This window comes from Roseateles saccharophilus (genome assembly GCF_004342485.1).
Classification (GTDB): Bacteria; Pseudomonadota; Gammaproteobacteria; order Burkholderiales; family Burkholderiaceae_C; genus Pelomonas; species Pelomonas saccharophila.
Window position 1 is genome coordinate 281,916 of the sequence record NZ_SMBU01000001.1, and the last position, 113,254, is coordinate 395,169.

General features: G+C 70.4%; 98 protein-coding genes, 2 pseudogenes and 1 riboswitch (2 of these 101 only partly in view). Of the genes and pseudogenes, 52 read left to right on the top strand and 48 right to left on the bottom strand.

Going from position 1 to position 113,254, the window contains the following annotated elements:
- A protein-coding gene (locus EV671_RS01230) for a DeoR/GlpR family DNA-binding transcription regulator (protein ID WP_132569199.1) crosses the window boundary here: on the top strand, nt 1–312 show its 3' end. 504 nt of this gene lie to the left of the window's left edge; the window shows 312 of its 816 coding nt (coding positions 505–816); the start codon falls outside the window, past its left edge; the stop codon is at nt 310–312.
- Here EV671_RS01230 and EV671_RS01235 read toward each other — a convergent pair.
- The 3 genes from EV671_RS01235 to EV671_RS01245 are packed head-to-tail and all read right to left on the bottom strand — an operon-like array spanning nt 276 to nt 3,714.
- On the bottom strand, nt 276–1,556 hold the full coding sequence (locus EV671_RS01235; RefSeq protein WP_132569201.1) for a glycoside hydrolase family 10-like protein: 1,281 nt from the start codon (nt 1,554–1,556) through the stop codon (nt 276–278). The genes EV671_RS01230 and EV671_RS01235 overlap by 37 nt on opposite strands.
- Nucleotides 1,553–2,836 carry an MFS transporter gene (locus tag EV671_RS01240; protein WP_132569203.1) on the bottom strand — a complete coding sequence of 428 codons (1,284 nt, stop codon included), beginning with the start codon at nt 2,834–2,836 and terminating at the stop codon, nt 1,553–1,555. The genes EV671_RS01235 and EV671_RS01240 overlap by 4 nt, the downstream gene beginning before the upstream one ends.
- On the bottom strand, nt 2,833–3,714 hold the full coding sequence (locus EV671_RS01245) for an N-acetylmuramic acid 6-phosphate etherase (protein WP_132569205.1): 882 nt from the start codon (nt 3,712–3,714) through the stop codon (nt 2,833–2,835). Before EV671_RS01245 ends, EV671_RS01240 begins: the two co-directional genes overlap by 4 nt.
- A 219-nt stretch (nt 3,715–3,933) precedes the next feature.
- Here EV671_RS01245 and bufA2 point away from each other — a divergent pair, with 219 nt between their 5' ends.
- The 3 genes from bufA2 to EV671_RS01260 all read left to right on the top strand — a co-directional run bounded on the left by bufA2 (nt 3,934) and on the right by EV671_RS01260 (nt 5,957).
- A complete protein-coding gene (gene bufA2, locus EV671_RS01250) occupies nt 3,934–4,191 on the top strand; it encodes a BufA2 family periplasmic bufferin-type metallophore (protein ID WP_132569207.1) in 258 nt (85 codons plus the stop codon).
- A gap of 129 nt (nt 4,192–4,320) precedes the next feature.
- Nucleotides 4,321–5,148, top strand: coding sequence for an MNIO family bufferin maturase (bufB, locus tag EV671_RS01255; RefSeq protein WP_132569209.1), 828 nt, complete (start codon nt 4,321–4,323; stop codon nt 5,146–5,148).
- The gene (locus tag EV671_RS01260; protein WP_132569211.1) at nt 5,145–5,957 is read left to right on the top strand and encodes an HvfC/BufC N-terminal domain-containing protein; all 813 of its coding nucleotides are present in this window, start codon (nt 5,145–5,147) and stop codon (nt 5,955–5,957) included. Before bufB ends, EV671_RS01260 begins: the two co-directional genes overlap by 4 nt.
- A gap of 50 nt (nt 5,958–6,007) precedes the next feature.
- Here EV671_RS01260 and EV671_RS01265 read toward each other — a convergent pair whose 3' ends face one another.
- Entirely contained in the window at nt 6,008–6,628 is a 621-nt protein-coding gene (locus EV671_RS01265; protein ID WP_132569213.1) for a hypothetical protein, read from the bottom strand.
- A 286-nt stretch (nt 6,629–6,914) separates the two neighbouring features.
- Between EV671_RS01265 and EV671_RS01270 the strand changes: the two genes are divergently transcribed.
- The gene (locus tag EV671_RS01270; protein WP_132569215.1) at nt 6,915–7,451 is read left to right on the top strand and encodes a peroxiredoxin; all 537 of its coding nucleotides are present in this window, start codon (nt 6,915–6,917) and stop codon (nt 7,449–7,451) included.
- Nucleotides 7,451–8,821 carry an amidase gene (locus EV671_RS01275; RefSeq protein WP_207911073.1) on the top strand — a complete coding sequence of 457 codons (1,371 nt, stop codon included), beginning with the start codon at nt 7,451–7,453 and terminating at the stop codon, nt 8,819–8,821. Before EV671_RS01270 ends, EV671_RS01275 begins: the two co-directional genes overlap by 1 nt.
- 9 nt (nt 8,822–8,830) lie before the next feature.
- On the opposite strand, the gene EV671_RS01280 is transcribed toward EV671_RS01275, so the two are convergent.
- Entirely contained in the window at nt 8,831–9,304 is a 474-nt protein-coding gene (locus EV671_RS01280) for a hypothetical protein (RefSeq protein WP_132569219.1), read from the bottom strand.
- A gap of 131 nt (nt 9,305–9,435) precedes the next feature.
- On the opposite strand from EV671_RS01280, the gene EV671_RS01285 reads away from it, so the two are divergent.
- The gene (locus EV671_RS01285) at nt 9,436–9,837 is read left to right on the top strand and encodes a nuclear transport factor 2 family protein (protein WP_132569221.1); all 402 of its coding nucleotides are present in this window, start codon (nt 9,436–9,438) and stop codon (nt 9,835–9,837) included.
- On the opposite strand, the gene EV671_RS01290 is transcribed toward EV671_RS01285, so the two are convergent.
- The 4 genes and pseudogenes from EV671_RS01290 to EV671_RS01305 all read right to left on the bottom strand — a co-directional run bounded on the left by EV671_RS01290 (nt 9,838) and on the right by EV671_RS01305 (nt 13,295).
- The gene (locus EV671_RS01290) at nt 9,838–10,965 is read right to left on the bottom strand and encodes an ABC transporter permease (RefSeq protein WP_132569223.1); all 1,128 of its coding nucleotides are present in this window, start codon (nt 10,963–10,965) and stop codon (nt 9,838–9,840) included. It lies immediately after the preceding gene.
- Nucleotides 10,966–11,048: 83 nt separating this feature from the next.
- Nucleotides 11,049–11,711 (bottom strand): annotated as a pseudogene (ccmA, locus tag EV671_RS01295) (heme ABC exporter ATP-binding protein CcmA); the annotation flags it as partial.
- Entirely contained in the window at nt 11,708–12,652 is a 945-nt protein-coding gene (locus tag EV671_RS01300) for an HlyD family secretion protein (RefSeq protein ID WP_132569227.1), read from the bottom strand. The pseudogene ccmA and the gene EV671_RS01300, both read right to left, overlap by 4 nt.
- Before the next feature lie 13 nt (nt 12,653–12,665).
- Entirely contained in the window at nt 12,666–13,295 is a 630-nt protein-coding gene (locus tag EV671_RS01305; protein WP_165917439.1) for a TetR/AcrR family transcriptional regulator, read from the bottom strand.
- Between the two features lie 127 nt (nt 13,296–13,422).
- Between EV671_RS01305 and EV671_RS01310 the strand changes: the two genes are divergently transcribed.
- The 3 genes from EV671_RS01310 (at nt 13,423) to metW (ending at nt 16,572) form a co-directional block, all read left to right on the top strand.
- Nucleotides 13,423–14,739, top strand: a complete 1,317-nt coding sequence (locus EV671_RS01310; RefSeq protein WP_132569231.1) for a methyl-accepting chemotaxis protein — start codon at nt 13,423–13,425, stop codon at nt 14,737–14,739.
- Nucleotides 14,740–14,742: 3 nt separating this feature from the next.
- Nucleotides 14,743–14,818, top strand: a riboswitch (SAM riboswitch).
- A 42-nt stretch (nt 14,819–14,860) separates the two neighbouring features.
- Complete coding sequence (gene metX / locus EV671_RS01315) at nt 14,861–16,000, top strand: homoserine O-succinyltransferase MetX (RefSeq protein ID WP_132569233.1); 1,140 nt, start codon at nt 14,861–14,863, stop codon at nt 15,998–16,000.
- Nucleotides 15,997–16,572: a methionine biosynthesis protein MetW gene (gene metW, locus EV671_RS01320; RefSeq protein WP_132569235.1), complete on the top strand. Its 576-nt coding sequence runs from the start codon at nt 15,997–15,999 to the stop codon at nt 16,570–16,572. The genes metX and metW overlap by 4 nt, the downstream gene beginning before the upstream one ends.
- 15 nt (nt 16,573–16,587) lie before the next feature.
- On the opposite strand, the gene EV671_RS01325 is transcribed toward metW, so the two are convergent.
- From EV671_RS01325 to EV671_RS01340, 4 genes are all read right to left on the bottom strand, one after another.
- Nucleotides 16,588–16,779 carry a hypothetical protein gene (locus tag EV671_RS01325; protein WP_132569237.1) on the bottom strand — a complete coding sequence of 64 codons (192 nt, stop codon included), beginning with the start codon at nt 16,777–16,779 and terminating at the stop codon, nt 16,588–16,590.
- 160 nt (nt 16,780–16,939) lie between these two features.
- A complete protein-coding gene (locus EV671_RS27665) occupies nt 16,940–18,661 on the bottom strand; it encodes an MORN repeat-containing protein (protein ID WP_165917440.1) in 1,722 nt (573 codons plus the stop codon).
- Entirely contained in the window at nt 18,658–20,001 is a 1,344-nt protein-coding gene (locus EV671_RS01335; RefSeq protein WP_132569241.1) for a hypothetical protein, read from the bottom strand. The genes EV671_RS27665 and EV671_RS01335 overlap by 4 nt, the downstream gene beginning before the upstream one ends.
- A gap of 97 nt (nt 20,002–20,098) precedes the next feature.
- Nucleotides 20,099–21,868: a GGDEF domain-containing protein gene (locus EV671_RS01340; RefSeq protein ID WP_132569243.1), complete on the bottom strand. Its 1,770-nt coding sequence runs from the start codon at nt 21,866–21,868 to the stop codon at nt 20,099–20,101.
- Nucleotides 21,869–21,941: 73 nt separating this feature from the next.
- On the opposite strand from EV671_RS01340, the gene EV671_RS01345 reads away from it, so the two are divergent.
- Both EV671_RS01345 and EV671_RS01350 read left to right on the top strand, forming a co-directional pair.
- Nucleotides 21,942–23,417 carry a M20 family metallopeptidase gene (locus EV671_RS01345; protein ID WP_132569245.1) on the top strand — a complete coding sequence of 492 codons (1,476 nt, stop codon included), beginning with the start codon at nt 21,942–21,944 and terminating at the stop codon, nt 23,415–23,417.
- Nucleotides 23,418–23,427: 10 nt separating this feature from the next.
- Nucleotides 23,428–24,375 carry a LysR family transcriptional regulator gene (locus EV671_RS01350; protein WP_132569247.1) on the top strand — a complete coding sequence of 316 codons (948 nt, stop codon included), beginning with the start codon at nt 23,428–23,430 and terminating at the stop codon, nt 24,373–24,375.
- Here EV671_RS01350 and EV671_RS01355 read toward each other — a convergent pair whose 3' ends face one another.
- Entirely contained in the window at nt 24,376–24,942 is a 567-nt protein-coding gene (locus EV671_RS01355) for a hypothetical protein (RefSeq protein ID WP_132569249.1), read from the bottom strand.
- Between the two features lie 94 nt (nt 24,943–25,036).
- Between EV671_RS01355 and EV671_RS01360 the strand changes: the two genes are divergently transcribed.
- The 3 genes from EV671_RS01360 to rsmA are packed head-to-tail and all read left to right on the top strand — an operon-like array spanning nt 25,037 to nt 29,483.
- The gene (locus EV671_RS01360) at nt 25,037–27,406 is read left to right on the top strand and encodes an LPS-assembly protein LptD (RefSeq protein WP_243655529.1); all 2,370 of its coding nucleotides are present in this window, start codon (nt 25,037–25,039) and stop codon (nt 27,404–27,406) included.
- The gene (locus EV671_RS01365; RefSeq protein ID WP_132569253.1) at nt 27,403–28,713 is read left to right on the top strand and encodes a peptidylprolyl isomerase; all 1,311 of its coding nucleotides are present in this window, start codon (nt 27,403–27,405) and stop codon (nt 28,711–28,713) included. Before EV671_RS01360 ends, EV671_RS01365 begins: the two co-directional genes overlap by 4 nt.
- Complete coding sequence (rsmA, locus tag EV671_RS01370; RefSeq protein ID WP_132569255.1) at nt 28,701–29,483, top strand: 16S rRNA (adenine(1518)-N(6)/adenine(1519)-N(6))-dimethyltransferase RsmA; 783 nt, start codon at nt 28,701–28,703, stop codon at nt 29,481–29,483. Before EV671_RS01365 ends, rsmA begins: the two co-directional genes overlap by 13 nt.
- A 221-nt stretch (nt 29,484–29,704) precedes the next feature.
- On the opposite strand, the gene EV671_RS01375 is transcribed toward rsmA, so the two are convergent.
- The 3 genes from EV671_RS01375 to EV671_RS01385 form a co-directional block, all read right to left on the bottom strand.
- Complete coding sequence (locus EV671_RS01375) at nt 29,705–30,100, bottom strand: barstar family protein (protein ID WP_056873061.1); 396 nt, start codon at nt 30,098–30,100, stop codon at nt 29,705–29,707.
- Nucleotides 30,101–30,147: 47 nt separating this feature from the next.
- On the bottom strand, nt 30,148–30,567 hold the full coding sequence (locus tag EV671_RS01380) for a guanyl-specific ribonuclease (RefSeq protein ID WP_132569257.1): 420 nt from the start codon (nt 30,565–30,567) through the stop codon (nt 30,148–30,150).
- 291 nt (nt 30,568–30,858) lie between these two features.
- Entirely contained in the window at nt 30,859–33,156 is a 2,298-nt protein-coding gene (locus EV671_RS01385; RefSeq protein ID WP_132569444.1) for an NADP-dependent malic enzyme, read from the bottom strand.
- 91 nt (nt 33,157–33,247) lie between these two features.
- On the opposite strand from EV671_RS01385, the gene thiL reads away from it, so the two are divergent.
- From thiL to EV671_RS01400, 3 genes are all read left to right on the top strand, one after another.
- On the top strand, nt 33,248–34,186 hold the full coding sequence (gene thiL, locus EV671_RS01390) for a thiamine-phosphate kinase (protein ID WP_132569259.1): 939 nt from the start codon (nt 33,248–33,250) through the stop codon (nt 34,184–34,186).
- A 73-nt stretch (nt 34,187–34,259) separates the two neighbouring features.
- A complete protein-coding gene (locus EV671_RS01395) occupies nt 34,260–34,799 on the top strand; it encodes a phosphatidylglycerophosphatase A family protein (protein ID WP_132569261.1) in 540 nt (179 codons plus the stop codon).
- A gap of 4 nt (nt 34,800–34,803) precedes the next feature.
- On the top strand, nt 34,804–35,301 hold the full coding sequence (locus EV671_RS01400; protein ID WP_132569263.1) for a CinA family protein: 498 nt from the start codon (nt 34,804–34,806) through the stop codon (nt 35,299–35,301).
- Here EV671_RS01400 and EV671_RS01405 read toward each other — a convergent pair.
- From EV671_RS01405 to EV671_RS01445, 9 genes are all read right to left on the bottom strand, one after another.
- Nucleotides 35,298–37,712: a putative bifunctional diguanylate cyclase/phosphodiesterase gene (locus EV671_RS01405; RefSeq protein ID WP_243655530.1), complete on the bottom strand. Its 2,415-nt coding sequence runs from the start codon at nt 37,710–37,712 to the stop codon at nt 35,298–35,300. The two genes, EV671_RS01400 and EV671_RS01405, sit on opposite strands and share 4 nt — an antisense overlap.
- Nucleotides 37,702–38,289, bottom strand: coding sequence for a methylamine utilization protein (locus EV671_RS01410; RefSeq protein ID WP_132569265.1), 588 nt, complete (start codon nt 38,287–38,289; stop codon nt 37,702–37,704). The genes EV671_RS01405 and EV671_RS01410 overlap by 11 nt, the downstream gene beginning before the upstream one ends.
- A 40-nt stretch (nt 38,290–38,329) precedes the next feature.
- On the bottom strand, nt 38,330–39,400 hold the full coding sequence (gene holA / locus EV671_RS01415) for a DNA polymerase III subunit delta (protein WP_132569267.1): 1,071 nt from the start codon (nt 39,398–39,400) through the stop codon (nt 38,330–38,332).
- Nucleotide 39,401: 1 nt separating this feature from the next.
- On the bottom strand, nt 39,402–39,887 hold the full coding sequence (locus EV671_RS01420; protein WP_132569269.1) for an LPS-assembly lipoprotein LptE: 486 nt from the start codon (nt 39,885–39,887) through the stop codon (nt 39,402–39,404).
- Nucleotides 39,887–42,511 (bottom strand): leucine--tRNA ligase, encoded by a 2,625-nt coding sequence (gene leuS / locus EV671_RS01425; RefSeq protein WP_132569271.1) that lies wholly within the window; start codon nt 42,509–42,511, stop codon nt 39,887–39,889. The genes EV671_RS01420 and leuS overlap by 1 nt, the downstream gene beginning before the upstream one ends.
- Before the next feature lie 123 nt (nt 42,512–42,634).
- The gene (locus EV671_RS01430; protein WP_338139936.1) at nt 42,635–43,018 is read right to left on the bottom strand and encodes an ExbD/TolR family protein; all 384 of its coding nucleotides are present in this window, start codon (nt 43,016–43,018) and stop codon (nt 42,635–42,637) included.
- A gap of 44 nt (nt 43,019–43,062) precedes the next feature.
- Nucleotides 43,063–43,701 carry a MotA/TolQ/ExbB proton channel family protein gene (locus tag EV671_RS01435; RefSeq protein WP_132569275.1) on the bottom strand — a complete coding sequence of 213 codons (639 nt, stop codon included), beginning with the start codon at nt 43,699–43,701 and terminating at the stop codon, nt 43,063–43,065.
- Nucleotides 43,702–43,794: 93 nt separating this feature from the next.
- Entirely contained in the window at nt 43,795–44,532 is a 738-nt protein-coding gene (gene dapB, locus EV671_RS01440; RefSeq protein WP_132569277.1) for a 4-hydroxy-tetrahydrodipicolinate reductase, read from the bottom strand.
- Nucleotides 44,532–45,104: an outer membrane protein assembly factor BamE gene (locus EV671_RS01445; RefSeq protein WP_132569279.1), complete on the bottom strand. Its 573-nt coding sequence runs from the start codon at nt 45,102–45,104 to the stop codon at nt 44,532–44,534. Before EV671_RS01445 ends, dapB begins: the two co-directional genes overlap by 1 nt.
- 101 nt (nt 45,105–45,205) lie before the next feature.
- On the opposite strand from EV671_RS01445, the gene fur reads away from it, so the two are divergent.
- The gene (gene fur, locus EV671_RS01450) at nt 45,206–45,646 is read left to right on the top strand and encodes a ferric iron uptake transcriptional regulator (RefSeq protein WP_132569280.1); all 441 of its coding nucleotides are present in this window, start codon (nt 45,206–45,208) and stop codon (nt 45,644–45,646) included.
- 16 nt (nt 45,647–45,662) lie between these two features.
- Here the strand turns inward: fur and EV671_RS01455 are convergent, their stop codons facing one another.
- Nucleotides 45,663–49,718: a YhdP family protein gene (locus EV671_RS01455; RefSeq protein WP_165917441.1), complete on the bottom strand. Its 4,056-nt coding sequence runs from the start codon at nt 49,716–49,718 to the stop codon at nt 45,663–45,665.
- A 52-nt stretch (nt 49,719–49,770) separates the two neighbouring features.
- On the opposite strand from EV671_RS01455, the gene glnE reads away from it, so the two are divergent.
- From glnE to EV671_RS01470, 3 genes are read left to right on the top strand one after another with little or no spacing between them, the layout of a single operon-like run.
- Entirely contained in the window at nt 49,771–52,503 is a 2,733-nt protein-coding gene (glnE, locus tag EV671_RS01460; RefSeq protein ID WP_132569284.1) for a bifunctional [glutamate--ammonia ligase]-adenylyl-L-tyrosine phosphorylase/[glutamate--ammonia-ligase] adenylyltransferase, read from the top strand.
- Nucleotides 52,504–52,558: 55 nt separating this feature from the next.
- A complete protein-coding gene (gene rrtA, locus EV671_RS01465; RefSeq protein WP_132569286.1) occupies nt 52,559–53,125 on the top strand; it encodes a rhombosortase in 567 nt (188 codons plus the stop codon).
- A gap of 9 nt (nt 53,126–53,134) precedes the next feature.
- On the top strand, nt 53,135–53,767 hold the full coding sequence (locus EV671_RS01470; protein WP_132569288.1) for a hypothetical protein: 633 nt from the start codon (nt 53,135–53,137) through the stop codon (nt 53,765–53,767).
- An 8-nt stretch (nt 53,768–53,775) separates the two neighbouring features.
- Here EV671_RS01470 and EV671_RS01475 read toward each other — a convergent pair whose 3' ends face one another.
- Together EV671_RS01475 and EV671_RS01480 are read right to left on the bottom strand one after the other, a co-directional pair.
- A complete protein-coding gene (locus EV671_RS01475; RefSeq protein ID WP_132569290.1) occupies nt 53,776–55,476 on the bottom strand; it encodes a ClcB-like voltage-gated chloride channel protein in 1,701 nt (566 codons plus the stop codon).
- A gap of 61 nt (nt 55,477–55,537) precedes the next feature.
- Nucleotides 55,538–56,695, bottom strand: a complete 1,158-nt coding sequence (locus tag EV671_RS01480; protein WP_132569292.1) for an NAD(P)/FAD-dependent oxidoreductase — start codon at nt 56,693–56,695, stop codon at nt 55,538–55,540.
- A gap of 18 nt (nt 56,696–56,713) precedes the next feature.
- Between EV671_RS01480 and EV671_RS01485 the strand changes: the two genes are divergently transcribed.
- From EV671_RS01485 to EV671_RS01495, 3 genes are all read left to right on the top strand, one after another.
- On the top strand, nt 56,714–57,607 hold the full coding sequence (locus EV671_RS01485) for a DMT family transporter (protein ID WP_132569293.1): 894 nt from the start codon (nt 56,714–56,716) through the stop codon (nt 57,605–57,607).
- A gap of 67 nt (nt 57,608–57,674) precedes the next feature.
- The gene (locus EV671_RS01490) at nt 57,675–58,322 is read left to right on the top strand and encodes a glutathione S-transferase (RefSeq protein WP_132569295.1); all 648 of its coding nucleotides are present in this window, start codon (nt 57,675–57,677) and stop codon (nt 58,320–58,322) included.
- Nucleotides 58,323–58,416: 94 nt separating this feature from the next.
- Nucleotides 58,417–59,904, top strand: a complete 1,488-nt coding sequence (locus tag EV671_RS01495) for a CYTH and CHAD domain-containing protein (RefSeq protein ID WP_243655531.1) — start codon at nt 58,417–58,419, stop codon at nt 59,902–59,904.
- 73 nt (nt 59,905–59,977) lie between these two features.
- On the opposite strand, the gene EV671_RS01500 is transcribed toward EV671_RS01495, so the two are convergent.
- From EV671_RS01500 to senB, 5 genes are all read right to left on the bottom strand, one after another.
- Nucleotides 59,978–60,496, bottom strand: coding sequence for an SCO family protein (locus EV671_RS01500; protein WP_132569299.1), 519 nt, complete (start codon nt 60,494–60,496; stop codon nt 59,978–59,980).
- 154 nt (nt 60,497–60,650) lie between these two features.
- Nucleotides 60,651–61,646 carry an MBL fold metallo-hydrolase gene (locus EV671_RS01505; RefSeq protein WP_207911066.1) on the bottom strand — a complete coding sequence of 332 codons (996 nt, stop codon included), beginning with the start codon at nt 61,644–61,646 and terminating at the stop codon, nt 60,651–60,653.
- A gap of 319 nt (nt 61,647–61,965) precedes the next feature.
- The gene (sugE, locus tag EV671_RS01510; RefSeq protein ID WP_132569301.1) at nt 61,966–62,283 is read right to left on the bottom strand and encodes a quaternary ammonium compound efflux SMR transporter SugE; all 318 of its coding nucleotides are present in this window, start codon (nt 62,281–62,283) and stop codon (nt 61,966–61,968) included.
- Nucleotides 62,284–62,286: 3 nt separating this feature from the next.
- Nucleotides 62,287–63,357, bottom strand: coding sequence for a selenide, water dikinase SelD (selD, locus tag EV671_RS01515; RefSeq protein ID WP_132569302.1), 1,071 nt, complete (start codon nt 63,355–63,357; stop codon nt 62,287–62,289).
- Nucleotides 63,354–64,316: a selenoneine biosynthesis selenosugar synthase SenB gene (gene senB, locus EV671_RS01520; protein WP_132569304.1), complete on the bottom strand. Its 963-nt coding sequence runs from the start codon at nt 64,314–64,316 to the stop codon at nt 63,354–63,356. The genes selD and senB overlap by 4 nt, the downstream gene beginning before the upstream one ends.
- Here senB and senA point away from each other — a divergent pair.
- From senA to EV671_RS01550, 6 genes and pseudogenes are all read left to right on the top strand, one after another.
- On the top strand, nt 64,311–65,477 hold the full coding sequence (senA, locus tag EV671_RS01525; protein WP_132569306.1) for a selenoneine synthase SenA: 1,167 nt from the start codon (nt 64,311–64,313) through the stop codon (nt 65,475–65,477). The two genes, senB and senA, sit on opposite strands and share 6 nt — an antisense overlap.
- A gap of 39 nt (nt 65,478–65,516) precedes the next feature.
- Nucleotides 65,517–66,374, top strand: coding sequence for a putative selenate ABC transporter substrate-binding protein (locus EV671_RS01530; protein ID WP_132569308.1), 858 nt, complete (start codon nt 65,517–65,519; stop codon nt 66,372–66,374).
- 6 nt (nt 66,375–66,380) lie between these two features.
- Nucleotides 66,381–67,211, top strand: a complete 831-nt coding sequence (locus tag EV671_RS01535) for a phosphonate ABC transporter ATP-binding protein (RefSeq protein WP_132569310.1) — start codon at nt 66,381–66,383, stop codon at nt 67,209–67,211.
- The gene (locus EV671_RS01540; RefSeq protein ID WP_132569311.1) at nt 67,202–68,026 is read left to right on the top strand and encodes a PhnE/PtxC family ABC transporter permease; all 825 of its coding nucleotides are present in this window, start codon (nt 67,202–67,204) and stop codon (nt 68,024–68,026) included. The genes EV671_RS01535 and EV671_RS01540 overlap by 10 nt, the downstream gene beginning before the upstream one ends.
- 2 nt (nt 68,027–68,028) lie before the next feature.
- The gene (gene phnE, locus EV671_RS01545) at nt 68,029–68,838 is read left to right on the top strand and encodes a phosphonate ABC transporter, permease protein PhnE (RefSeq protein ID WP_207911067.1); all 810 of its coding nucleotides are present in this window, start codon (nt 68,029–68,031) and stop codon (nt 68,836–68,838) included.
- A 78-nt stretch (nt 68,839–68,916) separates the two neighbouring features.
- A pseudogene (locus tag EV671_RS01550) lies at nt 68,917–69,087 on the top strand (MarR family transcriptional regulator); the annotation flags it as partial.
- A gap of 15 nt (nt 69,088–69,102) precedes the next feature.
- On the opposite strand, the gene EV671_RS01555 reads toward EV671_RS01550, so the two are convergent.
- Nucleotides 69,103–69,327, bottom strand: coding sequence for a hypothetical protein (locus EV671_RS01555; protein WP_132569315.1), 225 nt, complete (start codon nt 69,325–69,327; stop codon nt 69,103–69,105).
- On the opposite strand from EV671_RS01555, the gene EV671_RS01560 reads away from it, so the two are divergent.
- Nucleotides 69,314–69,937 (top strand): helix-turn-helix domain-containing protein, encoded by a 624-nt coding sequence (locus tag EV671_RS01560; protein ID WP_132569317.1) that lies wholly within the window; start codon nt 69,314–69,316, stop codon nt 69,935–69,937. The genes EV671_RS01555 and EV671_RS01560 overlap by 14 nt on opposite strands.
- Nucleotides 69,938–70,030: 93 nt before the next feature.
- On the opposite strand, the gene EV671_RS01565 is transcribed toward EV671_RS01560, so the two are convergent.
- The 4 genes from EV671_RS01565 to EV671_RS01580 are packed head-to-tail and all read right to left on the bottom strand — an operon-like array spanning nt 70,031 to nt 74,479.
- On the bottom strand, nt 70,031–71,500 hold the full coding sequence (locus EV671_RS01565; RefSeq protein WP_243655532.1) for an aldehyde dehydrogenase family protein: 1,470 nt from the start codon (nt 71,498–71,500) through the stop codon (nt 70,031–70,033).
- 36 nt (nt 71,501–71,536) lie between these two features.
- The gene (locus tag EV671_RS01570; protein ID WP_132569321.1) at nt 71,537–71,890 is read right to left on the bottom strand and encodes a cupin domain-containing protein; all 354 of its coding nucleotides are present in this window, start codon (nt 71,888–71,890) and stop codon (nt 71,537–71,539) included.
- A 28-nt stretch (nt 71,891–71,918) separates the two neighbouring features.
- Nucleotides 71,919–73,325, bottom strand: a complete 1,407-nt coding sequence (locus EV671_RS01575; RefSeq protein ID WP_132569323.1) for an NAD(P)/FAD-dependent oxidoreductase — start codon at nt 73,323–73,325, stop codon at nt 71,919–71,921.
- Between the two features lie 50 nt (nt 73,326–73,375).
- Entirely contained in the window at nt 73,376–74,479 is a 1,104-nt protein-coding gene (locus tag EV671_RS01580) for an ABC transporter ATP-binding protein (RefSeq protein ID WP_132569325.1), read from the bottom strand.
- A 350-nt stretch (nt 74,480–74,829) separates the two neighbouring features.
- Between EV671_RS01580 and EV671_RS01585 the strand changes: the two genes are divergently transcribed.
- Genes EV671_RS01585 through EV671_RS01615 form a run of 7 tightly spaced genes read left to right on the top strand, consistent with a single transcriptional unit; the run spans nt 74,830 to nt 84,163 of the window.
- Entirely contained in the window at nt 74,830–75,930 is a 1,101-nt protein-coding gene (locus EV671_RS01585; RefSeq protein WP_165917443.1) for an extracellular solute-binding protein, read from the top strand.
- Nucleotides 75,931–75,968: 38 nt separating this feature from the next.
- Nucleotides 75,969–78,422: a TonB-dependent receptor gene (locus EV671_RS01590; RefSeq protein ID WP_132569329.1), complete on the top strand. Its 2,454-nt coding sequence runs from the start codon at nt 75,969–75,971 to the stop codon at nt 78,420–78,422.
- Nucleotides 78,423–78,427: 5 nt separating this feature from the next.
- Entirely contained in the window at nt 78,428–80,137 is a 1,710-nt protein-coding gene (locus EV671_RS01595) for an amidohydrolase (RefSeq protein ID WP_165917444.1), read from the top strand.
- A 17-nt stretch (nt 80,138–80,154) separates the two neighbouring features.
- Nucleotides 80,155–81,585 (top strand): amidase, encoded by a 1,431-nt coding sequence (locus EV671_RS01600; RefSeq protein ID WP_132569333.1) that lies wholly within the window; start codon nt 80,155–80,157, stop codon nt 81,583–81,585.
- A 33-nt stretch (nt 81,586–81,618) separates the two neighbouring features.
- Nucleotides 81,619–82,407 (top strand): helix-turn-helix transcriptional regulator, encoded by a 789-nt coding sequence (locus tag EV671_RS01605; protein WP_132569335.1) that lies wholly within the window; start codon nt 81,619–81,621, stop codon nt 82,405–82,407.
- Nucleotides 82,386–83,303 carry an ABC transporter permease subunit gene (locus EV671_RS01610; protein ID WP_415840407.1) on the top strand — a complete coding sequence of 306 codons (918 nt, stop codon included), beginning with the start codon at nt 82,386–82,388 and terminating at the stop codon, nt 83,301–83,303. The genes EV671_RS01605 and EV671_RS01610 overlap by 22 nt, the downstream gene beginning before the upstream one ends.
- On the top strand, nt 83,300–84,163 hold the full coding sequence (locus EV671_RS01615) for an ABC transporter permease (protein WP_415840405.1): 864 nt from the start codon (nt 83,300–83,302) through the stop codon (nt 84,161–84,163). Before EV671_RS01610 ends, EV671_RS01615 begins: the two co-directional genes overlap by 4 nt.
- 14 nt (nt 84,164–84,177) lie before the next feature.
- On the opposite strand, the gene EV671_RS01620 is transcribed toward EV671_RS01615, so the two are convergent.
- Nucleotides 84,178–85,584, bottom strand: coding sequence for an aminotransferase-like domain-containing protein (locus EV671_RS01620; protein ID WP_132569339.1), 1,407 nt, complete (start codon nt 85,582–85,584; stop codon nt 84,178–84,180).
- 128 nt (nt 85,585–85,712) lie between these two features.
- Here EV671_RS01620 and gabT point away from each other — a divergent pair, with 128 nt between their 5' ends.
- Nucleotides 85,713–87,008: a 4-aminobutyrate--2-oxoglutarate transaminase gene (gene gabT / locus EV671_RS01625; protein ID WP_132569341.1), complete on the top strand. Its 1,296-nt coding sequence runs from the start codon at nt 85,713–85,715 to the stop codon at nt 87,006–87,008.
- An 8-nt stretch (nt 87,009–87,016) separates the two neighbouring features.
- Entirely contained in the window at nt 87,017–88,483 is a 1,467-nt protein-coding gene (locus EV671_RS01630) for an NAD-dependent succinate-semialdehyde dehydrogenase (RefSeq protein ID WP_132569343.1), read from the top strand.
- Between the two features lie 81 nt (nt 88,484–88,564).
- On the opposite strand, the gene EV671_RS01635 is transcribed toward EV671_RS01630, so the two are convergent.
- Complete coding sequence (locus EV671_RS01635) at nt 88,565–89,035, bottom strand: Lrp/AsnC family transcriptional regulator (protein WP_132569345.1); 471 nt, start codon at nt 89,033–89,035, stop codon at nt 88,565–88,567.
- A gap of 181 nt (nt 89,036–89,216) precedes the next feature.
- Between EV671_RS01635 and EV671_RS01640 the strand changes: the two genes are divergently transcribed.
- The 11 genes from EV671_RS01640 to EV671_RS01690 all read left to right on the top strand — a co-directional run bounded on the left by EV671_RS01640 (nt 89,217) and on the right by EV671_RS01690 (nt 103,800).
- A complete protein-coding gene (locus tag EV671_RS01640) occupies nt 89,217–90,527 on the top strand; it encodes an NAD(P)/FAD-dependent oxidoreductase (protein ID WP_132569347.1) in 1,311 nt (436 codons plus the stop codon).
- Entirely contained in the window at nt 90,524–91,330 is an 807-nt protein-coding gene (locus tag EV671_RS01645; RefSeq protein WP_132569349.1) for a gamma-glutamyl-gamma-aminobutyrate hydrolase family protein, read from the top strand. The genes EV671_RS01640 and EV671_RS01645 overlap by 4 nt, the downstream gene beginning before the upstream one ends.
- Before the next feature lie 120 nt (nt 91,331–91,450).
- Nucleotides 91,451–92,818, top strand: coding sequence for a glutamine synthetase family protein (locus EV671_RS01650; protein ID WP_132569351.1), 1,368 nt, complete (start codon nt 91,451–91,453; stop codon nt 92,816–92,818).
- Nucleotides 92,819–92,828: 10 nt separating this feature from the next.
- Nucleotides 92,829–94,109: an NAD(P)/FAD-dependent oxidoreductase gene (locus tag EV671_RS01655; protein ID WP_132569353.1), complete on the top strand. Its 1,281-nt coding sequence runs from the start codon at nt 92,829–92,831 to the stop codon at nt 94,107–94,109.
- A gap of 15 nt (nt 94,110–94,124) precedes the next feature.
- A complete protein-coding gene (locus EV671_RS01660) occupies nt 94,125–95,543 on the top strand; it encodes an aspartate aminotransferase family protein (protein ID WP_132569355.1) in 1,419 nt (472 codons plus the stop codon).
- Nucleotides 95,544–95,627: 84 nt separating this feature from the next.
- Nucleotides 95,628–98,324, top strand: coding sequence for a TonB-dependent receptor plug domain-containing protein (locus tag EV671_RS01665; RefSeq protein ID WP_132569357.1), 2,697 nt, complete (start codon nt 95,628–95,630; stop codon nt 98,322–98,324).
- Nucleotides 98,325–98,362: 38 nt separating this feature from the next.
- Nucleotides 98,363–99,472 (top strand): extracellular solute-binding protein, encoded by a 1,110-nt coding sequence (locus EV671_RS01670; protein ID WP_132569359.1) that lies wholly within the window; start codon nt 98,363–98,365, stop codon nt 99,470–99,472.
- Nucleotides 99,473–99,480: 8 nt separating this feature from the next.
- Complete coding sequence (locus tag EV671_RS01675; RefSeq protein WP_132569361.1) at nt 99,481–100,566, top strand: ABC transporter ATP-binding protein; 1,086 nt, start codon at nt 99,481–99,483, stop codon at nt 100,564–100,566.
- On the top strand, nt 100,566–101,492 hold the full coding sequence (locus EV671_RS01680) for an ABC transporter permease (RefSeq protein ID WP_132569363.1): 927 nt from the start codon (nt 100,566–100,568) through the stop codon (nt 101,490–101,492). The genes EV671_RS01675 and EV671_RS01680 overlap by 1 nt, the downstream gene beginning before the upstream one ends.
- Complete coding sequence (locus EV671_RS01685; protein ID WP_132569365.1) at nt 101,489–102,310, top strand: ABC transporter permease; 822 nt, start codon at nt 101,489–101,491, stop codon at nt 102,308–102,310. The genes EV671_RS01680 and EV671_RS01685 overlap by 4 nt, the downstream gene beginning before the upstream one ends.
- Nucleotides 102,307–103,800: an aldehyde dehydrogenase gene (locus EV671_RS01690; protein ID WP_132569367.1), complete on the top strand. Its 1,494-nt coding sequence runs from the start codon at nt 102,307–102,309 to the stop codon at nt 103,798–103,800. The genes EV671_RS01685 and EV671_RS01690 overlap by 4 nt, the downstream gene beginning before the upstream one ends.
- Here EV671_RS01690 and EV671_RS01695 read toward each other — a convergent pair.
- From EV671_RS01695 to speB, 7 genes are all read right to left on the bottom strand, one after another.
- Nucleotides 103,793–105,628, bottom strand: coding sequence for an amidohydrolase (locus tag EV671_RS01695; RefSeq protein WP_132569369.1), 1,836 nt, complete (start codon nt 105,626–105,628; stop codon nt 103,793–103,795). The genes EV671_RS01690 and EV671_RS01695 overlap by 8 nt on opposite strands.
- Before the next feature lie 8 nt (nt 105,629–105,636).
- The gene (locus EV671_RS01700) at nt 105,637–108,072 is read right to left on the bottom strand and encodes a TonB-dependent receptor (RefSeq protein ID WP_132569371.1); all 2,436 of its coding nucleotides are present in this window, start codon (nt 108,070–108,072) and stop codon (nt 105,637–105,639) included.
- 264 nt (nt 108,073–108,336) lie between these two features.
- Nucleotides 108,337–109,251: a LysR family transcriptional regulator gene (locus EV671_RS01705; RefSeq protein WP_132569373.1), complete on the bottom strand. Its 915-nt coding sequence runs from the start codon at nt 109,249–109,251 to the stop codon at nt 108,337–108,339.
- Nucleotides 109,252–109,301: 50 nt separating this feature from the next.
- Nucleotides 109,302–110,723: an NAD(P)/FAD-dependent oxidoreductase gene (locus tag EV671_RS01710; protein ID WP_132569375.1), complete on the bottom strand. Its 1,422-nt coding sequence runs from the start codon at nt 110,721–110,723 to the stop codon at nt 109,302–109,304.
- Nucleotides 110,724–110,739: 16 nt separating this feature from the next.
- Nucleotides 110,740–111,084, bottom strand: a complete 345-nt coding sequence (locus EV671_RS01715) for a cupin domain-containing protein (protein WP_132569377.1) — start codon at nt 111,082–111,084, stop codon at nt 110,740–110,742.
- A gap of 34 nt (nt 111,085–111,118) precedes the next feature.
- A complete protein-coding gene (locus EV671_RS01720; RefSeq protein ID WP_132569379.1) occupies nt 111,119–112,588 on the bottom strand; it encodes an aldehyde dehydrogenase family protein in 1,470 nt (489 codons plus the stop codon).
- Between the two features lie 26 nt (nt 112,589–112,614).
- On the bottom strand, nt 112,615–113,254 hold the 3' portion of the coding sequence (gene speB, locus EV671_RS01725) for an agmatinase (RefSeq protein ID WP_243655533.1). The gene runs 338 nt beyond the window's last position; only the last 640 of its 978 coding nucleotides appear in the window; its start codon lies beyond the right edge, outside the window; its stop codon occupies nt 112,615–112,617.

Here is a 113,254-nt window from a genome sequence, read left to right on the forward strand (position 1 = left end):
GTGGACTGGGCCCTGGTGTCGCCGGTGGGCATCGATGCCGCCAATGGCGCGATGGACTACCTGTGGCACGAGGCCACGGTGGCGCGCGCGATGCTGGGCCGCGCGCGCCAGCGCGTGGTGCTGGCTGACGCCAGCAAGCTGGGCCAGGCCAGCCGCGTCCAGATCTGCCCGCCGGCCGAGGTGGACGTGCTGGTGACCGATGGCGGCGCCGACGCCGCGCAGCTGGAGCGCCTCACGGCCGCGGGCGTGAAGCGCGTGCTGCAGCCCGAGGCGGTTCAGCGCCCGACAGACTCCTGCGCCGCCGCCGCATAGGGCCCGGCGCGCAGGGCGTCGGCGATGCCGCGGCGGTTCTGGGCCAGTGCCGCCATGCTGAAGTGGATGTGGCCGCTGCCCGGCGATAGGCGCCGGATGCTGTCGATCTGGCCCAGGATCTCCTCGGGCAGCCAGCTTTGCGGCGTTGAATCGATGCGGCTCGTGAACAGGCCCGGGTGGATGGGCCGGCCCAGCGGGTTCAGCGCGCGCCAGGCCTGCAGCAGCGTCTCGAAGGCCTGGGCCGTTTGCGCGCGTGGCCAGTAGAGCTGGGGCGCGAGATAGTCCAGCCAGCCCTCGCGCAGCCACAGCTCGACGTCGGCATAGAGCTTGTCGAACTGGCTGAAGCCGCTGATGCCCGGCGGGCGCGCATCGGGCCGCGGCAGGCCGAAGGGGCTGATGCCAAGCCGCGCGCCGGGGCGTACCTCGTGCACGAGGGCGTAGAGCCGCTGCACCAGGCTGTTGACGTTGTAGCGCCGCCAGTCGGCCCGCGCGAGGCTGCCGCCGCCGGCCGCATAGGCCTGCCAGCTCGGCTCGTCGGGAAAGTCGACGTCGTTCTTCGCGGCGTCCTGCACCGGGTAGGGATAGAAGTAGTCGTCGATGTGCACGCCGTCCACCGCATAGCGCGTCAGCAGCTCGCGCACGACGGCCAGCGTGTGCTCGGCGGCGGCGGGCTCGCCGGGGTCGATCCAGAGCTGGTCGCCATAACGCTTCACCCAGCCGGTGTGAGTGCGGCTGAGATGGTTGTCGGCTGGCGCGGACTTGGCCGTGCTGTGCCGCGCGCGGTAGGGGTTGAACCAGGCATGCAGCTCCAGGCCGCGCGCATGGGCCTCGGCGAGCCAGACGGTCAGCGGGTCGTAGCCGGGGTGGCGGCCCTGGGTGCCGCTCAGCACCTCGCTCCAGGGTTCGAGCGTGGATTCGTAGAGCGCGTCGGCGCTGCTGCGCACCTGCAGGATCAGCGCGTTCAGCCCGGTGCGGGCGGCCACGTCGCAGAGGCCGCGGATCTCGGCCTGCTGGGCCTCGGCCGGGAGACCCTTCTTGCTGGGCCAGTCGATGTTGGCGACGGTGGCGACCCACGCGGCGCGCCATTCGCGCGGCGGCGGTGCCGGCAAGGCAGCGGAGGCCGCGGGCGCGGGGGCGGATGCAGCCTCCGCGGGTGGCGTGATCGCGCCGGGTGCGGCGGGCGGCGTCGTGCAGGCCGCGAGCAGCGGCAGGCTGGCGAGGCCGAGCAGGTCGCGGCGCTTCATGGCCTGTCTCCCTCGGGCTTCTTCATGCCGAAATCGTCGGGAACCCTGATCAGCGCCGCCATCACGAAGCTCGGCACCGTCGCCAGCAGCACCCAGCCGAAGAAGGGCACATAGCCGATGTGGTCCTGCAGCCAGCCGCTCCACATGCCGGGGATCATCATGCCCAGGGCCATGAAGCCCGTGCAGAGCGCGTAGTGGGCGGTCTTCTGCGGGCCTTCGGCGACATGGATCATGTACATCAGATAGGCCGTGAAGCCGAGGCCGTAGCCGAACTGCTCGACGGCCAGCGCGGCGCTGATGACGGCCAGGCTGGCCGGGTGGGTCAACGCCAGCGCGAGGAAGGCCAGGTTGGGCACGTGCATGGCCAGCACCAGCGGCCACAGCGCGCGCTTCAGGCCCACGCGGGAGATGACCCAGCCGCCCACCAGCCCGCCCAGCGTCAACGCGCCGATGCCGACGGTGCCGTAGGCGAAGCCCACGGCCTTGGTGCTCAGGCCCAGGCCGCCCTTGTCCACCGTGTCCAGCAGGAAGGGGCTGGCCAGCTTCAGCAACTGCGCCTCGGGGAAGCGGTAGAGCAGCAGGAAGCCGAGGATGACGGCGATGCCGGGCTTGGCGAAGAAGCCGGCGAACACGGCGAAGAACTCGGCCAGCAGCCCGCGCGCGGCGCGGCGGCCGGCGCCGGGCGTGTCGGCCGCGGGATGCGGCAGCACGAAGCTGTGCCACGCGGCCAGCCCGATGAACAGCGCGCCCAGCAGCCAGAACACCAGGCTCCAGGCGTCCACCACGCTGCCGGTGCGCTCGCTCAGCTCGCCCGCCAGATAGACCAGCCCGCCTTGGCCCGCGATATTGGCCAGGCGGTAGAAGGTCGAGCGCACGCCGACGAGGGCGGCCTGGCGGTGCTGCGGCAGCGCCAGCATGTAGTAGCCGTCGGCCGCGATGTCGTGCGAGGCCGACGTGAACGCCATCAGCCACAGTACGGCCAGCGACATCTGGAAGACCTTGTCCGTCGGGACCGTCAGCGCCACGCCCGCGAGCGCCGCGCCGATGATGAACTGCAGCGCGGTGATCCAGCGCCGCTTGGTGCCGAACAGCTCCGCCAGCGGCGACCACAGCGGCTTGAGCACCCAGGGCAGATAGAGCCAGCTCGTGTAGAGGGCGATGTCGGTGTTGGAGATGCCGAGGTTCTTGTAGAGCACCACCGACAGCGTCATGACGACGACATAGGGGATGCCCTGGGCGAAGTACAGGCTGGGCACCCAGGCCCATGGCGAGCGTGTCATGGGTGCAATGCGCGGCTCACGCTGCCGTCCGCCGCGTCCAGCAATGCGCGTGCCTCATCAGCGCCCACGCCGCGCCCGAGCATCACCAGCGCCGTCTTCACATGCTGGTCGCACTGCGCCAGCGCCGCCTGCGCGTCCGCCTCGCTGGCGCCGGAGGCGCGCACCGTCAGCGCCAGCGCGCGCCGCACGAGCTTGGCGTTGGTGGCCTTCAGGTCCACCATCAGATTGCCGTAGACCTTGTTGAGCCTCACCATCAGCGCCGACGAGAAGGTGTTCAGCGCGATCTTCTGCGAGGTGCCGGCCTTGAGCCGCGTGCTGCCTGAGATGACTTCGGGGCCGGTGTCCAGCGTGATGCCGATGTCGGCCTGGGCCGCGACCGGCGCGCCGGGGTTGTTGGCAAAGCCGATGGTCAGCGCGCCGGCCGCTCGCGCGGCCTCAATGGCGCCCAGCACATAGGGCGTGGCACCGGACGCGGCCAGCAGCAGGGCCACGTCGTTGGGGCCGGGCTGCAGCGCGGCGAGGTCGGCGGCGCCCTGGGCACGGTCGTCCTCGGCGCCCTCGACGGCGACGAACATCGCGCTGGCGCCGCCGGCGATCACCGCCACCGCCCGTTCGCGCGGCCAGGAGAAGGTGGGGTAGAGCTCCACGCTGTCCAGCACGCCCAGGCGGCCCGAGGTGCCGGCGCCGGCATACAGCAGCCGGCCGCCGGCGCGGATGCGCGGCAGGGCGGCGTCCACGGCCGCGGCCAGCTGCGGGGCGGCGGCCTGCACGGCGGCGACGGCGGCGTTCTGGTCGGCTATGAATGCATCCAGCAGGGCCGGGGTGGCGTAGCTGTCCAGGTCGGGATGCCGGGTGCTCGGGGTTTCGGTGTTCAGCATGGGGATGGCGGCTTCAGGCCGCCGGACTCTAGCGCGGCACCGGGCCATGACGAATGCCACGGGCCATTGCAGTCATAACGGCAGGTAATCAGAATCTGCCGGCTGGCTGTAAGGACTCGCCGAGTCACACGACACAAGCTGGCAAGTCGATGCGGGCTCTACTCGGATCGACCTGTGGTGATCCCGATCTCAACCACTTCTCTTTTCTGGAGACTCCAAATGAACGCATCCCTCAAGACCGGCCTGGGCATCGCCGCCGCCGCTGCCGCCCTGTTCGCCACCACCGCCTTCCCGACGGCCGCCGTCGCGGCCGACGGCATGGTCAAGTGCTCCGGCGTCAACAGCTGCAAGGGCACCTCCGAGTGCAAGACCGCCAAGAACGACTGCAAGGGCCACAACAGCTGCAAGGGCCAGGGCTGGGTCAGCAAGGCCTCGGCCGCCGAGTGCACGAAGGCGGGCGGGACCGTCGAGAAGTAAGACCACCCCCTGCCGGCTTCGCCGGCCCCCTCAAGGGGGCACTGCCTATGGCCCGGCAAAGCCGGTTCCATGGCAGTCGCTTGATGGCGCGCGTGCCTGCGGCCGCGCGTCGTTTTCGTTTGCACTGACATGACCAAGATCCAAGGCTTTGGCCTCGGCCTGCGTGTCGAGCACTACGCCGCCTTCGAGGCCGGCGTCGATGCCGCCGTGCGGCCCGACTGGCTGGAGATCATTTCCGAGAACTACATGGTGCCCGGCGGGCCGCCGCTGGCGCATCTGGAGCGCATCCGGGCGGACTACCCGCTGGTCATGCACGGCGTGTCGCTGTCCGTCGCCGGGCCGGCGCCGCTGGACCTGGGCTATCTGCGCGAGCTCAAGGCCCTCGCCGATCGGCTGCAGCCCGGCTGGGTGTCCGACCACCTCTGCTGGAGCGCCGACGCGCACAGCCAGCTGCACGACCTGCTGCCCGTGCCGCTGACCCGCGCTGCCCTCGACCATGTCGGCGCCCGCATCGCCCAGGTACAGGACATCCTCGGCCGTCCGCTGGTGCTGGAAAACGTGTCCAGCTATGTGCGATTCAAGGCCGACGAGATGCCGGAGTGGGAATTCATCGCGCAACTGCTGCAACAGACCGGCGCGAAGATGCTTCTGGACGTCAACAACATTTACGTTTCCGGCCGCAACCACGGCTTCGACCCGCGCGCCTATCTCGACGGCATCCCCGTCGAGCCGGTGCGCCAGATCCACCTCGCCGGCCACGAGGACCGCGGCGACATCGTCATCGATACCCACGACCATCCGGTGCGCGACGAGGTCTGGCAGCTCTACCAGTACGCGCTGATGCGCTTCGGCGCCGTGCCGACGATGATCGAACGCGACGACCACATCCCGTCGCTGCCCGAACTGCTGGACGAGCTGGGTGTCGCGCGTCGCCTGGCCGCGGAGGCCCTGCGATGAGCGTCGGCGCCCAACAGCGTCAGCTCGCCGCCGCCATCCGCGATGGCGACGATGCGCCCGGCCTGCTGGCCGGCGACTATGCGACCGGCCTCGAGGTCTACCGCCACGCCTACCGCGCCCGCCTGGCCGCGGCGCTGGCCGACAACTACACGGTGCTGGCCCGCGCGTTGGGCGACGAGGGCTTCGATGCGCTGGCCCGGGCCTATATCGCCGCGCATCCCAGCCAGCATCCGTCCATCCGCTGGTTCGGCCATGAACTGGCCGGCTTCATGGCCGCGGCCGGCGAGGGCCTGGTGCCTCATCCCGGCCTCGTCGATATCGCCCGCATGGACTGGGCGCTGCGCAACGCCTTCGACGCCGCCGCGGCGGCGCCGCTCGAACCGGCCGCGCTCGCGGCGCTGAGCCCCGACGACTGGGCCGGCCTGGTGCTGAGGCTGCAGCCCGGCGTGCAGCGCATTGCGCTGGCCCACGCCATCGAGCCCGCCTGGCGGGTGCTGCGCGAATGGGAGCCCCCGACGTCCGAACCCGGCGGCGTCGACCAGCCCGAGCTGCCCGAGCCCGTGGCGCATGCGCATGAGCTGCTGGCCTGGCGCCAGGGCCTGGAGACGCGCTGGCGCTCGCTGGAACCGCTGGAGGCCGCTCTGCTCGATGCCGTCGCCGCGGGCCAGCCCTTCGCGTTGCTGTGCGAGCGTGCCGCCGCCGAGCTGGGTGACGCCGAGGCTGCTGCGCCGGCTGTTATCGGAGCGCTGCAGCAGTGGCTTGCCGACGGACTGCTCGCGGCGTCAAATTCGACGGTTGCTCAGGCGTAGACGGGGCAGACTTGCATGGGAGCGACCTTCACATTGAAGGGCGGGAATGCTTAGCGCTTGCCGCCGATCTCGATGTCAGGAAGTTCAAGCCGCGTGTCGCCCTCATCAAGGCGAGAGGCAGGCACCAACTGCAGTCGATAGTTCCGCCAGGTGGAGTATTTGGAGAAAAGCTGCCACGCCGGTGGGTCCGGATCGCCCGGTAGCCCTTGGAACGTGAGCATTGGCTCCACCGTGTAGGCCCACCGTTCGAAGCGCCAATCCTGGTGACTTCCAGCATGCAGCAGCTGCTTTGGCGCATCGGGCTGAGATGCGATCTCGATCGGCAGCGGGCATTTGAGCGACGCCGCGCCGCGTGACTCGCAGAGAACCTGGTACTGCTGTTCCGGGAATCGCAAGACCTCTCTCGGAAGACCGCTGCGACTGAGGCGGAAGGTGGGCTGCGACAGCACGGCTTGCCGGCCGGGCGCGATGCGCAGCTGCAGGCAGATGAATCTCTCCGAAACAGGCTCGCACAAACCCAGGCGTGCGTCGAGGAGATCGGGAACCAGCAGGCGGGTCACGTAGGGCTGGCTGCTCTGCAGTTCGAAATCTTGGCTTGCCGCAGCCGGCCTCACGTTGACCAGGCTGGTCGTGCGGCAGGTCGAGCAGGCCTGCAGGACGCCAACGCCCATCAGCGCGGCCAGTTGAAGCGTTCGACACGTCGTGGAGGCGTGATGAAGTGAACCGGCCCTGTGTCTCGGTACCCGCTTTGCCGCCGTGGACGCCTGGCCCGGATCTGCGGGGGGCGCGGGATTTCTCATCAGATTCCCTTGAGATGGGTGCCATGCAGATTTTGCGCGCCTGCCCGGGCTGCTGCGGGTTGCCAGGCCTGTAGTGACCCTGTGCGTGGAACCCTTCAGGCGGCGCGGTCGTGCCGGCTTGGCTATCCTGCCGCCCACGTCATTTCCGAGGTGTGCCATGCCCCGTACCCTGAAGCTCACGCTTGCCGCGCTGTCCGTCGCCTTGTTCCTGCCCGTCGCCCATGCGGCGCTCAATGTGGGCGCCACGGCCCCGGATTTCAGCGCCGACTCCGCCGTCGGCGGCCAGCCCTTCAAATTCCACCTCGCCGACGCGCTGAAGAACGGCCCGGTGGTGCTGTACTTCTATCCCAAGGCCTTCACCAGCGGCTGCACCGTCGAGGCCCACCAGTTCGCCGAGGCGAGCGACAGGTTCAAGGCCCTGGGCGCCACCGTCATCGGCATGTCCAACGACGACATCGACACGCTGAAGAAGTTCAGCGTCGAGGCCTGCCGCAACAAGTTCGCCGTCGCGGCCGACGCGGGCGCCAAGGTCATGAAGGACTACGACGCCGCCCTCAGGCTGCTGCCGGGCATGGCCGACCGCGTGTCCTACCTGATCGGCACCGACGGCAGGATCGCCGCCGTGCATGCCAGCATGAGCCCCGAGGGCCACATCGACGCGATGCTGAAGGCCGTTCAGCAGTTGAAGAAGTGATCGCCGGCCTCGGTGCGGCCGAGCTGCTGTCGGCCTACTGCTGCGGCGAGCTGTCGCCGGTCGATGCCGTGCAGGCCGTGCTGGCGCAGGCCGGGCGCCGCGAGGGCGGGCTGCATGCGCTGTGCGCCGTCGAGGCCGAAGCGGCGCTGGCCGCGGCGCGTGCCAGCGAGGCGCGCTGGCGGGCCGGCAGCGCGCTGGCGCTGGACGGCGTCCCGGTCACGCTGAAGGAGAACATCGCCGTGCCCGGCGCGGCCTACAGGTTGGGCACCGCGGCCACGCCCGATGGCGCCGTGGCCGACTTCGAGGCCCCGCCCGCCGCACGGCTGCGCGAAGCCGGCGCGATCCGCTGGGCGCGCACGACGATGCCCGACTACGGCATGCTGAGCTCGGGCCTGTCCAGCCTCTACGCCGAGCCGGCGCGCAACCCCTGGGACGTGGCGCTGACGCCGGGCGGCTCCAGCGCCGGCGCGGCCGCCGCGGCCGCGGCCGGCTACGGCCCGCTGCACCTGGGCACCGACATCGGCGGCTCCATCCGCCTGCCGGCCGGCTGGTGCGGCCTCGTCGGCCTCAAGCCCAGCCATGGCCGCGTGCCCATCAAGCCCGGCTATGCCGGCCGCGTCGCCGGGCCGCTGACCCGCACGGTCGCCGACGCCGCGCTGATGCTGGCCGTGCTGGCCCAGCCGGATGCGCGCGACCCGACCCAGCTGGCGCCGGGCGCCGTCTCGCCCCGGCCGCTCGAACTGCGCGGGCTGAGGCTGGGCCTGCAGCTGGACGCCGGCTGGGGCGAGGCCGTGCAGCCCGAGGTGGCGGCCGCCATCGTGGCCGCCGCGCGCGCCTTCGAGCAGGCCGGCGCCATCGTCGAGCCGCTGGCCGCCTTCACGACTCGAGAAACAGCCGACGGCATCGACCGCTTCTGGCGCATGCGCTCCTGGCTGGACATCTCGGCCCTGCCGCCCGAGCGCCGCGCCAAGGTGCTGCCCTACATCCTCGACTGGGTGGCGCCCGCGGCGGGCTACGACGGTGCCACGGTCTTTCGCGGCTACAGCCAGATGCAGGCGCTGCGCGAAGCGGCCAACGCGGCCTGCGAGCCCTTCGACTTCGTGCTGTCGCCCGTCAGCCCGATGCCGGCCTACCCGGCCCATCTGGCCAGCCCGCTGCACGACCCGGCCCGGCCCTTCGAGCACATCGCGTTTACGCTGCCCAGCAATATGAGCGAGCAGCCGGCGCTGGCCATCAATGCGGGCTACACGGGCGAGGGGCTGCCCATCGGCCTGCAGATCGTCGGCCGGCGCTTCGACGATGCCGGTGTGCTGGCGCTGGGGGCCGCGTGGGAGCAGCTGCGGCCTGCGCAGCGCTCCTGGCCTTTCTGACGGCCGGCTTCAGGGGCGCGAAGGCGGCGCCTGCAGCGGCAGGCCGGCGGCGGCGAGATCGGCGTTGACCAGGGCCCAGGCCGAGTCGAAGTCGTCGGCGCGGCGCACCGGGCGGCTGGCGCGCCAGATGTCCATCAGCGCGGGCAGCCTCTCGATGCCGGGGGTGCCCGGGCGCACGAGGAAGACGGTGGAAACCGCGACGATGCCACGGTTGGAGAAGCTGTGGATGCTGGCGCGCAGCTCGGCCAGCGCGTCGGCGTCCATCTCCATGCTGCCGCGGATCTCGAGCAGGTCGCCGAAGCGGCGATCGGCCGGCAGGCGGCGGCCGGCCAATGCGATGGCGCGCTTCACGGCGGCCATCAGCCCGGCGTCGAAGGGGCCCTCGGCCATCGACACCATCACGCGGCCGTGCACGCCGACGCTGACCCGCCCGAAGCTGGGGCGGATGCGTCTGTGGAGCGGCGGGGCGGGGATGGGGCGCATGGGCTTGCGGAACTGCTGCGGCGATTTTGCACCGCTCGATGGGCGCGTCATGCCAACAGGAAGCTTGCAGGTAAAAAGTGGCGAAGGCCGCCTTCGTGTCCAATGATCCGCTCCAGAACCCGGAGCCGCCCATGACCCATCCCATCGATGCCTGGCATGAACTGGCCAAGGCCCGCAACCCGCGCGCGCTGGCCGCGCTGCTGGCCGAGGACGTCGTCTTCCACTCGCCCGTCGTGCACACGCCGCAGCGCGGCCGTGCGCTCGCGACGCAATACCTCGCCGCCGCGCTGGCCGTGCTTGGCAACGAGAGCTTTCGCTATGTGCGCGAGATCCGCGGCGAGCGCGATGCGCTGCTGGAGTTCGAGCTGGAGCTGGCCGGCGTGCAGGTCAACGGCGTGGACATCATCCGCTGGAACGACGCCGGCCGGATCACCGACTTCAAGGTCATGGTGAGGCCGCTGAAGGGCATGCAGGCCGTGCAACAGAAGATGGCCGAGCTGCTGGCGCAGATGCAGCAACAACAGCAGCAGTGATCAGTCCAGCGTGCGGCGGTAGCGCAGCAGCGCGACGCCGCCGGCCGCGGCCAGGAAGGCCAGCATCGGCCACAGCTCCGGCAACAGCTCGGCCGCGCCCGAGCCCTTCAGCATGACGCCGCGCACGATGCGCAGGAAGTGGGTCAGCGGCAGCGCCTCGCCCAGGTGCTGCGCCCACTGCGGCATGCCGCGGAAGGGGAACATGAAACCCGACAGCAGCATGGACGGCAGGAAGAAGAAAAAGGTCAGCTGCAGGGCCTGGAGCTGATTCTTCGCCAGGGTCGAGAACGTGAAGCCCACGCCCAGGTTGGCCAGCATGAAGACGCCGATCATCGCCAGCAGCAGCGCCGCGCTGCCCACCATGGGCACCTCGAAGAGCAGGAAGGCCGCGCCCAGGATGACGCCGAGCTGCACATAGCCGAGCACGACATAGGGCAGGATCTTGCCGACCATGACCTCGAAGGGCCGCACCGGCGTGGCCAGCAGGTTCTCCATCGTGCCGCGCTCGCGTTCGCGGGTCATTGCCAGCGAGGTCAGCATGACCATGGTCATCGTCAGGATGGTGCCGATCAGACCGGGCACGATGTTGTAGCGCGTCAGGCCCTCGGGGTTGTAGCGGCGCTGGATGCGCACGTCGAAGGGCGGCGCCGTGGGCGCCAGCGCCGCGAGCGGACCGCGCAGGTCGCGGGCCAGCGCGGTGCTGCCGAGCTGATTCAGCGCGGCGAGGGCGTTGCCCGAGGCCGAGGGGTCGGTCGCGTCCGCCGCGATCAGCAGCGACGGGCGCTCGCCGCGCACGATGCGGGCGCCGAAGTCGTCGGGCACGACGATGAGGAACTGGATGTCGCCGCGCTGCAGCAGCGCGTCGCCACGCGACTCGGCGATGCCGCTCTCGACGATGCGGAAATAGCCGCTGGTCTGCAGCGCCGCGACGACGCTTCGCGCCATCGGGCTGGCATCCTGGCTGACGACCGCGGCAGGCAGGCCCTTGGGGTCGGTGTTGATCGCATAGCCGAACAGCACCAGCTGCAGGATGGGCACGCCGACGGCCATCGCGAAGGTGAGGCGGTCGCGCAGCATCTGCTGCACCTCCTTCAGCGCGATCGCGAAGGTGCGGGCCAGGGATTGCATCAGCCGGCCTCGGAGAAGTTGTCGGTGGCCTGGCCGACGAGGCGCACGAAGGCGTCTTCGAGGTTGTCCGCGCCGGCGGCCTGCACGATGGACGCCGCCGTGCCGCGCGCCAGCACGCGGCCGTAGGCGATGTAGACCAGCTCGTGGCAGCGCTCGGCCTCGTCCATGTAGTGCGTGGACACGAGCACGGTGATGCCCTCGCCGGCGAGCTGGTGGATCTGGTCCCAGAACTCGCGCCGGGCCTTGGGGTCGACGCCGGCCGTGGGTTCGTCCAGCAGCAGCAGGCGCGGCCGGTGCAGCAGGCAGGCGGCGAGCGCGAGGCGCTGCTTCCAGCCGCCGGACAGCGCGCCGGCGAGCTGGGTCTGGCGCGTGGCCAGGCCCAGGCGTGCCAGCGCGCCGTCGACGGCAGCGCGGCGGTCGGGCATCGAGAACAGCCGCGCGATGAAGTCCAGGTTCTCGCGGATGGAGAGGTCGTCGTAGAGGCCGAACTTCTGCGTCATATAGCCGACCTGGCGCTTGACTTCGGCGGCCTCGCGGCGGAAGTCCAGCCCCAGCACGCGGCCCTCGCCGGCGTCTGGCGTCAGCAGGCCGCAGAGCATGCGCAGCGAGGTGGTCTTGCCGCTGCCATTGGGGCCGAGGAAGCCGACGATGCGGCCGCTGCCGACCTGCATGTCGACCGCGTCGACGACCTTGCGGCCGCCGTAGGACTTGGAGAGCCCCTTGACGTCGATGGCCAGCTCGCTCATCGAGTCACATCCAGAGGCTGGCCGGGGTGCAGTCGCTCCGCGTCCTCGGTCTTCACGGGCCTGGCCTCGACGAGGAAGACCAGCTTGTCGCGCTGCTGGTTGGAATAGATGACGGGCGGCGTGTACTCGGGGCCGTTGGCGATGAAGCTGATGCGCGCGGGGATGGGCGCGCCGCAGCCGTCGCAGTGCAGGCTCACGGCCGCGTCCAGCCTGAGGCCGCCGACGGCGGACTGCGGCACATAGAAGCGCGCCTTGCGGTTGGCCGGCGGCAGCAGGGCCAGCACCGGCTGGCCGGCCGCCACCCATTCGCCGGGGCGCATGAAGACGTCCTGCACGCGGGCCGCGACGGGCGCGTTCTGGCGCTTCTGCTCGACGCGCCAGGCCGTCTGCGCGCGGCCACTCTGCGCGGCCTCGGCCAGCGCGCGGGCGGCGCTGCGTTCGTCGTCGCGGGCCGGCAGCTGGGCCACCTGCAGGGCGGCCTCCAGCTCGCCGACGCGGGCGCGGGCCTGGGCCAGCGTCGTCGTCGCGTCGTCCACGCGTGCCCGCGCGACGAAGCCCTGCGTGAGCAGCTGCTGCTGGCGGGCGAGGTCGCTGGCGGCCAGGCGCTCGGCGGCGCGGGCCTGGTCGAGCTGGGCGCGCGTGACGGCCAGCTCGGGCGCGCGCCGGCCCTTGTCCGTGTCGAGGGCCTGGGCGCGGGCGCTCTGTGCGCGCGCCTGGGCCTCGGCATCGGCGGCGAGCTCGGGCGTAGCGTCCAGCGCGAACAGGGCCTGGCCGGCGGCGACGGCCTCGCCGGAGCGCACGGCCAGCTCGCTGAGCCGCCCCGCCACCGGCGGCGCGATATAGACCAGCTCGGCCTCGGCATAGCCGGTCCAGCCCGGCGCAGGCTTGTCGCCGCAGGCGGCGAGCAGCAGGGGCGTCAACAACAGCAGGGCCGGTCTCATCTTCGGGTCTCCTTCAGACGCCGCTGGCCAGGCCGAGCAGCGCCCATTCGATGCGTTTCTGCAGCGCGGCGTCGGACAGCATCTGCTCGTCCAGTGCGGCCAGCAGCGGGGCCGGCATGGCGCCGACGGACTGCATGCCGCCAGCCAGGATCAGCGGCGCGACGACGGCGCCCATCAGGAAGGCGAAGCGCGTCAGCGGCGGCTGCTCGGGCAGGCGGCCGCGCGCCTGCGCCTCCTGCAGCAGCGCCAGCAGCACGCCGAGGTGGCGCGGCGCGTTGGCGCGCAGGAAGTCCTGGGCCACGGACTCGCCGCCCTGGGCATCGGCCCAGACGCGGGCGATCAGCGGCCGGTGCTCGCGCACGAAGCGCGCGATGCCGAGCAGGGCCGCGGCCAGGCGCTCCATCACGTCGGCCTCGCCCTGGCTGGTCAGCGACAGCGCGGCGAACATCTCTTCGTAATGGCGCTGCAACAGCGCGCGCAGGAAGGCGTCCTTGCTGCCGAAGTGGTAATGCACCATGGCCGGGTTCACGCCGGCGGCCTCGGCCACGCGGCGCACCGACAGGCCGGCGCAGCCGAGCCCGGGGTAGAGGGCGGCGCCGGCGGCGAGCAGAAGCCGGTCCTGATCCTGGCTGGGGCGTGGCATGGCGGCGATTATTAAACACATGTCCAATAACGCCAAACCTTGATCTGCACCAATTGCCTTCCGCGGCCGCATCACTAGCATGCCGAACGACCGGCCGCGTCCAGCGGTCACCCCAAAGGACAAGACCATGGATCTCGCCAACTGGATGCGCAGCTTCACCATCCGCACCCGCATGCATGGCGCCATCGCGATGGTGCTGACGATGTTCGCGGCCCTGGCCCTGACCGGCCTGATGGGTGCGCGCGAGCTGAGCGCACTGAACGCCGGGGCAGCCGCACAGACCGCGCGCAGCCTGCAGCCGCTGGCCGAGGCGCGCCAGGCCCTGGCCGAGCTGAAGCTGCCGGAGAAGGACGCCGCCGCCGAGCGCCTTGCCGGCGCGCTGCAGACGCTGCAGCGGGGCCTGGAGGACAAGGGCCGGGTCCAGGCCTTCGATGCCGAGATGGAGAGCATCGGCTGGTGCGCGGCGGGCGTGCTGCTGGTCGTGCTGCTGCTGGTCGTGCCGCTGACGCTGGTCAACTCGGCCACCATCACCAGCCCGATGCGCGACGCCCGCAACCTGGCCCAGTCCATCGCCGGCGGCGCGCTGGACAACCGCATCGAGGTGGTCGGCCGCGACGAGACGGCCGACCTGCTGCGCGCGCTGGACGCGATGCAGGCCAGTCTGCGCGACCTGGTGCGCCAGGTGAAGACCTCGGCCCAGAGCATCGAGACGACCAGCAGCGAGGTCGCCTCGGGCAACCTCGACCTCAGCCAGCGCACCGAGCAGGCGGCGTCCAGCCTGCAGCAGACGACCAGCTCGATGGAAGACCTGACCAGCGGCGTGCGCCACGGCGCCGATGCGGCCGGCAAGGCGCGCGAGCTGGCCGCGGGCGCCGCCGAGGTGGCGCGCCGCGGCGGCGAGGAGGTGTCGGAGGTGGTGTCGACGATGGACGAGATCAATGCCAGCTCGCGCCGCATCGGCGACATCGTCGGCCTGATCGACAGCATCGCCTTCCAGACCAATCTGCTGGCGCTGAACGCGGCCGTCGAGGCGGCGCGCGCCGGCGAGCATGGCAAGGGCTTTGCCGTCGTCGCCAGCGAGGTGCGGGCCCTCGCCCAGCGCTCGGCCGGCGCGGCGCGCGAGATCAAGACCCTGATCACCGCCAGCGTCGAGCGCGCCGAGGCCGGCGCCCGCCTGGTGCAGCATGCGGGCACGACCATGCACGAGATCGTCGACAACGTGCAGAAGGTCAGCGACATGATCGGCGAGGTGGCCACCGGCGCGGCCGACCAGAGCGCACGCATCGGCCGCATCAACGGCGCCGTCAGCCAGCTCGACCACATGACCCAGCAGAACGCGGCCCTGGTGGAGCAGTCCGCCGCCGCGGCCGACAGCCTGCGCCAGCAGCTGCAGCTGCTGACGGGCGCGGTGGCGCAGTTCAGGCTCGACGCAGGCCGAGCTTAGAATCCGGCCTCAAGCGCCGATTTGTTCCGGATTGCGGGCGCTCTACAAATGCCGCTAAACAGGACTCCGAGCAACCGGCGTCCCGCAACAGTGGCGCCGGTTTCTTCATTGGAGTAGGGCCATGACGGGCCGTAGCGTCGGCGAGGTATCGCCGCAGAGTTTTCATTTCGACGAGCCGCTGCCGCTGCGCAGCGGCGCCACGCTCGGCCCCTATGACCTGATGGTCGAGACGTATGGCCAGCTCAATGCCGAACGCAGCAACGCGGTGCTGGTCTGCCATGCGCTGAACGCCAGCCACCATGTGGCCGGCACCTATGCGGGCCAGCCGAAGAGCGAGGGCTGGTGGGACAACCTGATCGGCCCCGGCAAGGCCCTGGACACCGACAGGTTCTTCGTCATCGGCGTCAACAACCTGGGCTCCTGCTTCGGCTCCACGGGGCCGATGCACGCCAACCCGGCGACGGGCCGGGCCTGGGGCGCGGACTTTCCCGTCGTCACCGTGCAGGACTGGGTGGACGCCCAGGCCCGCGTCGTCGAGCGCTTCGGCATCCTGAAGCTGGCGGCCGTGCTGGGCGGCAGCCTGGGCGGCATGCAGGCGCTGGACTGGGCGCTGCGCTACCCCGAGCGCGTGGCGCATTGCATCGCCATCGCGACGGCGCCGAACCTGTCGGCGCAGAACATCGCCTTCAACGAGGTGGCGCGGCGCGCCATCGTGACCGACCCCGACTTCCACGGCGGCCACTTCTATGCCCACGGCGTTGTGCCCAAGCGCGGCCTGCGCGTGGCGCGCATGATCGGCCACATCACCTATCTCAGCGACGACGTGATGGCCGAGAAGTTCGGCCGCGAGCTCAAGGGCGGCGAACTGGGCTACAGCACGCAGGACATCGAGTTCCAGATCGAGAGCTATCTGCGCTACCAGGGCGACAAGTTCAGCGACTACTTCGACGCCAACACCTATCTGCTGATCACGCGCGCGCTGGACTACTTCGACCCGGCCTCGGAGCAGGGCGGCGACCTGACGCGGGCCTTCGCGTCGGCGCGGGCCAAGTTCCTGATCGCCAGCTTCACGACCGACTGGCGCTTCTCGCCGGCGCGCTCGCGGGAGATCGTCAAGGCCCTGCTCGACAACCGGCTGGACGTGAGCTACGCCGAGATCGACGCGCCGCACGGCCACGACGCCTTCCTGCTCGACGACCCGCGCTACCACGGGCTGCTGCGGGCCTATTTCGAACGCATCTCGGTGGAGGTGGCCCGATGAGCTTCGACCCCGCCATCGCGGCCCTGGTGCCGCCCGGCTCGCGCGTGCTCGACCTCGGCTGCGGCACCGGCGAGCTGCTCGAGCACCTCATCAGGCACAAGGGCTGCAGCGGCTACGGCGTGGAACTGGACGACGCCAACCTGCTGGCCTGCGTGAAGCGCGGCGTCAACGTCATCCAGCGCAACCTGGAAGAGGGCCTGTCCATCTTCGAGGACCAGAGTTTCGACGTCGTGCTGCAACTGGAGACCCTGCAGCATCTGCGCAATGCCGAGCAGATGCTCAAGGAGACGGCGCGCGTGGGCAAGCTGGGCATCGTCAGCTTCCCCAACTTCGCCCACTGGCCCAACCGGCTGCAGGTGCTGCTGGGCCGCATGCCGGTCACGCGGGCCCTGCCCTACGAGTGGTACGACACGCCCAATATCCGCGTCGGCACCTTCGCCGACTTCGAGGTGCTGGCGCGCAAGAACCGCCTCAAGGTGCTGGATGCCTTCGGCCTGCAGGGTGGCGAGGTGGTGCGCGCGCTGCCCAATCTCAGGGCCAGCGTGGCGGTGTTCAAGTTCGAGCGCGAGTAGCGGCCGACGCCCCGGTCAGGCGGCCTTCTTGTGGCGGCCCTTCCTGACGTGTTTCTTGTGCTTGGCCTTGGTGGCCTTCTTCGCGCCGGCCTGGGCCTTGACGGGGCTGGTGGCGTGGCTGGTCGTGTGGTGGCGGGCGACGCGGGCCTCGGCGGCGGGGGCGGCGAAAGCGAGGGCCAGGGCGGCGGCGGTGAGCAAGGTTTTCATGGGGAGACTCCTGAGAATGCGTACAGGTTACACCGACGCGCCGCGCGCGCCGCCTGACCTGCCTCAAGGAAAGGCCAGCGCGCGACCTCACAGGGAACCGCCGGGCCGCCCCAAGGTTTCTTGACCCCCTCGGGGGGGGGGGGGGGGGGGCTGGGCGCCCTCAGTTGCCCTTGCGGACCATATAGCCGTCGTCCGTGCGCTCGTCTTCCTTGAAGACGCCCTCCCAGCGGTCGCCGGTGGGCCAGTAGAAGATGCCCTGGCCGTGCTTGAGGCCGCGCGCCCAGGCGCCCTCGTAGCGCTCGCCGCTCTTCCAGGCGTACCTGCCCTCGCCATGGGCCTTGCCGGCCTCGAACTGGCCCTCGTAGACGTCGCCGCTGGGGAAGACCATGCGGCCCTGGCCTTGCGGCAGGCCGGCGGCGAGCTGGCCCTCGTACTGGTTGCCGTTGGTGAAGCGCATGCGGCCCCGGCCCTGGGGCTTGTCGTTGACCCATTCGCCGTCGTAGCGCTGGCCGCTGGTCCAGACATAGAGGCCCTTGCCATGCGGCAGGCCCTGGTGGATCTGGCCGGTGTAGACGTCGCCGGACGCATAGGTCAGCCTGCCCTCGCCCTCGGGCTGGCCGTCCACCAGCGTGCCGTCGAACTGGTTGCCATTGGCGAACACCATCAGGCCGTGGCCGGTCGCGTGGTCGCCCGCCCAGTCGCCCTTGTAGCGCTGGCCGTTGGCCCAGCGGATCTCGCCGGCGCCCTCACGCCGGCTGTGCGTCAGCGGGCCTTCGTAGACGTCGCCGTTCTTCCATTCGACGCGGCCGGTGCCGGAGACGGTGTCGTCGTCCTCGCGCACGAACCGGCCGACATAGTGCGTGTCGCCGGCGCTGCGGTCGAAGAGCTTGGGTTCGGGCGCCGCGGGTGCGGCCAGCGGAACGATGGGCGTGGCAGCAGCCTGGCGCAGCGGCGCCGCCGTTGCGGCAGTTGCGGCGGCTGTAGCGGGCGGCGGGGTGGCAGGCTTGGGCGCCGCAGCCACGGCGGTGGGAGCCGTGGGAACGGCAGGCGCCACCGCGGGCGGGGCGCCCGGCAGCGGCGTCGCCACCCAGGGCGTGCCGCGCTCGCGCGCCAGGGCCTGGGCGTTGTTCAGGGCCAGCTCCTGGGCGCTGCCTTTGCAGAGCCTGGCGGTGTCGCGCCACAGGGTCTCGCCGATCTGGCTCTGGGCCTGGCGCTCGGCCAGCGGCAAGGCCGCGCCAGCGTTGCGCAGCCTGGTGCTGAAGTCGCGGGCGCGCTCGAAGGGCGGGGCGCAGAACTCGGCGTTGTGGCCGTCGATCTCGCTCTGCTCGCGGCGGCGCTGGGCGGTCTGCTGCTGGCTGCCGCTGCACTGGTCGACGGCCAGGTCCCACATGCCCTCGGCCTTGCGGTAGAGGCTGGCGGCCTCGGCGAAGCGGCGTTCGCCGAAGGCGCCGCGGGCCAGCTCCTGCAGCGCGCTAGCGTCGTGATGGGCGCTCTCGCACTGGCTGCCGGCCTGCAGCTTCTCGGCCAGGGCCTCGCGGGTCTTCTGGCTGTCGGCGAGGTTGCGGGTCGCGCGATCGCGGGCCCGGCCCTCGCATGCGGCGATGGCCGAGCCCCACTGGGCCACGGCCTCGTCGTAGAGCGTGACCTGGGCCTGCAGCGGCTGCTGCTGGGCATGCGCGGTGGCGGCCTTCAGGTCGGCGGATAGCGCGTGGCTGGTCAGCTGGTTGCAGCTGGGCGGCGGCGGTGCCGGCGTCGGGCGGGGTTCGGGGGCGGAGGCCGCGGCGGCCTCGGGGGCGCTGGCGGCGTCGGCCGGCGGGGTCTGGGCGCGGGCGGCCGCGGTGGCGAGCAGCAGCGCAAGGGCGAGGGTGGGGGCCGGTTTCATTTCTGCTTCGGTGCCGATTCGATGGGCAGTTCGAGCATGGCATCGACGAGGCCGCGCGAGAAGCGGCCGGCGCCGGGGTCGTCGGCACTCTCGAAGGAGAAGCTGGCCCGGGCCGAGGCCAGCGGCATGGCGCCGATCTCGGCCAGCAGCGCGTCGGCGCGGAAGCCGCCGAGGATGGCCGTGACCTCGGCCTCGAAGCCGCGCGCCGCGGCCACCTTGTTCAGCGCCGCCAGGCGGTCCGCGTCGAACAGGAAGGCGTTGGCATAGAAGCTGCGCTCGATGAGCTTCTGGTGCAGCGTGAAGCCGGCCAGCGGCGGCGCGCCAAGGGCCGCCATGCGTGTGAAGGCCCAGGCGTCGGCGCGCTCGAAGGCGGTGGCCGCGATGCGCGAGATGCCGCCCAGCGAGCCGCGGTTGGCGGCGGCCGCCTGCATCACGTTGAGCACCTGCTGGCGGCTGACCTGCTGGGCGGCCTCCACCAGGCCGTCGCGGACCCGCTGTGCCGCCAGGGCCTTGCCCTGCTCGATGAGCTGCTGCCTGATGATGTCGCTGGCCACGTTGGCGGCGGCGCTCTTGGCCGCGCTGATGGCCGCGTCGGCCGCCATGGCCGCGGCCTTCACGCCCGAGGCCAGCGTGGCGAGGTTGTAGAGGGTGCCCGCGATCTTGATCGCGTAGTGGTAGGTCTTCATGCGGGCCCCGCCCTCTTCGGACAGGCCCTGGGTCCATAGCACCATCCACAGCGCCTCGTCGGGCGTGGGCTCGGCCTGGGTCAGCTCCAGCGGGTGCAGGCTGAGCAGCCAGTGGTAGTCCTGCAGCTGCGGCGTGTTGGGTGGCGCGAAGCGGGTGTAGCCGCGGCAGACCTCGAAGGGCGTGACGAGCACGTCCTTGCCGGTGGCCGTGCCGACGTGAAAGGGCCGGCCCGCATCGCGCGCGTCGGCCAGCCATTCCAGCAGGTGCTCGCCGTCGTCGCCGGCCTGGCCGCCGATGCGGTTGATCCGCGTGCCCATGGGCAGGGGCGAGTCCTGGGTGATGGCGATGACGGTCAGGCGCTCGTCCACCTGCAGTGCGCGCACCCAGGCGACGCGGTCGTTCTCGCCCCAGCCGGCGCTGGTGGCGACGGCGAAGGGCAGCTCCCACTGCTTGTCGCAGTCCCGGTCCTGCAGCGCAGCGCTGCGCGCGATGGCCGGGCGGATCAGCCGCTCGCCCGCACCATAGGCGCGCATGCCGCCGAGCAGGGGCTCGTTGACCGGGCGGCCGTCGTCCACCGTGAACCTGGGGCCGGAGGCACAGCCGGCCAACAGCGTGAGCAGGGCCAGCAGGGCGGGCAGCAGCAGGCGGGTCATGGTGCGTCGAGCCTAAGGGCAGGGCGAGCTCGCCTGCTCCGTCGTTTTCCCCGATCCTGCCGGGCCTGTGTGACGTTAGAACCGGCTCAAGCCCAGCTCATGGCGCCTGCAGCGGGGCGGTGTCGGCGCGGCACACGCGGTTGCGGCCCTGGTCCTTGGCGGCATAGAGGGCGCGGTCGGCGTCGTGGAACAGGCCGTCCAGGTCGATCGGGCCGCGCGCCTCGGCGCAGGCCAGGCCGAAGCTGGCCGTCAGGCGCAGCGTCGGGCCTTCGGGGGCCGCGACCGGCGTGTCGGCCAGCGTCGCGCGCAGGCGCTCGGCAAGCTGGGCGGCCTGCTCGGGGCGGCAGTTCACGGCCAGGATGACGAACTCCTCGCCGCCCTGGCGGGCCAGCAGCTCTCCCTCGCGTACGGTGGCCTGGGCCAGCCCGGCCGTGGCGCGCAGCACCGCGTCGCCGGCCGGGTGGCCGTGCTGGTCGTTGATGCGCTTGAAATGGTCGAGGTCGAAGACGAGCAGGGCGACCGGCCAGCCGTGGCGCCGTGCCTGGGCGAGCAGGGCGGCGGCACGCTCGACGAAGGCGCGGCGGTTGGGTAGGCCGGTCAGGAAGTCGGTGTCGCTGGCGATGCGCAGCTGCTCGATGAGGCGTTCGCGCTCGCCCTCCAGCGCCCGGCTGCGCAGCGTCGCATCGCGCAGCGCGGCGACGGCGCGCTTCATGTCGCCGATCTCGTCGGCGCGCGTGATGGGTGGCTCGTGGTCGCTGGGCTGGACGCGCCCGCCCATGATGGCGTTCATGGCCTGCGTGCTGCGCAACAGGGGCAGCAGCACGCGGTGGCGGATCAGCAGGAAGACGCTCAGCTCTATGCCCAGCACCGCCAGGCCCAGCGCGGTGTTGATGGCCATGTGCCGGCGGCTCTGTGCGACGCGCTCGCGGGCGGCGTCGCGGGCGGCGGCGAACAGCGCGTCGCGCAGCTCGACGATGGTCTTCATCGGTGGCACATAGCGGGCGACGAAGGCGGCCGAGTCCAGGCCATAGGCCTCGCCGGCCAGGCCGCGCTCGGTCATCTCGCGCACGAAGGGCAGGTCGGTGCCGAAATAGCGTGCCTCCATCGTCGCGATGGCGGCCTGCAGCGGGGCCTCGGCGCCGCTGACGCGGGCCTGCAGGCTGATCAGCTTGCGCAGCTGCTCGATGCGGCCCATCAGCAGCGGGATCTCGTGCCTCTCCTCGTGGCCCAGGGGCTGCCGGGTGGCCAGCGGCGTCGTGAACTGGGAGCCCAGCCGGCCGGCGTACTCGCGCAGCTCGGCCGCGTAGCGCGCGCCGACCAGGGGCATGGCCAGTTCGGGGTAGACAGCCTCGGCCGCGGCCGACTGCGTCGTCACGGCGCCCAGCACCGTGTCGATGACGGCGAACATCTGGTCGATGGGGCCGCGCGTGAGGCGCTGGCCCGGCGCGCTGCGCTGGGCATGGGGCAGGGCGGCGACGCGGTCCACCTCGATGCGGGCGCGGCCCAGCTCCTGGCGGGCATGGATCAGCTGGGCGCGGGCCGAGGTCGAGGCCGGGTCGCGTGAGCCGGCCAGCGCGGCCAGGGCCTCGTCGAAGGCAGCATCCGTCGTGCGCCGGAAGTCCGCCAGCCGGGCCCGCTTGGCCGGGTCGGGCGGGTCGGTGTCGTTGAGCACCGGGATGGCCGGGCCGCGCTCGGCCGAGGCCTTCTCGGCCACCTTCATGCCCAGGTAGGCGCGCTGCATGGCCGCCAGGCCGAGCTCTGCCGCGCCGACCTGGCGCCAGTCGGCCCAGACCGAGCGCAGCAGCAGCGACGTCACCAGGCTGAGCAGCAGCCCGGTGGTGAGCAGGAAGATGCGGGTCAGGCGCATGGTGGCGGGGGCGGCGGGGCATTATCAGAGCGCCTAAACTGGCTGGCCGCGCCACAAGCGCCAGGAGTACGCCATGAATGCACGAGATCCGCATCTCCCGCTGCAAGCCGACGAGGCGAGCGCGCTGGGGGCTTTTGCTGCAGCGCTCTGGGACGAGGAAATCGTCCCCGCGCTGACCGACTACATCGCCATCCCGGCCAAGAGCCCGATGTTCGATGCCGACTGGGCCGCCAACGGCCACATCGAGAAGGTGCTGACCCAGGCCGCGGCCTGGGTGGAGAGCAAGAAGGTCGCCGGGCTGAAGCTCGAGATCGTGCGCATCCCGGGCCGCACGCCGGTCATCTTCTTCGAGGTGCCGGCCACCAAGGCGGGCAGCGAAGACAGCATCGTCCTCTACGGCCACCTGGACAAGCAGCCCGAATTCAGCGGCTGGCGCAGCGACCTCGGCCCCTGGACGCCCAAGTACGAGAACGGCCTGCTCTACGGCCGCGGTGGCGCCGACGACGGCTACGCGGTCTATGCGTCGCTGACGGCCATCATGGCGCTGGACGCCCAGGGCATCCCGCGCCCGCGCTGCGTCGGCGTCATCGAGACCTGCGAGGAGAGCGGCAGCTTCGACCTGCCGGCCTATATCGACCTGCTCAAGCCCAGGCTGGGCAATGTGTCGCTGGTGGTCTGCCTGGACTCCGGCGCCGGCAACTACGACCAGCTCTGGCTGACGACCTCGCTGCGCGGCATGGTCTCGGGCGTGCTGAAGGTCGAGGTGCTGACCGAGGGCATCCACAGCGGCGACGGCTCGGGCGTCGTGCCCTCGTCCTTCCGCATCCTGCGCCAGGTGCTGGACCGCCTGGAGGACAGCAAGACCGGCCGCCTGCTGCCGGAGAGCTTCCACTGCGAGATTCCCGGCGCGCGCCTGGCGCAGGCCCAGGCCACCGCCGCCATCCTGAAGGAAGAGGTCTACAAGCGCATGCCCTGGGCTTGCGGCGCGGACGGCGGCCCGGTGCTGCCGGTGACGAGCGACCCGGTCGAGGTGCTGCTCAACCGCACCTGGCGGCCGACGCTGTCGGTGGTCGGCGTGGACGGCTTCCCCGAGCTGAAGAACGCCGGCAACGTACTGCGCCCCTACACGGCCTTCAAGCTCAGCCTGCGCCTGCCGCCCCTGGTGGACGGCAATGCCGCGGCGCTGGAGCTCAAGGCCCTGCTGGAGGACAACGCACCCTACAACGCCAAGGTGACGTTCGTGCCCGACGGCCGCGCCGGCGCCTATGGCGCCACAGGCTGGAACACGCCCGAGCTGTCGCCCTGGCTCAGCCAGGCGCTGAACGACGCCAGCCAGGCCCACTTCGGCGCGCCGGTCGGCTATATCGGCCAGGGCGGCACCATCCCGCTGATGAGCATGCTGCAGAAGGGCTTCCCGAAGGCGCAGATGATGGTCTGTGGCGTGCTCGGCCCCAAGAGCAATGCCCATGGGCCCAACGAGTTCCTGCATGTGCCCTATGGCAAGCGGCTGACGGCGGCCGTCGCCCAGGTCATGGCGGCGCATCCCTGACCGAGGAAGGATGGACCAGCTCCGCGCCATCAAGGTCTTTGTCCGCGTCATCGACGAGGGCAGCTTTGCCGCCGCGGCGCGGGCGCTGGACCTGGCGCCGGCCGTGGTCACGCGCCTGGTGGCCGAGCTGGAGGAGCATCTCGGCACCCGGCTGCTCAACCGCACGACGCGGCGCCTGGCGCTGACCGAGATCGGCGAGGCCTATCTGGAGCGGGCGCGGCGCATCCTCGCCGATGTCGACGAGGCCGCGGCGCTGGCCGCCTCGGCCACCCAGGAGGTGCGCGGACTGCTGCGCGTGCTGTGCCCGCCGGCCTTCGCCGTGCACCAGCTTGCCAAGCACCTGCCCCGGTTCCACCGCGACTACCCGCTGGTGTCGCTGGAGATCACCTCGCCCGGCCCGGTCGACACGGTGGACGACAGCTACGACCTGACCATCCTGCTGTCGCGCGCGCCGCTGGACGGCGACTTCATCGCCCGTCGCCTGGCGCGCAGCGAGTTCATCATGTGTGCCTCGCCCGACTACCTGGACCAGCGCGGCCGGCCTCAGCACCCGAGCGAGCTGAAGGCGCACGACGCACTGCTGCCGCCCACGGCCTCGCTGCTGCGCGGCCTGACGCTGCAGCGCGGCGACGGCAGCGAGGAGATCACGCTGCCCGTCGTGCCCTCGCGCGCCGCGCTGGCGACGACGCACATGGACACCAACTACGCCGCCGCCCTGCACGGCCTGGGCGTGGCCGGCCTGCCCAGCTTCATGGTCGAGGACGCGCTGCTGGAGCAGGCCCTGGAACGCGTGATGCCACAGTGGCGCATGTTCAGCACCACGCTCTGGGCCGGCATGCCGACGCGCAAATACGTGCCGGCGCGCACGCGCGCCTTCCTCGACTTCCTGCTCGAGATCTTCGGCGGCGAGGACAAGGACCCCTGGCTGGTGGCCGCCGGCTGCGCCACCTGCCCCTGACTACCTGAGGCTGAAGCCCAGCTGGAAGAATTCCGGGAAGCGCGCTTCCATGGCCCGCTTCAGCGGCCCGAAGGCGACATAGCGGCTGGACGTCTTGGCGATGTGGGCCAGCAGCCGGCGCTCCTCGGCATGGCCTTCGCCCAGGGTCGCCAGCAGCGCGAGGTGCTGGCGCAGTGCGCTCCACTCCAGGCCGCGCCAGTATTCACCGAAGTCGGCCGCCAGGTCCTCGTCCAGCCGGCCCTCGGCGCGGCAGGTCTCCCAGTGGCGCACGGCCCAGTCGATCTCCTGTGCCTCGTCCCAGGCCAGCTCGGGCGGGCGCAGCAGCGCGGCCAGCCCGTCCGTTGCGCGGCTCCGGGGCGCGTCGTCGAGCAGGCGCTGCAGCACGGCGTCCAGGCCGCTGCTCCAGGCATCCTGGGCGATGCGGGCCAGGCCGGCGCGCAGCGCGGCGGCGTCGGGCGGGACCGGCGTCGCCGCTTGGGCGCGTAGTTCGGCGCAGGCGGCGCGCATCAGCCGATCGGCGTCGTCGGGGTGGGCTTGCAGGGCAGCGATCAGTTCGGGTGGCGTCATGGGAAGAAGGGCCCTCGTGGATAATGAAATTCTAAGAATCGCCGGCCCCGGCCTCCCTCAGACAACGAGCTCAGACAACGAGCCCCTGCCGCCCGTGCCGCGCCCGCTCCCCCAACCCCGCCCCGCCCCGCTGCCCACGCTGATCGCCCTGGCTCTGTGCGCCTGTGGGCAGGCCTCGGCGCAGCAGGCCCCGGCCGAGGACGCACCGCTGACGCTGCGTGGCAGCCGCGTGCTGGGCGCGCCGGCCAGGCCCGGCGACAAGCCGGCCCTGGTCATCGGCGCCGGCAAGCTGTCGGCCCAGGCCGACCAGAGGGCGGAGGGATCGGGCGGCGTCGACCTGCGCTATGGCGAGCTGCTGCTGCGCGCCGACAAGCTGGACTACAGCGTCGTCGAGGACCTGGCCAAGGCCGAGGGCAACGTCAACATCAGCCACAAGGGCAATGTCTTCACCGGGCCGGCGCTGCAGCTCTATGTGAGCCGCTTCGAGGGCGAGTTCCTGACGCCGAGCTTCTTTCTCGGCGCGACCGGCGGCTCGGGCAAGGCCAAGGTCATCAACTTCATCGACAGCGAGCATCTGAGCGCGACCCAGGGCACCTACACGAGCTGCCCCGCGGTCGAGAACCAGGAGCCGGACTGGCAGATCTCGGCGCGGCGGCTGCGCATGGACCTGGCCGCCAACGAGGGCGAGGCCGAGGGCGCGGTGCTGCGCTTCCTGGGCGTGCCCATCCTGGCCGCGCCGTCCATGAGCTTCCCGCTCAGCTCGGAGCGCAAGTCGGGCTGGCTGCCGCCCAACATCTTCCTGGACAACCGCAGCGGCTTCGAGTTCGGCGTGCCCTATTACTGGAACATCGCGCCCCAGCGCGATGCGACGTTCACGCCCTTCGTCATGACCAAGCGCGGCGTGGGCCTGGACAGCGAGTTCCGCTACCTGGAGCCCGGTCATGCCGGCCGCATCAACGTCGACCTGCTGCCCACCGACCGCGTGTTCGGCCACTCGCGCTGGAGCCTCAAGCTCAACAACGACGGCAACTTCGGCGACTGGCGCTACCGGCTCAGGAGCGAGCGCGTCTCCGACGACGACTACTGGAAGGACATGTCGCGCCGCGTCGAGAGCCAGACGCCGCGCCTGCTGGCCAGCGACCTGAACGTCAACCGCCAGAAGGAGCTGTCCTGGGGCGTCATCGACACCTATGCGCGGCTGCAGCACTGGCAGACGCTGCAGGGTACCGATGCGCTGGCGCAGTTCGACACGCCCTACCAGCGCAGCCCCCAACTCGGCGTGCGCGTGACGACGGCGGCCGACGAGGCCGTGCTGGACAGCTTCCGGCCCTGGGGCCGCAAGGCGCGGCTGGAGGGCAGCCTGGAGCTGGAGTACAACCGCTTCGACCTGCCGGGCTCGGCTCTGGCGGCCCAGGCGCGCGGCGGCCAGCGTGTGCATGCGCTGGGCCATATCGCCGCGCCGCTGGGGGGCGAGGCCTGGTGGTTCATCCCGCGCGTGTCGGTCAATGCCGCCAGCTACGACCTGGATCGCGCCCAGGCCGACGGCCGCACGCGCATGAGCCGCGTGATCCCGACGCTGAGCATCGACCACGGCTGGGTCTTCGAGCGCGACGCGACGCTGTTCGGCCGCGAGATGCGCCAGAGCCTGGAGCCGCGGCTGTTCTACGTGAACACGCCCTTCCGCGACCAGAGCAACCTGCCCAACTTCGATTCGGCGCCCAAGGACTTCAACTTCGACTCGATCTACACCGACAACCAGTTCTCCGGCGTCGATCGGGTGTCGGACCTGCACGCGCTGAGCGTCGGCGCCACCAGCCGCTGGGTCAGCGCGGCCCAGGGCGAGGAGGTGCTGCGCCTGGGCGCGGTGCAGCGCTTCCTGTTCCGCGACCAGTACGTCACGCCGGACGGACAACCCGTCACGCAACGTTTCTCCGACCTGCTGCTGGCCGCCGCCGCGCATCTGGAAGAGCGTTGGTGGGCCGACGGCACGCTGGAGTTCAACCCCGAGAGCGGCCGCTCGGTGCGCTCGGTGCTGCGGGCCCGCTATTCGCCGGGGCCGTTCAAGACCCTCAGCGTCGCCTACCGCTATGCGCGGGCGCAGAGCGAGCAGGTCGAGCTGGCCTGGCAGTGGCCGATCTACGGCCAGCCGGTGACGCAGCGCTCGCAGGCGAGCTGCGGCGGCGCCTGGTACAGCGCCGGCCGTGTGCAGTACTCGCTGCGCGACAAGCGCCTGACCGACTCGGTGGCCGGCTTCGAGTACGACGCCGGCTGCTGGGTGATGCGCTTCGGCCTCGAGCGCCTGTCCACCGGCCGGGCCGAGACCAACACGCGGTTGATGCTGCAGCTGGAGCTGGTCGGCCTGTCGCAGCTCGGATCGAACGCCCTCAAGGTCTTGAAGGACAATGTGCCCGGTTACCGCAGGCTGAGCTCCGACCGCTCACCGAGTTCAGATTTCCTACCATGATGCATCGCCTCGCTCCCTCCATCCTTGCCGTGACGCTGGCCCTGGCCGCCTTCAACGCCGCCGCCCAGACGCCCACGCTGCAGCCGGGGGACTACATCGCCGCCGTCGTCAACCAGGACGTCGTCGCCGCCAGCGAGGTCATCCAGCGCACCGAAAGGCTGCGTCAGGAAGCCCGCCAGAAGGGCGAGGTCATGCCCGAGACGGCCGGCCTGCGCAAGCAGGCGCTGGAGGCGCTGATCGAGGACCGCGTCCTCGTCACCTATGCCCGCGAGAACGGCGCGCGCATCGACGAGGCCGAGCTGGACCGCGTCGTCGCCAACGTGGCCGCGCAGAACAAGCTGACGCTGGAGCAACTGCGCGAGCGCCTGAAGACCGATGGCACCGACTACAAGAGCTTCCGCGAGAACCTGCGCGACCAGATGATGACCGAGCGCGTGCGCGAGCGCGAGGTGCAGGGGCGCATCAAGGTGACCGACGCCGAGATCGACGCCTGGCTCGACAAGAAGCGCGCCGCGCTGGAGCAGGGCGGCCAGATCAACCTCGCCCAGGTGCTGGTGTCCGTGCCCGAAGGTGCTGCGGAGAGCGTCGTCGCCGAGCGCCGTGCGCGTGCCGAGGAGGCCCTGGCCCGCATCAAGGGTGGCGAGGACTTCGCCAAGGTCGCCCGCGAGATCTCCGAGGACGGCAACAAGGCGCGTGGCGGCGAGATCGGCATGCGCCCGGTCGACCGCCTGCCCGACGTCTTCGTCGCGGCCGTCAAGGGTCTGAAGACCGGCGAGGTCGCGCCCCAGCTGCTGCGCAGCGGCGCGGGCTTCCACATCCTCAAGGTCGTCGAACGCCACGGCGCGTCGGCGCTGACGCAGAGCCAGCAGACCCATGCCCGCCACATTCTGCTGCGTCCTTCGCCCCAGTTGAGCGCCGAGGTCGCGGCGCGCCGCCTGGTCGAGTACAAGCGCCAGATCGAATCCGGCCAGGCGACGTTTGAACAGCTCGCCAAGTCCTACTCCGAGGATGGCAGCGCCGAGAGCGGTGGCGACCTCGGCTGGATGGGGGCCGGCGGCTTCGTGCCCGAGTTCGAGGAGGCGATGAACGCGCTGCCCCTCGGCGGCATCTCGGGGCCGGTGGTGTCGCGCTTCGGCATCCACCTGATCCAGGTGTTGGAGCGCCGCGCCGTCGAGATCGAGCCCAAGCAACTGCGTGACCAGGCCCGCAACGCGCTGCGCGAGCAGAAGTACGACGAGGCCTACCAGGACTGGGTCAAGGACCTGCGCGCGAAAGCCTTCGTCGAAGTCCGCGAATGGCTCGATTGAGCGGCCAGCACATCCCGCGCAAGCGCTTCGGCCAGCACTTCCTGACCGACAAGGCGCTGATCGGCGCCATCGTCGACCTGATAGACCCGCAGCCGGGCGAGACCCTGGTCGAGATCGGGCCGGGCCTGGGCGCGATGACGCTGCCGCTGCTGGAGCGGCACAAGCCGCTGACCGTCATCGAGCTGGACCGCGACCTGGCCGCGCGGCTGCGCAAGCGCGGCGATGTCGAGGTCATCGAGAGCGACGTGCTCAAGGTCGATTTCCACGAACTGGCGGTCGTCAAGGGCGCCAAGCTGCGCGTCGTCGGCAACCTGCCCTACAACATCTCCACGCCCATCCTCTTCCATCTGCTGGACGCGGTGGACGACGTCGTCGACCAGCATTTCATGCTGCAGAAGGAAGTCGTCGATCGCATGGCCGCCGGGCCGGGCGGCAAGGACTACGGGCGCCTGTCCGTGATGCTGCAGTGGCGCTATGACATCGAGTCGGTGCTGGATGTGCCGCCCGAAGCCTTCGACCCGCCGCCGCGCGTCGACTCGGCCATCGTGCGCATGCTGCCGCTGAAGACGCCGCCGGCGCTGGACCCGGCGTTGCTGGGCGCCCTCGTCGCCAGCGCCTTCTCGCAGCGCCGCAAGCTGTTGCGCCATAGCCTGGGCCACTGGCTGGCCGAGCGCGGCTACTCGGGCCACTTCGACCTGCAGCGTCGCGCCGAGGAAGTGCCGGTCGACGAGTTCGTCGCGCTGGCGCTGGAAGTCCCGCCGCAGAAATGAAAACGGGACCCGAGGGTCCCGTTGTTCTTCGTTCGCGGGTTCAGCGCGGCATCAAGCCGCATTGAGCCACATCGACGTATCGAAGGCGCTGCACATCATCGGCATGTTCACGCCGAAGTTGGGATTGCCAATCGTCGATTTCGCGCTTTTCGGCGCAGGCTTTTCAACCACCGGGGCCACCTCAGCAGCCCGCTCCCATGACCCGTTTTCTTGGGAGCGGGCTACTGAAAAGAATAGAAACACCGGAAGGGGATCTTCCTGTCGGCCCAGTAGTCGGCCGTGTCGCGGAAGACATCGAGCAGCTGCTCGCGCGCCTCGCGGTCGAAGCGCACGTTGTCGGGCAACTGCTCCAGCACCACGACGAAGCCCGGCTGGCTGCCGGCCTTGTGGACGAGGTCGGTCATGCAGTCATGCAGGGCGTCCAGGTTCTTGCCGAAGTGAGCCGGGAACAGGAAGGCCTGCGCGATGCCGTCGAGCACGTCCTGCTTGGACTGTGCCTCCGACAGGTTGGCGTACAGGAAATGCTGGCCCGCTTCTTGGGCGGCCTGCATCAAGTCCTCGACCCGGTAGGCCCGTATGGCCTGCACGATATTGGGACGGACGGTCTGCAAAAGCATGGTCGCGATCCTCCTTTCAAGTCACAAAACTGCTGAACCCTCGACCTTCACCGGGCCGCCGCGGCGCGTACGCGCCTGAAGCTGGCATAGTGATCGTCGGTGTAGTAACAAACCTCGGGCGCGCTGGGGGGCGTGCCGCCACAGATGAGGCGGCGGGCGCCCCGGTTGCGCGCGCCAGGGGTCTTGACCGTGTACTCGTGGTAGAAACCGCGTGCCTTGCGGGGCAGCAGCCGTTCACGATTGCCGAACACCACGCCGTCCTGGCCGTAGGGAAACGGGCCACCGGCCAACACGAGCCGGTGCGTTTCCTGGGCCTGGGCGGGCAGCTCGCTCAGCGAAATCTCGGCCAGAGCGGGCGCAGCGGTGGGCGCTTCCTTGGCTTGCGCGCCTCCGGCGAGGCCGGAAAGCAGCAGGGCGGTGGTCACCGCCGAGGCGCCGGAGCGCGCCAACCACGAGAGCAAAAACACGGGTTAACCCTGAATTCGAAACCGTAATGGTACCGAAGCGACCCCGAAAGCTCAAGCCGGCCCCCCGCGCCGGAGTCTGGAATTGGCTCATGTGAGCCTGCGCTCACACTTCTCCAAGTTCCTGTTTTTACTGGCGTCGTGACCGAATCATGACGCATTTTTCGGCGCGAAAACTTCTGTCAATTGGGGGAGTCCGGACGCTGTTGGCCGGTTCCCCCGGGGTAACGCGGCGGGCCCCCGTCAGGCGTCGAACAGGCGCACAGGCCCCAGGGGCCTGTTCCGGGTCCGGCCTCAACCGCGCGCCGCGTTGGCGTCGGCGACGGTCAGCGCCGTCATGTTGACGATGCGCCGCACGGTGGCCGACGGGGTCAGCACATGCACCGGCTTGGCCGCGCCGAGCAGCACCGGACCGATGGCGATGCCGCCGCCGGCGGCCGTCTTCAGCAGGTTGTAGGAGATGTTGGCGGCGTCGATATTGGGCAGCACGAGCAGATTGGCCTCGCCGGTCAGCGGGCTGTGCGGCATCAGCTGCTTGCGGTAGGCGGCGTCCAGTGCGGTGTCGCCGTGCATCTCGCCGTCCACCTCCAGCCAGGGCGCGAGCTGCTGGATCAGGGCCAGGGTGTCGCGCATCTTCACGGCCGAGGGGCAGTTGCTGGTGCCGAAGTTGCTATGCGACAGCAGCGCGGCCTTCGGCGTCAGGCCGAAGCGGCACATCTCCTGCGCCGCCAGGATGGTGATCTCGGCCAGCTGCTCGGCGTCGGGGTCGTAGTTGACGTGGGTATCGACCAGCATCACCTGGCGGCCCGGCAGGATGAGGCCGTTCATGCAGGCATAGGTCTTCACGCCGGCGCGCTTGCCGATGACCTGGTCGATGTAGTGCAGGTGGGTGGCCGTCGTGCCCCAGGTGCCGCAGAGCATGCCGTCGACCTCGCCCTTGTGCAGCAGCATGCTGCTGATCAGCGTCAGGCGGCGGCGCATCTCGATCTTGGCGAGTTGCTGGGTCACGCCCTTGCGCTCGGTCATCTGGAGATAGGTCTGCCAGTAGTCGCGGTAGCGCTCGTCGTGCTCGACGTTGACGGTGTCGTAGTCGCGGCCCTGCTGCAGGCGCAGGCCGAAGCGCTCGCAGCGCTCGGCGATGACCTCGGGGCGGCCGATCAGCGTCGGCCGGGCCAGGCCCTCGTCGACGACGACCTGGGCTGCGCGCAGGATGCGCTCCTCCTCGCCCTCGGCGTAGGCGATGCGCTTGTTGGGCGCACGCTTGGCTGCGGTGAAGATGGGCTTCATCGTGTTGCCCGACGCATAGACGAAGCTCTGCAGCTTCTCGCGGTAGGCGTCCCAGTCGGTGATGGGGCGCGCGGCGACGCCGGAGTCCATCGCCGCCTGGGCCACGGCCGGCGCGATGCGCATCATCAGCCGCGGGTCGAAGGGCTTGGGGATCAGGTATTCGGGGCCGAAGCTCAGCGTCGCGCCGGCATAGGCCGCGGCGACCACCTCGCTCTGCTCGGCCTGGGCCAGCTCGGCGATGGCCTGCACGGCCGCGATCTCCATCTCGACGTTAATGGTCGTCGCGCCCGAGTCCAGCGCGCCACGGAAGATGTAGGGGAAGCACAGGACGTTGTTGACCTGGTTCGGGTAGTCCGTGCGGCCCGTGGCCATGATGGCGTCGCCGCGCACGGCCTGGACCTCCTCGGGCAGGATCTCGGGCGTCGGGTTGGCCAGCGCGAAGATCAGCGGCCTGGCGGCCATCGTCGCGACCATGTCGGCCTTCAGCACGCCGCCGGCCGACAGGCCCAGGAAGACGTCGGCGCCCTGGATGACCTCGCGCAGCGAGCGCGCGTCGGTCTTCTGTGCATACACGGCCTTGTCCGGGTCCATCAGCTCGGTGCGGCCCTCGTAGACGACGCCGGCCAGGTCGGTCACCCAGATGTTCTCGCGCGGCAGGCCGAGCTTGACCAGCAGGGAGACGCAGGCCAGCGCCGCGGCGCCCGCGCCCGAGGTGACGAGCTTGACCTTCTTGATGTCCTTGCCGACCACCTTGAGGCCGTTCAGGAAGGCCGCGCCGACGACGATGGCCGTGCCATGCTGGTCGTCGTGGAAGACGGGGATCTTCATGCGCTCACGCAGCTTGCGCTCGACGTAGAAGCAGTCCGGCGCCTTGATGTCCTCGAGGTTGATGCCGCCGAAGGTCGGCTCCAGCGCGGCGATGCAGTCCACCAGCTTGTCGAGGTCGTTCTCGGCGACCTCGAGGTCGAAGACGTCGATGCCGGCGAACTTCTTGAACAGCACGCCCTTGCCTTCCATGACCGGCTTGGAGGCCAGCGGGCCGATGTTGCCCAGGCCCAGCACGGCCGTGCCGTTGGAGACGACGGCGACGAGATTGCCGCGCGAGGTGTAGCGGAAGGCGTTGGCCGGGTCGGCCACGATCTCCTCGCAGGCCGCGGCCACGCCGGGCGAATAGGCCAGGGCCAGGTCGCGCTGGTTGATCAGCTGCTTGGTGGGCGCGATGGCGATCTTGCCCGGCGTCGGAAACTCGTGGTACTCGAGGGCGGCCTGGCGGAGTTGGGCGCGTTTTTCTTCTGAGCTGGGCATGGCGAGGATCACGAGGGCCGAGGGGTTGGGAATCATGCCACCGCGGCGCAGTTCGGTCGCTGTGGATGTCCACACGGAGACAATCGCCGGCATGGGTGAGTTCGATCTGATCCGGCGCTTCTTCCAGCGCCCCGCATCCGCCGGTGTCGACGTCGGCGTCGGCGACGACTGCGCCGTCCTCGTGCCGACGCCGGGCGCGCGCTGGCTGGTTTCCAGCGACATGCTGGTCGAGGGCCGGCATTTCCTGTCCACCGTCGCGCCCGAGCGCCTCGGCCACAAGGCCCTGGCCGTCAACCTCAGCGACCTCGCCGCCTGCGGCGCAACGCCGCGAGGCTTCACATTGGCGCTGGCCTTGCCGCGCGTTGACGAAGCCTGGCTGGCCGGCTTCTCGCGCGGCCTGCTGGCCCTGGCCGACGCGCATGGCGTCCCGCTGGTGGGCGGCGACACGACGCAGGGCCCGCTCAACATCTGCATCGCCGTCTTCGGCGAGGCGCCTGCGGGCCAGGCCCTGCTGCGCAGCGGCGCGCGGGCGGGCGACGAGATCTGGGTGTCTGGCCGGCTCGGTGACGCGCGCCTGGCGCTGGAGGTTTTCCGCGGCACGGTGGTGCTGGACGGCGCCGGCTTCGAGACCGTGCGCGCCGCGATGGAATGCCCGACGCCGCGGCTGGCCCTGGGCCAGGTGCTGCGCGGCATCGCGAGCGCGGCCATCGACGTGTCCGACGGCCTGCTCGGCGACCTCGGCCACATCCTCGCGGCCTCGCGGGTCGGCGCGCGGCTGGACCTGGACGCGCTGCCGCGCAGCGCCGTGCTGGCCGCGCAGCCTGCGGCCGTGCAGCAGGAATGCCTGCTGGCCGGTGGCGACGACTACGAACTCGTCTTCACGGCGCCGCCCGGCGCGCGCCTGCCCGACGTCGGCGTCGCGCTGACGCGCATCGGCCGCATCGAGGCCGAGCCGGGCCTGCGCGTTGTCGATGCGGCAGGCGCGCCCGTCGAGCACGGCCTGCGCTCCTTCGACCATTTCGCGTCATGAGCGCCGCGCAGGGCCGCCCCAAGCAAGCTCGCTCCCGCCTGGCGGGACAGGCCGCAGGCCGAAGGGTGCACCAATGAGCGCAGCGCCCGTGCGGCCGACCGCGGCCTTCATGCTCCGCCACCCGGCGCGCTGGATCGCGCTCGGCTTCGGCAGCGGCCTCGCGCCCAAGGCGCCCGGCACCTTCGGCACGCTGTGGGCCTGGGCGGTGTTCCGGCTCGTCGCGCCCTGGATGAGCGACCTCGCCTGGGCGCTGCTGATCGGCCTCGGCACGCTGGTGGGCTTGTGGGCCTGCACGCGCACCGCGCGCGACATGAACACGCCCGACCCCAGCGCCGTCGTCTGGGACGAGGTGCTGGCCTTCTGGCTGATCCTGTGGTGGATCGCGCCGGCCGGCTTCGTCGGCCAGCTCGTCGCCTTCGGCCTGTTCCGCTTCTTCGACGCCGCCAAGCCGGGGCCGGTGGGCTGGGCCGACCGGCTGTTCAAGGCCGAGCGCGGCGCGGATGGCAGTTACGAGATCGGCTGGGCCCAGGGCTTCGGCATCCTGTTCGACGACTTCGTCGCCGCCGGTTGTACGCTCGTCGTCATCGCGCTTTACCGTGCGCTCGTGGGGTGATGCCATGTTTGCCGACGAATCCGAACTGATCCACCGCATCGCCGTCGCGCTGATCCAGCGGCGCGAGCGCATCGGCACCGCCGAGAGCTGCACCGGCGGCCTGATCGCCGCCGCCTGCACCAGTCTTTCCGGTTCCAGCGAGTGGTTCGAGCGCGGCGTCGTCAGCTACAGCAACGAGGCCAAGGCCGAACTGCTGGGCGTGCCCAAGGGCCTGATCGCGCTGCACGGCGCCGTCAGCGCCGAGGTGGCCGAGCATATGGCGCGCGGCCTGCTGGCCCATGCGCCCATCGACTGGGCGTTGTCGGTCACCGGCATCGCCGGGCCCACCGGCGGCAGCGTCGACAAGCCGGTCGGCACCGTCTGGCTGGCACTGGTGCACGCCGGCCGGCCGGCCCAGGTCTGGCGCGAGAACTTCGGCGGCGACCGCCAGGCCGTAAGGCTGCAGACGGTGCGCGCCGGGCTGACGGCCCTGTGCGAGGCGCTGGAAGACCGCGACAGCTAGCCGAGCTTGGCGATGACGCTCTCGGCCGCGATGGCCGAGGTGTCGGGCGGCTGCCAGCTGCGCGCCCAGGCGATGAACTGCTGCTGCGGCATGGGCTTGCAGATGTAATAGCCCTGGCCCTCGTCGCAGCCCAGGCGGGCCAGCATGGCCCAGGCCTTGATCGTCTCCAGGCCCTCCGCGACGACGCTGAGGCCGAGGTTGTGCGCCAGCTCGATGGTCGAGCGCACGATGCGCGCATCGTCGAGGTCGCGCTCCATGGCCATGACGAAGCTCTTGTCGATCTTTAGTTCGTCCACGGGCAGGCGCTTCAGATAGGCCAGCGAGGAGTAGCCGGTACCGAAGTCGTCGATGGACAGCTTGAAGCCCATCGCGTGCAGATGCTCCAGCGTGGACAGGGCCCGCTCAGGGTCGTCCATGATGGCGCTCTCGGTGATCTCCAGGCACAGCGAGCTTGGGGGCACCTGTAGCGGCGCGAACAGGGCCTCGATCTTGGCCGGCAGGTCCTGGTCCATCAGGTCGCGAGTGGACAGGTTGACCGACAGCCGCAGCGTGAGGCCGGCGTCCAGCGCCTCGCGCGCGAACCTGGCCGCGCCGGCCAGCACCCAGGCGCTGAGCACGCGGATGAAACCGGTCTGCTCGGCGAAAGGGATGAACTGCATCGGCGGCACCAGGCCGCGCGTCGGGTGCTGCCAGCGCACCAGGGCCTCGGCGCCGATGACGCGGCCCTTCTGCAGGTCGATCTTGGGCTGCAGGAACAGGCGCAGCTCGTCGTCCTCGACCGCGCGGCGCAGCTCGGTCAGCAGGGACAGCGATTCCTGGCTGCCGGCATCGAGCTGGGCGTGATAGATCAGGCTGCCGCACTGGCGCTGTTTGGCGGCGTACATCGCCAGCTCGGCGCGGCCCAGCAGCAGGTTGACCTCGTGGCCATGCTCGGGGAAGAGGGCGATGCCGATGCCGGCGCCGAGGTCGATGGTCTCGTCGTCGATCTGCAGCGGCTGCTCGAAGTCCTTCAGGATGGCCAGGGCGGCCTCGCTGGCGGCGTGTGCATCGGTGCGTGCCAGCAGGATGGCGAACTCGTCGCCCGACAGCCGCGCCAGCACCGAATGGGCCGGCGCGCACAGGGCGCGCAGCCGCTCGGCCACGCTCTGCAGCAGGCGGTCGCCGACCTCGTGGCCGAGCACGTCGTTGACGTGCTTGAAGCGGTCCAGGTCCAGCATCAGCACGGCGCCCGGCGTGTCGCTGTTGATGAGGTGGTGCTGCAGGAACTCGGCGAAGCGGGCGCGGTTGGGCAGCAGGGTCAGCTGGTCGACGTAGGCGAGGTTGTTGACCAAGGTGTCGCGGCGACGGATGCCTTCGCGCATGTTCTCCAGCGCCAGGGCCAGGCCGTGCACCTCGTCCAGGCTGGACGCGGCCGGCACCGGCGTGTCGTAGTCGCCGCCCTCCAGCCGCCGCGCCGAGGCCGACAGCGCCGTGATGGGGTTGCTGATGCCGCGCGCCAGCAGCACGCTGACGATGAAGAAGACGGACACGCCCAGCACCGTCAGGCCCAGCAGGATGAGCTGCAGCTGCTGGTAGGGTGCCAGCGCCACGTCCAGCGAGCGCAGCAGCAGCACGCCGAGGTGCTGCTCGCCGGCGATCAGCGGCACGAAGCGCGCGCTCATGCGCTCGCCGGCCAGCTCGACGGCGCCGTCTGGCGGGGCCTGCATGCCGAGTTGCCGGGGCAGGGCCGCGGCGGCGGCGGCGTCGAGATTGCCGACGATGCCGAGCCAGGGGGCGCCCGGCGTCTGCAGCAGCACGACGCCCTGCAGTTCGGACAGGGCCTTGAGGTCGTCCAGCACCCCGCGGTCCAGCGCGAAGGCCATCAGCACCCAGCCCACCGGCGCCGGCGTGCGCACCTGCACGGCGACGACCTGGTAGACCTGGTTGCCCTGCACGGCCAGTGCGCTGCCCTCCTTGTCCTTCACCAGCTGCCCCAGGGCCATGCCGAAGGCCGCGGCGCCGTCGCGCGTCGCGGCGACGAGATGCTGCTGGTCGTCGAAATAGGCGACCACCGAGGCGCCGATGCGTTCACCCTGGTTGACGAGGGCGTCCTTGATGGTCTCGACCGTGCCGGCCTCGGCCAGCGACGAGCCCAGGGTGCTGCGAAAGCCATAGTCCTTGGCCAGCAGTTCGGACGCGTCGCGCAGCTTGCCGGCGCGCTGCTCCAGCAGGCGGCGCAGCACGCGCTCGCCGGTCTGCAGCTGGCTGGCCAGCGAGTCCTCGGCGTTGTGCATGATGCTGGCGCGGATGACGCCGAAGCTGAGCAGCTGCACGGCCAGCAGCAGCGCCAGGAAGAGGGCGACGATGCGCCCCTCGAGGCGGCGCAGGTTCAGCCAGGCCGGCCAGCGCATCTTGCTGCCGTCACTCGGCAAGGTTCAGGGCCAGCGCGCCGCCAGCGGCCGGCACGTCGAGCCTGAGGCTTTGCAGCGTCGGTGCTTTCTGCCCCTCATGCCAGGCCTTGGCGACATGCTCACCCGGCGGCAGGTCGAACTGGGCCTGGCCCTTGGCGTCGGTGCGGGCGAAGGTGGGCGTGTCGACGACGACGATGTGGGCGCTCATGCGGTCGTGGATGTTGCAGCCCAGCGTGGCGACGCCGGGCTTGTCGAAGACGATGGGCTCGGCCGGCGTGCCGGAGTAGAGCTTGATGTCGATGACCTTGATCGGCGAGAAGGAGTAGACGTGATGCCGCACCGTGTCGAAGTTCGGGAAGCTCACGGCCGTGCCCGTCTGCACGACGAGGAGCTGGGGCGTGAACTGGCGGTCGCGCTGGCCCATCTCGGCCTTGGCGGTGCTGGTGCGGGCCGGCCGGCCCTTGACCTCGACGGCCACCACGGCATTGGCCAGCGGCTGCCCGTCGGGGCCCAGCAGCTGCACGGTGACGGGAACCGCGAATGCCGCGGCCGGGCAGGCCGCGAGGGCAAGAAGGGCGAGGCGGCGAAGGGTGGGCATGGCGTCTCGGGCTGTCGCCCCGACGATAGCCCAATCGTGCTCAGCGCACCGTGAGAACTGTCCCGCTTTTGCCGCTTGCGGCCTCGGCCAGCATCAGCGCGAAGCGGCGCAGCGCGGCCCAGGGATCGCTGGGCCAGTCCGGATGGCGCAGGCCCTTGACCAGGCCGTCGCAGACCTGGGCCGCCTGCACGAGGGCACCGGTCTGTGCGGAGTCCAGCCGCGGCGCGATGCGCTCGACGAGGCGCTCCTTCACGCCCCAGACGCGGGCCTCGCGCAGCGCCAGCGGCAGCGGCTTGCCGGCGTCCAGCGCGGCGCGCACGCGGGCCAGCGCGCGGGCGTCCTCGGCCAGGTTCCAGTGCACCAGCACGGCGGCCTCGCCCTCGGCCTCCAGGCCGTCGAGCATGCGCAGCAGGCGCGGCACGCTGCCGGCCAGCACCGCCTCGCTGAGCTTGAAGACGTCGAAGCGCGCCACGTCCAGCACGGCGGCCTCGATGTCGGCCAGCGTCAGCTCGCCCTTGGGGTGCAGCAGCGCCAGCTTCTGCAGCTCCTGGTGGGCGGCCAGCAGATTGCCCTCGACGCGGTCGGCGAAGAAGGCCAGCGCCTTCTGCCCGTCCTCGCCCTCGGGCACCGATTGGCCCTGGGCCTTGAGCCGCTGGGCCAGCCAGGCCGGCAGCTGGCGGCGCTCGACCGGCTCGACGCGCAGGGACACGCCGTTGCCGTCCAGCGCCGTGAACCAGGCGCTGTTGAGCTGGGTCTTGTCCAGGCGCGGCAGCGTGACCAGGGTCAGCACGTCGTCGGGGGCGGTCTCGGCGTAACGCTGCAAGGCCTCGGAGCCGTCCTTGCCCGGCTTGCCGCCGGGGATGCGGATCTCGATGAACTGGCGCTCGGCGAACAGGCTCATCGCCTGGGCGGCGGCCAGCACCGGGGCCCAGTCGAAATAGGCGCCGGCGACGGTGAAGATTTGCCGCTCGCCAAAGCCCTGGGCGCGGGCGGCGGCGCGGATCTGGTCGGCCGCCTCCTGCGCGAGCAGGGGCTCGTCGCCATGCACCGTGTAGATGCGGGCCAGGCCCTTGGCCAGATGGCCGGCGAGGCTTTCGGTGCGGAGTTGCATCTCAGGCCGGAAGTTTCACAGCGGCCAGCCGGCGCATGACCTGCGCGATCGCGTCGGAGTGCATCGCGCTGTAGAGGTTGACCGCCTCCTGCTCCTTGGCCAGGGCCGCCGTCTCGGTGTAGTTCATGTCGCGCGACAGCCGCAGCTCGACCTTGGGCACCAGCAGCTCGCCGGCCGCGGTGCGGATCAGATAGTCGAAGCTCAGGCGCAGCTGCCATTCGCGCACCTGGCCGACGGTGGTGGACGCGACGACGGTGCGGTCGCGGAACTCGCGCGTCACCTCCAGCACGACCTGGGCGCGACTGGGGTCGTCCACGAGCTGCACCGGCGTGCGCTTGATCTGGCGCCGCAGGCCCAGGGCCAGCGGCGAGTCGGGCGGGAAGCCGATCAGCGCCAGCGTCTTGAACGGCAGCTCGGGCTCGTGGCGCAGCTCGAAGCCGCAGCCGGCGAGGGCTGCGAGGCCGAGGAGGGCGGCTCGCCTTTTCATCAGACGACGATGTTGACCAGGCGGCCCGGCACGATGACGACCTTCTTCGGCGCCTTGCCTTCGCTGAACTTCGCGAACTCGGGGTTGGCGAGCGCGGCGGCCTCGATGGAGGCCTTGTCGGCGCCGGCCGGCACCTTGACCGCGCCGCGCAGCTTGCCGTTGACCTGCAGCATCAGCTCGATCTCGTCCTGCACCAGCGCGGCCTCGTCCACCGTGGGCCAGGGCGCGTCGAGCAGGTCGCCGAGTTCGGCGGCGAAGCCGAGGTCCTGCCAGAGCTGGTGGGCGATGTGGGGCGTGGCGGGGTAGAGCACGCGCAGCAGCACCGAGAAGCCGTCGCGCACGGCGCTGTCCTGACCCTCGGCCTTGAAGCCTTCGAGCGCGTTCAGCAGCTTCATCGCGCCGGAGACGACGGTGTTGTACTGCATGCGCTCGTAGTCGTAGCTGACCTGCTTCAGCACGTTGTGCACCTCGCGGCGCAGCGCCTTGCCGTCGCCGTTCAAAGCGGCGTAGTCCTGGCCGCCCGACTTGATCGCGTCGGCATTGCGGGCGCCGAAGTTCCACACGCGCCTCAGGAATCGGTGCGCGCCCTCGACGGCGGCGTCGTTCCACTCCAGCGTCTGCTCCGGCGGGCTTGCGAACATGACGAAGAGGCGGGCCGTGTCGGCGCCGTACTGGTCGATCAGGGCCTGCGGGTCCACGCCGTTGTTCTTGGACTTGGACATGGTCGTCATCTCGTACTCGAGCGGCGTGCCATCCTTCTTCAGCTTCGCGCCGGCGATGCCGCCGCGCTCGTCGTGGATGACGTCGACCTCGTGGTCCCAGTAGTAGTCCTTGCCGCCGCCCTCGGGCTTGTGGAAGAAGGCCCCCTTCAAGACCATGCCCTGGGTCAGCAGCTTCTCGAAGGGCTCGCTGACCGACACCAGCTTCAGGTCGCGCATGACCTTGGTCCAGAAGCGCGCGTACAGCAGGTGCAGGATGGCGTGCTCGATGCCGCCGATGTACTGGTTCATCGGCATCCAGTACTTCGTGCCGTCCGCAACCATGGCCTGGTCGTTGGTCGGGTCGCAATAGCGCATGAAGTACCAGGACGAATCGACGAAGGTGTCCATCGTGTCCGTCTCGCGCTTGGCCGGCTTGCCGCACTTGGGGCAGCCGACGTTCAGGAAGCCGGCGTGCTTGTTCAGCGGGTTGCCGCTGCCGTCCGGGATCAGGTCCTCGGGCAGCACGACGGGCAGGTCCTTCTCCGGCACAGGCACCACGCCGCAGTCGTCGCAGTGGATGATGGGAATCGGCGTGCCCCAGTAGCGCTGGCGGCTGATGCCCCAGTCGCGCAGGCGCCAGGTCGTCTTCTTCTCGCCCAGCTCGCCGAGCAGCTCGGCCACCTTGTCGACGGCGGCCTTGTGGTCCAGCCCGTCCAGCGCGCCGGAGTTGATGCAGCGACCGTTGACCTTGTCCGCATACCACTCGGCCCAGCGCGTCGTGTCGTAGGCCTGGCCGCCGACATCGACGACCGGCTTGATGGCCAGGCCGTACTTGTTCGCGAACGCGAAGTCGCGCTCGTCATGCGCCGGCACGCCCATCACGGCGCCGTCGCCATAGCTCATCAGCACATAGTTGCCGACCCAGACCTCGACCTGGGCGCCGGTCAGCGGGTGCGTGACGAACAGGCCCGTCGGCACGCCCTTCTTCTCCTGCGTGGCCAGCTCGGCCTCGGTCGTGCCGCCGGCCTTGCATTCCTCGATGAAGGCGGCCACCTTCGTGTCGGTGGCGGCCGCATGCGTCGCGAGCGGATGCTCGGGCGCCACGGCGCAGAAGGTCACGCCCATGATGGTGTCGGCGCGGGTCGTGAACACCCACAGCCTGCCACCCTCGCCACCGATGGCATGCGGGAAGGCGAAGCGCACGCCCTGGCTCTTGCCGATCCAGTTCTCCTGCATCAGCCGCACGCGCTCGGGCCAGCCGCTGAGGTAGTTCGGGTCTTCAGGATTCGCGACCGCCGACAGCAGTTCCTCGGCGTACTGCGTGATCTTCAGGTAGTAGCCGGGGATCTCGCGCTTCTCGACCAGCGCGCCCGAGCGCCAGCCGCGGCCGTCGATGACCTGCTCGTTGGCCAGCACCGTCTGGTCCACCGGGTCCCAGTTGACGACCTGGGTGCGGCGCTCGGCGATGCCGGCCTCCAGCATCTTCAGGAACAGCCACTGGTTCCACTTGTAATAGCTCGGCTGGCAGGTCGCGACCTCGCGGCTCCAGTCGATGGCCAGGCCCATGGCCTGCATCTGGCCCTTCATGTGGGCGATGTTGGAGTAGGTCCAGGCGGCGGGCGGCAGCTTGCCCTTCATCGCGGCGTTCTCGGCCGGCAGGCCGAAGGCGTCCCAGCCCATCGGCATCAGGACGTTGTAGCCCTTCATGCGCAGCTGGCGGGCCAGCATGTCGTTGATCGTGTAGTTGCGCACATGGCCCATGTGCAGCTTGCCCGAGGGGTAGGGCAGCATGGAGCAGGCGTAGAAGTGCGGCTTGGACGCGTCCTCGGTGACGCGGTAGGCATCGCGTTCCGTCCAGTAGGCGCGGGCGGCGGCTTCGATCTCGTTGGGGTTGTAGCTGGGCGCTTCGGTCTTGGCGTTCATGTCAGGGGTGCCCGGCCGCCCGAAGCCCCTGACACACCCCCTCAGGGGGCAGCGAGCGATAGCGAGCGTGGGGGCTTAAAGTTTCACCAAATTGTAGGTGGCGCCTCTCGGCCGACCTTTCGCTCAAGGGGCCGAAGCGGCGGCCTGAGCGACGAAGGCGATGCGGTTCAGCCCGGCGGCCTGCACCCAGCCGATCAGCTCGGCCACCTGGCCATAGGGCACGGCGCGGTCGGCGCGCAACTGCACCTCCATCTGCGCATTGGCGCGGCCCAGCTCGTTGATGCGCTGCTGGAAGGCCTTGGCGTCGAGTTCGTCGTCGCCGAGGTGCAGCCTGCCGTCCGGCGTGACGGTCACGGCGATGAAGCTCGGCGCGTCGCTCGGCGTCGCGGCCTCGCTCTTGGGCAGGTCCAGGCGCAGCGAGGCGGTCATCAGCGGCGCGGCGATCATGAAGATGACCAGCAGCACCATCATGACGTCGATCAGCGGCGTCATGTTGATGTCGCTCATCGGCCGCGAGCCTTCCGGTTTCTCAAGCCGGCCGAAAGCCATGATCAGTCCTGGTCGAGCAGTTCGCGCAGGTCGTGCGCAAAGCCTTCGAGATCGGCCTCGCAGGCCGCGACCAGCTTGCCGAAGACGTTGTAGGCCAGCACGGCGGGAATCGCCACCGCCAGGCCCGCGGCCGTCATGATCAGCGCCTCGCCGACCGGGCCGGAGATCCTGTCGATGGTGATGTTGCCGGCCGCCGAGATGCTGACCAGCGCGTGGTAGATGCCCCAGACCGTGCCGAACAGGCCGACGAAGGGCGCCGTCGCACCGATGGAGGCCAGCAGTACCTGGCCGAACTGCAGCCGCGCCAGCACCGCGTGCAGCGCATCGCGCAGGCGGCGGGTCAGGCGGGATTCGCGCTTTCCGGCGGCGTCCAGCGTCGCCGTGCGGGTTTCGGCGGTGGCGGCGTCCAGCAGTGGCAGCAGCAGTTGCTCGGCGTCGAAGTTCCGCAGCGCGCCGCGGCCTTCGGCCACGCCGGTGGCCGACCAGAAGGCCGGCACCGCGCGCACCAGGCCACGGCGGGCACGTTGCAGCAGCCAGGCCTTCCACAGGATCAGCGCCCAGGCGCTGACGGACATGGACAGCAGCAGCAGCGCGACGGCGCGACCGACCAGGTCGCTCTGGGCCCAGAAGTCCGCGAACATGTCAGCCCCTCGCCCGACGAGTACGTCGGACGATCCCCCAAGGGGATGCGGGCCGGCTCGGGGCGGCCAGGCGCTCGGCCCGCCGGCGCTCGCTCATGCGGCGAAGCCCAGCACGTCGTTCATGCCGAACAGGCCGGTCGCCTGGCCCGCCAGGAAGCGCGCGGCGCGCAGGCTGCCCTGGGCGTAGATGCCCCGGCTGCTGGCCTTGTGGCTGATTTCGATGCGCTCGCCGGTGCCGGCGAACAGCACGGTGTGGTCGCCGATGATGTCGCCGCCGCGCACGGTGGCGAAGCCGATGGTCGACGGGTCGCGCACGCCGGTCACGCCCTCGCGGCCGTAGACGGCGCATTGCTTCAAATCGCGGCCGAGCGCGTCGGCGACGACCTGGCCCATCTGCAGGGCCGTGCCGCTGGGCGCGTCGACCTTGTTGCGGTGGTGGGCCTCGACGATCTCGATGTCGAAGCCCTCGTTCATCGCGCGGGCCGCCATGTCCAGCAGCTTCAGCACGACGTTGACGCCGACGCTCATATTGGGCGCGAAAACGATGGCCGTGTGCTGGGCCAGCTCGGCGATCCGGGCCTTCTGCGCCGGCTCGAAGCCGGTCGTGCCGACGACGGCCTTCACGCCCAGGTCGGCGCAGATGGCCAGATGGTCCAGCGTCGCCTCGGGGCGGGTGAAGTCGATCAGCACGTCGGCGCCGGCCAGGCCCGCGCGGACGTCGTCGCCCTTGTCCAGCGTGGCGTGCAGTTGGCAGTCCTCGGCGGCCATCACGGCCTCGATCAGCATCTTGCCCATGCGCCCGGAGGCGCCCGTCACGGCGACCTTCAGCATCAGGAGCCCGCCTTCGCCGGTGCGGCGTCCAGCGGCGGGTAGACGCGGCCGGGGGCCGGGCCCTCGGCCGCGGCGGTCGGGGCGGCCTCGGCGCTCTGCTTGGGCGGCGGCAGGGCTTCGCGCTCGGCCTGGCTCAGCGCCAGCTTGGGCTCCTTCGCGCTGGGCTTGAAGGTGTTGACCGAGGCGACGAATTCGTTCTCGGTCGGCAGGTCGTCGGGCACGTCGATCGACTTCAGCTTGTCGCCGTCGAACATCGCGACGACAAGGCGCTGCTGCGCCGGCGCGCCCTGGCGGCGGATCGTGAAGACATAGTCCCAGCGCGCCTCGTGGAAGACGTCGGTCAGCAGCGGCGAGCCGAGCAGGTCGCGCACCTGGGCCTTGGGCATGCCGGGCTTGACGCGGGCGACCATCTCCTTGGTCAGCACATTGCCCTGCACCACCTCGAGGCGGTAGGGCGTCAGCACGCCCAACACCTTTTCGCCGGTGATGGCGGGCAGGGAGTCCCAATGGGGCATCAGGGAGCAGCCGCCAAGCAGCGCGAGCAGCGGGAGAGAGGCAGGCAGGAGGCGCATGGAGGCTGGCAAAAGAGGCTGGAAACACCTGCCGAAGGCTCGGCTGGCTATGATCGCGCGGATTCTAGCGGGGCCCATCCCGGTCCCTTGCTCACTGCGCCATGCCCTCTTCCGCCAACAGCCAGACCAGCGACATCAAGAACAGCGGCCTCAAGGCGACCCTGCCGCGTATCAAGATCCTCGAGATCTTCCAGCGCGCCGAGCAGCGCCACATGACGGCCGAGGATGTCTACAAGGCCTTGCTCGGCGAGGACGCCGACATCGGCCTGGCCACGGTCTACCGCGTGCTGCAGCAGTTCGAGCAGGCCGGCCTGCTGAGCCGCAATCATTTCGAGACCGGCAAGGCCGTCTACGAGCTCAACGAGGGCCACCACCACGACCACCTCGTCTGCCTGACCTGCGGCAAGGTCGAGGAGTTCTTCGACCCCGCCATCGAGGAACGCCAGCACGCCATCGCGCGCGAGCGCGGCTTCCAGCTGCAGGAGCATTCGCTGGCGCTGTACGCGAGCTGCGTGAAGACGGACTGCCCGAACCGGGGCTGATGCGCGGAACCGGGGCTCAGGGCGCCGATGCGGCGCTCGCCGGCCGGGCCGCCGCCGGGTTCTCGACTTTCTCGACCTTGGGGTCGTCCCAGCTGCCGCTGATGTGGAATTCGCGCGTGCTGGCCGCGGCCACCGGGCGGCTCAGGATCAGCTGGGCCAGGAAGGCGCCGAGCGCGATGGCCGGGTTGATGGCCGCGTAGGCCAGCGAGGCGCCGCCCGCCGATACCTCGGGCACGATGACGACGCGCAGGTTCTGCGTTTCGGCGGCGAGGTCGGTGCTGCCGTCCACCAGCACGGCGGCCTGCAGGCCGCGGATGCGGATGTTGTCGCTGCGGGCGATGCCGGCGGCGATCTTCACGTCGCCGGTCACGCCGTCGAAGGTGAAGCCCTCGGCGAAGACGTCGCGGAAGTCCAGCAGCAGCCGGCGCGGCAGCGACTGCAGGCTGAGCACGCCCAGCAGCCGGCCCACGCCGGGCTCGGCCTTCAGGAAAGTACCGGTGTCGAGCTGGATGTTCAGCGCGCCGGCCATGCTGGGGTAGTGGGGCGACAGCGGCGAGCCGTCCCAGCCGACCTTGCCGGCCAGCACGCCCTTGCCGCCGCGCAGCACCTGGCCCTGGCCGAGGCGCTCCAGCAGCTTGCCGGCGTCGGCGATGTCGAGCTTCCAGTCGAGCTGGGTGCGGCGGCGGGCGTCGGCGTCGCCGCCCTTGATGGCGGTCCACAGCCCGCTGGCGCTCAGCGTCGCGTCCGGCGACTGGATCAGCAGCTTGTCCAGCTTCCAGTCGCGCGCGGCCGCGGGCGCCTGGGCCAGCACCTCCAGTCGGCCCAGCCGCTTGCCGCGCAGCTCGAAGTCGTCGACCTCGATGTCCAGCGACGGCAGCGGGCTGCTGCTGGCTGCGGGTTTGCCCGGGTCGATCAGCTCGCTGAAGGAGTCGGCCTCGGCGCGCGGCAGCGACAGCCGCGTGAGCCGCGCCTGCACGGCGTCCACGCTGCTGCCCCGGCCCAGGTTGACGCCGCGCAGCTCGATGCGGCCGGCCAGTTGCTCCGCGTCGATGGCGAGGCGCCAGACCGAGCCGTCGCGGGCGACCTGGGCGTTGACGCGGCCGAGCTGGCGGCCGCCGATCTTCAGCGCCTGGCTGCGCAGCACGATCTGGCCGGGCAGCAGGCCGGCGGCGTCGCCGTCGTCGCCGCCGCTGCCGCCACCGGCCAGCGCGCCCAGGCGCTGCTGCCAGGCGTCCAGGTCCAGCGCGGCCACATTGACCTGCAGCAGCACGCCGCTGGGCGGCAGCGCGGGCAGCCTGTCCTGCACGGCCAGCGCGCCGCGCAGCACATGCGAGCTGGCGCCCGAGATGTCGCGCTGCAACTGGGCCTGCAGCAGCGGCGCCGCGCTGGCGCCGACCTCTAGCCGGATCTCGTCGCGGCCGGCGGCCGTGGGCGTCATCAGCAGGCGCAGTGGCAGGGCCGCGTCGGCCTCCTTGCGCGCCGGCGCCGGCAGGTCCAGGCCCAGGCCCTGCAGGCTGCTGGCCACGCTGAGCTCGCTCTGGCCGTCCTTGCCGACGGCGAGCTGGAAGCGGTAGGCTGCCTGGCCGCTGGCGGCCTGGGCCAGCCGCGCGACGGCGCCCAGCTCGGGCGCGCGGCGCAGGCCCTCGGCCGTGGCCTGGCCCTGCACGGCGAAGCGCAGGCTGCCGTCGCGCTGGCTGCCGCCGTCGATGGCGGCGTCGCCGCCGAGCAGGCGCGCCGTCATGCCGGCCAGCTGCAGGCCCTTGCGGTCGAAGTCGATGCGCCCGCGCGCGCCGGCCAGGGCCGGCAGCTCGGGGCGCAGCTTCAGGTCCACGCCACCGAGCTGCAGCTGGCCCTTGAGCGTCGTCTGGTTCACGTCGTCCAGCGGGATGGCGATGCCCAGCCTCAGCCCGGCGGGGCCCTGGGCCGTGGCCGTCGTGAGGGCATGGCCCAGCCATTCGTCCAGCGGCGAGCCGCGCACGAAGCGCAGCAGGTCGGCGCCGGCGCCGCGACCCGTGCCGTCCAGGGCCAGCACGCGGCCGTGTTGCAGGTCCTTGATGCCGCCGTTCACGCCGCTCAGCTCGTAGCCCAGCACCCGGGCGTGGCCGTTCCTGATCTGCATGCCCGCGCGCTCGAAGACGAGCTCGGCGTCCACGCCTTCCATCGCCGGCCAGTTGGTTCCGACCTCGCTGGGCGGCACATAGGCCAGCAGCACGCCCTGAGCCTGGGTCGCGACGCGGAAGATGCCGTTGGAGTGCGGGCCGTCGAAGGGGAAATCGTGGAGATCGCCCTTGATCCTGACGATGATGTTGCGCGCCTCGCCGCCCAGCACCGCCCGCGCGACATAGCTGCGCGTGGCGGGCAGGCTTAGCGGGATGTAGCGGGCGATGCGGGTGGCCTCGGCGCGCTGGGCATGGCCGCTCAGGTCGAGATAGCCTGGTGTCGTTGCGCCGGCCGTGCGCCGCCACAGCACGTCGAAGTCGCCGCTCAGGTCGGGCGTCTGCAGCTGCAGGTTGCGCAGCTTCAGCTCGACCTCGCCGGCCGGCCTGGCGCCCGGCGCGGGCAGCTTCCAGCTCATCTGGGTGGCGAGCTTGGTGATGGGCAGGACGGGCTCCTCGAACAGTCCGGGCAGCTCGACCTCGCCCTGCTGTACCGCGAGGCGGGCGCTGCCGCCGCGCTCGTTGGCGTCGAGCTCCAGGCTGGCGCCGCGCAGGCCCGGGCGGCCGAGCTGGTCGGGCTGGGCCGCGGGCTTGGCCGCGATGGCCAGGCCGTCGAGCTGGGCCTTGACGCGGTAGCTCTTGGGCGCGTCCAGCGGGCCCTGCCACTGGCCGCCGAGCGCGGTCAGCACGCCGCGCGGCTCCAGCTCGGTCAGCAGCTGGTGGGCACGCTCGCCCAGCGGCAGGCGCTGCGCGATCTGTGCCATCAGCGCGAAGTCCAGGCGCTGGGCGTTGACCTCGCCGCCCAGCACCTCGTCGTTCTTGCCCAGCTGCAGGCTGACGCCCCAGTCCGAGCGCGGCCAGGCGATGCCGTCGCCGCTGACGAAGCCGAGCTGGCGGGCCTGCAGGCTGAGCCTGTCCTTGGCGCGTGCCAGGTCCAGGCGCCCTTCGATGTGGACCAGGTCCAGCTCGGGTGCGGACTCGAGCAGCTTCAGGCGCACCGAGCGCAGCGCCAGGTCCAGCGTCGCGCCGACGGGCTGGCCGTCCTTCAGGTCGGCCCAGGCGCGCACGGCGCCGTCGCCCTCGCTGAGCTGGAAGGGCAGGTCGACATGGCGGCGCAGCTGGCTCAGGTCGGCGCGCGGCAGGTCGGCGTAGAGCTGGCCGCTCCAGTGCTGGAACTGGCCGGGGCGCTTCAGCAGGCTCTGCGTGAAGCGGCCGCGCAGCGTGAAGCGCTGGCCCCAGTCCGTCGGCGGCGTGGCGTCCAGGCGCAGCGCGTGGCTGCGCAGGCCGTTGCGCATGACGAAGTTCAGCTCCGACAGCTCCAGCGGCCGAGCATCGGCGCGCTTTTCGTCCACCCAGCGCACGCGGCCGTGCACGATGGCCAGCTCGGGCTGGCTGAACAGCCAGTCCAGGCCGGCCTCGGTGGTGCCCGTGTCGGCTTGGCTCGCGGCGTCCAGACCCATGCCGCCGATGAAGATGCGGCCCTGGGCGTCGCGGCGGATGATCAGCTCGGGCGCGTCGATGAGGAGCTGGGAGAAGCGCGGCTCCAGCGCAAGCAGCGACTGGGCCGACAGCACGGCCGCGACGCGCGGCAGCTGCAGGGCGGGGCGGCCGGCGGCGTCCAGCACGCGCACCTCGCCCAGCTCCATGCGCGGCATCCAGCCGCCCGACTCGACCCTGATGCGGCCGATGCGCAGCTCTACCCCCAGGGTCTTTGAGGCTTCCCTCTCCAGCCAGGGGCGCCATTCATCGGCGTGCGGGAGAATGGCCCAGTGCAATACGCTCCAAGCCACCACCCCGAGCGCCCACAGCAGGGCCAGCAGCAGCAGCGCCCAGCGCAGCGCCTGCCAGCACAGGCGCAAAGGCCAGCCAGCGGCGCGGGAGCAATGGTGGAGGGCGGCCGAGAAGAAGTCAGACACGTTGTCTCTGGGGCACGTGGGAACCGGCCGGCAGGCAATCTAGCACAGGGTCATGAGCGAACTGTTTCCCGTCGTTGCTGAACACAGCCGCTATGTGCAGCGCGTGCGCCGCCGCTATGCGGCCGAGCTGGCGCTGCTGCCGGCGGGCCTGCCCGACCGGGCCGTCATCGCCGCGCTGATCGAGACCCTGCTCGCCGGCCGGCCCCAGCCGTCACTGGCGAGCGCGCTGCGCGTGGCCCGCCACCTGGTGCTGGAGCGGCTGGCGGTGCTGGACATCGAGCAGGGTGCGAGCGTGGACGACGTGACGCTGGCCATGACCCATCTGGCCGAGGTCACGCTGGACATTGCGCTGCGTGCGGCCCGTGCCGAACTGGACGCCATCCACGGCGAGCCGCGCACGGCCGACGGCCGGGACATCGCCTTCTGGGTGCTGGGCATGGGCAAGCTCGGCGCGCGCGAGCTCAATGTGTCGTCGGACATCGACCTCATCTACGTCTACGAGGACGACGGTGCCACCCATGGCCCGCGGCCGGTCTCGGCCCACGAGTATTTCTCGTCGGTCGCCAAGCGCCTGTACGCGCTGATCGGCGACGTGACCGACGACGGCCAGGTCTTCCGCGTCGACCTGGCGCTGCGGCCCAACGGCAAGAGCGGCCCGCCGGTCGTCAGCCTGGCCATGCTGGAGGAGTATTTCTTCGTGCAGGGCCGCGAGTGGGAGCGCTTCGCCTGGCTGAAGAGCCGCGTCGTCGCGCCGCTGTCCGGCCCTGGCGCGCCGGGCGATGCGCGCACGCTGGCCCTGCGCCAGCTCGTCACGCCCTTCGTCTACCGCCGCTACCTGGACTACGGCGTGTTCGAGGGCCTGCGCCAGCTGCACGGCAAGATCCGCAGCGAGGCCAAGGCGCGCGCCGCCGGCCGGCCCGAGCGCGCCAACGACGTGAAGCTGTCGCGCGGCGGCATTCGCGAGATCGAGTTCATCGTGCAGCTGCTGCAGGTCGTGCGCGGCGGGCAGTTCCCCGAGATCCGCACCCGCTCCACCGTCAAGGCCCTGGCACAGCTCGCCGCCGGCGGGCTGATGAAGGCCGAGACGGCGCAGCGGCTGTCCGAGGCCTACGTCTTCCTGCGCCGCGTCGAGCACCGCATCCAGTTCCTCGACGACCAGCAGACCCATTGCCTGCCCCAGGCCGACGCCGACCTGGCCTGGATCGCCGCGTCGATGGGTCTGAAGTGCAGTCGCGAGACCTGTGAGCTCTTCGAGCAGCTCGGCGAGGTGCGCGAGCTTGTCGCCACCGAGTTCGACGCGTTGCTGCATGAGGGCGGAGCGCCCAAGCCCGGCGGCTGCCGCGGCGGCCAGTGCGGCGGCCCCAGGCCGACCGTGGACGGCGACGAGTTCCTGCAGAGCCTGCCGGCTCCGCTGGCCAGCGCCGTGCGCCGCCTGGCCGAGACGCCGCGCGTGCAGGGCCTGCGCGAGGAGTCGCGCCAGCGCCTCGCCAAGCTCTTCTACCGCGCGGCCCAGGCCGTGACGGCCCAGGAATGCTCGCTGGGCGCGGCGCTGCGCTTCGTCGACTGGGTCGAGCCTCTGCTGCGCCGCGAGAGCTATCTCGCGCTGCTCGTCGAGCGCCCCGCCGTGCAGCAGCGCCTGCTGCGCCTGCTGGACCTGGCACGCTGGCCGATGCGCTATCTGATGCAGCACCCCGGCGTCATCGACGAGCTGGCCGACCCGCTGCTGCTGACCGCCCGCTTCGACCGCGAGGCCTTCATCGCCGACCTGCTGGACCGAGAGCGCGGCTGGCAGCGCAGCGGCGAGGCCGACGAGGAGGCGCTGCTGGACACGCTGCGCCGCGCTCACCACGCCGAGGTCTTCCGCACGCTGGTGCGCGACGTCGAGGGCCGCATCACCGTCGAGCAGGTGGCCGACGACCTGTCGCTGCTGGCCGATGCCGTGCTGCAGATCGCCATCCAATGGGCCTGGGCCCGCTTCGGCAAGGCCCACCGCGCGCAGCCGCGCCTGGCCGTCATTGCCTACGGCAAGCTTGGCGGCAAGGAGCTGGGCTATGGCGGCGACCTGGATGTCGTCTTCGTCTTCGACGACGAGGACGAGAACGCGGCCGAGATCTACGGTGCCTTCGTGCGCCGCCTCATCACCTGGCTGACGCTGCGCACCGCGGCCGGCGAGCTCTTCGACATCGACACCGCGCTGCGGCCCAACGGCAACTCGGGCCTGCTGGTCACGTCGCTGGCCCATTTCGAGGCCTACCAGACCGGGCGTGGCAGCAACACCGCCTGGACCTGGGAGCACCAGGCCATCACGCGGGCGCGCTTCTGCGCCGGCGATGCCGACCTGGCCGAGCATTGCGAGGCGGTGCGCCGGCAGGTGCTGACGGCGCCGCGAGATACCGAGGCGCTGCGACGCGAGGTGCAGGCCATGCGCGAGAAGGTGCGCGCGGCGCGGCCGGTCAAGGATGGCCTGTTCGACGTGAAGCACAGCGAGGGCGGCATGATGGATGCCGAGTTCGCGCTGCAGACCCTGGTGCTGGCCAATGGCGCGAACCACCCGGAGCTGCTCGACAACCTCGGCAATATCGCGCTGCTGCAGCGCTGCGAGGCGGTCGGCTTGCTGCCTGCGGGCGTGGGGGTTGGGGCGGCGAACGCGTATCGCGAGCTGCGGCGGGTGCAGCATCGGGCGAGACTGGATGAGCAGTCGACGGCGCTGGATGCGGAGGCGGCGGTACCGCTGGCTGTTCACCGCGATGCGGTGAAGGCGCTGTGGCTCGCGGTGTTCGCTTAGTGGACCGGCCCGGCCGATCTCCCGACCTGGCGAACTCCGGGCCTGGGCCTCGCCCATGACGCGATCGTCGAGCTGGCTCGCACTCTGCGCCGCATTCGCCCTGCTGTGCCTGCTGAACTGGCCCCTGCCGCGTGAAGCCGTCGACTGGCAGCCCGCGCTCTTCGCCACTCAACCCTGGCGCGCCCTCAGTGCCGCCTTCGTCCACTGGACCCCCATCCACCTCGCCGCCAACCTCGCCGGCTGCGCCGTGCTCGCGCTGCTCGGCTGGCGCGCGGCCCTGGGGCCGCGTGAAGCCGTCGCCGGCCTGATCGCGCTGCCGCTGACCCAGCTGGCCCTGCTGCTGCGCCCCGAACTGCTGCACTATGCCGGCCTGTCCGGCGCACTGCATGCGCTGACGGCCATCGCGGCGCTCAGCCTCGTCGCGCGGGGCGGGCGCGAACGCCTGATCGGTGCCGGCATCGCTCTCGGTCTTGCCGTCAAGCTCACGCTCGAACAGCCGCTGGGCCCCGTGCTGCGTCCCACGCCCGGCTTCGACTTCCCGGTCGCGCCCTTCGCCCATCTCGGCGGCGCCCTCGCCGGCGCGCTGGCCTGGCGGCTGACAATGCGACGACGCAAAGAATGAGGAGCCCGCATGGGACGTGAAGCCAGCTGTACCGCCCGTGTGGGCCAAGAGGCCGCCGAGGTCGATGCCCTGCTCGAATCGACCACCGTCGTGCTGCGCGGCGCGCTGAAGCGCCGCTGGGACATCGCCGCGCTGCAGAACCTGAGCGTCGAAGGCGAGGAACTGCGCTTCGACGCGGACGGCGATGCCGTAGCTCTCGTGCTGGGCGAGAAGGAAGCCCAGCGCTGGCTGAAGAAGCTGCAGACCCCGCCGCCCACGCTGGCCGCCAAGCTCGGCGTCAGCGCCGAGAACCCGGCCCTGCTGATCGGCCCCACCGTGGGCACGCTGGATCCGGCCCTCGCCGAGGCCCTGGCCGGCGGCATCACGACCAATGTGCGCGAGGCGCGCATGCTGGTGGCCGTGCTGAGCAAGCCCTCCGAGCTGGAGCGCATGGCCGAGTTCCACGCGACGATGATCTGCAAGACCGTCTGGGTCGTGTACCCCAAGGGCCCGGGCGCCAGCCCGTCGGAGGCCGAGGTGCGCACGGCGATGCGCGGCTGGGGCTATGTGGACAACAAGACCAGCGCGGTGTCGGACAAGCTGACGGCGACGCGCTATGTGCTGACCCAGCCGCCCGCGAAGAAGCGCGTGCGCAACCGCTAGCTGTTCGGTCAGTTGATCGCCAGCCGGTCCCGCAGCATCAGCACGAGATCGGTCTTCGCGACATGGCCGAGCAGGCGTCCGGCCGCGTCGAGCACCGGCAGGCGCTCGCCCGGGTGGCTCTCGAACACCTGCAGCACCTCCCACAGCGGCATGTCCTCGCGCAGGCGCGGGTAGCGCGGCTGCAGCAGGTCCGCCGGCCAGGGGCCGGCCGGGTCGTGTGGCGCCTTCAGCCGGGCCGCCAGCTCGTGCAGCGCGATGACGCCCTCGAAATGCCGTTGCGCGTCCAGCACATAGACATGGCGCCAGCGGCTCTCCAGCAGGCGCTGCTCCACCTCGGCGATGCTGGCGCCCGGGCCGATGCAGCAGCTGTCGGTGCGCAGCAGGTCGCCCGCGGTGGCGAGCCGCGGGTCGGTGGCCGCCTTGGCGCGCTGCGAGGACGCATAGACCGAGTCCGGCCGCAACAGCCGCGACAGCGACACGGCCAGCACGCAGGCCAGCATCAGCGGCGCCACCACGCGGTAGTTCTCGGTCATCTCGAAGATCATCAGCAGCGACGTCAGCGGCGCATGCGTGCTGGCCGCCAGGAAGGCGCCCATGCCGATGGCGGCGCCGACCGGCATCGGCAGCGCGGCCGGAAACACCAGCCCGGCGACGACGGTGAACAGCGCACCGCTGACCGCGCCCACGAACAGCGTCGGCGTGAAGATGCCGCCGACAGCGCCGGAGCCGGTGGTCGCGGCCACGGCCCCGACCTTGAGCAGCAGCACCAGCAGCAGGGCCTGCCAGGGCCAGCCGCCCTGCAGCACGCTGTCGACGACGCTGAAGCCATTGCCCCAGACCTGCGGGGCCTGCAGCGACAGCAGGCCCACCAGCAGGCCACCGAGGGCCAGCTTCAAGGGCCGCGCGAGCTGCCAGCGGCCGAAGGCGGCCTTGGCGCGGTCCAGCAGCCACAGGTAGAGCGGCGCGCCCAGCCCCGCCAGCAGGCCCAGCACGCCGCACAGGAATAAGCCCGGCCCGCCCAGCGGGGCGACCTCCGGCATGCGGTAGAGCGAATGCGCGCCGGTCAGGCCCGCCAGCGTCAGGTGGGCCGTCACCGACGCGATCAGCAGCGGCGCCAGCGTCTCGGTGGACAGCGACTGCAGCACGATCTCCGCGATGAAGAGGGCGCCGGCGATCGGCGTGCCATAGGCCGTGGTGAGGCCGGCGGCGGCCGCGCAGGCGACCAGCAGGCGCCGGCGCGCGACCGGCATGCCGCGCCACCTGGCCAGCACGGAGCCGGTCAGCGCGGCCAGCTGCACCATCGGGCCCTCGCGGCCGATCGCGCCGCCGCTGGCCACCGTGCACAGCGAGGACAGCGCGCGCAGCAGCGAGCTACGCGTGCCGAGTTCGCCGCGCCCGAGCACCACCGCCTCCATGTAGTCGCCGTGGGGCGCGTGAGGCTGGCGCGCCTCCCAGGCCAGCACCGCGCCGGCCAGCAGGCCGCCAAGGGTGGGCGCTGCCAGGCGCAGCCAGCCGGGCAGCGATTCCGCCGCCTGCACCAGGCCGTCGGTGCCGTAGAGCAACTGCTCCAGCCCCACCAGGCAGGCGCGGAAACCCAGCGTCGCCAGCGCGCCGGTGATGCCGACGACGGCGGCCCAGGCAAGCGTGCGCTGCCAGTCGGTGGGGCGCAGCCGGAGCAGCAGCAGGGCGGGTTCGAAGAACTTGCGCATCGGGCCGGGAGCGTAGCGGATGCTCGCCGGCCGCAACGCGGCATGCGGCCCCGCGGGGCGCTCAGATGACGTTGGCTTCCAGCAGTGGCTTGCCGTCGCGCAGCCGCTGCGGTGCCAGCGCGTCGATCAGCGGCGCATCCTGCCCCGCGATCAGCCTCGCCATGGCCCAGCCTACAGCCGGCGCCTGCTGCATGCCGTGGCCCGAGAAGCCGCAGGCCGTGAAGGCGTTCGCATAGCCCGGCAGCCGGCCGGCCAGGCCGTTGTGGTCGAAGGCGTTCATCTCGTAGTAGCCGGCCCAGGCCGAGCGCAGGCGCAGCGCCTCCAGCGCCGGCACGCGGGCGGCCAGCGTCGGCCACAGCAGCGCGTCGAACAGGCCATGGTCGATGGCGTCCAGCGGCAGCTCGTCGGCATCCTCGCTGCGCGGCGGGCCGCCGGCCAGGATCAGCGCGCCCTCGGTGCGGAACCAGAAGCCGCTTGGGTCGATGACTAGCGGGCAGCCGGGCAGGGCGGCAGGTGTCTCCAGCACGAAGACATCGCGCTTCTTCGCGTGCACGGGCAGCTCGACGCCGAGCGCCCGGCCCAGCGGCGCGCTCCAGGCGCCGGCCGTGATGACGACGGCATCGCCCTCGATGCGCGAGCCGTCGGCGCAGCGCACGGCGGTCACGCGCTCGCCGGCGGTGTCGAAGCCGGTGGCCTCGGCCGTGACGAAGCGCGCGCCGCAGGCCTGGGCCTTGCGCCGGAAGGCGCGGTGCAGGGCCGGGCCGTCGAACCAGCCCTCGCCGCTCAGGCCGAGCGAACCGAGCGCGAGGTCGTCCACGGCCAGCCAGGGGAAGCGTGCCGCGAGTTCGGCCGGCGCCAGCAGCACCACGTCCACGCCCTCGGCGCGCTGGCACGCGTGCAGCTCGCGCAGGGTCGGCGCGCCAGCCTCGGTCGCGAGGTAGAGATAGCCCGGCTCGACCAGGCCGATGGCCGGGCGCTCGTCGGCCACGGCCAGCTCGTCCGCCACGCGGCGCAGGAAGCCCAGGCTCCAGCGCGACAGCGCGATGTTGACCGGCTGCGAGAACTGCTGGCGGATGGAGCTCAGCGACAGCGAGCTAGACGCTCGCGCGTAGGAGGGTTCGCGCTCGACGACGGTCACCGTGGCACCGTGGTCGCGGGCGAGGAAGCAGGCCGTGGCGGCGCCCATCACGCCGCCGCCAACAATCGTCACTTCGAACATGCTGGCAGCATACGCAGCATGAGCTCCCTGTCCCGCCAGTCCCATCTCGACCCCCGCGCCATCGCGCTTCTGCTGCTGTGCTGCTTCCTATGGGGCATCAACCAGGTCGCCGCCAAGGCCGGGCTGACCGAGATCGGGCCGCTGTGGCAGGCGGGGCTGCGCTCGGCGCTGGCTGCGCTGCTCGTCTGGCTGTGGTCGCTGTCGCGCGGCATCCGCCTGTTCGAGCGCGACGGCAGCCTGTGGGGCGGGCTGCTGGCCGGCGCGCTGTTCGCGGCCGAGTTCGCCTGCATCTTCATCGGCCTGCAATACACCAGCGCCTCGCGCATGGTCGTCTTCATCTACCTGTCGCCCTTCGTCGTTGCGCTGGGCATGCCGTGGATCGCGCATGGCGAGAAGCTGGCGGCCCGGCAATGGGCCGGCCTGCTGCTGGCCTTCGGCGCGGTGGCGTTCGCGTTCGCGGAGGGCTTCTCGGCGCCGCTCGGCCCGCTGCAATGGTGGGGCGACGCGCTGGGCGTGGCCGCGGCCGTGCTCTGGGGCGGCACGACGCTGGCCATCCGCGCCACGCGGCTGGGTGCGGCGCCGGCCGAGAAGACGCTGCTCTACCAGCTCGGCGTGTCCGCCCTCGCGCTGTGCGCGGCGGCCGTGCTCGCCGGCGAGGCCCTGCCGCTGCACTGGTCGCCGCGCCTGCTCGGCCTGTTCGGCTTCCAGGCCGTCATCGTGTCCTTTGCGAGCTATCTCGCCTGGTTCTGGCTCATCCGCCATTACGCGGCCACCAAGCTGGCCGTGTTCACGCTCAGCACGCCGCTGTTCGGCCTGTTGGCCGGCGCGCTGCTGCTCGGCGAGGGCATCAGCGCTCGGCTGGTGGCGGCCCTGGTGGCGCTGGCGGCGGGCATCGTGCTCGTCAGCCGCTGATGTCGCGTCGGCGCCAGAACCGGCGCGCCCTGCTGCATAGACTGCGGCACCCCTCAAGGAGACTTCCATGATCACGCTGTGCGGCATCCCGCTGTCGAACTACTACAACAAGGTCAAGCTGGTCCTGCTGGAGAAGGGCATCCCCTTCACCGAGGAGCATGTCAAGACCCACTCGCACGACGAGGCCGTGCTGAGCTGCTCGCCGCTGGGCAAGGTGCCCTTCATCAAGACGCCACGGGGCGCGCTGTGCGAGAGCCAGGTCATCGTCGAATATCTCGAAGCCGCCTACCCCGACACGCCGCGCCTGCTCCCCGCCGACCCCTTCCAGGCCGCCAAGGTGCGCGAACTGATCACCTTCGTCGAGCTGCACCTCGAACTGGTCGTGCGCGAGCTCTACCCCGAGGCCTTCTTCGGCGGCCAGGTCAGCGAGGGCACGAAGAAGCGCGTGGCCCGGGTGCTGCCCGAGAACATCGCCGCCTTCAAGCGCCTGGCCAAATTCGGCCCCTATCTGGCCGGCGACACGTTCACGATGGCCGACTGCGCCGGCTGGGTCAGCCTGCCGCTGGTGGCCATGACCACCAAGGCCATCTACGGCGAAGACTTCCTGGCCACCGCCGGCGTGGACTGGAAGCCTTATGCCAAGCTGATCGGCGAGCGCCCGCATGCCGTCAAGGTGGCCGCCGACCGCAAGGCGGACCAGACCAGGCCGGCATAGGCCCCAGGTCCGGCGCCCGGCCCGTGATGGCTTGGCCCGGAGTACCCTGGCTGCATGTGTCGTGAATCCCGCCAGGCGCGGTAGAGTCACCGATTTGGACGCCAACGCCGAGATCGAGCTGAAGTTCCTCGTGCCCGCCGAGGCGCGCGCCGCGCTCGCGGCCGAGCTGGCGGCGCGCGGCCGGCCGCGGCGCATGTGGCTGAGCGACGCCTATCTCGACACGCCCGACCTGCGCCTGGCGCGAGCCGGCCTGGCCTGGCGCATGCGCCGCGAGGGCGGGCGCTGGGTGCAGGCGCTGAAGGCTGCGCGCGGCGGCGCGCTGGAACGCTTCGAGCACGAGGTCGTGCGCCCCGATGCCGGCCCCGATCCCGCCGCCCATGCCGGCACCGGGCCCGGCCGCGAGTTGCTCGCGCTGCTGGCCCAGGCGCGAGAGGAGGGCCTTGAGGCCGGCGTGCGCTTCCAGACCCAGCTGCGCCGGCTCACGCGCCGCGTGCGCACGCGCGGCGCCGTCGTCGACATCGCGCTGGACGAGGGCCGGCTGATGGCGGCCGGCGCGGTGCAAAGGCTGCGCGAGGTCGAGTTCGAGCTGGTGTCGGGCTCGCCCGTCGCGATGCTGGCCCTGGTGGAGCGCTGGCGCGCCCGCTTCGGCCTCGTGCTGGACCCGCGCAACAAGGCCGAGCGCGGCCATCGCCTCGCGGCCGGCGCGCCCCAGGCGCCGCTGCGCAAGGCCGAGGCACCGGTCTATGCGGCGGAAGCCGGCGCGTCGGCGGCCTTCGGCGCCGTGCTGGACGAGTGCCTCGACCAGATCGGCCGCAACGCCATCGGATTGGCCGAGGGCGACCCGGCCCTGCGCGCCGAGCATGTGCACCAGCTGCGCGTCGGCATCCGCCGGCTGCGCGCCGCGCTGCGCGCCTTCCGGGCCTGGGTGGCCGAGCCGCCGGCAGACCTTGTCGACGGCCTGCGCGCGCTGTTCGCCGAGCTGGGGGTGGCGCGCGACCGCGACGTGCTCGGCAGTGGCGTGGCGGCCGAACTGGCGCTCGCCGGTGCGCCGGCGCTGGGCCCGCTGCCCGGCGCGGCCGATGCGCCCGACCCCGTGGCCCTGGTGCGCGCCGTCGGCACGCAGCGCCTGCTGCTGGCCTGGATCGCCTGGCGCGTCGCGCTAGACCAGGACGCACCGGCCGCGCCGGCGCCGGACACGCTGCAGCGCCTCGCCCGCCGGCGCCTGCGCCGCTGGCACAAGGGCCTGGCCGAGAGCTGCCGGGCCTTCGACGAACTCGACGCGCCGGCCGTCCACGAGCTGCGCAAGCGCGTGAAGCGCCAGCGCTATGCGATGGAGTTCTTCGCGCCCTTGCTGCCGCGCAAGGCCGCGGCCCGGCATCTGCAGGCGCTGGCCGCGGCCCAGCAGGGCCTGGGCGATATCAACGACCTCGGCGTCGCCCGCGAGCACTACCGGGCCCTGCTGGCCAGCGAGCCCGCCGCCTGGTTCGCGGTGGGCTGGCTGACGGCCCGCATCGCCGAGGTGCGCGAGCGTGCCCGGGAAGACCTGGCGCGGCTCGGGGCCGTGGCGGCTTTGCCGCGTTGAGGTCAGGCATCCCGGGCCGATGCGGTTCAGATGGCCGTGGATGGAGGCGCGGAGCCGCATGCCCCGTGAGGTGCTACGGCGAAGCCGCGGGCAGCAGCGCTCTGACTTGTTCGGAGATGCGCTTTCCACTTGTCCCGGGAGGGAAGTAGCCCACGTACTTCCCGGCCGTGTTCAAGACATAGGTGAAGGAGGTGTGGTCGATCAGGTAGTAGCCCGATCCGGGCGGCCTCACCTTTTCGTAGTACACCTTGTACGACAGCGCAACGCGGCGCACCTCTTCTTCGGTCCCGCCAAGAGCGACAAAGCGGGGGTTGAAGCTCTTCATGTAGCCGCCGAGCATCTCCGGTGTGTCGCGGAGCGGATCGAGCGTGACGAACACGGGCTGGACCTTGATTCCGTCGGGCCCCAGGTCTTCTATCGCTGCGCTGATGTTGCTCAGGTCGGTCGGACAAGCGTCCGGGCAGAAGGTGTAGCCGAAGTACATCAGCACCACTTTGCCGCGCCAGCGTGCCGGTCCCGCGCGTCGACCGTTCTGGTCGGTGAGCAGGAATGGACCGCCGATCGGCCCGGTTCCGGTCATGAGTTCATTCATCAGTCGCGCGGCGTCGGTCCGCAGGGGCTCACTGCCGGCTTGTTGAGCGCATGCGTCGCCCAAGACGAATGCAGCCCACAGGCCGAGGGCCCACGCGGGGAGCCGCGCCGTGCTCCGCCGCCTCGTCTGCCTCACAGGGCTACCCGCGCGGGCGTCAAGCACCGAACGTGAATTCGGTACCCGTCGTCGAAGGCACGACCTGCTCGGGCATCATGCTGCGCAGCGCGGCCAGCAGGCCCGGCCCGGAGCAATGCATGGGGATCAGCACGTCGGGATTCAACTTGCCTAGCTCGGCAACGGTCTGCTTCAGATAGGCCTCATCCGCAGGGAAGAGATGGAAGCCGCCGACGATGGCGTGCACCTTGTCGACCCCGGAGACCTTCATCGCCTGCCGCGTGGAATTCACGATGCCCGAATGACCGCAGGACGAGATCACGATCAACCCGCGGTCCTTGAGATGGAAGCAGGTGGCATGCTCGTTGAGGTGTTCGTCGGGAACGGGCTTGCCTCGGGCCTTCTCCGCGGCAGCTGGAATGTCGCAGCCGAGGCCGTCCTTGATCGAGTAGTCGACCCATGTATTGGGCAGCACGCGCTCGAAGGAATTCCGCTCGATCACGCCGGTCGTGAAGGCCTGGTCGGCGATCACGGTCGGTGTGGGGCAGAGCACGACGCGAACCTTCAGCGCCGCGAGCTCCCGGCGGTCGAGCACGCCGGACTCGGAGAACTGCCCCGGCGTGCCGCCCGCGCTCACGCGACGGCAGAAGTTGTCCTCACCGCCGGCATACAGCGTCAGCGAGGCCGGCAGCTTGGCGCGGTTTTGCTGAAGGAACTCAATGAGGCCACCAAAGTGGTCGAAGTGGCCGTGGCTGAGAATCAGGGCCTGCACCTTGGACGGGTCGACGCCCATGATGTCCATGTTGTTGGCCAGCGCCGCGAAGGTGTAGCCGAAGTCGAGCATCAGGTTGCGCGTCTGACTGCCGGCCTGGGATTCCAGCGCCAAGGCAAGTCCCCACTCGTTGTGCAGCGTCTTGCGGAAGTTGCCGGGTGCCGAGAACCCGATTCGACGGGCCTTCACCCACGGGGAAGCGGTCGGCCGCGGCGTGTCATAGCTGCTGTCGGTGAGAACCTTGATGTTCAGGCGGTCAATCACTGGCACGCTGATCGGGCCGGGCGATTGCGCCCACGCCGGACACAGGCAGGCCCAGGGAGACGCGAGTACTGCCGACCCAAGGAGAAGGCTTCGACGGCGCACAGGTGGGTTCACGGCATGCTCCCGATGGCGCGCGCTGAGCGCGTTCACGCAGTCTTGGGATCCTCGGCACTTGTGTCAAGGCGTTTCATGTTCGCAGCAAGGATTTGCCGCCCGGGGCCTGCCTGTCGAATCGCCGACGCTGGTCAGCAAACGGTGCTTGACGGCAGCGCAGGCGATCGGATGTCAACCGTGGGGCGCAACCCGAACCGGCTGGGCTCTATGGCGACGACAGCTTCAAGCCGACGATGCCCGCCACGATGAGGCCGGCGCTGGCCAGGCGCGCCACCGTGGCCGGCTCGCCCAGCAACACGATGCCCAGCAGCACCGTGCCAACCGCGCCCACGCCCACCCAGACGCCATAGGCCGTGCCCACGGGCAGGGTCTTCATCGCCAGGCCCAGCAGCCACAGGCTGACGATCATCGCCAGCACGGTGAAGACGCTGGGCCACAGCCGCGTGAAGCCCTCGGTGTATTTCAGGCCTATGGCCCAGCCGACCTCGCACAGGCCGGCCACGATCAACAGCGCCCAGGCCATCGTTCAGGCCAGCTGCAGCGCCCGGCCCTGGCGCGGCAGCACGCGGCCGACGACGGCTGCGGCGCCGAAGCCGTGGCGGGCGAAGGCCGCCAATACCGCGTCCACGGCCGCCGGCTCGCAGGACACGAGCAGGCCGCCGCTGGTCTGCGGGTCGGTCAGCAGCGCGCGGTCCTCGGCGGCGAAGCCGGCCGGCAGTTCGACGTCCTGGCCATAGCCGGCCCAGTTGCGGCCCGAGGCACCGGTGACGAAGCCGCGCTGGGCCAGTTCGCGCACGCCGGGCAGCAGCGGCACGGCGCGCCAGTCGAGCTCGACCGTGCAGCCGGCGCCGCGCGCCAACTCGAGGGCATGGCCGGCCAGGCCGAAGCCGGTCACGTCGGTCAGCGCATGCACGCCGTGCAGCTCGGCCAGCTCGGGGCCGGGCGTGTTCAGTTTCGTCGTCGTGTCGATCATGCGGGCATAACCCTCGGCGCCGAGCTGCTCCTTCTTCAGCGCCGCGCTCATCACGCCCACGCCCAGCGGCTTGCCCAGCACCAGCATGTCGCCCGGCCGCGCGTCGGCATTGCGCTTGACGCGCCGGGGGTGGACGAGGCCGAGGGCGACGAGGCCGTAGATGGCCTCGACCGAGTCGATGGTGTGGCCTCCGGCAATCGGGATGCCGGCCGCGTGGCAGACCGAGGCACCGCCTTCCAGCACGCGGCCGATGGTCTGCGTGGACAGCACATTGATCGGCATGCCCACCAGGGCCAGTGCGAGGATGGGTTTGCCGCCCATCGCGTAGACGTCGCTGATGGCGTTGGTCGCGGCGATGCGGCCGAAGTCGAAGGGGTCGTCGACGATGGGCATGAAGAAGTCCGTCGTCGCGATCAGGGCCTGCTCGTCGTTGAGCTGGTAGACGGCCGCGTCGTCGGCGGTCTCGATGCCGACCAGCAGTTCCTTCGGGATCGGCATCGCCGCGGTGCCCTTCAGGATCTCGGACAGCACGCCCGGTGCGATCTTGCAGCCGCAGCCGCCGCCATGCGACAGCGAGGTGAGGCGGGGTTCGGCGGCGGGGGCGGGGCAGGCAGGTGCGTTCATGCGGTGGTCAGTTCGGCAATGAGGCGATGCAGGGCGGCCCGCTCGGCCTCGGGCGCGAACAGCGCGGCGCGCGGGGCCAGTTGGGCGGTGAGCCGGGGCAGCATATCGGCATCGTCGCGGGCGCGTGCGATCAGGGTTGCCAGCGCCGCGTCGTCGCCGGGGTCGAACACGCCTTCGTAGGCTTGGCCCAGCAGGCCGAGGTTGCCGTCTATGCGCGAGGCCAGCACCGGCGTGCCGCTGCGGATGGCCTCGATGACGACATGGGCGCCGCCCTCCATGCGGCTGGCATGCACCAGCACATGGGCGGCCTGGATATGGCGGCGCGTGGCCGCATGCGCCAGGCCGCCCAGCCAGCGGAACTGCGGCCGCGCGGCCGCCAGCGCGGCGGCCTCGGCGCCGAGGGCGGGGTCGAGGGCTGTGCCGATGTGGTCGAGCCGGATGTCGGGCCGCTGCGCCAGCCGGCGCGCGGCACGCCAGAAGGTGCGCGGGTCCTTCTCGTCGCGCAGGTGGCCGACCATCAGCGCGCGCAGATGCCGCCGCGTGTGGGCCAGCGGCGCGCGCTCCGCGCAGGACTGCAGCACGACGCGGGTCTTGGCGCGCAGCGCCTCGGGCAGGCCCAGGGGCCCGAGCTCGTTGAGCACGACGAGGGCATCGGCCAGCTCCAAGGAGCGCTGCGCGCTGGCGTCGCTGGCGATGTCGCGGTAGAGGTCGGTGCCGGTCAGCACGAGCACGGCGGGGCGCGCCGGGTGGGCCGCGCGCCAGGCCTCGAGCGAGGCCGCCGAGCGGCGTGCATGCAGGGCGATCAGCAGGCTGCCCTCATCGCCGGCCTGCCACTGCGCGGCCAGGCACACGCGGTAAGCTGGCCGCAGCAGCCGCGCCCAGCGCTGCGCGGTCTGCCAGTTGCCGTTGTTGGCCTGGGCCAGCGCCGGGGTCACGATGACGAGGGATTCACGATGCACGACGCGAGCCTAACGCCGGCCGCCCGCGATGCCCGCCAGGGCGGACCCGCAGCGCTGGCCGCGGCGTTGCGGGCCAGCCGCGCCGACACGCTGGCCCGCTTTGCTGCCTGCGAGCGCGCGCTGCCGGGGCTGGCCGTGCCGCTGCGGCCCGAGCTCAACCCACCGCTGTGGGAGCTGGGCCATATCGGCTGGTTCCAGGAGTTCTGGATCGCGCGCAACCCCGAGCGCGGGCGCGGCTGGCGGGCCGACCCCGACGCGCCCCGCCTTGCACCGCTGCGGGTTGGCGCCGACGCCCTCTACAACTCAAGCACCGTGCCGCACGACAGCCGCTGGCAGCTGCCGCTGCCCGATGTGGCCGCGACGCGTGATGACCTCGAACGCCAGCTCGCGCGCACGCTGGCCCTGCTGCGCCAGGCCGGCGACGATGACGACGCGCTCTACTTCTTCCGTCTCGCGCTGCTGCACGAGGACATGCACCACGAGGCCGCGCTCTACATGGCCCGCGGCCTGGGTTTGCCGGTGGACGACGAACGCTGGCAGGCCCGCCCGCTGCCCGAGCCGCCGCCGGCCCTGGCCTTTGACGCGGGGCCCTGGCGCCTCGGCAGCGCCGCCGGCGCGGGCTTCGCGTTCGACAACGAGCTGCCCGCCCACGAGGTGGCGCTGCCGGCCTGCCGCATCGATGCGCAGGCGGTGCGCTGGGCCGAATACCTGCCTTTCGTCGAGGCCTGCGGCCTGGCCGCGCCGCGCCATCTGCGCCGCGACGGTGGTCGCTGGCGGCAGTGGCTGAACGGCGAATGGCAGGCCCTGGACCTCGCGCTGGCAGCCTGCCATCTGACCCGACACGAGGCCGAGGCCTGGTGCCGCTGGGCGGGCCGGCGCCTGCCGACCGAGGCCGAGTGGGAGCGTGCCGCCTGCACGCAACGGGCGGACTTCCGCTGGGGCGATGTGTGGGAGTGGACGGCCAGCCCCTTCGCGCCCTTCGACGGCTTCCTGCCCCATCCCTACCGCGACTACTCCGCGCCCTGGTTCGACGGCCGCCCGGTGCTGCGCGGCGCCTCGCACTGCACCCAGCCGCGCCTGCGCCACCCACGCTACCGCAACTTCTTCCCGGCCACGCGCAGCGATGTGCCGGCGGGGTTCCGCAGCTGCGTGAGCAGCTAGAGTGCAAGGCCGCCAAAACGTCACCTCATGGAGTTCGTCATGTCCCGTCTTTCGCCCCTGCGCCGCGCCCTGCTCGGCGGCCTGCTGCTTGCCGCCGCCGGTGTCGTGCAGGCCCAGCAGGTGCTGCGCGTCACGGCCATCCCCGACGAGTCGCCCACCGAGCTGGCGCGCAAGGCCGGGCCGCTGATGAAGTACCTGGAGGCCAAGCTCGGCGTGAAGGTCGAGTACACGCCGGTCACCGACTACGCAGCGGCCGTCGAGACCCTGGTCAACCGCAAGGTGGACCTGGCCTGGTTCGGCGGCTTCACCTTCGTGCAGGCCAATGCGCGCTCGGGTGGCAAGATCATCCCCCTGGTGCAGCGCGAGGAGGACACGCGCTTCCGCTCCGTCTTCATCACGACCGACCCGGCCATCAAGACCCTGACCGACCTGAAGGGCAAGGACCTCAGCTTCGGCTCGCCCAGCAGCACCTCGGGCCACCTGATGCCGCGCAGCTTCCTGCTGCAGGCCGGCCTGAACCCGGAGAAGGACTTCAAGCACGTGGCCTTCAGCGGCGCGCACGATGCGACCGTCGCCGCCGTCGCGGCGGGCAAGGTGCAGGCCGGCGCGCTGAACATCTCGGTGTGGGAGAAGCTGGTGGCCGACGGCAAGGTCGACACCGCCAAGGTGCGCGTCTTCTTCACGACGCCGACCTACTACGACTACAACTGGAGCGTGCACGCCGATATGCCGGCCGCGCTGCGCGAGAAGCTCAAGCAGGCGCTGCTGGCGCTGTCGCGCGACACGGCCGAAGGCAAGGAGGTGCTGGAGCTGCAGCGTGCGACGCGCTTCGTGCCGACCCAGCCCGAGAACTACAAGGGCATCGAGGCCGCCGCCAAGAGTGCCGGTCTGCTCTAAGACGTTGTGAAGCTGTCCCTGCAAGGCCTGTCCGCCCGCCACGCGACGGCACGGCGCGGCGCGGCCGATGCGCTGACCGGCATCGGCCTCGACATCGCCGAGGCCGAGCAGATCGCCGTCATCGGCCCCTCGGGCGCCGGCAAGACGACGTTGCTGGAGGTGCTGGCCTGCGCCCGCCCGCCATCGGCCGGCGCGCTGCGCGTGGACGGCGCCGACCCCTGGGCCCTGCCGGGCGGTGAGCTGCAGCGGCTGCGTGGCCGCTTGATCCTGCTGCCCCAGGTGCCGCCGCTGCCGCCGCGCCAGCGCGTCGTGACGGCCGTGCTGGCCGGCCGGCTGCCGGCCTGGAGCCTGGGCACGGCGCTGCGCTCGCTGTTCTACCCGGTCGACATCCCGGCGGCCGATGCGGCGCTGGAAGTCTTCGAGCTCGGCGACAAGCTGTTCGAGCGGGTGGACCGGCTCTCGGGCGGCGAGCGCCAGCGCGTCGGCCTGGCGCGTGCGCTGGTGGCGCCGGCGCGGCTGTGGCTGGTGGACGAACCGCTGTCGGCCCTGGACCCGGCCCGCGCCGAGCGCGCCATCGCGGCGCTGGCGCGCGAGGCCGGCGCGCGCGGCGTGACGCTGGTGGCCACGCTGCACCAGGTGGACACGGCGCTGGCGCATTTCCCGCGCATCGTCGGCCTGCGCGACGGGCGGCTGGTGTTCGACCTGCCGGCGGCCGAGGTCACGCCCGAGCTGCTGGCGCGCCTGTATGCCCAGCACGAGGACGAGCTGCATGGCGGCGCGGCGCCGCAGGCCGGGGCGCTCACCGAGCCGGCGCGCGTGGCGATGCAATGCCGCTGAACCCTGCCCGCCACGACCCCGCCTGGCGGGGCCGCCTGGGCGCCATGCTGGCGGCCCTGGTGCTGCTGTGGCCGCTGCTGGTGGCCACCGAGTTCAAGCCCTGGCTGCTGCTGGAACCCGAGTCGCTGCGCGTGACCGGCGGCTTCCTGCGCAGCTTCCTGCCGCCGGCCCTGGGCGCCGGCTTCCTGCTGCAGGTGGCGCGCGAGACCTGGGCCACCGTCGCGATGGCCACGGCCGGTGTCACGCTGGCCCTGCTGCTGGCCGTGCCGCTGACGCTGGCGGCCACGCGCGCGCTGTCGGTGTCGGGCCTGAGCGGGCGCATGGCGGCGCTGCCTCTGGTGCTGCGCCAGTTGGTGCGCCTCGTGCTCGTCGCGCTGCGCAGCGTGCCCGAGCTGGTCTGGGCGCTGGTGTTCGTGCGCGTCGTGGGCCTGGGGCCGGCGGCCGGCGTGCTGGCCATCGCGCTGACCTATGCCGGCATGCTGGGCAAGGTCTATGCCGAGATCCTGGAGAGCGGCGACGCCCAGGTCACGCAGACGCTGCTGCGCAATGGCGCGGGCCGGCTGCAGGCCTTTGCCTACGGCCTGTTGCCGCAGAACGCCGCCGAGCTGACGAGCTACACCGTCTACCGCTGGGAGTGCGCCATCCGCAGCTCTATGGTGCTCGGCTTCGTCGGCGCGGGCGGCCTGGGCCAGTTGATGGACGGCTCGCTGAAGATGTTCGCCGGTGGCGAGGTGCTGACGATGCTGGCGGTCTTCGTCGCCCTCGTCGCGCTGGCCGACAAGCTCAGCGCCGGTCTGCGCAAAGCGCTGGGATGACGATGTCGCGCCCCGACCGCCTGCCGCCACCGCTGTTCAGCGCGCGCTGCCGTGCCTGCTGGCTGGTGGCGGGCGTGCTCGTGTTGATCGCCGCCAGCTTCCTGTCGCTGGACCTGCATCTCGCGGCCCTGGCCACGCCCGAGGCGCTGGCCAGCATGGGCGGCTTCCTGGCCGAGTTCGCGCCGCCCGAGCTGGCGCCAGACTTCGTCGCCAAGACCGCGGCCGCCGCCTGGGAGACGCTGGCCATGTCGGCCCTGGGCACGCTGCTGGCCGCTGCGGCCGGCCTGCTGCTGGCCCTGCCGGCGGCCCGGCTGCATGCGGGTGACGCAGCGCGCACCCGCGGCCCGGCGCGGCTGCTGCTGAACGCGCTGCGCTCGGTGCCCGAGCTGGTCTGGGCTGCCATGCTCATCATCGGCGCCGGTCTGGGGCCCTTCGCCGGCACACTGGCGCTGGCCATCCACACCAGCGGCGTGCTCGGCCGGCTGTTTGCCGAGGCACTCGAGAACGCGCCACCCGGCCCGGCCGCGGCGCTGCGCGCCCAGGGCGCGGGCGCTGCGCGCGTGCTGCTGTACGCGACGCTGCCCCAGGTGCTGCCGCAGCTGCTGAGCTACACCCTCTACCGCTGGGAGAACAATATCCGCGCCGCCACTGTGCTCGGCGTCGTCGGCGCGGGCGGCCTGGGCCAGATGCTGCTGTTCCACCTCAGTCTGTTCCAGATGCACAAGACGGCCACCGTGCTGCTGGCCATGGGCCTGCTCGTCGTGGGCGTGGACGCCGCCAGCCACGCCATCCGGCGCTGGCTGACGCGCTGACGGCCGTCACCCGCCTGGCGTTGGACGCGCCGTCGCCCGGGCCTTCTCTAATGGTTTGAGCAACAAGGGAGGATCTGCATGGCATCCAAGACGGGAGGGTTCCCGACGCTCGACGACAAGCTCTGCTTTGCGCTGTACTCGAGCTCCCTGGCCATGCTGCAGACCTACAAGCCGGCCATGGCCGCGGTGGGCCTGACCTACCCGCAATACCTTGTCATGCTGGTGCTGTGGGAGGGCGATGGCGTTTCAACCTAGATCCGGCAGTTACCCCGTCGCTGGCAGCGCGTTGAGCGGCGGCGAAGGGGCAATGGACGGCGCGATGCGCTGGCAGATGTAGCGCACGAGCGTGGCCCAGCGATCGACCCGCGGCAACTGCTCCGCAATTGCCTTCACATGCTGTAAGGCCGCGCGGATGTTGACGATCAGCGCCTTGATGGTCTGCAGCTTGCCGTGCAGCGGCGAGGTCCGCACGGTGATGGCGGTATGCACCGGCGCCTTCATCCTGGGCCGGGCAGGTTTGCTGGGTGGCCAGGCCGCCACCACGACGGCCGGCGCCAATCCCCAGTTGGCGAAGCTGTTTCCCAAGGCCCATGTGGTGACCGACAGGCGCTATGTGGACAGCGGCAGGATCCTCACAACGGGCGGCCTGTCGGCCGGTATTGATGGCGCGCTCCATGTGGTGGACCGCGACGTGGGCCGGCTGCGTGCGCAGAGCGTGGCCTGCTTCATCGAGTATGAGTGGCGTGCCGACGGCGCCGGTGGCTCCGGCCAGTTGGCGACCCACCGCATGCCCGACCTGACCGAACTCCTGCAGGCCAGCGCGTCGTGGCTGCGGGTTGTCGATCAGGGCGACGCGCGGCAATGGGAAATCAGCGGTCGCCTGGAGATCAGGACCAGCCCCGATCAGTTCCTGGATGCCGCCGCGGCCACGGCCGGTGCGCAAGCCTGGGCTGTGCAATCCGACGGCGCCAAGCTGCGCCGCAGCTTCGTCAAGACGCAGGGCGGCGCGTCGTGGCGCTTCAGCTTGTCGCTGGATCAGGAAGCTGGGCCCGGTGAATACCGATTGAAGATGCACATCCAGCAGGTCCCGAGGACTTGACGCCGGGTGCCTGGACTTGTGGCGTTGGCCGGCGGCGGCCGGCAACAACGGCCCAGGCGGCCCAGGCCAACCGGGCCCGGCCGGCGCGCCCCTTCACCGCGTGTACCAGCCGACCGGGCCCGGCCTGAGGTTGGTGCTCACCTGCTTGACCTGCTGGTACTCCAGCAGGCCGTTGACGCCCAGTTCGCGCCCGTAGCCGCTCATCTTGTAGCCGCCCCAGGGCGCTTCGTTGAAGGTCGGGTTGTAGCAGTTGATCCAGGTGATGCCTGCGCGCAATTCGCGCACCACGCGCAGCGCGCGCGCGCCGTCGGTGGTGAACACGCCGCCGGCCAGGCCGTAGCGCGTGTCGTTGGCCATCTGGATGGCCTCGGCCTCGGTCCTGAAGGTCTGTATCGAGGCGACGGGGCCGAACACCTCCTCGCGCACGATTTCCATGTCGGGGGTGCAGTCGTCCAGGAGGGTGGGCTGCATGAAGAGGCCCTTGGCGCAGTCGCCCGCGACATGGCGCTGCCCGCCGCACACCAGCCGCGCGCCCTGCGCCTGCGCGCGCTCGACGAAGCCCAGGATCTTGTCCAGCTGCGCCTGCGAGACGATGGCGCCGATGTCGGGGTCTTCCAGCCCGCGCCCGATGGTTATGGCCCGGGCCCGCTCGGCCAGTCGCCCGACGAAGCGGTCCTTGATGGATTCCTCGACCAGGATGCGCGCGCCCGCCGAGCACACCTCGCCCTGGTTGAAGAAGACGCCGATCATGGCCCACTCGACCGCCCCCTCCAGGTCGGCATCGGCGAAGACGATGTTGGGCGACTTGCCGCCCAGCTCCAGGCCGACCTTCTTGAGGTTGCCCACCGCGGCGCGGGCAATGGCCTGGCCCGTCGGCGTGCTGCCGGTGAAGGTGATCATGTCGACGTCGTGGCTCGCTGCGAGCTCGGCACCCACGGTGGCGCCAATGCCCAGGACCAGGTTCGCGGTTCCGGGCGGCAGGCCCGCCTGCTCGAAGATCTCGAACAGCGCGATGGCGGACAGCGGCGTCAGCTCGCTGGGCTTGAAGACCACGCAATTGCCTGCGGCCAGGGCCGGGGCGAGCTTCCAGGTGGCCATCAGCAGCGGGTAGTTCCAGGGCGTGATCTGCGCGCAGACGCCCACCGGCTCGTGCATGGAGAAGGCGTGCATCGGCCCGAAGGCGTCGCTGACCTCGTAGACGCCGCCCTGCGGCGCGCCGATCAGGCCGGCGTAGTAGCGGAAGCAGGCGGCCGCGTCGTCGATGTCGCAACGCGCCTCGCGCAGGGGCTTGCCGTTGTCGCGCGAGTCGAGCCGCGCCAGTTCGTCGGCCCGGTCGCCGATCGCGTCGGCCACGCGCAGCAGCAGTTCCGCGCGCTTGGGCGCGGGCGTGCGGCGCCAGCGGCCGTCCGCATAGAAAGCGTGCTTGGCGGCTGCGATGGCGGCGCGGGCGTCGTCGGCATCGCTGTCGGCGACGAGGCCGATGGTTTCACCGTTGGCGGGGTCGGTGATCTCGCGGGTGGCGCCGCTGACGGCAGGCTGCCAGCGCCCGTTGATGTAGTTCATTCGGAGGTTCATGTTCAGTCCGGCATCCAAGGCGTATCAAACGATGTAGATCTTGCGCAGCGTCTGCGTCACCGTCCAGGTCGTGGCGGCGCCGGCGGCGAGCCGCCCGACCACGCCGGCCCGCAGCACCAGGTCGGGCGACCCGTCCGAGAACTGGATCGTGCCTTCACCCGCTAGCACGACGAAGAATTCCTCGCTCTCCACATCGGTGCTGACGCTGGGCGAGATCTCCCAGACGCCGATGGTTCGCCCGCCCAGTTCGCCCAGCACGGCGGTGCCGACCCGGACGCGGCCGGCCAGGGTCCGCTCGGGCGGCAGGTCTTCGTAGGCCAGCACGACCGACGCGGCTTGAACGCCTTGGTTCGAGAGGAGGGTGGCCAGGTCAGGCATCGTGGTCCTTGGTGGGGTGAGGGAGGGGTCAGGAGTCGAAACCCAGGCCCAGGGCGTCGAGCACCCGCAGCAGCGGGCCGCGCTTGCCGTGGTTGTGGTCGGCCTTGTTCAGCGCGCGGCGCACGGCGGAGATCACGGCGAAGGCGATCGGCTCGGGCGGGAAGGGCATGGGCACCTCGCGCACCATGCGCAGCCGCGTGCGTTCGGTGTCGAGCCGGAAGAGGCGGTCCAGCAGCACATTGGCCGCGAAACGCGTGGCGCCAACGCCCAAGCCGGTGAACCCGGTCGCCTGCGCAACGCGGCCGCCATGGGATTGAACGAAGAAGGCGCAGAAGCGCGAGGAGGTGTCGATTGCGCCGGCCCAGCGGTGCGTGAAGCGGATGCCCTGCAGCTGCGGGAAGGTCGTCAGGAAGTGGCTGGCGAGCCTGCGGAAGGACTCAGGCCGCGCCTCGTGCTCGGGGCGCACCTTGCCGCCGAAGTGGTAGATGGCGTCGAAGCCGCCGAACAGGATGCGGTTGTCACGCGTGAGGCGGTAGTAATGGAACTGGTTACCCATGTCCGCAATGCCCTGCCGGTGCCGCCAGCCGACGGCTTCGAGCTGCGCGGCCGAGAGCTGTTCGGTCATCAGCACATAGTCGTAGACCGGCACCGTGTGGAAGCGGAAGCGCTTCAGCAGCGAAGGAAAGGCATTAGTTGCCAGCACCACGCGATCGGCGAGGACGGTGCCGGTCGGCGTGGCCAGCCGCATCTTTGCGCCCTTGCTGGCCATGCCCTTCACGGGCGATTGCTCGAAGAGGCGCACGCCCAGCTCGGAGGCGACCTGCGTCAGGCCCACCGCCAGCTTGCCGGGGTGCACCAGCGCGCAGCCCTCGCGTTCCCAGAGGCCGGCCAGATAGGTGGGCGAGTTGACCTCGGCGCGGACATCGTCCTGCGACAGATGGCCGTCATCGTGCGCGCGGAGCTGCTCCGCCTGGTGGGGCTCGACCGCGACGGTCAGCACGCCGGTGCGCTCGAAATCGCAGTCGATCTGGTAGCGGCGTAGCGTGGCTTCGAATTCGTCCAGGTTCTGCTCGCCGAGGGCGCGCAGCTGGTCGACCTCCTCCGGCCAGCGCTGCAAGGCGTTTTCCTCGCCGTGGGTGATGCTGGCCTCGCAGAAGCCGCCGTTGCGCCCCGAGGCCGCGCCGCCGATGCGGTCGGCTTCCAGCAGCACGACGTCCAGCTCGGGGTGCCTCTCCTTCGCCAGGATCGCCGTCCACAGGCCCAGATATCCGCCGCCAACGATGGCAAGGCCGGCCGGGGCGCTGCCTTCGAGCGCAGGGAATGCCCGCCGGCCCGGCAGTTCATCGAGCCAGTAGGTGCGCTGCACGCTGCCGGCCAGCGCGGCGTCGATCAGGTGGGGGGCCGGCGCGAGGCGCTCGAAGACGGTGCTTGGCATGGGCAGGGTGGTTTCTTTATGCGTGTTCTCGGACTTGATCGGTCCATGCGTCAATGGCTCAGCACGATCTGCGCGCTGTCGGTCCAGGTGGCCCAGACGCCTTCGCCGGGATGGAGCATCTCGTCATGGCGCCTTTCGGTGTTTGCCATCGAGACTTTCAGCAGGGCCCCGCTCGCGGTCTGCAGGTGATAGACGGTGTAGGCGCCGAAGTAGGCGCGGTCCCTGATGGTGGCCTGCACGCAGTTGAAGCGCGTGTCGGCGGGTGCCTGCCTGGAGAGCGCGATCTTCTCGGGGCGCAGCGCAACCGCCAAAGGCATGCCGAGGCTGCCGCTGATGCCGTGGCCGACCAGGTGCTGGCAGTCCGCGCAGTCGACGATCACGTGATCGGGTTCGTCGGTGCCGAGATGGCCGTCCATCAGGTTGACATTGCCGATGAAGTCCGCAACGAAGCGCGTGCCCGGCACCTCGTAGATCTCGGCCGGCGACCCGACCTGAAGGATCCTGCCCTCGCTCATCACCGCGATGCGCGAGGCCATGGTCATGGCCTCTTCCTGGTCGTGCGTGACCATCACGCAGGTCACGCCGACCTCGTGGATGATGTTGACCAGCTCGACCTGCGTCTCCTCGCGCAGCTTCTTGTCGAGCGCGCCGAGCGGCTCGTCCAGCAACAGCAGCTGCGGGCGCTTGGCCAGGCTGCGCGCCAGGGCCACGCGCTGCTGCTGCCCGCCGGAGAGCTGGTGCGGCTTGCGCTGCGCGAACCTGCCCAGCTGCACCAGCTTCAGCATGGCCTCCACGCGTTCGGCGATCGCGGCCTTGGCGCAGTCCTCGCGGCGCAGGCCGTAGGCGATGTTGTCCCACACGCTCATGTGCGGAAACAGCGCATAGCTCTGGAACATGATGTTGATCGGCCGGGCATGGGGCGGCAGGCCGGCCAGGTCCCGGCCGTTCAGCACGATGCGGCCGCTGGTGGGCGCCTCGAAGCCGGCGAGCATGCGCAGCAGCGTGGTCTTGCCGCAACCCGATGAGCCCAGCAGCGCAAAGATCTCGCCACGCTCGATGTCGACCGAGACGCCGTTGACGGCCACGGCCCCGCCGCCAAAGTCTTTCACCACCTGGTCGATGCGTAGATAAGGGGTCGTTGCGACGGGTTGCATGTTGTTCTCGTTGCGCCTGGCTGGCTCGGGCTCACGCCCTTGCAGGGTGCGGCTCCGGCACGCCATCCACGCCGATGGCAGGGCAGCCGTAGCGCGGCTGGGAGTGCGCATCCTGAGGGAGCGGCTTGCTTGCAATCAATGACGGCAAATCACAGCTTACTTGGTGGTTGATGCAACTAATGGGGCGCATGGGGCCAAGCCTGGGTTTGTCCCAGGCCGGTGTCCCCCGCTTGTCCACCGCGACGCGGACAGGCCCGGGCTTCAGCCGCTCACAGAATGGGACAAGCAATCGACGCCGCCCGCATTCCCGAGGGCCGTCTGTTTGCCATGGCGAGGGACTGATGCTCGGTTTGTGGCGATCTCTGTGGGTGGGTGTGCTGGGGCTGGCCCTTGGGGGCGGCGCCGTCGGTGCGCAGGCGCAGGCAGAGAAGACCTTGAACCTCTACAACTGGGCGGACTACATCGGCCCGGACACCATCCCGAGCTTCGAGAAGGCCACGGGCATCAAGGTCAACTATGACGTGTTCGACAGCGCCGAGCTGCTGCAGTCCAAGCTGCTGCTCGGCCGCACCGCCTATGACGTGGTGGTGCCCAGCGCGGCCTATGTGCGCAACCAGATCGCCGCGGGCATCTTCCAGAAGCTCGACAAGCGGCGCCTGCCCAACCTGAAGCAGCTCGACCCGGCCCTGATGGCCAAGCTGGCGACCATCGACCCCGGCAACAACTACGTGGTGCCCTGGGCCTGGGGCACCAACGGCCTGGGCATCAACGTGCAGAAGGTGCGCGAGATTCTCGGGCCGGAGGCGCCGCTGGACAGCCTGGCCCTGCTCTTCGACCCCCAATACGTCTCCAAGCTGAAGGCCTGCGGCGTGTCGGTACTGGACTCGCCGGGCGACATGGTGTCCCTGGCGCAGGCCTACCTGGGGCGCCGCACCGACCAGATGACCGCCGAAGACCTGAAGGTGGCCTTCGAGCTGCTGCGCCGCGTGCGCCCCTACATCACGCAGATCAACACGACCAGCTACAACAACGACCTGGCCCAGGGCGACATCTGCCTGGCGGCCGGCTATTCGGGCGAGTTGACCCAGGCCGTGCGGGCATCGCGTGCGGCGGGCAAACCATTCGAGGTGCGCTATGTGCTGCCGCGTGAAGGCTCGGTGGTCTGGATCGACGTGATGGCGGTGCCCACAAGCGCGCCCCACACCGACGCCGCCTACCGCTGGATCAACCACGTGCTGGACCCCCAGGTCAGCGCCGGCATCGTCAACCAGATCATGTTCCCGACCGCGGTGCCGGCCGCCAGCGCCCATGTGCGCCCCGAGATCCGCGACAACAAGGCGCTCTACCTCGACGCCGCCGCCATCGACCGGCTGGGCCTGGCCACGCTGGGCACCTTCGAGATCAACCGCCAGCTCAACCGCATGTGGCTGTCCTTCAAGTCACGCCATTGAGCGGTCTTCACACCGCCTCTTCAAAACCTAGGACTTCCATGAGAACCACACGACGAGCCCCCGCCCTCCTCGCCCTCGCCGCGGGCGCCCTGTGCGTGTCCAGCGCATGGGCGCAAAGCGCGCCGCAGGCGCCGGGCGCCGCTGCATCCCAGGCCGACCGCGGCAACGACGACCTCAACAAGCTGGACACCGTGGTGGTGACCTCGCAGCGGCGCGAGCAGGTGATCAGCAAGGTGCCCATGAGCGTGGCGGCCATGAATGCCGTCGCGCTCGAAAAGCAGAGCGTGCGCGACCTGACCGACATCAGCCGCGCCACGCCGGGCCTGACGCTCAGCAGCCCCGACCCCTCCGGCGAATCGAACATCTCCATCCGCGGCATCAGCTCCCTGGTCGGCGCCGCGACGACGGGCATCTACATCGACGACGTGCCGGTGCAGATCGCCAACATCGAGGGCTGCCCCATCCTGTGCGCGGGCGACCCGACGCCCAAGCTCTTCGACCTGGACCGGGTCGAGGTGCTGCGCGGCCCGCAGGGCACGCTCTACGGCTCCAGCTCCGAGGGCGGCGCGGTGCGCTTCATCACGGCCGCGCCGAAGCTGCGCGGCGAGCTCACCGGCCTGGCGCATACCGAGGTGGCCGGCTGGCAGGGCGGGGCGCCGAGTGCCGAAGCCGGTGTCGTGCTCGATGCGCCGCTGGCCACGGACCTGGCGGGCTTTCGCCTGAGCCTGTGGCAGCGGCACGAGGGCGGCTATGTGGACGCCTACTCGCCGACCACGGGCGACCTGGTCAAGCGCAACGTCAATGCCAGCAACTCGCGCGTGGCGCGCCTGGCCGTGAAGTTCACCCCCACCGACGAGCTGACCCTGACGCCGTCCTACTACTACCAGGACGTCAAGCGGGCCGACCGCGCCACCTATGCCGAATCCCTGGGCCTGGACAAGACCAACGCCAACATCGCGCAGCCCAACCATGACCGCTTCGGCATCGCGGCGCTGACGGCGGACTACGACTTCAATGCCTTCAACCTGAAGGGCATCGTCTCTCACCTCAAGCGCACGGAAGACCGCACCGACGACTACTCCAACTTCGGCGAAGGCCGCGAGATCCTGAACCAGCTCATGGTGCCGGCCGGGTTCCCGATCGCCGCCCTCGACCAGCCGCTGCCGACGAAAAAAGGCATGGGCACGGCCAACTCGCTGACGCGCAACACGCAGAACACCTGGACCGAGGAGATCCGCCTGACCTCCAAGGACAGCAAGGAAGCGCGCCTGTCCTGGATTGCCGGCGCCTACTTCCAGGTCGCCCGCCAAGGCTTTGCCGAATACATCTACGAGAACGTGGCGGCGGTCTCCTCGGTCTATGACGCGCTGTGGGGCGGCGGCGGCTCGCTCTACGACCCCAACGACCCGCTGGGCAACGTCAGCTACACCGAGGACGACCATTACAAGACCACCGAACAGGCGCTCTATGGCGAGGCCAGCTACAAGCTGATGCCCAGCCTCACGGCCTCGCTGGGCCTGCGCCTGACCCGCATTACGAACTCCTTCGACAGCACGCTGGGCGGCTGGTGGTCCGGCGGCCCGGCCCGCTACACCGGCAGCGGCCAGGAGCATCCGGTGACGCCCAAGGTCGGCCTGTCCTACCAGGCCACGCAGGACAGCCTCTACTACGCCACGGTCAGCAAGGGCTTCCGCTCCGGCGGCGTCAACGCCTCGCTGGCGACCAACCCGACCTGCCAGACCGACCTGAACAACCTGGGCGGGACCAATGTCGAACCGCTGCTCTACAAGTCCGACTCGGTCTGGAGCTATGAACTGGGCTCCAAGCAGACCCTCGCCGACGGCGCGGCCCAGCTCAGCGGCAGCCTCTACCTGATCCGCTGGAGCAACGTGCAGACCCAGGTCGAACTGCCGACCTGCGGCTTCGGCTACATCGCCAACATGGGTGCCGCCACGAGCAAGGGCTTCGACATGGAGCTCCAGGTCAAGGCCAGCAAGGCGCTGACGCTGTCGGCCTCGCTCGGCTACGACAAGGCCGAGTACAGCCAGTCGGTGACCAACGCCGGCTTCACGCTGGGGCTCTCGCCGGTGCAGTACCTGGTCAAGTCGGGCGATGCGCTGCCGACGCCGCGATGGACCGCCGCCCTGGGCGCCGAATACGGCTGGCAGCTCGGCAGCGTGGGCGCCGCCTTCGTGCGGGCGGACTACCAGTTCGCCAGCGGCTACGCCCGCATCGGCAGCGAGGGCACACAGGGCTACGACCCGGACACCCGCATGGTGAACGCGCTGCACCTGCTGAACCTGCGCGCCGGGCTCAAGTCCGGTGCCTGGGACTACAGCCTCTACGTCAAGAACGCGCTCAACACCCGCACCGAGATGAGCCGCTTCCATTCCTTCAGCCAGTCCGCCATCACCGGGCAGCCCTCGCAGCTTTACTACGGCACCGCGCTGGCACCGCGCATGGTGGGTGCCTCCGTCAACTACCGCTTCTGAGCCCCATGAAATCCTTTCTGCATTCCCTGATCGGCGCCGCCGCGCTGCTGTCCCTGCCGGCCTTGCATGCGCAAGACCTGCTGCTCGTCAACGCGCGCGTCTTCACCGGCAACGCCGCGCATCCGTATGCCCAGGCCGTCGCCATCCACGGCGAAAAGATTGCCGCCGTGGGCAACCCGGCCGAGATCGCCGCCGCGGTTGCCGCCGATGCCCGGGTGATCGACCTCGGCGGCAAGACCCTGCTGCCCGGCCTGATCGACAGCCACGCCCATGTGATCTACGGCGGCACGGAGCTGCTGTCGGCGACCGTCGAGCCCACCGTCACCCAGGTCGACCAGGTGGTCGCGGTGGCGCTCAAGGCGCTCAAGGCCGGCAAGAGCATGCGCGGCGACGTGCTGGTGGTGGGCGGCATGCCGCTCAAGATCTGGAGCCAGCTGCCGCAGCTCAACGCGCGCTTCAACACGGGCGCCTTCGCCAAAGTGCCGGTCATGCTGCGCGGCTCGGACGGGCACACCTCCTGGGCCAACCAGACGCTGCGCGAGCGCGCCGGCATCACGCCGGCCTTCCTGCGCGGCCTGACGGAGCAGCATCTCAAGTACTACGGCCACGCCAAGGATCTCGTGCCGGACGGCTTCGTCGTCGATGAGGGCCAGGCCCGGCTGCAGAGCCACGTGCCGGAGCCCGATGCGGCGACCCTGCTGCAAGCCGGCCACGCCGGGGTGGCCTATATGCACGGGCTGGGCATCACCTCCTGGCTCGACGCCCTCGCCACGCCCGACATCCTCGCCACCTACAAGGCCCTGGCCGACCGGGGCGAGCTCAAGTCCCATGTGGCGGCCTTCGTCGAGGTCAAGGCCGATGCCGCCGAGCCGCTGACCCAGGTCCAGGCCCTGCGCCAGCAGTACGCCAACGTGCCGGGCCTGAGTGTTGCCGGCATCAAGATCTTCATGGACGGCGTGGTCGAGTTCCCCTCGCACAGCGCCGCCATGTCCGTGCCCTACAAGGTGACCGGCAAGATGGGCGACCTGCTGTTCCCCGCGGACAAGTTCGCGCATGTCGTCACCGCGGCCGACAAGGCCGGGCTGGTCGTGCATGTCCATGCCATCGGTGACCGGGCCGTGCATGAATCGCTCAACGGCTTCGAGGCGATGCGCAAGGCCAACGGCGACAGCGGCTTGCCCGACACGATCACGCACCTGCAGTTCGTGCAGCCGGCGGACATGCCGCGCTTCAAGGCGCTGGGCGTGCTGGCTTCGGTGCAGCTGCTCTGGGCCGAGGCGAGCACCGACACCATCGACCTGATCAAGCCCTATGTCGATCCGGCCATCTATCCCTGGCAGTACCCCGCGCGCTCGATGCTGAACGCCGGGGCCACGGTGTCCGGCGCCAGCGACTGGCCGGTCTCGACGGCCAGCGTCTTCGAAGGCATCGCCCAGGCCGAGACCCGCAAGGGCGCCAAGGGCGTGCTCAACGCCGCCGAGGACATGCCGCGCGAAGCCATGTTCTACGCCTACACCCTTCATGCGGCCCGGGCCATGAACCAGCAGGACCGCATCGGCTCCATCGAACCCGGCAAGCAGGCCGACCTGACCCTGGTCGACCGCGACGTGCTCACGGTCAGCGCCAAGGAACTCAAGGAGACCCGGGTGCTGGGCACCATGGTCGGCGGCGAATGGGTGTACCGGGCCACGAAGAACGACCCCGCCCTGAACTGAACTGATCCCCCGCCGACATGAGCCCCCAAGACCTCTGCTATCTCTCCGCCACCGATGCGCTGCGCGCGTTCGGCGACGGCAGCCTGACCCCGCCCGACTACCTGGAGGCCCTGCTCACGGCCGCCGCCGGCTGCCAGTCCACGGTGAACGCCACCACGGTCATCCATGCCGACGAGGCACGCCGCCAGGCCGAGCGGGCGCAAAAGCGCTGGCGCGACGGCACGGCGCGGCCGCTGGAGGGCATCCCCGTCATCGTCAAGGAAGAGACGGCGGTGCGCGCCTGGAACAGCACCTTCGGCTCGGAGATCTGCGACGAGGTGGCCGAGGAAGACCACCCCATCGTCGATAAGCTGCGCCGGGCCGGCGCGATCTTCCACGTGCAGGCCACCAACCCCGAGTTCTGCTGCCTGGGCCACACCTGGAGCCGGCGCTGGGGCGTCACGCGCAACCCCTGGAACCTGCAGAAGTCCTGCGGCGGTTCCAGCGGCGGCTCCGGCGCCGCGCTGGCCGCCGGGCTCGGCCCCCTGGCCACCGGCAGCGATATGGGCGGCTCCATCCGCCTGCCCGCCGCGATGAATGGGGTCTACGGCTTCAAGCCGCCCTCGGGGCGCCTGCCGACCAGCCCCGGTGACGAGCTGTTCGGCTTTGCCGTCGAGGGGCCGATGGCGCGCAGCTTCGACGATCTCGTGCTGATGCAGAACGTCGTCGCCGGCCCGCACCCGGACACCTACGCCACCGTGCCCTTCACGCCGCTGCCGCAGCGCTGGCGCAGCCTGGAAGGCGTGCGCATCGCCTACTGTCCGAGCCTGGGCGCGCGGACCATGGCGCGCGACGTGCGCGCCAACATGGACCGCGCGCTGGCCGCCCTGCAAAGGCGCGGCGCCACGGTGCAGACCGTGGACCTGCGCTGGGACATGGCCGAGGTCGGCCACACGCTGATGGAAGGCATCATGGCGGTCTACTACGCCGAGTTCCTGGAGACCATCCAGGAGGCCGACCGCGCCCGCCTGTGCAGCTACAACCAGGACACCATCCGCAGGTTCCTGGGCCAGCCCAATTCCCTGGCCAAGGCGGCCGACCTGGCCTCGGCCCTGCACCGCGAAATGCAAGCCAAGGTCTGGGGCCTGGGCTTCGACGCCCTGGTCTGCGGCACCACGCTCGGCACGGACTTCGCGGCCGACCAGGACCCGGTGGCCGAGCCCAGCCTGTCTATCGAAGGCGTGGCGGTCGATGCCTTCCTGGCCTGGGCCCTGACGCCGGCCTTCAACCTGCTGTCGCGCTACCCCGTGATGGCCGTGCCGACCGGGCGCGACAGCGCCACCGGCGTACCGACGTCGATGCAGATCGTGGCCAATTCCTACAATGACGAGATGGTGTTCCGCCTTGCCCACCACCTCGATGCCAGCGGCGCTTCGGGGCTGTTCAAGAGCGAGTTCCCGACCTTCTGAGGCCAGCCCTCGACACGCCGCCGATTGCCGCCCGTGCCTGCCCCCATCAAACAAACCCAGATCGCCCACCTGGTCGACAGCCTCGGGACGGCGGCCTTTCCCGCGCGCCTGTGGGAATGGCTGACCGATTGGGGCCCGCTGTGCAATGTGTGCTGCGTGCGCTTCAACCAGGCCGGCCCGGGCGAGGAGTTCACGTCGATGGACTGGCTGTTCTCGCACGGCACGGTCGACCGGGGCACGCTGCTGCAGCTCTTCCAGGTCTATGCCGACCACCACTGGCGGCACGACCCGGTGCTGCCCCACATCAAGGACCTGGGCAGCGAGCCGGTGCTGGTCGACATCCGGGACCCCATCCCGTCGGCGCCGGGCTATGTCGAGGAGCTGCTGCAGCCCTATGGCGTGCTCGAGGAGTGCAGCCTGGCCGGACGCGGGCACGACGGGGTCTACACGGTCGCTGTCTACCGCAACCAGGAGCAGGGGGCGTTCTCGCTGGCCGACCTGATGCACTACAAGGGCCTGGCCGAGCTGGTCATCCCGCTGGTGCGCCAGCACGCGCGCCTGTCCACCACCCGGGCGCAGACCGCGCCGCTGGGCATGGTCGACCGCTTCGACCGCCGCGTCGCCACCGAGGGCTGCCGCCTGTCGGCGCGTGAGCGCCAAGCCTGCCGCGGCGTGCTGCAAGGGCAGACGCTGGACCAACTGGCCGGCCAGTTCGGCGTCCAGAGCTCCAGCGTCAAGACCTATTTGGAACGCGCCTTTGCCAAGCTTGGCATCCGGCGCAAGACGGAGTTGATGGCGTGGTGCGTACAGCAAAGCCGCTGAGGGCCTGGGGGGCTCGTTTGCTGGCGCCGGGCCGGCGCTGGGCCATCATCCCGCCCTATCTTTTCCTGCTCGTCTTCCTGGCCTTGCCCTTCGCGCTGGTGGTCAAGATCAGCCTGGCCGAGGCACGCTTCGCGGTGCCGCCCTATACGGCCCTGCTGAGCGTGCGGGACCAGACCGTGACGCTGGCACTGCAGTTCAGCCACTACGCCTACCTGGCGACAGACGGGCTCTACATCGACACCTATCTCAACTCGGTGCTGGTCGCGGCCATCACCACGCTGCTCTGCCTGCTGATCGGCTACCCGGCCGCCTACGCCATCGCCAGCGCCACGCCGCAGCGGCGCACGCTCTACACGCTGCTGGTCACGCTGCCCTTCTGGACCTCGGCGCTGCTGCGCACCTATGCCTGGGTGGGCCTGCTGAAGAACGAGGGCCTGATCAACCAGGCGCTGCGCTGGCTGGGCTGGATCCACGAGCCGCTGCAGCTTTATCACAGCAACGCCGGCGTCTACATCGGCATGGTGTATTTCTACCTGCCGCTGATGATCCTGCCCCTGCTCGACCACCTCATCAAGCTCGACCCTCGCCTGCTGGAGGCCGCCGACGACCTCGGCGCGCACCCCTGGAGCGCCTTCTTCACCGTCACGCTGCCGCTGTCCCGGCGCGGCATCAGCACCGGCTGCCTGCTGGTCTTCATCCCCGCGGTGGGCGAGTACGTGATCCCGGAAATGCTCGGCGGCAGCGACACGCTGATGATCGGCCGCCTGATGTGGGACGAGTTCTTCAACAACATGGACTGGCCGATGGCCTCGGCCATCACCACCGCCATGGTGCTGCTCCTGCTGGTGCCGCTGGTGCTGCTGCAGCGCCTGCAGGACAAGGAGCCCTCGGCATGAAGCACGCCAAGACAGCGCCCGGCCCGCTGGCCACGAGCCGCATGGCGCTCTGGGCGACGCTGGGCTTCTTCTACCTGCCCATGGTCGTGCTGGTGGTCTATTCCTTCAATGCCTCCGAGCAGGTGACCGTCTGGGCGGGCGTGTCGATGAAGTGGTACGGCCGCCTGCTGGCCGACACCGAGCTGCTGTCCGCCGCCAGCCTCAGCCTGCGCGTGGCGGCGCTGACCGCGCTGAGCTCCATGGTCATGGGCGCCTGGGCCGGCTATGTGCTTGCGCGCTTCGGCCCGGGCAAGGGCGGCGGCAAGGCGGGAGGGTTTCGCGGCCTCGGGCTATTCCAGGCCATGGTCAATGCACCGCTGGTGATTCCCGAGGTGATCCTCGGCATCGCAACGCTGCTGCTCTTCGTCACGCTCGGCTCATCCATCGGATGGCCGGCCGATCTTGGCTTCGTGACCATCTGGCTCGGCCACACGGTGCTGTGCGTTTCCTTTGTCGCGCTGATGGTGCAGTCACGCGTGCGCGACATCGACCCGACGCTCGAAGAGGCGGCGCAGGACTTGGGCGCCCGCCCGCTCACCGTCTTCCTCAGCGTCACGCTGCCGCAGATGAGCCAGACGGTCATCTCGGGCGGCCTGCTCTCGTTCGCGATCTCGGCCGACGACCTGATCCTCAGCGCCTTCCTGTCCGGGCCGGGCAGCACCACCCTGCCCATGCTGGTGTTCTCGCGCGTGCGCCTGGGCCTGAACCCCGAGATGAACGCGCTCGCCACCGTCTTCATGGCAGTGGTGGCCTTGGCCGTCTGGGGCGCGACGCGCTTCACCGCACGACAAAGGCGCCGCAGCCAGGCCGCGGCGGGCTGAATTCCGGCCCGGGCTCAGGCCGCTCGCGACGCGGTCTCCTCGATCTGGGCGCCGATGTAGTCCCACAGGCGCGCATCGGCGCTGAACGCCACGTTGAAGCGCAGCCAGCCGCTCTCGCGCGGCTCCGGGTAGAACAGATGGCCGGGGCCGAGCATGATGCTCTGCTGGGCGGCCTGCTGCGACAGCACCGCCGCGTCTGGGATGTCGGGATGGCGGGCCCACACATACATGCCGGCGGGGGCCTGGGTATGCAGCTCGAAGCCGAGCGCCAGCAGCCGCTGGGACACATCCTGCTGCGCCTGCGCGAGCCGCCCGCGCAGCTTGCCGAGGTGCTTGCGCCAGCGCCCCTGCGTCAGCGCATGGAACACGGCCCGCTCGCCCAGCTCCGATGACGTGAGCCCGGAGATCATCTTGCGCGTGGCGAGGTCTTCCAGCACCTGCGGCGCGGCCGCCACATAGCCCACGCGCAGATTGGGCGCGATGGTCTTGGAGAAGCTGCCCAGGTAGGCGACGCGCTGCAGCCGGTCCAGGCTGGCCAGGCTCGGGTGGAAGTCCGGGTCGAGGTCGGCGTAGATGTCGTTCTCGACGATGGCGAAGTCGTGCAGGTGGGCGAGCTGCAGGATGCGCAGCAGCTGGTTCAGCGGCGCCGTCGAATTGCTCGGGCTGTGCAGGCGCGGCTGCGTGAAGAAGACCTTGGGCCGGTGCGCCGCCAGCAGCGCCTCCAGCGCCGCCAGGTCGTAGCCCTCGGGCGTGCGCGGCACCGGCAGCAGCACCGCGCCCATCAGCCGCAGGATGTAGTGGATGTTCGGGTAGCCCGGCGCGTCCACGAGCACCGCGTCGCCGGGGCGGATCCAGTGGCGCGCCAGCAGGTCGAGCGCCTGGCTGGAGCCAAGCGTCAGCAGCAGGTGTTCCAGGCCCGCCGCGATCTGGCGCTCGGCCAGCGCGTCCACGAGCAGGCCGCGCAGGCCCGCGTGGCCATAGGGCGAGCCATAGCCGCCGAGCTCTGAGCCCTCCTGCGCGAGCTGGCGCAGCGCGCGGTGCACGCCGTCCGTGAACAGCCAGTCCTGCGGCAGCCAGCCGCAGCCGGCCTTGATGTCCAGCGCGCGGCTCTCGAAGATCTGGCGCAGATACCACTTGGCGTCGAACTGCAGCTGCGCATCCGCGCGGGCCGGCTCGGCCGCCGCGGCGCGCGGGCGCACGAAGAAGCCCGCGTTGGGCTTGGAATGCACCAGGCCCAGCGCCACCAGGCGGTCATAGGCCTCGACGACGGTGAACACGCTGACCCCCTGGGTCTGCGCCAACTGCCGGATCGACGGCAGCCGGGCGCCGGGCTTGAGCGCGCGCGATTCGATGAGCTGCTGCAGGCCGGCGACGATCTGGGCGACCAGGGGCGTGGGCGAGTCGTGGTCGAGTGCGAGCATGGGTCGGGGGATCGGCTGTACAGGCTGGCGAACCAGTACGGCCCCGCGCTGTCAGCGAGGGACTGTATCTGTTGCCCCGGCGACCCGCTGCCTAGAGTGAAGCCTCCCGTTACCTGGAGGACTTCCCGATGAGCAGCAATGCCCAACTGATGGCGCGCCGCCGCGCGGCCGTGGCCCGTGGCGTAGGCCAGGCGTTTGAGATCTTCGTCGAGCGTGCACGCAACGCCGAGCTGTGGGATGTCGAGGGCCAGCGCTACATCGACTTCGCCGGCGGCATCGCCGTGCTCAACACCGGCCACTGCCATCCCCGCGTCGTCGAAGCCGTGCAGCAGCAGCTGACCCAGTACACCCATACCTGTTTCCAGGTGGTGGCCTACGAGCCCTATGTGGCGCTCGCCGAGAAGCTCAACGCGCTGGCGCCAGGCGAGTTCGCGAAGAAGACGCTGCTGCTGTCCAGCGGCGCCGAGGCGGTCGAGAACGCGGTCAAGATCGCCCGCGCCTACACCCAGCGTTCGGGCGTGATCGCCTTCACCGGCGGCTACCACGGCCGCACGCTGATGACGCTGGGCCTGACCGGCAAGGTGCAGCCCTACAAGAGCGGCTTCGGCCCCTTCCCCGCGGAAGTCTTCCATGCGAAGTTCCCGAACGCGCTGCACGGCGTCAGCATCGACGAGGCCATCGCCTCGGTCGAGCAGATCTTCAAGAACGACATCGAGGCCGAGCGCGTGGCGGCCTTCATCGTAGAGCCCGTGCAGGGCGAAGGCGGCTTCTACATCGCGCCGGTCGAGTTCGTGCGCCGCCTGCGCGAGCTGGCGGACCGCCACGGCATCCTGCTGATCGCCGACGAAGTCCAGACCGGCGCCGGCCGGACCGGCACCTGGTTCGCCTGCGAGCAATGGGGTGTTGCGCCGGACCTGATCACGACGGCCAAGTCGCTGGCCGGCGGCTTCCCGATCTCGGGTGTCGTCGGGCGCGCCGAGGTGATGGATGCGCCGGCCCCCGGCGGCCTGGGCGGCACCTACGCCGGTAGCCCCATCGCCTGCGCGGCGGCGCTGGCGGTGCTGGAGGTCTTCGAGCAGGAGAAGCTGCTGGCGCGCAGCCAGGCCCTGGGCGAGCGGCTGGTGCAGCGCCTGACGGCCATCGCCGAGACCCAGCCGGCCATCGGCGACGTGCGGGCCCTGGGCGCCATGGTGGCCATCGAGTTGTTCGCCGTCGAGAACGGCCGCGCCGACCTGCGCCGCCCGGACGCCGACCTCACGCGCCGCGTCGTGGCCGACGCGGCCCGGCGCGGGCTGATCCTGCTGTCTTGCGGTACCAACGGCAATGTGATCCGCTTTCTCGTGCCGCTGACGGCATCCAACGCGCTGATCGGCGAAGGCCTGGACATCCTGCAGGCCAGCCTCGTCGCGGTGCAGCGCGCGTGAGGCCGGGCATGAGCGCATCGCCTCTGCAAGGGCTCCAGGACCCCGCGCTGCTGAAGACGGCGGCCTATGTCAACGGTGCCTGGGTCGAGATGCCCGCCACCTTCGGCGTCCACGACCCGGCCACGGGCCAGGAGCTGGCCCGCGTGGCCAATCTCGGCCCCGCGCAGGCCGCGCAGGCCATCGCCGCGGCCGACGCCGCCTGGCCCGCCTGGCGCGAGCGCACCGCCAAGGACCGCGCCGCCGTGCTGATGCGTTGGCATGCGCTGATGCTCGCGCACGCCGACGACCTCGCCCGGCTGATGACGGCCGAGCAGGGCAAGCCGCTGGCCGAGGCGCGCGGCGAGGTGGCCTATGCGGCCAGCTTCGTCGAGTGGTTCGCCGAGGAGGCGCGCCGCGTCTACGGCGAGACCATCCCGACGCACGACAAGACCAAGCGCCTCCTGGTGCTGAAACAGCCCATCGGCGTCTGCGCCGCGATCACGCCGTGGAACTTCCCGCTGGCGATGATCACCCGCAAGGTCGCGCCGGCGCTGGCCGCCGGCTGCCCCGTCGTCATCAAGCCAGCCGAGGCCACGCCGCTGTCGGCGCTGGCGCTGGCCGAGCTGGCGGCGCGCGCGGGCCTGCCGGCCGGCATCTTCAACGTGCTGACGGCCGATGCCCAGAACTCGATCGCCGTCGGCCGCGTGCTCTGCGAGAGCCCGGTGGTGCGGCATCTGTCGTTCACCGGCTCGACCGAGGTGGGCCGCATCCTGATGGGCCAGTGCGCGCCGACGATCAAGAAGCTCTCGTTGGAGCTCGGGGGCAACGCGCCCTTCATCGTCTTCGACGACGCCGACCTCGACGCCGCCGTGGAAGGCGCCATCGCCAGCAAGTACCGCAATGCCGGCCAGACCTGCGTCTGCACCAACCGCTTCTATGCGCAGGAGGGCGTCTACGACGCCTTCGTCGAGAAGCTCGCGGCGAAGGTCGCCGCGCTGCAGCTCGGCAACGGCTTCGAGCCCGGCGTGCAGGTGGCCTCGATGATCGACGACGACGCCGTCGCCAAGGTGCAGGCCCACGTGGCCGACGCCGTGGCCAAGGGCGGGCGCCTGCTGGCCGGCGGGAAGCTGCGCTCGGGCCGGCTGTACGAGCCTACCGTCATCGCCGACGCCAGCGCCGACATGCGCTGCGCACGGGAGGAGACCTTCGGCCCCGTGGCGCCCGTGTTCCGCTTCGCGACCGAGGCCGAGGCCGTCGCGCTCGCGAACGACACCGAGTTCGGCCTGGCGAGCTACTTCTACAGCCGCGACGTGGGCCGCATCTTCCGTGTCGCCGAAGCGCTGGAGTACGGCATGGTGGGCGTCAACACCGGGTTGATCTCGACGGCCGAGGCGCCCTTTGGTGGCGTCAAGCAGTCGGGCCTGGGCCGCGAGGGCTCACGGCACGGCATCGAGGACTACCTGGAAGCGAAGTACCTCTGCCTGGCCGGCGTCTGACCTGCCGCCGCGACGCAAATCTGAACAACGCCCGCTCCCCGCGGGCGTTTTCGAGCGCCCACAAGGCCCCGGGAGGGGCCGCTACAGCTCGAACGCCGTACTGCGCTTTATCGTCCTGAGCACCAGCATCGAGTTCGATCGCGCCACCTCCGGCAGCTGCATCAGCACGTAGGTGTGGAAGCGCTCCAGGTCTTCGGCGTCCTTGTAGGCGAAGCGGATCAGGTAGTCGTTCGAGCCGGCCACATAGAAGCAGTCGAGGATGTCGGGGCTGGCCAGCACGGCCTCCTCGAAAGCGGCCAGCGCCGCGGTCGTCATCCGTTCGAGATTGATGATGGTGTAGCTCGTGCCCTGCTTGCCGACGGCCTTGGGGTTGAGCAACGCCACATAGCGGTCGATGACACCGCTTTCCTCCAGCCTTTTGACGCGCCGCAGGCATGCCGACGGCGAGAGATGGACGCGCTGCGCCAGGTCCTGGTTGGGCAGGCGGCCGTCGCGCTGGAGCTCGTTCAGGATGCTCCTGTCGATCGCATCCAATTGCACGTCATCATTCATAAAGAGAATCTGATTCAATATTTTCTTCAGTTTATCGCATTGGGTTGCAAAACATCGGGTTTAGCCTGCGCCAGCGCGCTGCCACATTGCGCGCCGCCCGGCCTAGACTGCTGCATCGCCGCAATGCATGTCCATGCGTGTTTTGCACCAGGGCCCGGCGCCCGGTTCCCACGCATTCCTTATGAGCCTGCTCACCGTTGATCGTGAACTGACCCAGGATTCCTACTACGTCGCCACGGCAGCGCGTGGCCCGGGCCATGCAGCGTTGAACGAGACGCTCGAAGCGGATGTGGCCATCGTCGGCGGCGGCCTCGCCGGCCTGTCGGCGGCCATCGAACTGGCCGAGCGCGGCCATGACATGGTGCTGCTTGAGGCGGCCCTCGTCGGCAGCGGCGCCTCGGGCCGCAACGGCGGCCAGGCCATCCACGGCCTCGCCTGCGACCCGTCGACCATCGAGGCCCAGTTGGGCCTCGACGAGGCACGCCGCATCTGGGCGATGAGCATCGAGGCGCTGGACCTGATCCGCGAGCGCTGCGCACGCTTCGACATCGACGCCGAATGGCAGGACGGCTTCCTGGGCCTGGCGACGAGCGCGGCCAAGGCGGCCGAGCTGCAGCGGTCGGTGCAGCGCATCGGCGATGTCTACGACTACCCGATGCAGTGGATCGCGCCCGCCGAGATGCCGCAGTGGATTGCCAGCCCGCGCTTCTATGCCGGCGCCTATGACGCGCGTTCGGGCCATCTGCACCCGCTCAAGTACAGCCTGGGCCTGGCCCGTGCGGCGGCCGGGCTGGGCGTGCGCATCTTCGAGCGCAGCCCGGTGACCGCCATGGAGGTGGGCGAGCGCGTCGTGCTGCGCACCGGCCAGGGCCAGGTGCGCGCCCGCCAGGTCTTGCTGGCCGGCAATGTCTACCTGCCCGAACTGGCGCCCTCACTGGCGCCCGACCTCGCCGCCCGCATCATGCCGGTCGGCACCTATATCGGCTGCACCGCGCCGATGGCGCCCGAGCGCCTGCGCGCGCTGATCCCGAGCCGCTCGGCCTGCTGCGACACCAACTTCGTGCTCGACTACTTCCGGCCCACGGCCGACCACCGCCTGCTCTACGGCGGGCGCGTGAGCTACAGCACCGTCACGCCGCGCGCGCTGATGAACAGCATGCGCGCCCGGCTGCTCCAGAGCTTCCCGCAGCTGGACGACGTGGCCATGCAGTACGCCTGGGGCGGCTTCGTGGACATCTCCATGAACCGCGCGCCCGACTTCGGCCGCGTCGGCCCGGCGCAGAACGTGTACTACGTGCAGGGCTTCTCGGGCCACGGCCTGGCGCTGACCGGCATGGCCGGCCGCGTCGTGGCCGAGGCGATGCACGGCGACGCTACGCGCTTCGACACCTTCGCGCGCCTGCACCACCGCCGCTTCCCCGGCGGCCGGCTGATGCGCACGCCGGCGCTGATGCTCGGCATGGCCTATTACCGCCTGAAGGACTTGCTATGAGTGCCGTGGACACGTCCCGCAAGCCCCGGGTGCTCGTGCCGGTGTGCAACCGCCAGCTGGGTGACCACCCCTTCCACATCGTCGGCAAGAAGTACATCGACGCGGTGCGGCTGGCCGGCTGCCTACCTGTCATCGTGCCGAACCTGGGCGGCGCCACCGAAGTCCTTGACGACTGGCTGGCCCTGGCCGACGGCGTCTTCCTGACCGGCTCGCCGTCCAATGTGCACCCGAGCCACTTCGAGGAAGACGTGTACAACCCCGCGCTGCCGCTCGACCCGGGCCGCGACGCGCTGACGCTGCCGCTGATCCGCCGCGCGGTGGACATGGGCCTGCCGCTGTTCGCGATCTGCCGCGGCTTCCAGGAGACCAATGTCGCGCTCGGCGGCAGCCTGCACCAGGCCGTGCAGGAGCAGCCGGGCCTGGCCGACCACCGCGCGCCCGAGGGCCAGCCGCCGCAGGTTGCCTACGGCGAGCAGCATGCCATCACGGTGCTGCCCGGCGGCCGGCTCGAAGCCCTGCTGGGCCCGGGCGCCGTGCAGGTCAACTCGCTGCACGGCCAGGGCGTCAACCAGCTGGCGCCGGGCCTGCGCATCGAAGCCGTCGCGCCCGACGGCCTCGTCGAGGCCTTCAGCATCAGCCCCGCACGCGGCTTCTCGCTGTGCGTGCAGTGGCACCCCGAATGGCAGGCGGCGGGCAACCCCACCTCGATGGCGCTGCTGCAGGCCTTCGGCCGGGCCTGCCGCGACTACCGCGACCAGGTGCGCCAGCCCCGCCACGACTTCAAGACCGACCCCGAGACCTAGCGCCACGAGCGCCAGCGCGCGGCCTCCCGTGCCATTGCGCCGAGTCTTTCCGTTCCTTTCCCGACCCAGGGCCGCATCGACACGCCTGCGGCCCGCCCCCCCAAGACCTACAGGTGCCCTATGGTGCTCAGAAACGAGTACACGTTCAGCGAACTTGAGCAGTGGTTCCGCGACCACCGCGTGACCGAAGTCGAATGCCTCGTCCCCGACCTCACCGGTGTGGCGCGCGGCAAGATCCTGCCGCGCGAGAAGTTCACCGAAGACCGCGGCATGCGGCTGCCCGAGGCCGTGGTGGCGATGGGCGTGACGGGCGAGTTCCCCGAAGAAGGGCCCTACTACGACGTCATCAGCCCCAACGACATGGACATGCACCTGCGCGCCGACCCGACGACGGTGCGCCTCGTGCCCTGGGCCACCGACCCGACCGCGCAGATCATCCACGACTGCTTCGACCGTCATGGCCAGCTCGTGCCCTTCGCGCCGCGCTCGGTGCTGCGCCGCGTCTGCAACCTCTTCGACGCCGAGGGCTGGGACCCGGTCGTCGCGCCCGAGCTGGAGTTCTACCTCGTCGCGCGCAACACCGACCCCGACGTACCGCTGAAGCCGCCGGTCGGCCGCAGCGGCCGCGCCGAGACCTCGCGCCAGGCCTACTCCATCGACGCGGTCAACGAGTTCGACCCTCTGTTCGAGGATGTCTACGACTACTGCGAGAAGATGGAGCTCAACGTCGACACGCTGATCCACGAGATCGGCGCGGGCCAGATGGAGATCAACTTCTTCCACGCACACCCGCTGGGCCTGGCGGACGAAGTGTTCTTCTTCAAGCGCACGGTGCGCGAGGCCGCATTGCGCCACGACATGTTCGCCACCTTCATGGCCAAGCCCATCGCGGGCGAGCCCGGCAGCGCCATGCATGTGCACCAGAGCGTCGTCGATAAGAAGACGGGCCGCAACATCTTCTCCAACGAGGACGGCTCGCCGACGCGGGAGTTCTTCTGGTACATCGGCGGCCTGCAGAAATACGTGCCGGCCGCGATGGCGCTGTTCGCGCCCTATGTGAACAGCTACCGCCGCCTGGTGCGCAACGCGGCCGCGCCGATCAACATCCAGTGGGGCATCGACAACCGCACGGTGGGCATCCGCTCGCCGGTGGCGCCGCCGTCGGCGCGCCGCGTCGAGAACCGCGTGATCGGCGCCGACGCCAACCCCTATGTGGCGCTGGCCGCAACGCTGGCCTGCGGCTACCTCGGCATCAAGAACCGCATCGAGCCCACGCCCGAATGCAAGGGCGACGCCTACCTCGGCGACTTCGCGCTGCCGCGCAGCCTCGGCGAGGCGCTGGAGCTGCTGCGCGCCGAGAAGGACCTGGCCGCCGTGCTCGGCGAGAGCTTCATCTCCGTCTACACCGAGGTCAAGGAGACCGAGTACGACGAATTCATGAAGGTGATCTCGCCCTGGGAGCGCGAGCACCTGCTGCTGCACGTCTGATCCGCCGGCCATGCAGAACCTCGACCACGTCGGCAGCTATTACGCGGCCTCCGGGCTGCCGCAGCCGCCCCGTCCCGCGCTGCGCGGCACGGTGGACGCCGACATCGCCATCGTCGGCGCCGGCTATACCGGCCTGAACGCCGGCCTGGCCCTGGCCCGGCGCGGCTACCGCGTCGTCGTGCTCGAAGCGGCGCGCGTCGGCTGGGGCGCCTCCGGCCGCAACGGCGGCCAGATCGTGCACAGCTACTCGCGCGACATCGACACCATCGCCGCCAGCCATGGCCGCGAGGTGGCCGCACCGCTGGGCGCCATGGCCTTCGACGGCGCCGCCGTGCTGCGCCGCAATGTGCGCGAGTTCGGCATCGATTGCCATCTGCAGGACGGCGGCATCTTCGCGGCGCTGACCGACAAGCAGGTCGCCAAGCTGGAGCACCACAAGGCGCTGTGGGAGGGCCTCGGCCATCCGGGCCTGGAGATCGTCCGCGGCGCGCGCGCCCGCGACCTGGTCCAGACCGAGCGCTACCGCGCGCTGCTGGTCGACCCGACCGGCGGGCATTTCCATCCGCTGCGCCTGGCCCAGGGCGAGGCAGCCGGGCTCGAATCGCTGGGCGGCGTGATCCACGAGCACAGCCGCGTCCAGCGCATCGAGCGCGGCAGCACGGCCGTCGTGCACACCGACCAGGGCCAGGTCCGCGCGAAGTTCGTGCTGGTCGCCTGCAATGCCTATGTCGGCAATCTCGAACCGCAGCTGCTCGCGCGCTCCATGCCCTGCGGCACGCAGGTCGTGGCGACCGAGCCGCTCGGCGAGCGCGGCCGCGCGCTGCTGCCGCACAACCATTGCGTCGAGGACTGCAACTACCTGCTCGACTACTTCCGCCTGTCGGCGGACGGCCGCCTGGTCTACGGCGGCGGCGTGACCTACGGCGCCCCCGAGATCACCGAGATCCGGCAGGTCATCCTGCCCAAGCTGCTCAAGACCTTCCCGCAGCTCGAAGGCGTGCGCATCGACTACGCCTGGAGCGGCAACTTCCAGCTCACGCTGAGCCGCCTGCCCGATGTCGGCCGCCTGGCCGGCAACATCTACTACTCGCACGGCTGCTCGGGCCATGGCGTGACCTTCACCTACCTGATCGGCGACGTGCTCGCCGAAGCCATCGACGGGCAGGCCGGCCGCTTTGACGCCTTCGCGCGCCTTCCCCACTACCCCTTCCCCGGCGGGCGGATGTTCCGCGTGCCTTTGACCAGCCTCGGCGCCTGGTACTACCAGCTCCGCGACCGCCTCGGCTTCTGATTCCAGGACTCGATGATGACCACCACCGTTCAGACCTCTCCGGCGCGCGCCAGCGCGCGCAGCACGCGGGAATGGCAGGCCGCCGACGCCGCCCACTTCCTGCACCCCTTCACCGACCACGGCGCGCTGGCCAAGAAGGGCGCGCGCATCGTCACCCGCGCCGAGAACATCTACATCTGGGACAGCGAGGGCCACAAGATCCTCGACGCGATGAGCGGCCTGTGGTGCGTCAACACCGGCTACGGGCAGCAGAGCCTCGTCGATGCGGCGGCGCGCCAGATGCAGGAGCTGCCCTTCTACAACGCCTTCTTCCAGACCTCGACGCCGCCGGCCATCGAGCTGGCCGAGCTGCTCGCCCAGGTCTCGCCGCCGCAGTTCAAGCATGTGTTCTTCACGAGCTCGGGCTCGGAGGGCAACGACACCGTCGTGCGCATGGTGCGCCGCTACTGGGACCTGCAGGGCCAGCCCGAGCGCCACGTCATCATCGGCCGCCGCAACGGCTATCACGGCTCGACCATGGCGGGCGCCTCGCTCGGCGGCATGAGCGGCATGCATGCGCAGGGTGGCCTGCCGATTCCCGGCATCGTCCACATCGAGCAGCCGCACTGGTACTTGCACGGCCGGCCCGCGGGCCAGTCGCGCGACGAGTTCGGCATCACCGCCGCGCGCTGGCTGGAGGAGGCCATCCTCGCCGTCGGCCCCAGCAAGGTGGCCGCCTTCATCGGCGAGCCGGTGCAGGGCGCCGGCGGCGTCATCGTGCCGCCCTCGACCTACTGGCCCGAGATCCAGCGCATCTGCGACAAGTACGGCATCCTGCTCGTCAGCGACGAGGTCATCTGCGGCTTTGGCCGCACCGGCCAGTGGTTCGGCGGCGAGACGATGGGCACGCGCCCCGACCTGATGACCTTCGCCAAGGGCGTGACCTCGGGCTATGTGCCGCTGGGCGGCGTCCTGGTGGGCGAGCGCGTCGCCAACGCCCTCATCGAAGCCGGCACCGACTTCGAGCACGGTTTTACCTACTCGGGGCATCCGGTGGCCTGCGCGGTGGCGCTGGCCAACATCCGGCTCATCCAGCGCCTCAACCTGGTCGAGCATGTCAGGCAAGACGTCGGCCCCTACCTGGCCGAGCGCTTTGCCGAGCTGTCGGCCCACCCGCTGGTCGGCGAAACGCAGACCTGCGGCCTGATGGGCGCCGTGCAGCTCGTCAAGGACAAGGCCTCGGGCGCGCCGTTTGCTAGCGAGTTGTCTGTCGGCATGGTGTGCCGCGGCCACTGCTTCGGCAACGGCCTGATCATGCGGGCGGTTGGTGATCGGATGATCATTGCGCCGCCCCTTGTCATCAGCCGCGGGCAGATCGATGAACTGATGCAGCTCATCAAGCGCTGCCTGGACCTGACCCTGGACGACCTGCGGCAACGCGGCTGGTTCCAGTAGAGGCAGTTCACGCCCTTCAGCAGTGGAAGCCGCTGCCCCCCGTTTCGGACTTTCGCCATCGAACCCATCGGAGCTCTGAACCTCATGAAGAACCTGACCCGCTTTCCCCTCACCACCGTGGTTTCCGCCTGCCTGCTGGCCCTGCCGCTGCTGAGCCAGCCGGCCCTGGCCCAAGCCACCGACCCCGGCGAGGCGCAGGCCGACGGCAAGGACAAGTCCAAGCTGGACAAGGTGGTGGTGACGGGCTCCAACATCCGCCGCATCAGCGGCGAGACGCCGAGCCCGGTGCAGACGCTGAGCGCCGACGACCTCAAGCAGTCCGGCTACAACAGCCTCAGCGAGGTGCTGCAGGGCATCACGGCCAACAACATGGGTTCGCTGAGCCAGGCCAACGCCTCGGCCTTCGCGGCGGGCGGCGGCGGCGTGTCGCTGCGCGGCCTCACGGTGGGTGCCACGCTGGTGCTGATCAACGGCCACCGGATGGCACCCTACCCGATGCCCGACGACGGCGAGCGCGATTTCGTCGACCTCTCCTCGATCCCCTTCGACGCGATCGAGCGCGTCGAGGTGCTGAAGGACGGCGCCTCCGCCGTCTACGGCTCCGATGCGATGGCCGGCGTCGTCAACGTGATCCTCAAGCGCAGCTTCAACGGCACCAACATGCTGGGCGAAGCGGGCCTCTCGGGCAAGGGCGACAGCCGCAGCGTGCACGCGGCCGTGACGCACGGCTGGGGCGACTACGGGCAGGACGGCTACAACGCCTACGTGGCGCTGGAATACAAGCAGCGCAACGCGACCCCGCTGAGCGCGCGCCCCTACCTGACCGTTGCAGACTGGACACCCTATGGCGGCGCCAACCTCAGCAGCGGCTCCAGCCCCTACTACGAGCTCCAACCGAAGACGCGCAACATCAACCTGCTGGGCAAGTTCACGAAGAAGATCAGCGAGGACTGGGAGTTCAACATCCAGGGCTCGGTCTTCAACAGCCAGGCCACCCAGGTCGGCGTGTTCAACGCCTACCCGGTCGACGCGGCCAGCTCGACGATCACCATCCCCACGCTCAAGTGGGGCCCGGCCAACTACAACAGCCCCACCGTCGGCAGCGTCGGGCCGATTCCCGTGCCCGCCGCCTATGCCAATGCGGGCCTGCTGACGCTGTCCGACATCGGCCCGCAGACGCAGAAGGCCGACACCACCTCCTACCGCCTGGTGTCCGAACTCAGCGGCACCGCCGGGGACTGGAACATCGACGCCTCGATCGGCTGGACCCGCGCCGAGACCAAGCTGAACGCGAACAACTTCCTCAGCGCCTCCGCCTTCAACACGGCCGTCGGCAACAGCAGCTATGTGATCCCCGCCGCCATCCCGGCCAACCCCTATGCGCGGCTCCGCGGCGTCACCGCGGCAACCTATGCCGCGCTGGCACCGAGCGCCTCGGCCACCTCCACCAGCGACCTGAACTTCCTCAGCGCCCGCGTCTCGCGTGAGTTGGTGAAGCTCGGCGGCGGCCCGCTGTCCGTGGGCGCGGGCTTCGACCTGATCCACAAATCGACCAACGAGCAATTCCCGGCGGGCTTCTCGTCCGGCGACCAGAGCTCGCCCATCTACTCCTTCGCGATCGGCAGCCAGAGCATTTCGGCCGCCTACGCCGAAGTGGTGGCACCCCTCACGAAGCAGCTCGAGATCGACGCGGCGGCGCGTGTGGACCGCTACAACACCTACGGCAGCTCGGCCACGCCCAAGATCGGCTTCAAGTTCACGCCCAGCAAGCAGCTCACGCTGCGCGGCACCTATGCCAAGGGCTTCCGCGCGCCGAACGCCGCCGAGATGGGCGTCTCGGGCTCGACCTCGGGCAAGCTCTCGCCCGTGTACGACCCCGTCCAGCAGGTCAACGTCAGCATCCCCGAGCTGCAGCTCTCGAACCCGAAACTGAAGCCTGAGAAGTCCGACTCCTACACGCTCGGCGTCATCTTCGAGCCGAACGAGATCTTCAACTTCTCGCTCGACTACTACGACATCAAGATCAAGAACCAGATCAGCTCGCCGGGCCTGCTGGGGTCCATCCAGATCGCGGCGGCCTACGACCCCGCCAACCCGACGACGTCGATCAACAACCCCTACCTGGCGCAGATCTTCCGCAACCCGGACGGCTCGATGGCCTATGAGACCTACAAGTTCGTCAACGCCAGCCAGACGCACACCAACGGCGTGGACCTGGACATGCGCGGGCGCTTCGACCTCGGCGAGACCGGCAAGCTGGTCATCGACCTGAGCTTCACCCGCGTCTTCAAGTACGACGCCAACTTCTTCGGCACCAACTATCCGCTGGCGGGCACGCACGGCCCGGGCTTCGTCTCCGGCGACACGGGCACGCCGCAAAACCGCGCCGTGCTGACGACGACCTGGACCCGCGGGCCCCTGGAGCTGACCGGCACGCTGAACTACACCAGCGGCATCTCGGTGCTCGACCCCTCCTACGGCTACAACGACTGCGCCACGGCCCTGGCATTCACCTTCCCGAGCGGCAAGGTGCCCAACCAGTTCTGCCGCGTGCCGTCGTTCACCACCTTCAACCTCACCGGCAGGTACGAGGTCTCCAAGCAGCTCAGCGTGCACGGCTCGATCGTGAACCTGTTCGACCGCCACGCGCCGTATGACCTGCAGACCTTCGGCTCGACCGGCAACGGCGCGCAATACGGCGGCGCGCCCTACAACCCCGCGCTGCACCAGGACGGCGCGATCGGCCGCTACTTCACGGTCGGCGCGAGCTACACCTTCTGAGCGCGAGTCCCGTGTACGAAGGGCGCGGCGGCAGCAGTATGTTCAAACAATCCACGGCGCTCTTCCTCCTCGGCATCGGCCTGCTGCTCGGCGGCGCGGGTCGCGCGCAGGCCGCCGAGGAGAAGCTGCTCAACATCTACAACTGGTCGGACTACATCGCCGAGGACACGATCCGCAACTTCGAGAAGGAAACGGGCATCCAGGTCCGCTACGACACCTTCGACAACAACGAGATCGTGCACGCCAAGATGGTTGCCGGCGACACCGGCTACGACCTCGTCGTGCCCTCGTCCTACTGGGCCAAGATCCAGGCCGACGGTGGCCTGCTGCGCAAGATCGACAAGGGCCAGCTCCCCCGCTACGGCAACCTCGACCCGGTGCTGCAGGCCCAGCTGGCCAAGCTCGATCCGGGCAACCAGTACATGGTGACCTGGCTCTGGGGGTTCTCCACGGTCGGCATCAACGTCGACAAGGTGCGCGCCGCGATCGCACCGCTGCCGCTGCCCGAGAACTCCTGGGAGCTGCTGTTCAACCCGCGCTACATCTCGCGCCTCAAGTCCTGCGGCGTGAGCTTCATGGACTCGGCGACCGAGGTCATCCCGGCCGCGCTGCACTACCTCGGCCTGCCGCCCTACAGCCGCTCGACGGCCGACTATCACGCGCTGCCGCCGCTGCTCAAGAGCATCCGGCCCTACGTGACCCTGTTCAGCTCATCGGGCTACATCAACAGCCTGGCCAACGGATCGATCTGCGTGGTGCTCGGCTGGTCCGGCGACATCAACATCGCACGCCAGCGCGCCATCGCCGGCAAGACCGGCCAGCGCATCCAAGCCCTGCTGCCCAGTACCGGCGGCATCCTCTTCATGGACACCCTGGTCATCCCGGCGGACGCGCCGCATCCCGGCAACGCCTTGAAGTTCATCGACTACATCCTGCGCCCCGAAGTCGCCGCGGCGATCTCCAGCAAGGTCTTCTACTCCAGCCCCAACCGCGCCGCGCGCGCGCTGATCCGGCCCGAGATCGCCAACGACCCGACCGTCTACCCCAGTGACGCCGAGATGGCCCGCATGATCGCGCCCGGCGCGCTGGCCAACGAGACGCGCCGGCAGATGACCCACCTCTTCACTGCCTTCAAATCAGGCTATTGAACATTCCCATGGCATTCCTCGAGATCGACCAGGTGGTCAAAGACTTCGGCGGCGGCGCGGTGGCCGTGGCCGGCGTGTCGCTGGCCATCGAGCGCGGCGAGATCTTTGCACTGCTGGGCTCCTCCGGTTGCGGCAAGACCACGCTGCTGCGCATGCTCGCCGGGTTCGAGACGCCCACGGGTGGCCGCATCCTGCTCGACGGGCAGGACCTCGCGGCGCTGCCGCCGCATCTGCGGCCCATCAACATGATGTTCCAGAGCTATGCGCTGTTCCCGCACCTGACGGTCCGGGACAACATCGCCTTCGGCCTGAAGCGCGAAGGCCGGCCGCGCGCCGAGGTGGCCGAGCGCGTCGAGGCCATGCTCGAACTCGTGCAGCTCAAGCCCTATGCCGGGCGCAAGCCGCACCAGCTCTCCGGCGGCCAGCAGCAGCGGGTGGCGCTGGCGCGCAGCCTCGCCAAACGGCCCAGCCTGCTGCTGCTCGACGAGCCGCTCGGCGCCCTCGACAAGAAGCTGCGCGAAGAAACGCAGATCGAGCTCGCACGCATCATCCGTGAGGTCGGCGTGACCTGCGTGATGGTCACGCACGACCAGGAGGAGGCCATGACGCTGGCCTCGCGCATCGCCGTCATGAGCGAGGGCCGGCTGCTGCAGGTGGGCGCGCCGCGCGAGATCTACGAGATGCCCGCCACCCGCTTCGTTGCCGACTTCATCGGCAACGTCAACCTGATGGAGGGCACGCTGGAGGTCGACGAGCCCGACCACATCGTCGTGGGCTGCGCCGACGTGAAGCATCGCGTCGGCCACGGCATCAGCGGCAGCTGCGGCCAGCCGGTCGCCATCGCGCTGCGGCCCGAGAAGATCCAGCTCACCCGCGCGGCGCCGGCCGACACGCAGTTCAACGCCGCCCGCGTGCGCGTGCAGGAGCGCGCCTACTTCGGCGCCTACACCGTCTACCACCTGCGGCTCGCCAGCGGCGCCCGGCTCAAGGTCTCGCTCGCCAACACCGAGCGCCACGGCGAGGCGCCGCTGGCCATCGGCGACGAAGCCTGGGCGCACTGGAGCGATCTGGCGCAGATCGTGCTGACGCAGTGATGTTCGGCAAGCGTCTCTCCTTCGCCGGCAAGTTCAACGGCGGCCGCTGGGTCGTCGGCCTGCCCTATGCCTGGCTGCTGGTCTTCTTCGCGCTGCCCTTCCTGATCGTGCTGCGCATCAGCCTCTCGGAGATGGAGGCGGTGCGCGTCGGCGACATCGTCGGCTATGCCGACGGCACGCTGAGCCTGCGGCTGCGGCTGGCCAACTACCTCTTCCTCGGCGACGACGACCTCTACCTGCGCGCCTACCTCAGCAGCCTGCGCTACGCCGGGCTCACCACCCTCGGCTGCCTCTTCATCGGCTACCCCTTCGCCTACTTCATGGCGCGCAGCGCGCCCAAGCGCCAGCCGCTGCTGATGATGCTGGTGATGCTGCCGTTCTGGACCTCCTTCCTGCTGCGCGTCTACGCCTGGAAGGTGCTGCTGAGCCCGGGCGGCTGGGTCGCCACGCCCATCCACGCGCTGGGGCTGGACCAGGTGCTCGCGGCGCTGGGCCTGATCGAGGCGCCGGGCCTGCTCATGAACACGCCGTTCTCGCTGCTCATCGGCATGGTCTACACCTACCTGCCCTTCATGGTGCTGCCGCTGTACGCCACGCTGTCCAAGCTCGACCTGCGCCTGCTCGAAGCGGCGGCCGATCTCGGCGCCACGCCGTGGAGCGCGTTCTGGCGCATCACGGTGCCGCTCTCGCGCGGCGGCATCGTCGCGGGCTCCATGCTCGTCTTCATTCCCTGTGTCGGCGAGTTCGTCACGCCCGAGCTGCTGGGCGGGCCGCGCACGCTGATGATCGGCCGCGTGTTGTGGGACGAGTTCTTTGGCAACAACGACTGGCCGCTGGCCTCGGCCATCGCGGTGCTGCTGTCCCTGCTCGTGCTGCTGCCTATGGTGCTCTACAACAAGGTCCAAGCCCAGGAGGCGAAGCGATGAACGCCGTCCGACTCTCCCGCGGCGTCAGCCGCGCCTGGCTGGCAGGCGGCTTCGCCTTCCTCTACCTGCCCATCGTGGCGCTCATCGTCTATTCGTTCAACGACTCGCCGGTGCCCGAGGTCTGGGCCGGCTTCACGCTCAAGTGGTTCGGCCAGCTCGGGCGCGACGACGAGCTGATCGCCGCTCTGGGCCTGTCGGCGCGCGTGGCCTTCATGAGCGCGACGACCGCCGTGGTGCTGGGCGTGCTCGCGGCCTGGGCCATGGTCAAGCTGCGGCGCTTTCGCGGCAAGCCGCTGTTCGTCGGCATGATCAACGCACCGCTGCTGATGCCCGAGGTCATCGTCGGCCTCTCGCTGATGCTGTTCCTCGTCTCGGTGCAGCACCTGCTGGGCTTTCCGCGGCGCGGCTTCGTGACGATCTGGCTGGGCCATGTGCTGCTGTGCCTGTCCTACGCCACCATCGTCATCGAGGCCCGGCTGCGCGAACTGCCGCCACAGCTGGAGGAGGCCGCGCTCGACCTCGGCGCCAAGCCCTGGCAGATCTTCTGGCTCGTCACGCTGCCGCTGATCGGGCAATCGCTCGCCTCGGCCTGGCTGCTGAGCTTCACGCTGTCGCTGGATGACGTCGTGCTCTCGGAGTTCCTCTCCGGGCCGGGCGCGACGACGTTGCCGATGGTGATTTTTTCGCGGGCGCGGCTGGGGCTGTCGCCCAGCATCAACGCCGTCGCCACCGTGATCGTGGCCGTGGTCTCGCTGGGCGTCATCGCCGTGAGCCTGTGGCTGGCACGTCAAGGCAGAACCAAGGAGAACCGACCATGAGCAACCCTCACGCAACCCTCGACTGGCACGCCCGTGCCGCGGCGCTGAAGATCGACGGCCGTGCGCTGATCGGTGGCCGCCGCGTGGCCGCGGCCGAGACCTTCGCCAAGCATTCGCCCATCGACGGCCGCCTGCTCGGCCCGGTGGTGCGCGGCCAGGCCGCTGATATCGACGCGGCCGTGCGCGCCGCCCGCGCCGCCTTCGAGGACGGCCGCTGGGCCGCCCAGGCGCCGGCCAAGCGCAAGCGCGTGCTGCAGAAGTTTGCCGGGCTGATCCTCGGCGCGCAGCAGGAGCTCGCGCTGCTCGAAACGCTGGACATGGGCAAGCCCATCCAGTACGCCTTGGCCGTCGACGTGCCCGCCGCGGCGCGCTGCATCGACTGGTATGCCGAGGCCATCGACAAGATCTACGACGAGATCGCGCCGACGGCCGCCAACGCGCTGGCCCTGATCCAGCGCGAGCCCATGGGCGTCATCGGCGCCATCGTGCCCTGGAACTACCCCATGATCATGGCGGCCTGGAAGCTCGGCCCGGCCCTGGCGGCGGGCAATTCCGTCATCCTGAAGCCCAGCGAGAAGTCGCCGCTGACGGCGCTGCGCCTGGCCGAACTCGCGCTGGAGGCCGGCCTGCCCGAAGGCGTCTTCAACGTCGTGCCCGGCTTCGGCCACGAGGCCGGCGAGGCGTTGGCCCTGCACCCGGACGTGGACGCCATCGGCTTCACCGGCTCGACGCGCGTCGGGCGGCGCATGCTCGACTACGCGGGCCGCTCCAACCTCAAGCGCGTCTACAACGAGCTCGGCGGCAAGTCGGCAGTGCTGGTCTTCCCGGATTTCGACGACCTCGACCGCGCCGCGAAAACCATCGCCGGCAGCATGTTCTTCAATCAGGGCGAGAGCTGCAATGCGCCCTCGCGCGTGTTCGTGCACGAGAGCATCGCCGACGACTTCGTCCAGCGGCTGGCCGCCGAAGCGCCGCGCTATGCCGCCGCCGACCCGCTCGACCCGAACGCCGTCATGGGCGCCCTCGTCGACGAAGGGCAGATGCGCACCGTGCTGGGCTATATCGAGGCCGGTACGCAGGACGGCGCCCGCGCCGTCGCCGGAGGTTGCCGTGCCCGCGAGGCGAGCGGCGGCTATTACGTCGAGCCCACGGTGTTCGACGGCGTGTCCAACAGCATGCGCATCGCACGGGAGGAAATCTTCGGCCCCGTGCTCTCGGTGCTGCGCTTCAAGGACGAGGCCGACGCCATCGCGCAGGCCAACGACTCCAGCTACGGCCTGCAGGCCAGCGTCTGGACCTCGCATGTGGACCGCGCGCACCGCGTGGCCCGCAAGCTCCGGGCCGGCACGGTGCATGTCAACCAGTACGACGAGGACGACATCACCGTGCCCTTCGGCGGCTACAAGCAGTCGGGCAACGGCCGCGACAAGTCGCTGCACGCCTTCGACAAGTACACCGAACTGAAGACCACCTGGCTGCGGATCAATTGAACGGTGGGGCGGCCCACACGACCTGGCCGCCCACCATCGTCAGCAGCACCTGGGTGTAGGCCAGCTTGTTCAGCGGCGCCGTCATGAAGTTGCGGTCCAGCACCACGAGGTCGGCCAGCTTGCCGGCTTCGAGGGACCCGACCCTGTCCTCCATGCGCAGCTGGTAGGCCGAGTTGGCGGTGATGGCACGCAGGGCGTCGCCGCGCTTGAGCAGCGGATCCTGGTTCAGCCGGCCCGCGTATTTGGGGCCGAAGCCGGCGGGGTGGGTCGGGTCGCCGCTGCGCGTCAGGCCCACGCGCAGGTTGTAGAAGTAGGCCAGCGGGTCCACGGGCCAGTCGCTGCCATAGGCGATGCGCGTGCCTGCCCCCTGGAGGCTGCCCTCCGGCTCCATGCGCCCGAAGCGCTCGGGGCCCAGCGGCTTCTCGGCGGCCTCGATGGAGTAGGGCGCGCGCTGCGCCCACTGGAACGACATGACGGCCGTCACGTCCAGCGCCTTGAAGCGGCGGTAGTCGGCCGGGTCCACGAGTTCGGCATGCGCGATGGCGGGGCGCAGGCCCGACTGCGGCGCCCGCCCGCGCTCGTGTTCGACGGCGTCTAGCGCGAGGCGCACGGTGGCGTCGCCGATGGCGTGCATGTGCACGTCCAGGCCCGCCTTCGCGGCCTGTTCGAGCATGCCGTCCAGCTGTGCGCGCGTGAAATAGCTCTGGCCGCTGGAGGGGCCGGCGCGCCAGTTCTGGTGCGTGTGGCTGCCGTGGTTGACCTTGTAGGGCGCCAGCAGCGCGGCGGTCTGTGCCGGCGACGCAATCACGCCGTCCATCCACAGCTTGATGGTGTGCACGTCCACGCTGGGGCGGGCGCCGGTGGGTGACTCGGTGTAGCGCGCGGCGATGTCGTGCACGGCGGCAACCGCATGGGCCGGATCGTCCGAGTCCTTGGGGTCGACCTTGATCGCGAAGCTGGCGCGGGCGGTCAGCTCGCCGGCCTTGGACAGCTGGGCGAAGGTGGCGACCTCGGCCTCGTCGCTCAGCGCCGAGAGGAAGCTGGTGACGCCCTGGCGGCGCAGCAGGTCCAGCGCAATGCGCGCGAACTGCAGGCGCTCGGCTTCGGTCGGCGCGGGGACGGCCTTGTCGCTGAACAGCAGCGCGCCGTCTTCGAGCATGCCGGTGAGGTGGCCCTGCGCGTCCTTGGCGATCAGGCCGCCAGTGGGGTTGGGCGTGCTCGCATCGATGCCGGCGGCGGCCAGCGCGGCGCTGTTGTTCAGCCGTGAATGGCCGTCGATGCTCGTGACGATGATGGGCCGCTTGCCGCCCAGTGCATCGAGGTCGGACAGCGTGGGGTCGCGGTCCCCGGCGGCCGTGGCCTGGCGGTCCCAGTTGACCACCTGCAGCCACTCCTGCTCCTCGCCCTTGCCGGCCATGTCGGCCAGGCAGGCGCGCACCTTGTCCTGCAGCTGCGCAACCGTGAGGGGCTTGTAGTCCAGGTTGCACCTGAGCGTGCCCTCGCCGCCGCCCATGGGGTGCATGTGGCCGTCGATGAGGCCGGGCATCAGCATGCGTCCGCCCAGGGGCACGACCCGGGTGCCCGCGCCGATGTGGTCGCGCGCCTCGCGGTCGCTGCCGACGAAGGCGATGCGCCCGTCCTTGACGGCGAGCGCCTGCGCCACATGGCCTTTGGCGTCCACCGTGTAGACCAGGCCGCCCGTGAACACGAGGTCCGCGGGCTCCGCGGCAAAGGCCGGTGCGGACAGGCAAAGCAGCGCCGCAGCGAGCGCGCTGAGGCGGCCGCCGGAGCCTGGCGGCACGGGGAGCTTTCTCGGATTGAGCTTCATGGATTGCCTCAGAAACGGTAGTTGGCCGATGCGCCGATCAGGCGCGGCTCAAGAGCCGTGCCCAGGAAATGCGTCGAGCCCTCGCCCGTGATCGCGGATTGCGTGAAGGTGTTGGCGCGGCTCATCTCGGTGCGCGTGTTCAGCGCATTCTTCACGTACAGCGCGTAGTCCCAGGCACCGGACTTGACGCCCGCGCGCAGGTTCAGCATGTGCAGCGCGTTCACGTCGTGGGTGAGGGCGTTGTAGTTCTGCGTGCCCGCGCTGCCGACCGCGTGGTAGCCCGTCGCGAACTGGTAGTCGGCGCGCGCATAGGCCGCACCCATGCCGCTCCAGTGCCAGGCGTACTCGGCGCCGACGCTGGCCGTCCAGCGCGGCGTCGGCAGCGTGTCGCCGCTCTTCACGATGTACTGGATCTTGGAGAGCCCGAGCGCGTAGCCGGCGTTGGTCACCGACTCCGTGTAGTTGGCGCGGTCGTAGCCGAGCGCCGTCGATAGCGTCAGGTGCGGGCTGAGCTTGGCGTCCACGCCGAGGTCGAAGCCCTTGCTGGTGGCCGTGCCGACGTTGTCGATATAGCCGAAGCCGCAGCTGGGCAGCTCGATCAGGGTCTGCACATTGCGCCAGTTGATCCAGTACAGGCTGCCGCTGACCTGCACCGCTCCCTGGGCCAGCGTCTGCTTGGCGCCGAACTCGTAGCTCCAGACCGAGTCGGACTTGAAGAGCAGCGGCTCGACGCCGGCGCCGCCTAGGTTGTCCAGGTCGGTCTTGCAGGTCGGGTTGGTCGATAGCGCCGGGTTCACGCCGCCTTGCCGGAAGCCCTTGGCCATCGTGGCGTAGTAGAGGCTGTCGGGCGTGGCCTGGTAGGACAGGCCGACCTTGGGCGTGACCGGCTTTTCCTCGTTGTTGCCGGTGAAGACGTTCCTGCCGCCCGCCCACCAGCCGTCCATCGTGCTGTCGAAGTAGGCCGTCATGCGCGTCAGGCGCAGGCCCAGCGAGGCGGTCAGATCGGGCCGCAGCTTGTAGCTCGCTTCGCCGTACAGCGCCTGCTGGGTGTTCTTGTAGTGGTCGTGCTGGGTGTAGCTGGTGTTGCCGCCCAGCGGGTCGTTGGGGTCGTAGAGGCTGCCGCCGGCGCCCCACAGGGCGTCGTACATCGAGGACAGCTGCGCCACGTTCTCGTAGATGTATTGGTCATAGGCCTGGCGCGCGACCTGGACATAGGCACCCGCGATCCAGGACAGGCGCGAGGCCTTGCTGTCTGTGGAGGTCAGGCGGATCTCCTCGGTCCAGGTGTTCTGACCGTTCACGGTCAGCGAGTTCGCCGTGGCCATGCCCTTGCGCGCTGGCAGCAGCTGGGCCAGGTTGGCCAGCGGGAACTGCGCCGGGATGTCCAGGGTGTTCAGATAGGTGCGACCCTCGCCGGAGTTGGAGTAGTCGTCGGTGCGGTGGGCGGTGCGGTGCAGGTTGGAGATGATGAGCTTGGCGGCGAAGGCGTCGAAGTCGTAGTCCGTGCTGACGGCGCCGATGCCGAAGCGGTCGTGCGTCGGCTGGGCGATGTTGCTGTCGATCTTATCGACGCCGAGCGCCGGGTTGTAGGTCGCGCGGTCGGCCATGCGCACGTCCTGGTAGTAGTAGGACGGCGTGATCGAGAGCCGATCGGTCGGCACGATCTTGACCGCCAGGCGCGCGACCTGGGAGTTGCTGGCGTTGATGTTGCGCCTGAGCCGCTCGCCCGTCGTGGGCGAGTAGGCGTCGGCGTAGCCGCCCTGGTGCTGGCCCCACAGGCTCAGCCGAAAGCCGGCCACGTCGCTGGCCAGCGGCGCATCCAGCACCACGCCGGCCTCGGCGCTGGGGGCGCCGCCCTGCCAGCTCGACACCTCGGCATGCGCCAGGCCCGTGAGCTCGCCGCGCAGCTTGGGCGCGGCCGTGATGTAGCGCACCGCGCCGCCCTCGGAGCTGGAGCCGTACAGTGTGCCCTGCGGGCCGCGCAGCACCTCGACGCGGTCGAGGTCGAAGATCTTGGGGCTGGTGTTGCCGCCGCACAGCGTGGGGCAGCCGGAGACGTTGAAGATCTGCACCGGGACGTCGTCGATGTACAGGCCCGTCGTGGAGCCGCCGACGTTGGAGCTGATGCCGCGGATGGAGATCGTCGTTTCTCCGGAAGGGTCGGGGCTGCTCAGGGTCAGGCCCGGCGTCACGCGGCTGATGTCGCTCAGGTCGCGCACCGAGGCCTTCTCTATCCCCGCGGAGTTCATGGCCGCCACGCTCATCGGCACCTTGCTGATGACCTGTTCGCGCCGCTGCGAGGTCACGATGACGGTGTCGAGCTTGTTGTTCTCGTCCGGTGCTGCGGCGGGTTCAGCCGGTGTGGTTTGGGCCCACGCGGCGCTGACGCACAGCGCGCCCGCGGTCAGCGCGAACAGCGCTTCGGCGGCCAGAGTTCTTTTCATGCGGATTCCTTGAGTCGTGAAGATTTGTGGAACGTCTTGTCGGCAGAAAATGGCGCGGCGCGTCAGGCCCAACTTGTCTCCATGGCCTGCTGCCGCTATCGGCGAATCGATGATAGGAATGCGTTTTGCGCGTCGAATCCCGACTTCACGAAGCTCACATTGGGGCGTGTCAATGTGCGAGCGCGGCAGGGCGCCAGCGTGGTGCGGCGTCGCGCACACGGTGGTGCGCGGCGCACCCAAGCGCCGGGCTCAAAAGGCGTGGAGTCAGGGCTGGGCCGGCTTGACGCCGAAGGCCTGCAGCAGGTTCTCGCAGAAGGCCTTCACGACGGGCTTGTCGAGGCTGCCGCGCTTCATGACGAGATGGAAGGGCACGTCGAAGCTGAAGCTGTCGCGCTGCACGGCGCGGATCAGGCCGCGCCGTTCGAGGGCCTCGGCGTGATGGGTGGGCAGGTAGCCGAGGTGGCCGCCCGAGAGGATGAGGATGGTGGCGGCCTCGATGCTGTCCGTCGTCGCCGTGATGTGGCGCTGCGTCAGCGGCAGCTGCTCCTCGGGCACGTGATAGCTGCGCCAGACCCAGTCGAAGCTGAGCAGGTCCTCCACCGTCACCATCTTCTTGGAGTGGAAGAGGGGGTGGCCCCGCCCGCAATAGATCTCCTGCTGCTCCAGGAAGAGCTGCGTGTAGACCAGGCCCGGCACGCGGTGCCAGAAGTAGCCGATGGCAAGGTCCAGCTGCTTGTTGACGATGCCTTCCTCCAGCGACTGCGAGGGCGCGACCGTCATCGTGAAGCGCACGGCCTGGTCGCGCGCCCGGAACGCGCCGATGGCCTCGGCCAGGCGCGCGTTCTCGGTCAGCGGGGCCTGGCCGATCAGGCCGATGGCGAGCGTGCCGACCAGCTTGCGGTCCATCTCGCGCACCTGCGCGACGAAGTCCGTCGTGGCTGCCATCAGCGCGCGCGCCGAGGCCGCGAAGCGCTCGCCCTTGGAGGTCAGCCGGAAGCCCCCGCGCCCGCGCTCGCACAGCGTGAACCCGAGGCGCGTCTCCAGCACCGACAGCTGCGTGCTGATGGTGGACTGGCGGATGCCCAGCGAGGCCTCGGCCGCCGTGATGCCGCGCGCGTCCACCACCGCGAGGAAGACGCGGATCAGCCGGAGGTCGAGATCGGTGGTGTTGGAGAACATGCTCGCGTCTTGAGGGCCCGCGCGAGCTTAGCCGGGCGGGCTGGGCTCTCTTACATGGGGAACCCGAGCGCCTTGATGCCCTTGATCCAGGCCCGCTTCCAGCCGCCTTCGGCATCGGCGCCGTCGAACGCATGGAAGGTGAGCTTGGCCCCCAGCCACCGGAAGGGCTCGGGTGGGATGTATGTGGGGCTCTGCGTCGCGATGTCCAGCCCGCGCTCGGGGCTGTCGCGATCGAAGAGGATGTTCAGTCCCATGAAGGCGCCGAAGCGGCTGGCCGCCACGCCGAAGCCCGTGTAGCCGGCCACGAACACGGCCTTGCCGCCGAGGTAGGGCTTGGCGAAGACCGAGCCGCGCGAGCAGTAGTCGATGGGGCCGCCCCAGGCGTGCGAGAACCGCACGTCGCCGAGCTGCGGGAAGGTGCGATAGAAGGCGGCCGCGAGGCGGTGGTAGGTCTCCTTGCGGCCGTCTTCGGCGGGGTCGGGGTTGCCGTCGAAGTGGTAGCTGACCAGGCCGCCGAAGATGATGTTGTTGCCCTGGGTCAGCCGGAAATAGTTGAGCTGCGTGCGCGTGTCGTAGACGCCCTGGCGCTTCGCCCAGCCGATGCGGGCCAGCTGCTCGTCGGTCAGCGGCTCGGTGGCCAGCACGTGGTCGCGCACCTGCACGACGCGGCGGTTGATGTCGGGCACACCAACCTTGGCCGTGCCGGTGCCGAAGAGCACACGGGGCGCCTTGACGCTGCCTTTGGGCGTCTGCACCTCGACGTGCGAGCCGGCATCGTGCAGGCGCAGCAGCGGCGTGTTCTCGAACAGGCGCACGCCCAATGAGATTGCGGCGCGGCGCAGGCCCCAGGCCAGCTTGGCCGGGTGGACGATGCCGCTGCGGTGGCGCGACCACAGCGCCCCCGCGAACAGCGGCGACTTGATCTGCGCAGCCGTCTGCGCGCGGTCCAGCAGCACCACGTCGTGCCCGTAGCGCCGGTGCAGCGCGTAGTCGGCGCTCAGGTGGTCGACGTGTGCCTCGTCCACGGCCACGGTCATCTCGCCGTTCCACTCGATGTCGGCGTCGATGCCGTAGCGCCGCAGCGTCTCCTCGAAGCCGTCGAGGTTGACCTGGCCGAAGCCCTCCAGCTGCTCGATGTCGTTGGGGAACACGCGCACCGCGTTGGGCAGGCCGTGCATGACCGACGTCGAGATGATGCCGCCCGCGCGCCCGGACGCCCCGAACGCCACTCGGCCGGCCTCGATCAGCACCACGTCCAGCTCGGGGCTCTGCTCCTTGGCCTGGATGGCCGCCCACAGGCCCGTGAAGCCGCCGCCGACGATCAGCAGGTCGGCCTGCGTGGCCTGCAGCAATTCGGCGGCGGGCGAGGGCGCGGCCGGGTTGTCCAGCCAATAGGGCATCAGCTTGGTCGGGGCAAAGGCCTCGTCCAGGCTGATCTGGCCGGCAGGCGGAGGGGCAAGGGTTTCAGGCATTGCGACGCTCAAGCGCTCAGGCCTTGTCGAGCAGGACGTAGAGCTTCTTGGCGTCCTCCAGCGTCTCCCAGCGGCCTGCGAAGCCGGCGGGCAGCAGGTAGGCGTCGCCCGCGCTGAACTCGCGCCGGCCGCCCTGGCTGTCGGTCAGCGCAATGCGCCCCTGGGCGAGCCAGACGATCTCGTCGGCCGTCGTCGCCGGGAAGTCGACGCTGCCGACCTTGCCCTCCCACCAGCCCACCACATGGCCGCTGCTGGCGCCCTTGAACGCGCACCAGTCGTCCTCGTCCATGCCGTAGTCGAGCTTGGTGTGGCTGCCGACGCCGGCGCCGAGTGTCTTGATGTCTTGAACGAGTGCAGTCATGAAGGGTGATTCCGGTTTGAAAGAGAGATGAGGTTCAGGGCGCGCGGCGCACGGCGTGGCGCAGCTCCTGGTAGGCGCGCAGCCCCTGCAGGCCCAGCTCGCGGCCGATGCCGCTGGCGCCCAGGCCGCCCCAGCAGACCTGGGGAAAGATCAGCTGCGGCGTGTTGACCCACACGAGGCCGGCACGCAGCTCGGCCTGGTAGCGCGCGGTGGCCTGCGCGCTCTCGGTGACGACCGTGGCCACCAAGCCGTAGGCGGTGGCATTGGCCTGCGCCAGCGCCTCGTCGTCGTCCCGGAAGGAGCGCACGCAGGCCATCGGCCCGAAGATTTCTTCGCGCCACAGCAGGTTGTCCGCCGGCGGCTCGGCCACCACGACCGGCGCCATGTAGAAGCCGTCGCCCGCATGCGGGGCCAGGCGGCCGGTGAAGGCGATGCGTGCGCCGCCGTCCAGGCCCTGCAGCAGCAGCGACTGCACGCGATCGAGATGGGCCCTGGAAACCAGCGGGCCCATCTGGCTGGGTGCCTGGCCTGGCCCCGGCTCCGGCGCGCCCACGACCAGCCCGCGCACCGCGATCTCGAACTCACTCATGAAGCGCCGGTAGAGCGCGTCGTGCACGAGGATGCGCGAGGTGGCCGAGCACATCTGGCCCGCGTTCGCGAAGGCACCGGCGACGGCGAGGCTCACGGCCAGTTCGACGTCGGCGTCCTCGCGGATGATGAGCGCCGACTTGCCGCCCAGTTCGAGCGTGACCCGCCGCATGTCCAACGCGGCCTGCTGCATGATCTTCGTGCCGACCGCCGTGCTGCCGGTGAAAGAGATCTTGTCGATGCCGGCATGGGCCACGAGCGCTGCGCCCACCCGCGCATCGCCGTTGACGAGGTTGGCGACGCCAGCGGGCAGCCCGGCCTCGGCGAGCAGGTCGAACAGCGCATGCTCAGCCGGCGACGTGAGTTCCGACGGCTTGAGCACCACGGTGCAGCCGGCCGCCAGCGCCGGCGCCAGCTTCCAGGCCGTCGTCACCATCGGGAAGTTCCAGGGCACGACCAGCGCGGCGACGCCCACGGCCGCATGGAAGCGCTCGGCAATGACTCCGCTGCCGCCGCCGTCGCCCACATCCACCCGCTCCACGGCGAAGGCTTCGCCCAGTTCGCACAAGCCGGCGTAGTAGGCGAAGCAGGCTGCCACGTCGGCCACGTCCAGCTCGGCCTCGGCACGGGGCTTGCCGTTGATTCGCATCTGCCACTGCACCAGCTCGTCATGCCGTGCCTCGACGCCGGCCACCACGCGGCGCAGCACCGCGCCCCGCACGGCGGGAGGGGCATCGCGCCAGCCCGGCAGCGCGGCGCGCGCCGCCGCCACGGCCTGGCCGACCTGAGAGGGCGAAGCGCTTTGCTGCCAGCCGATGCGCGCGCCGCTCGCCGCCGCAAAGATCGGCGTGCGCGCCTCGGAGGACTCCAGGCGCTGGCCGGCCACGCAGGCCGCGGGAAGGATGAACTCGTTCATGAGCGACGGCTGAGGAAGATGGAGGCTCACCGGTACTGGACGCCGGGCATCACGCACAGCATCTCGTAGGCCAGGTTGGCTGCGACGAGGGCCGTCGTGCCGGCCTGGTCGTAGGGCGGCGAGACCTCGACGAGGTCGGCGCCGACGAGGTTGAGCCCGCGCATGCCGCGGATGATCTCCAGCCCCTGCTGCACCGTGAGGCCGCCCACTTCGGGCGTGCCGGTGCCGGGTGCGCAGGACGGGTCCAGCCCGTCGATGTCAAAGCTGAGGTAGACCGGCGCGTCGCCGACGCGCGCGCAGACCTCCTCCATCAGCGGCGTCAGCGAGCGGTGCCAGCAGTCCTCGGCCTGCACGACGGTGAAGCCCTGGCGGCGGCACCAGTCGAAGTCGTCGGCGTGGTAGCCGGTGCCGCGCAGGCCGATCTGGGTCACGCGCCCGCACTGCAGCAGGCCGTCCTCCACCGCGCGCCGGAACGGCGTGCCGTGCGCGATCTTCTCGCCGTTCATCGTGTCGTTCACGTCGGCGTGCGCGTCGATGTGGACGACGGCCACGGGGCCGTGCTTCTTGTGCAGCGCGCGCAGGATGGGCCAGGCGATGGTGTGGTCGCCGCCCAGCGTGATGGGGCGGCACCCGGTGGCCACGATCTCGTCGTAGGCCGCCTCGATC

Bases quoted from the DNA above. Each gene is read 5' to 3' on its own strand.
- EV671_RS01235 (WP_132569201.1), bottom strand. From the start codon at position 1,556: ATGAAGCGCCGCGACCTGCTCGGCCTCGCCAGCCTGCCGCTGCTCGCG.
- EV671_RS01240 (WP_132569203.1), bottom strand. From the start codon at position 2,836: ATGACACGCTCGCCATGGGCCTGGGTGCCCAGCCTGTACTTCGCCCAG.
- EV671_RS01245 (WP_132569205.1), bottom strand. From the start codon at position 3,714: ATGCTGAACACCGAAACCCCGAGCACCCGGCATCCCGACCTGGACAGC.
- bufA2 (WP_132569207.1), top strand. From the start codon at position 3,934: ATGAACGCATCCCTCAAGACCGGCCTGGGCATCGCCGCCGCCGCTGCC.
- bufB (WP_132569209.1), top strand. From the start codon at position 4,321: ATGACCAAGATCCAAGGCTTTGGCCTCGGCCTGCGTGTCGAGCACTAC.
- EV671_RS01260 (WP_132569211.1), top strand. From the start codon at position 5,145: ATGAGCGTCGGCGCCCAACAGCGTCAGCTCGCCGCCGCCATCCGCGAT.
- EV671_RS01265 (WP_132569213.1), bottom strand. From the start codon at position 6,628: ATGGGCGTTGGCGTCCTGCAGGCCTGCTCGACCTGCCGCACGACCAGC.
- EV671_RS01270 (WP_132569215.1), top strand. From the start codon at position 6,915: ATGCCCCGTACCCTGAAGCTCACGCTTGCCGCGCTGTCCGTCGCCTTG.
- EV671_RS01280 (WP_132569219.1), bottom strand. From the start codon at position 9,304: ATGCGCCCCATCCCCGCCCCGCCGCTCCACAGACGCATCCGCCCCAGC.
- EV671_RS01285 (WP_132569221.1), top strand. From the start codon at position 9,436: ATGACCCATCCCATCGATGCCTGGCATGAACTGGCCAAGGCCCGCAAC.
- EV671_RS01290 (WP_132569223.1), bottom strand. From the start codon at position 10,965: ATGCAATCCCTGGCCCGCACCTTCGCGATCGCGCTGAAGGAGGTGCAG.
- EV671_RS01300 (WP_132569227.1), bottom strand. From the start codon at position 12,652: ATGAGACCGGCCCTGCTGTTGTTGACGCCCCTGCTGCTCGCCGCCTGC.
- EV671_RS01305 (WP_165917439.1), bottom strand. From the start codon at position 13,295: ATGCCACGCCCCAGCCAGGATCAGGACCGGCTTCTGCTCGCCGCCGGC.
- EV671_RS01310 (WP_132569231.1), top strand. From the start codon at position 13,423: ATGGATCTCGCCAACTGGATGCGCAGCTTCACCATCCGCACCCGCATG.
- metX (WP_132569233.1), top strand. From the start codon at position 14,861: ATGACGGGCCGTAGCGTCGGCGAGGTATCGCCGCAGAGTTTTCATTTC.
- metW (WP_132569235.1), top strand. From the start codon at position 15,997: ATGAGCTTCGACCCCGCCATCGCGGCCCTGGTGCCGCCCGGCTCGCGC.
- EV671_RS01325 (WP_132569237.1), bottom strand. From the start codon at position 16,779: ATGAAAACCTTGCTCACCGCCGCCGCCCTGGCCCTCGCTTTCGCCGCC.
- EV671_RS27665 (WP_165917440.1), bottom strand. From the start codon at position 18,661: ATGAAACCGGCCCCCACCCTCGCCCTTGCGCTGCTGCTCGCCACCGCG.
- EV671_RS01335 (WP_132569241.1), bottom strand. From the start codon at position 20,001: ATGACCCGCCTGCTGCTGCCCGCCCTGCTGGCCCTGCTCACGCTGTTG.
- EV671_RS01340 (WP_132569243.1), bottom strand. From the start codon at position 21,868: ATGCGCCTGACCCGCATCTTCCTGCTCACCACCGGGCTGCTGCTCAGC.
- EV671_RS01345 (WP_132569245.1), top strand. From the start codon at position 21,942: ATGAATGCACGAGATCCGCATCTCCCGCTGCAAGCCGACGAGGCGAGC.
- EV671_RS01350 (WP_132569247.1), top strand. From the start codon at position 23,428: ATGGACCAGCTCCGCGCCATCAAGGTCTTTGTCCGCGTCATCGACGAG.
- EV671_RS01355 (WP_132569249.1), bottom strand. From the start codon at position 24,942: ATGACGCCACCCGAACTGATCGCTGCCCTGCAAGCCCACCCCGACGAC.
- EV671_RS01365 (WP_132569253.1), top strand. From the start codon at position 27,403: ATGATGCATCGCCTCGCTCCCTCCATCCTTGCCGTGACGCTGGCCCTG.
- rsmA (WP_132569255.1), top strand. From the start codon at position 28,701: ATGGCTCGATTGAGCGGCCAGCACATCCCGCGCAAGCGCTTCGGCCAG.
- EV671_RS01375 (WP_056873061.1), bottom strand. From the start codon at position 30,100: ATGCTTTTGCAGACCGTCCGTCCCAATATCGTGCAGGCCATACGGGCC.
- EV671_RS01385 (WP_132569444.1), bottom strand. From the start codon at position 33,156: ATGCCCAGCTCAGAAGAAAAACGCGCCCAACTCCGCCAGGCCGCCCTC.
- thiL (WP_132569259.1), top strand. From the start codon at position 33,248: ATGGGTGAGTTCGATCTGATCCGGCGCTTCTTCCAGCGCCCCGCATCC.
- EV671_RS01395 (WP_132569261.1), top strand. From the start codon at position 34,260: ATGAGCGCAGCGCCCGTGCGGCCGACCGCGGCCTTCATGCTCCGCCAC.
- EV671_RS01400 (WP_132569263.1), top strand. From the start codon at position 34,804: ATGTTTGCCGACGAATCCGAACTGATCCACCGCATCGCCGTCGCGCTG.
- EV671_RS01410 (WP_132569265.1), bottom strand. From the start codon at position 38,289: ATGCCCACCCTTCGCCGCCTCGCCCTTCTTGCCCTCGCGGCCTGCCCG.
- holA (WP_132569267.1), bottom strand. From the start codon at position 39,400: ATGCAACTCCGCACCGAAAGCCTCGCCGGCCATCTGGCCAAGGGCCTG.
- EV671_RS01420 (WP_132569269.1), bottom strand. From the start codon at position 39,887: ATGAAAAGGCGAGCCGCCCTCCTCGGCCTCGCAGCCCTCGCCGGCTGC.
- leuS (WP_132569271.1), bottom strand. From the start codon at position 42,511: ATGAACGCCAAGACCGAAGCGCCCAGCTACAACCCCAACGAGATCGAA.
- EV671_RS01430 (WP_338139936.1), bottom strand. From the start codon at position 43,018: ATGAGCGACATCAACATGACGCCGCTGATCGACGTCATGATGGTGCTG.
- EV671_RS01435 (WP_132569275.1), bottom strand. From the start codon at position 43,701: ATGTTCGCGGACTTCTGGGCCCAGAGCGACCTGGTCGGTCGCGCCGTC.
- dapB (WP_132569277.1), bottom strand. From the start codon at position 44,532: ATGCTGAAGGTCGCCGTGACGGGCGCCTCCGGGCGCATGGGCAAGATG.
- EV671_RS01445 (WP_132569279.1), bottom strand. From the start codon at position 45,104: ATGCGCCTCCTGCCTGCCTCTCTCCCGCTGCTCGCGCTGCTTGGCGGC.
- fur (WP_132569280.1), top strand. From the start codon at position 45,206: ATGCCCTCTTCCGCCAACAGCCAGACCAGCGACATCAAGAACAGCGGC.
- glnE (WP_132569284.1), top strand. From the start codon at position 49,771: ATGAGCGAACTGTTTCCCGTCGTTGCTGAACACAGCCGCTATGTGCAG.
- rrtA (WP_132569286.1), top strand. From the start codon at position 52,559: ATGACGCGATCGTCGAGCTGGCTCGCACTCTGCGCCGCATTCGCCCTG.
- EV671_RS01470 (WP_132569288.1), top strand. From the start codon at position 53,135: ATGGGACGTGAAGCCAGCTGTACCGCCCGTGTGGGCCAAGAGGCCGCC.
- EV671_RS01475 (WP_132569290.1), bottom strand. From the start codon at position 55,476: ATGCGCAAGTTCTTCGAACCCGCCCTGCTGCTGCTCCGGCTGCGCCCC.
- EV671_RS01480 (WP_132569292.1), bottom strand. From the start codon at position 56,695: ATGTTCGAAGTGACGATTGTTGGCGGCGGCGTGATGGGCGCCGCCACG.
- EV671_RS01485 (WP_132569293.1), top strand. From the start codon at position 56,714: ATGAGCTCCCTGTCCCGCCAGTCCCATCTCGACCCCCGCGCCATCGCG.
- EV671_RS01490 (WP_132569295.1), top strand. From the start codon at position 57,675: ATGATCACGCTGTGCGGCATCCCGCTGTCGAACTACTACAACAAGGTC.
- EV671_RS01500 (WP_132569299.1), bottom strand. From the start codon at position 60,496: ATGAATGAACTCATGACCGGAACCGGGCCGATCGGCGGTCCATTCCTG.
- sugE (WP_132569301.1), bottom strand. From the start codon at position 62,283: ATGGCCTGGGCGCTGTTGATCGTGGCCGGCCTGTGCGAGGTCGGCTGG.
- selD (WP_132569302.1), bottom strand. From the start codon at position 63,357: ATGAACGCACCTGCCTGCCCCGCCCCCGCCGCCGAACCCCGCCTCACC.
- senA (WP_132569306.1), top strand. From the start codon at position 64,311: ATGCACGACGCGAGCCTAACGCCGGCCGCCCGCGATGCCCGCCAGGGC.
- EV671_RS01530 (WP_132569308.1), top strand. From the start codon at position 65,517: ATGTCCCGTCTTTCGCCCCTGCGCCGCGCCCTGCTCGGCGGCCTGCTG.
- EV671_RS01540 (WP_132569311.1), top strand. From the start codon at position 67,202: ATGCCGCTGAACCCTGCCCGCCACGACCCCGCCTGGCGGGGCCGCCTG.
- phnE (WP_207911067.1), top strand. From the start codon at position 68,029: ATGTCGCGCCCCGACCGCCTGCCGCCACCGCTGTTCAGCGCGCGCTGC.
- EV671_RS01560 (WP_132569317.1), top strand. From the start codon at position 69,314: ATGGCGGTATGCACCGGCGCCTTCATCCTGGGCCGGGCAGGTTTGCTG.
- EV671_RS01565 (WP_243655532.1), bottom strand. From the start codon at position 71,500: ATGAACTACATCAACGGGCGCTGGCAGCCTGCCGTCAGCGGCGCCACC.
- EV671_RS01570 (WP_132569321.1), bottom strand. From the start codon at position 71,890: ATGCCTGACCTGGCCACCCTCCTCTCGAACCAAGGCGTTCAAGCCGCG.
- EV671_RS01575 (WP_132569323.1), bottom strand. From the start codon at position 73,325: ATGCCAAGCACCGTCTTCGAGCGCCTCGCGCCGGCCCCCCACCTGATC.
- EV671_RS01580 (WP_132569325.1), bottom strand. From the start codon at position 74,479: ATGCAACCCGTCGCAACGACCCCTTATCTACGCATCGACCAGGTGGTG.
- EV671_RS01590 (WP_132569329.1), top strand. From the start codon at position 75,969: ATGAGAACCACACGACGAGCCCCCGCCCTCCTCGCCCTCGCCGCGGGC.
- EV671_RS01595 (WP_165917444.1), top strand. From the start codon at position 78,428: ATGAAATCCTTTCTGCATTCCCTGATCGGCGCCGCCGCGCTGCTGTCC.
- EV671_RS01600 (WP_132569333.1), top strand. From the start codon at position 80,155: ATGAGCCCCCAAGACCTCTGCTATCTCTCCGCCACCGATGCGCTGCGC.
- EV671_RS01615 (WP_415840405.1), top strand. From the start codon at position 83,300: ATGAAGCACGCCAAGACAGCGCCCGGCCCGCTGGCCACGAGCCGCATG.
- EV671_RS01620 (WP_132569339.1), bottom strand. From the start codon at position 85,584: ATGCTCGCACTCGACCACGACTCGCCCACGCCCCTGGTCGCCCAGATC.
- gabT (WP_132569341.1), top strand. From the start codon at position 85,713: ATGAGCAGCAATGCCCAACTGATGGCGCGCCGCCGCGCGGCCGTGGCC.
- EV671_RS01630 (WP_132569343.1), top strand. From the start codon at position 87,017: ATGAGCGCATCGCCTCTGCAAGGGCTCCAGGACCCCGCGCTGCTGAAG.
- EV671_RS01635 (WP_132569345.1), bottom strand. From the start codon at position 89,035: ATGAATGATGACGTGCAATTGGATGCGATCGACAGGAGCATCCTGAAC.
- EV671_RS01640 (WP_132569347.1), top strand. From the start codon at position 89,217: ATGAGCCTGCTCACCGTTGATCGTGAACTGACCCAGGATTCCTACTAC.
- EV671_RS01645 (WP_132569349.1), top strand. From the start codon at position 90,524: ATGAGTGCCGTGGACACGTCCCGCAAGCCCCGGGTGCTCGTGCCGGTG.
- EV671_RS01650 (WP_132569351.1), top strand. From the start codon at position 91,451: ATGGTGCTCAGAAACGAGTACACGTTCAGCGAACTTGAGCAGTGGTTC.
- EV671_RS01655 (WP_132569353.1), top strand. From the start codon at position 92,829: ATGCAGAACCTCGACCACGTCGGCAGCTATTACGCGGCCTCCGGGCTG.
- EV671_RS01660 (WP_132569355.1), top strand. From the start codon at position 94,125: ATGACCACCACCGTTCAGACCTCTCCGGCGCGCGCCAGCGCGCGCAGC.
- EV671_RS01665 (WP_132569357.1), top strand. From the start codon at position 95,628: ATGAAGAACCTGACCCGCTTTCCCCTCACCACCGTGGTTTCCGCCTGC.
- EV671_RS01670 (WP_132569359.1), top strand. From the start codon at position 98,363: ATGTTCAAACAATCCACGGCGCTCTTCCTCCTCGGCATCGGCCTGCTG.
- EV671_RS01675 (WP_132569361.1), top strand. From the start codon at position 99,481: ATGGCATTCCTCGAGATCGACCAGGTGGTCAAAGACTTCGGCGGCGGC.
- EV671_RS01680 (WP_132569363.1), top strand. From the start codon at position 100,566: ATGTTCGGCAAGCGTCTCTCCTTCGCCGGCAAGTTCAACGGCGGCCGC.
- EV671_RS01685 (WP_132569365.1), top strand. From the start codon at position 101,489: ATGAACGCCGTCCGACTCTCCCGCGGCGTCAGCCGCGCCTGGCTGGCA.
- EV671_RS01690 (WP_132569367.1), top strand. From the start codon at position 102,307: ATGAGCAACCCTCACGCAACCCTCGACTGGCACGCCCGTGCCGCGGCG.
- EV671_RS01695 (WP_132569369.1), bottom strand. From the start codon at position 105,628: ATGAAGCTCAATCCGAGAAAGCTCCCCGTGCCGCCAGGCTCCGGCGGC.
- EV671_RS01700 (WP_132569371.1), bottom strand. From the start codon at position 108,072: ATGAAAAGAACTCTGGCCGCCGAAGCGCTGTTCGCGCTGACCGCGGGC.
- EV671_RS01705 (WP_132569373.1), bottom strand. From the start codon at position 109,251: ATGTTCTCCAACACCACCGATCTCGACCTCCGGCTGATCCGCGTCTTC.
- EV671_RS01710 (WP_132569375.1), bottom strand. From the start codon at position 110,723: ATGCCTGAAACCCTTGCCCCTCCGCCTGCCGGCCAGATCAGCCTGGAC.
- EV671_RS01715 (WP_132569377.1), bottom strand. From the start codon at position 111,084: ATGACTGCACTCGTTCAAGACATCAAGACACTCGGCGCCGGCGTCGGC.
- EV671_RS01720 (WP_132569379.1), bottom strand. From the start codon at position 112,588: ATGAACGAGTTCATCCTTCCCGCGGCCTGCGTGGCCGGCCAGCGCCTG.